The sequence below is a fragment of the Kosakonia sp. S42 genome (assembly GCF_016624785.1).
GTDB lineage: Bacteria > Pseudomonadota > Gammaproteobacteria > Enterobacterales > Enterobacteriaceae > Kosakonia > Kosakonia cowanii.
The window spans coordinates 1-115343 of sequence record NZ_JACVTW010000004.1 but is presented as its reverse complement, the minus strand read 5'-3'; the positions used below and the strand labels follow the sequence as shown (position 1 = coordinate 115343).

General features: G+C 57.1%; 97 protein-coding genes, 1 tRNA gene and 1 pseudogene (1 of these 99 running past the window's edge). 57 read left to right on the top strand and 42 right to left on the bottom strand.

Features of this window, described 5'->3' with window-relative positions:
• Together IAE50_RS07720 and IAE50_RS07715 are read left to right on the top strand one after the other, a co-directional pair.
• Positions 1 to 535, top strand: the 3' portion of a protein-coding gene (locus IAE50_RS07720) for a YfaZ family outer membrane protein (protein WP_023479894.1). Its footprint begins 8 nt before the window's first position; 535 of the gene's 543 nt are visible here — the last part of the coding sequence; its start codon lies beyond the left edge, outside the window; its stop codon occupies positions 533 to 535.
• 90 nt (positions 536 to 625) lie between these two features.
• Positions 626 to 1825: a nicotinamide mononucleotide deamidase-related protein YfaY gene (locus tag IAE50_RS07715; RefSeq protein WP_200579958.1), complete on the top strand. Its 1200-nt coding sequence runs from the start codon at positions 626 to 628 to the stop codon at positions 1823 to 1825.
• A gap of 21 nt (positions 1826 to 1846) precedes the next feature.
• Here the strand turns inward: IAE50_RS07715 and glpC are convergent, their stop codons facing one another.
• From glpC to glpA, 3 genes are read right to left on the bottom strand one after another with little or no spacing between them, the layout of a single operon-like run.
• Positions 1847 to 3037, bottom strand: coding sequence for an anaerobic glycerol-3-phosphate dehydrogenase subunit GlpC (gene glpC, locus IAE50_RS07710; protein ID WP_200579957.1), 1191 nt, complete (start codon positions 3035 to 3037; stop codon positions 1847 to 1849).
• The gene (glpB, locus tag IAE50_RS07705) at positions 3037 to 4293 is read right to left on the bottom strand and encodes a glycerol-3-phosphate dehydrogenase subunit GlpB (protein ID WP_200580051.1); all 1257 of its coding nucleotides are present in this window, start codon (positions 4291 to 4293) and stop codon (positions 3037 to 3039) included. Before glpB ends, glpC begins: the two co-directional genes overlap by 1 nt.
• Positions 4283 to 5905, bottom strand: coding sequence for an anaerobic glycerol-3-phosphate dehydrogenase subunit A (glpA, locus tag IAE50_RS07700; protein WP_200579956.1), 1623 nt, complete (start codon positions 5903 to 5905; stop codon positions 4283 to 4285). Before glpA ends, glpB begins: the two co-directional genes overlap by 11 nt.
• A gap of 277 nt (positions 5906 to 6182) precedes the next feature.
• Between glpA and glpT the strand changes: the two genes are divergently transcribed.
• Together glpT and glpQ are read left to right on the top strand one after the other, a co-directional pair.
• Positions 6183 to 7535: a glycerol-3-phosphate transporter gene (glpT, locus tag IAE50_RS07695; RefSeq protein ID WP_200579955.1), complete on the top strand. Its 1353-nt coding sequence runs from the start codon at positions 6183 to 6185 to the stop codon at positions 7533 to 7535.
• Between the two features lie 11 nt (positions 7536 to 7546).
• The gene (gene glpQ, locus IAE50_RS07690; RefSeq protein ID WP_200579954.1) at positions 7547 to 8611 is read left to right on the top strand and encodes a glycerophosphodiester phosphodiesterase; all 1065 of its coding nucleotides are present in this window, start codon (positions 7547 to 7549) and stop codon (positions 8609 to 8611) included.
• Between the two features lie 176 nt (positions 8612 to 8787).
• Here glpQ and yfaE read toward each other — a convergent pair whose 3' ends face one another.
• The 4 genes from yfaE to ubiG form a co-directional block, all read right to left on the bottom strand.
• On the bottom strand, positions 8788 to 9042 hold the full coding sequence (gene yfaE, locus IAE50_RS07685; RefSeq protein WP_042713436.1) for a class I ribonucleotide reductase maintenance protein YfaE: 255 nt from the start codon (positions 9040 to 9042) through the stop codon (positions 8788 to 8790).
• Positions 9042 to 10172: a class Ia ribonucleoside-diphosphate reductase subunit beta gene (gene nrdB / locus IAE50_RS07680; protein WP_023479667.1), complete on the bottom strand. Its 1131-nt coding sequence runs from the start codon at positions 10170 to 10172 to the stop codon at positions 9042 to 9044. The genes yfaE and nrdB overlap by 1 nt, the downstream gene beginning before the upstream one ends.
• A 51-nt stretch (positions 10173 to 10223) precedes the next feature.
• Positions 10224 to 12509 (bottom strand): class 1a ribonucleoside-diphosphate reductase subunit alpha, encoded by a 2286-nt coding sequence (gene nrdA / locus IAE50_RS07675; protein ID WP_200579953.1) that lies wholly within the window; start codon positions 12507 to 12509, stop codon positions 10224 to 10226.
• A gap of 343 nt (positions 12510 to 12852) precedes the next feature.
• On the bottom strand, positions 12853 to 13581 hold the full coding sequence (gene ubiG / locus IAE50_RS07670) for a bifunctional 2-polyprenyl-6-hydroxyphenol methylase/3-demethylubiquinol 3-O-methyltransferase UbiG (RefSeq protein WP_200579952.1): 729 nt from the start codon (positions 13579 to 13581) through the stop codon (positions 12853 to 12855).
• Between the two features lie 158 nt (positions 13582 to 13739).
• Between ubiG and gyrA the strand changes: the two genes are divergently transcribed.
• Both gyrA and rcsC read left to right on the top strand, forming a co-directional pair.
• Positions 13740 to 16379 (top strand): DNA topoisomerase (ATP-hydrolyzing) subunit A, encoded by a 2640-nt coding sequence (gene gyrA, locus IAE50_RS07665; RefSeq protein WP_094421208.1) that lies wholly within the window; start codon positions 13740 to 13742, stop codon positions 16377 to 16379.
• Between the two features lie 114 nt (positions 16380 to 16493).
• Positions 16494 to 19340: a two-component system sensor histidine kinase RcsC gene (gene rcsC, locus IAE50_RS07660; protein ID WP_200579951.1), complete on the top strand. Its 2847-nt coding sequence runs from the start codon at positions 16494 to 16496 to the stop codon at positions 19338 to 19340.
• 43 nt (positions 19341 to 19383) lie between these two features.
• On the opposite strand, the gene rcsB is transcribed toward rcsC, so the two are convergent.
• Both rcsB and rcsD read right to left on the bottom strand, forming a co-directional pair.
• The gene (gene rcsB / locus IAE50_RS07655; RefSeq protein ID WP_007371125.1) at positions 19384 to 20034 is read right to left on the bottom strand and encodes a response regulator transcription factor RcsB; all 651 of its coding nucleotides are present in this window, start codon (positions 20032 to 20034) and stop codon (positions 19384 to 19386) included.
• Between the two features lie 16 nt (positions 20035 to 20050).
• Entirely contained in the window at positions 20051 to 22717 is a 2667-nt protein-coding gene (gene rcsD, locus IAE50_RS07650; RefSeq protein ID WP_200133342.1) for a phosphotransferase RcsD, read from the bottom strand.
• A gap of 838 nt (positions 22718 to 23555) precedes the next feature.
• Here rcsD and IAE50_RS07645 point away from each other — a divergent pair.
• The 6 genes from IAE50_RS07645 to mgtE all read left to right on the top strand — a co-directional run bounded on the left by IAE50_RS07645 (position 23556) and on the right by mgtE (position 30919).
• On the top strand, positions 23556 to 24695 hold the full coding sequence (locus tag IAE50_RS07645; protein WP_200133341.1) for a porin OmpC: 1140 nt from the start codon (positions 23556 to 23558) through the stop codon (positions 24693 to 24695).
• A gap of 107 nt (positions 24696 to 24802) precedes the next feature.
• Positions 24803 to 25840 (top strand): FAD:protein FMN transferase ApbE, encoded by a 1038-nt coding sequence (apbE, locus tag IAE50_RS07640; protein WP_200579950.1) that lies wholly within the window; start codon positions 24803 to 24805, stop codon positions 25838 to 25840.
• A gap of 72 nt (positions 25841 to 25912) precedes the next feature.
• Complete coding sequence (ada, locus tag IAE50_RS07635; protein WP_200133339.1) at positions 25913 to 26974, top strand: bifunctional DNA-binding transcriptional regulator/O6-methylguanine-DNA methyltransferase Ada; 1062 nt, start codon at positions 25913 to 25915, stop codon at positions 26972 to 26974.
• Positions 26974 to 27630: a DNA oxidative demethylase AlkB gene (gene alkB, locus IAE50_RS07630; protein ID WP_200133338.1), complete on the top strand. Its 657-nt coding sequence runs from the start codon at positions 26974 to 26976 to the stop codon at positions 27628 to 27630. Before ada ends, alkB begins: the two co-directional genes overlap by 1 nt.
• A 67-nt stretch (positions 27631 to 27697) precedes the next feature.
• Positions 27698 to 29341 carry a multidrug ABC transporter permease/ATP-binding protein gene (locus tag IAE50_RS07625; protein ID WP_200133337.1) on the top strand — a complete coding sequence of 548 codons (1644 nt, stop codon included), beginning with the start codon at positions 27698 to 27700 and terminating at the stop codon, positions 29339 to 29341.
• A 141-nt stretch (positions 29342 to 29482) separates the two neighbouring features.
• Positions 29483 to 30919 (top strand): magnesium transporter, encoded by a 1437-nt coding sequence (mgtE, locus tag IAE50_RS07620; RefSeq protein WP_200579949.1) that lies wholly within the window; start codon positions 29483 to 29485, stop codon positions 30917 to 30919.
• Here the strand turns inward: mgtE and IAE50_RS07615 are convergent.
• The gene (locus IAE50_RS07615; RefSeq protein ID WP_200579948.1) at positions 30882 to 32117 is read right to left on the bottom strand and encodes a SulP family inorganic anion transporter; all 1236 of its coding nucleotides are present in this window, start codon (positions 32115 to 32117) and stop codon (positions 30882 to 30884) included. The genes mgtE and IAE50_RS07615 overlap by 38 nt on opposite strands.
• A 276-nt stretch (positions 32118 to 32393) precedes the next feature.
• On the opposite strand from IAE50_RS07615, the gene mqo reads away from it, so the two are divergent.
• Positions 32394 to 34049 (top strand): malate dehydrogenase (quinone), encoded by a 1656-nt coding sequence (gene mqo / locus IAE50_RS07610; protein WP_200579947.1) that lies wholly within the window; start codon positions 32394 to 32396, stop codon positions 34047 to 34049.
• A 39-nt stretch (positions 34050 to 34088) separates the two neighbouring features.
• On the opposite strand, the gene IAE50_RS07605 is transcribed toward mqo, so the two are convergent.
• The 4 genes from IAE50_RS07605 to IAE50_RS07590 form a co-directional block, all read right to left on the bottom strand.
• Positions 34089 to 34745 (bottom strand): epoxyqueuosine reductase QueH, encoded by a 657-nt coding sequence (locus IAE50_RS07605; protein ID WP_094421191.1) that lies wholly within the window; start codon positions 34743 to 34745, stop codon positions 34089 to 34091.
• Between the two features lie 180 nt (positions 34746 to 34925).
• Positions 34926 to 35002 (bottom strand) — tRNA-Pro (locus IAE50_RS07600).
• Positions 35003 to 35078: 76 nt separating this feature from the next.
• A complete protein-coding gene (gene yejM / locus IAE50_RS07595) occupies positions 35079 to 36839 on the bottom strand; it encodes an LPS biosynthesis-modulating metalloenzyme YejM (RefSeq protein ID WP_139965252.1) in 1761 nt (586 codons plus the stop codon).
• An 18-nt stretch (positions 36840 to 36857) separates the two neighbouring features.
• Entirely contained in the window at positions 36858 to 37085 is a 228-nt protein-coding gene (locus tag IAE50_RS07590; protein WP_023479697.1) for a YejL family protein, read from the bottom strand.
• 133 nt (positions 37086 to 37218) lie between these two features.
• On the opposite strand from IAE50_RS07590, the gene yejK reads away from it, so the two are divergent.
• A complete protein-coding gene (yejK, locus tag IAE50_RS07585) occupies positions 37219 to 38226 on the top strand; it encodes a nucleoid-associated protein YejK (protein WP_094421096.1) in 1008 nt (335 codons plus the stop codon).
• A 51-nt stretch (positions 38227 to 38277) separates the two neighbouring features.
• Here yejK and rplY read toward each other — a convergent pair whose 3' ends face one another.
• Both rplY and IAE50_RS07575 read right to left on the bottom strand, forming a co-directional pair.
• Positions 38278 to 38562, bottom strand: coding sequence for a 50S ribosomal protein L25 (rplY, locus tag IAE50_RS07580; RefSeq protein ID WP_042713291.1), 285 nt, complete (start codon positions 38560 to 38562; stop codon positions 38278 to 38280).
• A 124-nt stretch (positions 38563 to 38686) separates the two neighbouring features.
• Positions 38687 to 40447, bottom strand: a complete 1761-nt coding sequence (locus IAE50_RS07575) for a DEAD/DEAH box helicase (protein WP_200580050.1) — start codon at positions 40445 to 40447, stop codon at positions 38687 to 38689.
• A gap of 147 nt (positions 40448 to 40594) precedes the next feature.
• On the opposite strand from IAE50_RS07575, the gene rsuA reads away from it, so the two are divergent.
• From rsuA to IAE50_RS07560, 3 genes are all read left to right on the top strand, one after another.
• A complete protein-coding gene (gene rsuA / locus IAE50_RS07570) occupies positions 40595 to 41302 on the top strand; it encodes a 16S rRNA pseudouridine(516) synthase RsuA (RefSeq protein ID WP_094421092.1) in 708 nt (235 codons plus the stop codon).
• Between the two features lie 18 nt (positions 41303 to 41320).
• The gene (locus tag IAE50_RS07565; RefSeq protein WP_094421090.1) at positions 41321 to 42514 is read left to right on the top strand and encodes a Bcr/CflA family multidrug efflux MFS transporter; all 1194 of its coding nucleotides are present in this window, start codon (positions 41321 to 41323) and stop codon (positions 42512 to 42514) included.
• Between the two features lie 338 nt (positions 42515 to 42852).
• Positions 42853 to 43197 (top strand): YejG family protein, encoded by a 345-nt coding sequence (locus IAE50_RS07560; protein WP_023479706.1) that lies wholly within the window; start codon positions 42853 to 42855, stop codon positions 43195 to 43197.
• 3 nt (positions 43198 to 43200) lie between these two features.
• On the opposite strand, the gene yejF is transcribed toward IAE50_RS07560, so the two are convergent.
• The 9 genes from yejF to IAE50_RS07515 form a co-directional block, all read right to left on the bottom strand.
• A complete protein-coding gene (yejF, locus tag IAE50_RS07555; protein ID WP_200579946.1) occupies positions 43201 to 44790 on the bottom strand; it encodes a microcin C ABC transporter ATP-binding protein YejF in 1590 nt (529 codons plus the stop codon).
• Complete coding sequence (locus tag IAE50_RS07550; RefSeq protein ID WP_094421087.1) at positions 44791 to 45816, bottom strand: microcin C ABC transporter permease; 1026 nt, start codon at positions 45814 to 45816, stop codon at positions 44791 to 44793.
• Complete coding sequence (gene yejB, locus IAE50_RS07545; RefSeq protein WP_023479694.1) at positions 45816 to 46916, bottom strand: microcin C ABC transporter permease YejB; 1101 nt, start codon at positions 46914 to 46916, stop codon at positions 45816 to 45818. The genes IAE50_RS07550 and yejB overlap by 1 nt, the downstream gene beginning before the upstream one ends.
• A 9-nt stretch (positions 46917 to 46925) precedes the next feature.
• Positions 46926 to 48734 (bottom strand): extracellular solute-binding protein, encoded by a 1809-nt coding sequence (locus IAE50_RS07540; RefSeq protein WP_200579945.1) that lies wholly within the window; start codon positions 48732 to 48734, stop codon positions 46926 to 46928.
• Positions 48735 to 48826: 92 nt separating this feature from the next.
• Entirely contained in the window at positions 48827 to 50383 is a 1557-nt protein-coding gene (locus IAE50_RS07535) for a cyclic di-GMP phosphodiesterase (protein WP_200579944.1), read from the bottom strand.
• Positions 50384 to 50552: 169 nt separating this feature from the next.
• The gene (gene mepS / locus IAE50_RS07530; protein WP_023479708.1) at positions 50553 to 51116 is read right to left on the bottom strand and encodes a bifunctional murein DD-endopeptidase/murein LD-carboxypeptidase; all 564 of its coding nucleotides are present in this window, start codon (positions 51114 to 51116) and stop codon (positions 50553 to 50555) included.
• A gap of 422 nt (positions 51117 to 51538) precedes the next feature.
• Positions 51539 to 52240, bottom strand: coding sequence for a phosphatase PAP2 family protein (locus tag IAE50_RS07525; RefSeq protein WP_200579943.1), 702 nt, complete (start codon positions 52238 to 52240; stop codon positions 51539 to 51541).
• 43 nt (positions 52241 to 52283) lie between these two features.
• A complete protein-coding gene (locus IAE50_RS07520; protein WP_200133329.1) occupies positions 52284 to 53261 on the bottom strand; it encodes a GTP-binding protein in 978 nt (325 codons plus the stop codon).
• A gap of 114 nt (positions 53262 to 53375) precedes the next feature.
• Positions 53376 to 54842: a mannitol dehydrogenase family protein gene (locus tag IAE50_RS07515; RefSeq protein WP_200579942.1), complete on the bottom strand. Its 1467-nt coding sequence runs from the start codon at positions 54840 to 54842 to the stop codon at positions 53376 to 53378.
• A 205-nt stretch (positions 54843 to 55047) separates the two neighbouring features.
• Here IAE50_RS07515 and uxuA point away from each other — a divergent pair, with 205 nt between their 5' ends.
• A complete protein-coding gene (gene uxuA / locus IAE50_RS07510; RefSeq protein WP_042715735.1) occupies positions 55048 to 56238 on the top strand; it encodes a mannonate dehydratase in 1191 nt (396 codons plus the stop codon).
• Positions 56239 to 56307: 69 nt separating this feature from the next.
• Here uxuA and yeiP read toward each other — a convergent pair whose 3' ends face one another.
• Positions 56308 to 56880 carry an elongation factor P-like protein YeiP gene (yeiP, locus tag IAE50_RS07505; protein WP_200579941.1) on the bottom strand — a complete coding sequence of 191 codons (573 nt, stop codon included), beginning with the start codon at positions 56878 to 56880 and terminating at the stop codon, positions 56308 to 56310.
• A gap of 167 nt (positions 56881 to 57047) precedes the next feature.
• On the opposite strand from yeiP, the gene IAE50_RS07500 reads away from it, so the two are divergent.
• From IAE50_RS07500 to fruA, 4 genes are all read left to right on the top strand, one after another.
• Entirely contained in the window at positions 57048 to 57302 is a 255-nt protein-coding gene (locus IAE50_RS07500) for a YkgJ family cysteine cluster protein (RefSeq protein WP_042715737.1), read from the top strand.
• Positions 57303 to 57561: 259 nt separating this feature from the next.
• The gene (gene fruB / locus IAE50_RS07495) at positions 57562 to 58692 is read left to right on the top strand and encodes a fused PTS fructose transporter subunit IIA/HPr protein (protein WP_042715740.1); all 1131 of its coding nucleotides are present in this window, start codon (positions 57562 to 57564) and stop codon (positions 58690 to 58692) included.
• Entirely contained in the window at positions 58693 to 59631 is a 939-nt protein-coding gene (fruK, locus tag IAE50_RS07490) for a 1-phosphofructokinase (RefSeq protein WP_023479738.1), read from the top strand.
• A gap of 16 nt (positions 59632 to 59647) precedes the next feature.
• On the top strand, positions 59648 to 61342 hold the full coding sequence (gene fruA, locus IAE50_RS07485; protein WP_200133325.1) for a PTS fructose transporter subunit IIBC: 1695 nt from the start codon (positions 59648 to 59650) through the stop codon (positions 61340 to 61342).
• A 347-nt stretch (positions 61343 to 61689) separates the two neighbouring features.
• On the opposite strand, the gene nfo is transcribed toward fruA, so the two are convergent.
• Both nfo and IAE50_RS07475 read right to left on the bottom strand, forming a co-directional pair.
• Positions 61690 to 62550 carry a deoxyribonuclease IV gene (gene nfo / locus IAE50_RS07480; RefSeq protein WP_200579940.1) on the bottom strand — a complete coding sequence of 287 codons (861 nt, stop codon included), beginning with the start codon at positions 62548 to 62550 and terminating at the stop codon, positions 61690 to 61692.
• A 72-nt stretch (positions 62551 to 62622) separates the two neighbouring features.
• Positions 62623 to 63672, bottom strand: coding sequence for a YeiH family putative sulfate export transporter (locus tag IAE50_RS07475; RefSeq protein ID WP_200133324.1), 1050 nt, complete (start codon positions 63670 to 63672; stop codon positions 62623 to 62625).
• A 102-nt stretch (positions 63673 to 63774) separates the two neighbouring features.
• Here IAE50_RS07475 and yieE point away from each other — a divergent pair, with 102 nt between their 5' ends.
• The 7 genes from yieE to cirA all read left to right on the top strand — a co-directional run bounded on the left by yieE (position 63775) and on the right by cirA (position 71503).
• On the top strand, positions 63775 to 64641 hold the full coding sequence (gene yieE / locus IAE50_RS07470; RefSeq protein ID WP_042712342.1) for a DNA-binding transcriptional regulator YeiE: 867 nt from the start codon (positions 63775 to 63777) through the stop codon (positions 64639 to 64641).
• A gap of 154 nt (positions 64642 to 64795) precedes the next feature.
• Positions 64796 to 65581: a transporter substrate-binding domain-containing protein gene (locus IAE50_RS07465; protein ID WP_200579939.1), complete on the top strand. Its 786-nt coding sequence runs from the start codon at positions 64796 to 64798 to the stop codon at positions 65579 to 65581.
• 3 nt (positions 65582 to 65584) lie between these two features.
• Positions 65585 to 66250 carry an amino acid ABC transporter permease gene (locus IAE50_RS07460; RefSeq protein ID WP_200579938.1) on the top strand — a complete coding sequence of 222 codons (666 nt, stop codon included), beginning with the start codon at positions 65585 to 65587 and terminating at the stop codon, positions 66248 to 66250.
• Positions 66250 to 66906 (top strand): amino acid ABC transporter permease, encoded by a 657-nt coding sequence (locus IAE50_RS07455; RefSeq protein WP_023479714.1) that lies wholly within the window; start codon positions 66250 to 66252, stop codon positions 66904 to 66906. Before IAE50_RS07460 ends, IAE50_RS07455 begins: the two co-directional genes overlap by 1 nt.
• The gene (locus IAE50_RS07450; protein ID WP_023479833.1) at positions 66887 to 67624 is read left to right on the top strand and encodes an amino acid ABC transporter ATP-binding protein; all 738 of its coding nucleotides are present in this window, start codon (positions 66887 to 66889) and stop codon (positions 67622 to 67624) included. Before IAE50_RS07455 ends, IAE50_RS07450 begins: the two co-directional genes overlap by 20 nt.
• A 156-nt stretch (positions 67625 to 67780) precedes the next feature.
• Positions 67781 to 69250: an amino acid permease gene (locus IAE50_RS07445; protein ID WP_200579937.1), complete on the top strand. Its 1470-nt coding sequence runs from the start codon at positions 67781 to 67783 to the stop codon at positions 69248 to 69250.
• A 270-nt stretch (positions 69251 to 69520) separates the two neighbouring features.
• Complete coding sequence (gene cirA / locus IAE50_RS07440; protein ID WP_094421064.1) at positions 69521 to 71503, top strand: catecholate siderophore receptor CirA; 1983 nt, start codon at positions 69521 to 69523, stop codon at positions 71501 to 71503.
• A 35-nt stretch (positions 71504 to 71538) separates the two neighbouring features.
• On the opposite strand, the gene fghA is transcribed toward cirA, so the two are convergent.
• Positions 71539 to 72375 carry an S-formylglutathione hydrolase gene (gene fghA, locus IAE50_RS07435; protein ID WP_042717580.1) on the bottom strand — a complete coding sequence of 279 codons (837 nt, stop codon included), beginning with the start codon at positions 72373 to 72375 and terminating at the stop codon, positions 71539 to 71541.
• A 149-nt stretch (positions 72376 to 72524) separates the two neighbouring features.
• Here fghA and IAE50_RS07430 point away from each other — a divergent pair.
• The 9 genes and pseudogenes from IAE50_RS07430 (at position 72525) to IAE50_RS07390 (ending at position 81740) form a co-directional block, all read left to right on the top strand.
• Positions 72525 to 73674 (top strand): annotated as a pseudogene (locus IAE50_RS07430) (YbfB/YjiJ family MFS transporter).
• 103 nt (positions 73675 to 73777) lie between these two features.
• Positions 73778 to 74443 carry a GTP cyclohydrolase I FolE gene (gene folE / locus IAE50_RS07425; RefSeq protein ID WP_042717583.1) on the top strand — a complete coding sequence of 222 codons (666 nt, stop codon included), beginning with the start codon at positions 73778 to 73780 and terminating at the stop codon, positions 74441 to 74443.
• A 17-nt stretch (positions 74444 to 74460) separates the two neighbouring features.
• Entirely contained in the window at positions 74461 to 75621 is a 1161-nt protein-coding gene (gene yeiB, locus IAE50_RS07420; protein ID WP_200579936.1) for a DUF418 domain-containing protein YeiB, read from the top strand.
• Positions 75622 to 75776: 155 nt separating this feature from the next.
• Positions 75777 to 76802, top strand: coding sequence for an HTH-type transcriptional regulator GalS (gene galS, locus IAE50_RS07415; protein ID WP_054804180.1), 1026 nt, complete (start codon positions 75777 to 75779; stop codon positions 76800 to 76802).
• Positions 76803 to 77097: 295 nt separating this feature from the next.
• Positions 77098 to 78096, top strand: a complete 999-nt coding sequence (mglB, locus tag IAE50_RS07410; protein WP_023479914.1) for a galactose/glucose ABC transporter substrate-binding protein MglB — start codon at positions 77098 to 77100, stop codon at positions 78094 to 78096.
• Positions 78097 to 78180: 84 nt separating this feature from the next.
• On the top strand, positions 78181 to 79701 hold the full coding sequence (gene mglA / locus IAE50_RS07405) for a galactose/methyl galactoside ABC transporter ATP-binding protein MglA (protein WP_042715899.1): 1521 nt from the start codon (positions 78181 to 78183) through the stop codon (positions 79699 to 79701).
• Positions 79702 to 79716: 15 nt separating this feature from the next.
• Positions 79717 to 80727: a galactose/methyl galactoside ABC transporter permease MglC gene (mglC, locus tag IAE50_RS07400; protein WP_023479719.1), complete on the top strand. Its 1011-nt coding sequence runs from the start codon at positions 79717 to 79719 to the stop codon at positions 80725 to 80727.
• A gap of 140 nt (positions 80728 to 80867) precedes the next feature.
• Positions 80868 to 81104, top strand: a complete 237-nt coding sequence (locus IAE50_RS07395) for a bssS family protein (protein WP_023479777.1) — start codon at positions 80868 to 80870, stop codon at positions 81102 to 81104.
• A gap of 186 nt (positions 81105 to 81290) precedes the next feature.
• Positions 81291 to 81740 (top strand): hypothetical protein, encoded by a 450-nt coding sequence (locus IAE50_RS07390; RefSeq protein ID WP_232045477.1) that lies wholly within the window; start codon positions 81291 to 81293, stop codon positions 81738 to 81740.
• Positions 81741 to 81749: 9 nt separating this feature from the next.
• On the opposite strand, the gene sanA is transcribed toward IAE50_RS07390, so the two are convergent.
• The 4 genes from sanA to IAE50_RS07370 all read right to left on the bottom strand — a co-directional run bounded on the left by sanA (position 81750) and on the right by IAE50_RS07370 (position 84688).
• A complete protein-coding gene (sanA, locus tag IAE50_RS07385; protein WP_042715904.1) occupies positions 81750 to 82463 on the bottom strand; it encodes an outer membrane permeability protein SanA in 714 nt (237 codons plus the stop codon).
• Between the two features lie 123 nt (positions 82464 to 82586).
• Positions 82587 to 83468: a cytidine deaminase gene (gene cdd / locus IAE50_RS07380; RefSeq protein WP_200579935.1), complete on the bottom strand. Its 882-nt coding sequence runs from the start codon at positions 83466 to 83468 to the stop codon at positions 82587 to 82589.
• A 129-nt stretch (positions 83469 to 83597) separates the two neighbouring features.
• Positions 83598 to 84293, bottom strand: a complete 696-nt coding sequence (locus tag IAE50_RS07375; protein WP_042715907.1) for a CidB/LrgB family autolysis modulator — start codon at positions 84291 to 84293, stop codon at positions 83598 to 83600.
• On the bottom strand, positions 84290 to 84688 hold the full coding sequence (locus tag IAE50_RS07370) for a CidA/LrgA family protein (RefSeq protein WP_054804179.1): 399 nt from the start codon (positions 84686 to 84688) through the stop codon (positions 84290 to 84292). The genes IAE50_RS07375 and IAE50_RS07370 overlap by 4 nt, the downstream gene beginning before the upstream one ends.
• A 230-nt stretch (positions 84689 to 84918) precedes the next feature.
• On the opposite strand from IAE50_RS07370, the gene dusC reads away from it, so the two are divergent.
• From dusC to IAE50_RS07340, 6 genes are all read left to right on the top strand, one after another.
• Positions 84919 to 85857 (top strand): tRNA dihydrouridine(16) synthase DusC, encoded by a 939-nt coding sequence (gene dusC / locus IAE50_RS07365; protein ID WP_200133313.1) that lies wholly within the window; start codon positions 84919 to 84921, stop codon positions 85855 to 85857.
• Between the two features lie 328 nt (positions 85858 to 86185).
• On the top strand, positions 86186 to 87514 hold the full coding sequence (locus IAE50_RS07360) for an OprD family outer membrane porin (protein ID WP_200579934.1): 1329 nt from the start codon (positions 86186 to 86188) through the stop codon (positions 87512 to 87514).
• Between the two features lie 11 nt (positions 87515 to 87525).
• Positions 87526 to 88398: a 5'/3'-nucleotidase SurE gene (gene surE / locus IAE50_RS07355; RefSeq protein ID WP_200579933.1), complete on the top strand. Its 873-nt coding sequence runs from the start codon at positions 87526 to 87528 to the stop codon at positions 88396 to 88398.
• 56 nt (positions 88399 to 88454) lie between these two features.
• On the top strand, positions 88455 to 89288 hold the full coding sequence (bglG, locus tag IAE50_RS07350; RefSeq protein WP_200580048.1) for a transcriptional antiterminator BglG: 834 nt from the start codon (positions 88455 to 88457) through the stop codon (positions 89286 to 89288).
• A gap of 116 nt (positions 89289 to 89404) precedes the next feature.
• On the top strand, positions 89405 to 91264 hold the full coding sequence (gene bglF / locus IAE50_RS07345; RefSeq protein ID WP_200579932.1) for a PTS beta-glucoside transporter subunit IIABC: 1860 nt from the start codon (positions 89405 to 89407) through the stop codon (positions 91262 to 91264).
• Positions 91265 to 91279: 15 nt separating this feature from the next.
• Positions 91280 to 92671 carry a glycoside hydrolase family 1 protein gene (locus tag IAE50_RS07340; RefSeq protein ID WP_200579931.1) on the top strand — a complete coding sequence of 464 codons (1392 nt, stop codon included), beginning with the start codon at positions 91280 to 91282 and terminating at the stop codon, positions 92669 to 92671.
• A gap of 16 nt (positions 92672 to 92687) precedes the next feature.
• Here the strand turns inward: IAE50_RS07340 and IAE50_RS07335 are convergent, their stop codons facing one another.
• Positions 92688 to 93602, bottom strand: a complete 915-nt coding sequence (locus tag IAE50_RS07335; protein WP_200579930.1) for a LysR family transcriptional regulator — start codon at positions 93600 to 93602, stop codon at positions 92688 to 92690.
• A 72-nt stretch (positions 93603 to 93674) separates the two neighbouring features.
• On the opposite strand from IAE50_RS07335, the gene IAE50_RS07330 reads away from it, so the two are divergent.
• Positions 93675 to 94631, top strand: a complete 957-nt coding sequence (locus IAE50_RS07330; protein WP_200579929.1) for an MBL fold metallo-hydrolase — start codon at positions 93675 to 93677, stop codon at positions 94629 to 94631.
• 282 nt (positions 94632 to 94913) lie between these two features.
• Here IAE50_RS07330 and yohP read toward each other — a convergent pair whose 3' ends face one another.
• A complete protein-coding gene (gene yohP / locus IAE50_RS07325) occupies positions 94914 to 95018 on the bottom strand; it encodes a small membrane protein YohP (RefSeq protein WP_223284180.1) in 105 nt (34 codons plus the stop codon).
• Between the two features lie 88 nt (positions 95019 to 95106).
• On the opposite strand from yohP, the gene IAE50_RS07320 reads away from it, so the two are divergent.
• Positions 95107 to 95880 carry an SDR family oxidoreductase gene (locus tag IAE50_RS07320; RefSeq protein ID WP_200133306.1) on the top strand — a complete coding sequence of 258 codons (774 nt, stop codon included), beginning with the start codon at positions 95107 to 95109 and terminating at the stop codon, positions 95878 to 95880.
• On the opposite strand, the gene IAE50_RS07315 is transcribed toward IAE50_RS07320, so the two are convergent.
• Positions 95877 to 96461 carry a DedA family protein gene (locus IAE50_RS07315; RefSeq protein WP_034813043.1) on the bottom strand — a complete coding sequence of 195 codons (585 nt, stop codon included), beginning with the start codon at positions 96459 to 96461 and terminating at the stop codon, positions 95877 to 95879. The genes IAE50_RS07320 and IAE50_RS07315 overlap by 4 nt on opposite strands.
• 158 nt (positions 96462 to 96619) lie before the next feature.
• Here IAE50_RS07315 and IAE50_RS07310 point away from each other — a divergent pair, with 158 nt between their 5' ends.
• On the top strand, positions 96620 to 97207 hold the full coding sequence (locus IAE50_RS07310; protein ID WP_094421034.1) for a Yip1 family protein: 588 nt from the start codon (positions 96620 to 96622) through the stop codon (positions 97205 to 97207).
• Positions 97208 to 97379: 172 nt separating this feature from the next.
• On the top strand, positions 97380 to 98330 hold the full coding sequence (gene pbpG, locus IAE50_RS07305; protein ID WP_023479816.1) for a D-alanyl-D-alanine endopeptidase: 951 nt from the start codon (positions 97380 to 97382) through the stop codon (positions 98328 to 98330).
• On the opposite strand, the gene IAE50_RS07300 is transcribed toward pbpG, so the two are convergent.
• Positions 98331 to 98885 carry a GNAT family N-acetyltransferase gene (locus IAE50_RS07300; protein ID WP_042715932.1) on the bottom strand — a complete coding sequence of 185 codons (555 nt, stop codon included), beginning with the start codon at positions 98883 to 98885 and terminating at the stop codon, positions 98331 to 98333.
• A 99-nt stretch (positions 98886 to 98984) separates the two neighbouring features.
• The gene (gene dld / locus IAE50_RS07295) at positions 98985 to 100745 is read right to left on the bottom strand and encodes a D-lactate dehydrogenase (protein ID WP_200579928.1); all 1761 of its coding nucleotides are present in this window, start codon (positions 100743 to 100745) and stop codon (positions 98985 to 98987) included.
• 219 nt (positions 100746 to 100964) lie between these two features.
• On the opposite strand from dld, the gene bglX reads away from it, so the two are divergent.
• The 5 genes from bglX to IAE50_RS07270 all read left to right on the top strand — a co-directional run bounded on the left by bglX (position 100965) and on the right by IAE50_RS07270 (position 107142).
• The gene (bglX, locus tag IAE50_RS07290; protein WP_094193113.1) at positions 100965 to 103262 is read left to right on the top strand and encodes a beta-glucosidase BglX; all 2298 of its coding nucleotides are present in this window, start codon (positions 100965 to 100967) and stop codon (positions 103260 to 103262) included.
• A 140-nt stretch (positions 103263 to 103402) separates the two neighbouring features.
• Positions 103403 to 104320 (top strand): ABC transporter substrate-binding protein, encoded by a 918-nt coding sequence (locus IAE50_RS07285; protein ID WP_200579927.1) that lies wholly within the window; start codon positions 103403 to 103405, stop codon positions 104318 to 104320.
• A 6-nt stretch (positions 104321 to 104326) separates the two neighbouring features.
• Positions 104327 to 105481: an ABC transporter permease gene (locus IAE50_RS07280; RefSeq protein ID WP_200133303.1), complete on the top strand. Its 1155-nt coding sequence runs from the start codon at positions 104327 to 104329 to the stop codon at positions 105479 to 105481.
• Positions 105474 to 106421, top strand: coding sequence for an ABC transporter ATP-binding protein (locus tag IAE50_RS07275; protein WP_200579926.1), 948 nt, complete (start codon positions 105474 to 105476; stop codon positions 106419 to 106421). The genes IAE50_RS07280 and IAE50_RS07275 overlap by 8 nt, the downstream gene beginning before the upstream one ends.
• Positions 106405 to 107142, top strand: a complete 738-nt coding sequence (locus IAE50_RS07270) for an ABC transporter permease (protein WP_200579925.1) — start codon at positions 106405 to 106407, stop codon at positions 107140 to 107142. The genes IAE50_RS07275 and IAE50_RS07270 overlap by 17 nt, the downstream gene beginning before the upstream one ends.
• Here IAE50_RS07270 and IAE50_RS07265 read toward each other — a convergent pair.
• Both IAE50_RS07265 and IAE50_RS07260 read right to left on the bottom strand, forming a co-directional pair.
• Positions 107117 to 107230, bottom strand: coding sequence for a protein YohO (locus IAE50_RS07265; protein WP_023479821.1), 114 nt, complete (start codon positions 107228 to 107230; stop codon positions 107117 to 107119). The two genes, IAE50_RS07270 and IAE50_RS07265, sit on opposite strands and share 26 nt — an antisense overlap.
• A 60-nt stretch (positions 107231 to 107290) precedes the next feature.
• On the bottom strand, positions 107291 to 108025 hold the full coding sequence (locus IAE50_RS07260; RefSeq protein WP_200133300.1) for a MerR family transcriptional regulator: 735 nt from the start codon (positions 108023 to 108025) through the stop codon (positions 107291 to 107293).
• 219 nt (positions 108026 to 108244) lie between these two features.
• Between IAE50_RS07260 and IAE50_RS07255 the strand changes: the two genes are divergently transcribed.
• The 3 genes from IAE50_RS07255 to IAE50_RS07245 are packed head-to-tail and all read left to right on the top strand — an operon-like array spanning position 108245 to position 111169.
• Positions 108245 to 109933 carry a sensor histidine kinase gene (locus IAE50_RS07255; protein ID WP_042715944.1) on the top strand — a complete coding sequence of 563 codons (1689 nt, stop codon included), beginning with the start codon at positions 108245 to 108247 and terminating at the stop codon, positions 109931 to 109933.
• A complete protein-coding gene (btsR, locus tag IAE50_RS07250) occupies positions 109927 to 110646 on the top strand; it encodes a two-component system response regulator BtsR (protein WP_128482595.1) in 720 nt (239 codons plus the stop codon). The genes IAE50_RS07255 and btsR overlap by 7 nt, the downstream gene beginning before the upstream one ends.
• A 52-nt stretch (positions 110647 to 110698) precedes the next feature.
• Positions 110699 to 111169 (top strand): DUF1456 family protein, encoded by a 471-nt coding sequence (locus IAE50_RS07245; protein WP_023479843.1) that lies wholly within the window; start codon positions 110699 to 110701, stop codon positions 111167 to 111169.
• A gap of 91 nt (positions 111170 to 111260) precedes the next feature.
• Here IAE50_RS07245 and IAE50_RS07240 read toward each other — a convergent pair whose 3' ends face one another.
• Positions 111261 to 111716, bottom strand: coding sequence for a YehR family lipoprotein (locus IAE50_RS07240; protein ID WP_023479721.1), 456 nt, complete (start codon positions 111714 to 111716; stop codon positions 111261 to 111263).
• A 90-nt stretch (positions 111717 to 111806) separates the two neighbouring features.
• Positions 111807 to 113837, bottom strand: a complete 2031-nt coding sequence (gene metG, locus IAE50_RS07235) for a methionine--tRNA ligase (protein WP_076770344.1) — start codon at positions 113835 to 113837, stop codon at positions 111807 to 111809.
• A 165-nt stretch (positions 113838 to 114002) separates the two neighbouring features.
• Here metG and apbC point away from each other — a divergent pair, with 165 nt between their 5' ends.
• Entirely contained in the window at positions 114003 to 115112 is a 1110-nt protein-coding gene (gene apbC / locus IAE50_RS07230) for an iron-sulfur cluster carrier protein ApbC (RefSeq protein ID WP_200133297.1), read from the top strand.
• Positions 115113 to 115343 lie beyond the last annotated feature (231 nt).

Here is a 115343-nt window from a genome sequence, read left to right as displayed (position 1 = left end):
GTTAGCTCTATTAGGATGTGCCGGCGTGTTGCTGGCCTCCGCCGGTGCGCAGGCGATTAGCCTGAATGGACAGATTGGTAAAGATTACAGCAGCCTCGGTTTCGGTCTGGGAACCGAAACCAGTGGTATCGCAGTCAGCGGTAACTGGGCGCATAGCGAAGATGATGGTGACACCGCAAGCCTTGGGCTCGGTTACAACCTGCCGCTCGGGCCGTTCCTGGCAACCGTGGGTGGTAAAGGCATCTACCTGAACCCGGATGAGGGCAGCGAAGGTTACGCCATCGCTGTCGGCGGCGGTTTGCAGTGGGAGATCGCCCGCAGCTTCAACATTTTCGGCGAGTATTACTACTCTCCGGACTCGCTCTCAAGCGGCGTCAAAGAGTACCAGGAAGCCAAGGCCGGTGCGCGTTATACCATTATGCGCCCGTTCACCGTCGAAGCCGGTTATCGCTACATTGAGATGGCAGGCAAAGATGGCCGCCGCGACAGCATTGTTGCGGATGGTCCTTATCTCGGCGCCAGCGCCAGCTTCTGATCCCCCGGCGCGGCAGCCGCCGCGCCCGTTTCCCTCTCTTTACCCTGTGCATGCGCTATAGTGTTTCAATCCCGATTGCAGGAGCGAACGATGTTAAATGTGGAGATGTTATCGACCGGCGATGAAGTGCTGCATGGCCAGATTGTCGATACCAATGCGGCCTGGCTGGCCGACGTATTTTTTAACCAGGGGTTGCCGTTAACGCGCCGCCATACCGTTGGCGATAACCTCGACGACTTGATTGCGATTTTGCGCGAGCGCAGCGAACAGGCCGATGTGCTGATCGTCAACGGCGGTCTTGGGCCAACCAGCGACGATTTGAGCGCGCTGGCAGCGGCCACCGCCAAAGGCGAAACGCTGGTGCTGCACGGAGCGTGGCTTAAGCAGATGGAGCGCTTTTTTACCGATCGCGGCCGCGTGATGGCCCCCAGCAACCGCAAGCAGGCGGAGATCCCTGCCAGCGCCGAGCTGGTCGATAACCCGGTCGGCACCGCCTGCGGGTTTGCATTGCAGTTTAACCGCTGCCTGATGTTCTTTACCCCCGGCGTTCCCTCAGAATTTAAAGTGATGGTCGAGCAGGAGATCCTGCCGCGTCTGCGTGAGCGTTTCACTCTGCCGCAGCCGCCGGTCTGCCTGCGTCTGACTACTTTTGGTCGCTCCGAGAGCGACTTGGCGGAAAAACTCCAGCATCTCGATCTGCCACCGGGCGTGGTAATGGGTTACCGCTCATCAATGCCGATTATCGAACTGAAACTGACCGGTCCGGCAGAGCAGCGCGCGGCGATGGAAGCGCTGTGGCCGGAAGTGAAAAAAGTGGCGGGGGAAAGCCTGATTTTTGAAGGCACCGAGGGTTTACCGGCCGCGATTGCCGCCGCGCTGCGCGAGCGTCAGCTAAGCCTCACTCTGAGCGAGCAGTTCACCAGTGGGCTTATCGCATTGCAGCTCTCCCGCGCCGGTGCGCCGCTGCTCGCCAGCGAAGTGCTGCCGTCGCAGGCGGAAGCGCTGGCACAAACCGCGCGCTGGACAACTGAGTCACGCAACCGGCATCTTGCCGGGCTGGCGTTGACCGTTACCGGGCTGGAAGAGGATCATCTCAACTTCGCGCTGGCGACGCCGGAAGGCACCCGCGCCCTGCGGGTGAAGTTCAACAGCAGCCGCCACAGCCTGGCGGTGCGCCAGGAAGTCTGCGCAATGATGGCGCTCAATATCCTGCGCCGCTGGCTGGCGGGCAAAGATATCGCCAGCGATCACGGCTGGATTGCGGTGGTCGAAACCCTCGCCGTGGAATAACTTGTAAAACAATCGCGGGCGTTAGCCTAATGCCCGCGCCAGTAACGTAATGGGATGTTCGCAGGGTTTTCCGGTGGACATCTCAATCTGCCACTTGCAGGTCTCACAATCCGTTACCACCAGATCCGCACCGCTGGCCTCGATTTGCGCAAACAGCGGTGCGCCAATGGCCTGCGAGGTGGCGTAGTTCTCCCGCTTGAAGCCATAGGTGCCCGCGATGCCGCAGCAGGCAGAATCGAGCACCGTCAACTCTAAACCCGGAATGCGCCGCAGCAGATCCAGCGTGTAGTGTGTCCAGCCCATCTTCTCCATATGACACGGCGTGTGATAGACCACTTTCAGCGGCATCTCTCTGAGCCGCAAAGTGTGCCCCTCATCGAGCTGTCGCCAGATCCAGCGGGTGGCTAAATCAATATGTGTGCGCAGGTGGCTGTTATCGACCTCCAGCAGATGTGGATACTCATCGCGCAGGGTGAAGGCGCAGGTGGAGGAGGTGGCGATCACCTGCATTCCATCCATACCAATCGCCTGCTCCAGTGCGCTGAGGTTGAACTGCGCCTGCTTTTTCGCCTTAGCGAAGTAGCCGTTGGCAATCAGCGGGACGCCGCAACACTTCTCACGCTGCAATAACTGCACGCCAATGCCCATCTGGTTCAGCACGCGGATCAGGTCTTTCCCCATTTGCGGATGGTTGTAATTGACATAGCAGCCATGGAAAAACGCCACCTGCTCGCCGTAGGCGCGCTGCTGCGTCGCCACGCTGCGATACCAGTGGCGAAACGTGCCGCCGCTGGCATATTTCGGCAGCGTGCGGTGATGATCGATTTTTAACGCTTTATCCAGCAGCTGGCGCACCGGCTTCAGGGAGGTCGCGGCGTTGACCAGCGGCGCGAGAGGCGTCGACAGGGTACCCATCAGATCCGTATGGCTGAGGATGGCATTACGCACCGAGAGCGGTTTCGCCGCATGCTGCGCGCGGGCGCGCTGGATCAGATCGCCAATTTTCACCCCGGACGGGCAGGCGGTTTCGCAGCGCTTGCAGTTGGTGCAATATTTCAGCGCTTCATCATACAGCGCGGCATCTTTCAGCCGCAGCCGCTCGCCATCCGGCCCCGCCTGTTTTGGCCCGGGGTAGGCGGGGTTAACCCGGCTTACCGGGCAGGCGGTGGTGCAGGCGGTACATTTGATACAGCTTTCGAAAGAGGTGTGCATTAGGGTTTTCCTCCCTGATCGAGGATCTGCTGCGCGGCATGCAGCGCCGTTACGGCGCAAACACCGCCGCCGCAGCCCTGCGCGATGGCGTCATAGCCGCCAAGTAGCGAGCCGATCGCATAGAGATTTTCAAGCGCTTGCCCGTCGCGCAGACCATGAAGCTGTTCATCGGTGCGCACGCCAAACTGGTGCCACGGCTGCGGGGCAAAGAGATCGTCGCCATACCACTCCCGGCGCGAGGCGCTTTGCAGGACATCGAGATTGAATACCGCTTCGCGCACGCGATCGCGCCCGGCGATGAGCCCGTTACTGAAAAAGCTGCCGCTGGCCAGCACGATATGGCGGGCGCGCAGCGGCAGATCGTCATGCTTGCGCGTCCAGAGCTGCGTTACCTGGCCTTGATTGATATCAGCGCGCAATACCTCATCGCCCGGCATCCAGTTGCCGCCGCTGCGCAGAAAACGCTGCTGCAGGGCGTGCTGTAAGCGCATGCCCAGCACCGAAGGGGGCAGCGTGGCGATCAGCCGCAGCGGGCAGGCCAGATCTTCGCTTAACTGCGTAAACACTTTGCTCTCTGTCAGGCCAAAACAGGCGGGGAGCCACAGCATCTCATAACGCGTACTCAGCGGGCGCAGGGCGGCGCAGAGATCGGCGTAATGCTCAGGACGATCGAGCTGGCGCGCGATGGTCACGGCGCGAAACTCGCTGGGGTTATCGCGAAGCGTGTCGAGAAGCGGTAGCGCAATCTCTTCCGCCCCGGCGGCAATGCCGCGCTGGCACAGCTCTTCTGTCGCCAGTTGGGGCTGAAAGTCGAGAAAGCCGCTGATGCCAACGACGCCGACGCGCAGCCCCTGCTGCGGTTTCAACGCAATTTCTTGCGGGCTGAGCCACGCCCGGCGCCAGGTGCCCAGAGGCGTGACGCGCAGGTGCGGCGTATCAACATCGCCTTGCATCTCTAGCCCGCAGTCGGCGAGCAGAGTTTGGGTTTGCCGCGCATAGTGACGCACGCGCTCGACGCCGAGCCGCGCATAGGGGTGCTCGGGGTGGTGGTGTTGCAGGTGCGCAATGGCCTCCGTCAGCGTGCCAGCCGGTTTGCCGTCCGGCAGACGGGAGAGTAGATCGAGAGAGCCGGAAGAGAAGCTCAGCGCGCTCTGCCCGCGGCTGACAATCGCGCAGCGCTGGCCGCTCTCGCTCAGACGAATGCCGCACAGCAATCCCGCCAGCCCGCCGCCGATAATCACCGTATCAAATCTCATCATCCTGCTCCTTCTCCAGCCCGCACAGCCCCTGGTAAACCCAGCGGGTAAACTCGCTCTCACGCAGCGCATCGCCCCAGGCAATGGGTTTGATGCCTTTCCAGCGCTCGTTCAGAAACTCCGCCAGCTGCCTGCGCGCTTCGTTGTCGCGCGTGACATGCAGCCGGTTCAGCTGCCCGGCGGCGCGGCAGGCGCAGAGCTCGCCCTGGCAGGTGCCCATACCGACGCGGGTGCGGCGGCGCAGATCGAGCAGTGAGGTGACATTGAGGTTTTCCACCGCGTACTGCACTTCCCCGGCGGTGACGGCTTCGCACTCACATACCAGGCTGCGGTTGTGTCGGTCACTGGCGAGCCACGCTGGGGCACGATCGCCGTGGCGGTAGACCGCTGAACCGCGCAGCGGCGTTGGCAGAGAGATGATCTTCTTCAGTGCCTCATCCGGGGAACCGAGAGATCCCGGCAGCGCTTTCGTCGCCGTGGTACAGGCTACGTTATGGTTGAGCTTGCGGCAGACGGCATCCGTTGCCCATTCGGCCATCAGGCGGTAGGTCATTAGCTTGCCGCCGGTAATGGTGATAAACCCCTCCAGCCCGTCGCGCGCAGCGTGGTCAAGCAGCACAATGCCGCGGCTGACGTTGCGCCCGCTGGGATCGTCATCGCTCGCCACCAGCGGTCGCACGCCAGCGTAGGCGCGCAGGATGCGCGTTTGCCCCATTACCGGTGCCAGTTTCTCCCCTTCGCGCAGCAGAATATCGACCTCATCCGCCGTAACGCGCACATTATCGATATCGGCATAATCAATCTGTGTTGAAGTGGTACCAATCAGTGAAATGGTGTCGCCGGGCACAAGAATATCGGCGTCGGCAGGCTTGCGGCAGCGGTTGATGACATGCTGGTTAATGCGGTGATCGAGGATCAGCAGCGCGCCTTTTGCCGGGAACATGCGAATGCGCAAATCGGCATACTCCGCGATGCGCTGGCCCCAAATCCCGGCGGCATTGACCACTACCGGGGCATGCAGGTCACGGATTTCACCGCTGGCGAGATGGCGCAGGCGGACGCCATACACCGTGTCGCCCGTGCGCAGCAGGCCGCAGACTTCGTGGCCGGTAAGGATTTTTGCACCGTGCTCGCGGGCATCAAGCATATTGCTGGCGGTCAGGCGGAAGGGGTCGACAGTGCCGTCCGGCACGCGCACCGCGCCGATAAGCTGCGGGTTGACGCTCGGCTCCATGCGCCTGGCTTCCTGTGGGCTAATGGCCTGCGCGACAATCCCTGCGCGGGTGCAGGCATCAATGAAGTGTGCCTGGTAGCTCAGATCGTCTTCCGGCAGGGTGATAAATAGCCCGTCGGTCGCTTCAATACAGTGGCGGGCAATACGTTTGAGGATCTGGTTTTCGGCGATGCATTCACGCGCTGATTCGTTATCGGTCACCGCATAACGCGCGCCGCTGTGCAGCAAACCGTGGTTGCGGCCAGTGGCACCGGTGGCAATGTCGTGGCGTTCGAGCAGAACAGCGCGCAGGCCGCGCAGGGCGCAATCACGGGCGATACCGGCACCCGTTGCGCCACCGCCAATAATGATCACATCGTAGTCGTTTGAGTAGGGCACGGTCGTCTCCTGGCTGGTCGACGTTCTTTACCGACCATTTAGCCATACCTTTACTGTGGTTTGTTTGATATCGCGCATATACGAACAAGAAACGAAAGTGAAATGCACTTTTGCGCACGAAGTTAGAGCTTTGTCATATTTCTGTAACATTATATGTGGCATTTCATTCTTTCTCGTCAAAACTTTCTCTACAATCCGCCGCGAACAACTCAAGCGATTTTCGTTTTCACTCATGACGCCTGATGTCATGACTTTTACCGTGCCACGGAGGCAGTTTATGTTGAGCATTTTCAAACCCGCCCCCCACCAGTCTCGCGTGCCCGACGCGCAGGTTGATCCTCTGTACCGCCGCTTACGCTGGCAAATCTTTCTGGGCATCTTCTTCGGCTACGCCGCCTACTACCTGGTGCGTAAGAACTTTGCGCTGGCGATGCCCTATCTGGTGGAGCAGGGCTTCTCGCGCGGCGATCTGGGCTTTGCGCTGTCGGGGATCTCAATTGCCTACGGCTTCTCAAAATTCATTATGGGCTCGGTGTCGGATCGCTCGAATCCGCGCGTTTTCCTGCCCGCTGGTCTGATCCTCGCAGCGGCAGTAATGCTGTTTATGGGCTTTGTACCGTGGGCCACCTCCAGCATTGCGGTGATGTTTGTGCTGCTGTTCCTCTGCGGCTGGTTCCAGGGGATGGGCTGGCCGCCGTGCGGACGCACGATGGTGCACTGGTGGTCGCAGAAGGAGCGCGGCAGCATTGTGTCGGTGTGGAACTGCGCCCATAACGTCGGCGGCGGCCTGCCTCCGCTGCTGTTCCTGCTGGGGATGGCGTGGTTTAACGACTGGCACGCGGCGCTCTATATGCCAGCTTTTGGTGCCATTCTGGTGGCGATTATCGCTTTCGCACTGATGCGCGATACGCCGCAATCCTGCGGCCTGCCGCCGATTGAAGAGTACAAAAACGACTACCCGGATGATTACAGCGACAAGCATGAAGAGGAGCTGACGGCGAAGCAGATCTTTATGCAGTACGTGCTGCCGAACAAGCTGCTGTGGTATATCGCCATCGCTAACGTCTTTGTCTATCTGCTGCGCTACGGCATCCTCGACTGGTCACCGACGTACCTGAAAGAGGTGAAGCACTTCGCGCTGGATAAATCCTCCTGGGCCTACTTCCTCTATGAGTATGCAGGCATTCCCGGCACGCTGATCTGTGGCTGGATGTCGGACAAAGTGTTTAAGGGCAACCGCGGCGCGACCGGCGTCTTCTTTATGACGCTGGTGACCATCGCCACCATCGTTTATTGGCTCAACCCGGCGGGCAACCCGGGCGTGGATATGGCCTGCATGATCGTCATTGGCTTCCTGATTTATGGCCCGGTAATGCTGATTGGTCTGCACGCGCTGGAGCTGGCACCGAAGAAAGCGGCCGGTACCGCGGCGGGCTTTACCGGCCTGTTTGGCTATCTCGGTGGTTCAGTGGCGGCGAGCGCCATTGTTGGCTATACCGTCGATTTCTTCGGCTGGGACGGCGGTTTCATGGTGATGATCGGGGGCAGCGTGCTGGCGGTACTGCTGCTGATCGTGGTGATGATTGGCGAAAAACGCCATCACGCTGAGGTGCTTGCGCGTCGTCAATAACAGGAGATGTTATGAAATTGATCTTTAGCCGCATTACGGCAGGCCTGCTGCTGGCGGGCCTGATGGCAGGCCAGGCGCTGGCCGCCGAGAAACTGGTGATCGCCCATCGCGGTGCCAGCGGTTATCTGCCGGAGCATACGCTGCCTGCCAAAGCGATGGCTTATGCCCAGGGCGCAGATTATCTGGAGCAGGATCTGGTGATGACCAAAGACGATCGTCTGGTGGTGCTGCATGACCACTATCTCGATCGCGTCACCGATGTTGCCGAGCGCTTTCCCGACCGCGCCCGCAAAGATGGCCGCTACTACGCCATCGATTTCACGCTGGATGAGATCCGCTCGCTGAAATTCACCGAAGGGTTTGAGTTAAAGAACGGCAAGAAGGAGCAGGTTTTCCCTGGCCGTTTCCCGATGGGCAAGTCCGATTTCCGCATTCATACCTTTGAAGAGGAGATTGAGTTTGTGCAGGGGCTGAACCACTCGACCGGCAAAGATATCGGGATCTACCCGGAGATCAAAGCCCCGTGGTTCCACCATCAGGAAGGGAAGGATATTGCGAAGGCGACCCTTGAGGTGCTGAAGAAGTACGGTTACAGCAGCAAGAAGGATAAGGTCTATCTGCAATGTTTCGACGCCGATGAGCTTAAGCGCATCAAAAATGAGCTTGAGCCGAAGATGGGGATGGATCTCAATCTGGTGCAGCTGATTGCTTATACCAAATGGAACGAAACCCAGCAGAAGCAGCCGGACGGCAAATGGATCAATTACGATTATGACTGGATGCTGAAACCCGGCGCGATGAAGCAGATTGCGCAGTACGCGGATGGTATCGGCCCCGATTACCATATGCTGGTGGCGGACGGCTCGAAGCCGGGTCACGTGCAGTTAACCGCAATGGTGAAAGAGGCGCATGCCAGCCATTTGCAGGTGCACCCGTTTACGGTGCGCGCCGATCAGCTGCCGCCCTATGCCAGCGATGTGAATCAGCTTTATGAAGTGTTGTACCACCAGGCCGGGGTCGACGGGTTGTTTACCGATTTCCCCGATAAAGCGGTGCAGTTTTTAAAGCGGAAATAAAAGTGGGGCCTGGTAAGTGAAGTTGCCTGATGGCGCTTCGCTTATCAGGCCTGGGAAGGGATGAATGTGCAGTCAAGGTGGGCATATTGCCTGATGGCGCTTTCACTTATCAGGCCTACAAAAGATGAGTGTGCTGAAAATGTAGGCCGGGTAAACGCAGTGCCACCCGGCGTTGTTTACATCTCGATCTCGATATCGCCTTTCGCCCGGCAGCAGCAGGGCAAAATTTCCCCTTCGTTGATAAAGGCCAGCGGCTCGCTAATCCAGTCCACCTGGCCTGCTACCAGCCGACAGCGGCAGGAGCCGCAGTAGCCTTCACGGCACTGGTATTCAACTTCCACCTGCTGGGACTCCAGCGCCACCAGCAGGGAGGGGTGCTCTTCCTGGCAATGCACCTGCGTGCCGGAAAGGCGGAGCGTAACCCGGCTCATCACAGCTGGAAGTTGCTCAGATCGTCGGTATCGACCTGCGAGTCGATCTGCCCGACAAGGTAGGAGCTCACTTCCACTTCCTGCGGCGCAACCTGCACGTTATCGGACACCAGCCAGGTGTTGATCCACGGAATCGGGTTGGAGCGGGTCTGGAACGGCAGATCAAGACCCACCGCCTGCATACGGATGTTGGTGATGTACTCAACATACTGGCAGAGGATATCTTTGTTCAGACCAATCATTGAGCCGCCGGAGAAGAGATACTCCGCCCACTCTTTCTCCTGCTGCGCCGCCTGCACAAACAGGTCGTAGCACTCTTTTTTGCACTCTTCGGCAATCTCCGCCATCTCCGGATCGTCAACCCCGGAACGCAGCAGGTTCAGCATATGCTGGGTGCCGGTCAGGTGCAGGGCTTCATCGCGGGCAATCAGGCGGATGATTTTGGCGTTACCTTCCATCAGTTCGCGTTCGGCGAAAGCGAAGGAGCAGGCGAAGCTGACATAGAAGCGAATGGCTTCCAGCGCGTTCACGCTCATCAGGCAGAGATAGAGTTTTTTCTTCAGCTCGCGCAGGCTGATGGTGACGGTTTTGCCGTTCACGCTATGGGTGCCTTCGCCCAGCAGATGCCAGTAGTTGGTCATCTCAATCAGCTCGTCATAGAAGGAGGAGATCCCTTCCGCGCGCTTGAGGATCTGCTCGTTGGTGACGATATCGTCAAACACCACCGCCGGATCGTTAACGATATTGCGGATGATATGGGTGTAGGAGCGCGAGTGAATGGTTTCTGAAAACGCCCAGGTTTCCACCCAGGTTTCCAGCTCCGGAATGGAGATCAGCGGCAGCAGCGCGACGTTCGGGCTACGACCCTGAATTGAGTCCAGCAGCGTCTGATACTTCAGGTTGCTGATAAAGATATGCTTTTCATGTTCCGGCAGTGCCTGGAAGTCGATGCGATCGCGGGAAACATCAACTTCTTCCGGACGCCAGAAGAAGGAGAGTTGCTTTTCGATCAGCTTTTCGAAGATGTCATATTTTTGCTGGTCGTAGCGCGCCACGTTCACCGGCTGGCCAAAGAACATCGGCTCGAGCAGCTGATCGTTTTTCTTCTGAGAAAAGGTGGTGTATGCCATGAATGTGAGTCCTGTCTTGCGAAAAAAAGGGCGGGTTTCCCCGCCCCTTAGTTAGATCTTACATGCGCCGCTTTCGCAGCCATCGTCCTGGATAGAAGGGACCAGGTCATCCTGCGCATCTTCCGCGCCGTCGCGGGTGTTTTGATAGTAGAGCGTCTTCACACCAAATTTGTAGGCGGTCAGCAGGTCTTTCAGCAACTGCTGCATCGGCACCTTGCCCGACGGGAAACGGGTCGGATCGTAGTTGGTGTTCGCTGAAATCGACTGGTCGATAAACTTCTGCATAATGCCGACCAGTTGCAGGTAGCCGTCGTTGTTCGGCATTTCCCACAGCAACTCGTAGGCATCTTTCAGCTCTTCATAATCCGGCACCACCTGGCGCAGGATGCCATCTTTCGACGCTTTGATGCTCACGTGGCCGCGCGGCGGCTCAATGCCGTTGGTGGCGTTGGAGATCTGCGACGACGTTTCAGACGGCATCAGGGCAGAGAGCGTCGAGTTACGCAGGCCGTGCGTGGTGATATCGTCACGCAGCGCTTCCCAGTTGTAGTGCAGCGGCTCGCTGGTAATGCCATCGAGATCCTTTTTATAGGTATCGATCGGCAGAATGCCTTTGGCGTAGGTGGTTTCGTTGAACCACGGGCAGGCGCCTTGCTCTTTCGCCAGCTCGTTGGAGGCTTTCAGCAGCCAGTACTGAATCGCTTCGAAGGTCTGGTGCGTCAGGTTGTTAGCGCTGCCGTCGGAGTAGCGTTTGCCATTTTTCGCCAGCCAGTAGGCGAAGTTGATCACGCCGATACCGAGGGTACGACGACCCATCGCGCCACGTTTTGCGGCCGGGATCGGGTAGTCCTGGTAATCAAGCAGGGCATCGAGGGCGCGTACCGCAAGCGTAGCCAGCTCTTCCAGCTCGTCGAGGTTCTTAATCGCGCCAAGGTTAAACGCAGAGAGCGTGCAGAGCGCGATCTCGCCATTTTCATCGTTAACGTCTTCCAGCGGCTTGGTCGGCAGCGCGATCTCAAGGCACAGGTTGGACTGACGCACCGGCGCAACAGCCGGATCGAACGGGCTGTGGGTGTTGCAGTGGTCAACGTTCTGGATGTAGATACGGCCGGTCGAGGCGCGTTCCTGCATCATCAGTGAGAAGAGATCGACCGCTTTAATACGCTGTTTGCGGATGGAATCATCTTTTTCGTACTGCGTATACAGACGCTCGAACTCATCCTGATCGGCGAAGAAGGCGTCATACAGACCCGGCACGTCGGACGGGCTGAACAGGGTGATATCTTCACCTTTCAGCAGACGGGTATACATCAGTTTGTTGATCTGTACGCCGTAGTCCATGTGACGCACGCGGTTGCCTTCGACGCCGCGGTTGTTTTTCAGCACCAGCAGGCTTTCCACTTCCAGATGCCACATCGGGTAGAAGAGGGTTGCCGCGCCGCCGCGAACGCCGCCCTGCGAGCAGGATTTCACTGCGGTCTGGAAGTGTTTGTAGAACGGTACACAGCCGGTGTGGAACGCTTCACCGCCGCGGATCGGGCTGCCCAGCGCACGGATGCGACCGGCGTTGATGCCGATACCTGCGCGCTGGGAAACGTACTTTACAATCGCGCTGGAGGTGGCGTTGATGGAGTCCAGGCTGTCGCCGCACTCGATCAGTACGCAGGAGCTGAACTGGCGCGTCGGCGTACGCACGCCGGACATGATCGGCGTCGGCAGCGAAATTTTGAAGGTCGAGACCGCGTCATAGAAACGCTTCACGTAGTCCAGACGGGTTTCGCGCGGGTAGTTGGAGAAGAGGCAGGCAGCAACCAGAATGTAGAGGAACTGCGCGCTCTCATAGATCGCACCGGTCACACGGTTCTGCACCAGGTACTTCCCTTCCAGCTGCTTAACGGCCGCGTAGGAGAAGTTCATATCACGCCAGTGATCAATAAAGCCGTCCATCTGCTGGAACTCTTCTTCGCTGTAGTCTTCCAGCAGATGATGATCGTATTTACCCAGCGCAACCATGTTCTTCACGTGGTCGAACAGCGCAGGCGGTTCGAACTGGCCGTAGGCTTTTTTACGCAGGTGGAAAATCGCCAGGCGCGCGGCAAGGTACTGATAGTCCGGCGCATCGCGGGAGATGAGGTCCGCAGCGGCTTTAATAATGGTCTCGTGGATATCGGAGGTTTTGATACCGTCGTAAAACTGAATATGTGAACGCAGCTCCACCTGAGAGATGGAAACGTTGCTCAACCCTTCTGCGGCCCAATCCAGTACTCGATGAATTTTGTCGAGATTGATGCGCTCAGTGCCACCATCACGCTTTGTCACCAGCAGACTCTGATTCATTTGCTTACCTGTCCGTGAAATAAAAGTATCCCCCGTATTATCCACAAAGCAGCACTGTGACTAACTCTGTGGATAAATACTATATATAGGGGGTTTGCGATAAGAGAAACGCTATATGGTGAGTATTCTAGTAAGGATTCTTTTGAGTACAAGAGTTGATTTTGACGTTAACTTGAGGTTGCGAAAGCGTAATAAACGCTAAGTCCTCGTCGCATAAGGCTTGCAGAGGTTGTCAATAATCTGAAAAAAAAAATGAAATTTTGATCGAGTGCTGATTTCTTCGACGGCGGGGAAGATTGCGCGATTTGCGGCTGCGCAATCTTCATAACATTAACGCATGACGTTAGCGATTTTTCGCCGTTGTATGCAACATATAGTTAACATCAACGCCCGGTCCGAGGGTGAACTTATTCAGCAGCGGGTTAAAGTGTAACCCGGTGATGTGACGCTCCTGTAACACCGTATCGTCGATCCAGGTTAACAGCTCGGCAGGTTTGATAAACTTCTTCGCGTCGTGCGTGCCTTTCGGCACCATGCGCAGCACATACTCTGCGCCAACCACCGCCATCAGCCACGCTTTGCCGTTACGGTTGATGGTCGAGAAGAAGACGTGGCCGCCGGGTTTCACAAGCTTAGCGCAGGCTCTGACCACCGATTGCGGATCCGGCACGTGCTCCAGCATCTCCATACAGGTGACGACGTCGTAGCCCTGGGCCTGTTTTTCGGCATGATCTTCGACTGTCTCTTGTACATAGTCAACCTGTACGCCTGACTCCAGCGCGTGCAGACGCGCAACTTCCAACGGCTCCGCGCCCATATCCAGCCCGGTCACCTGCGCACCCTCTTTGGCCATGCTCTCGGCGAGAATGCCGCCGCCGCAGCCGACATCCAGCACGCGTTTGCCAAACAGGCCGCCAGCGTGTTCGGCGATATAACCCAGGCGCAGCGGGTTAATACGGTGTAAAGGTTTAAATTCGCCTTCTGTGTCCCACCAGCGTGAAGCGACGGCTTCAAACTTGGCGATTTCTGCATGATCAACGTTCTGAGTAACCGACGGTTTTTCGGCATTCATGGGCGCATTTACTCCTCTCTCAATAAGACCTGTGAGTATATCAGGCCAACGGCATGAATAAACCTTTGCCGGGGTGTTATAGGTTTACCTGTATCAAACCGGTTGTGTTATAATTTGCGACCTTTGAATCCGGGATACAGTAGAGGGATAGCGGTTAGATGAGCGACCTTGCGAGAGAAATTACACCGGTTAACATTGAGGAAGAGCTGAAGAGCTCCTATCTGGACTATGCGATGTCGGTCATTGTTGGCCGTGCGCTTCCGGATGTCCGAGATGGCCTGAAACCGGTTCACCGTCGCGTACTTTACGCCATGAACGTATTGGGCAATGACTGGAATAAAGCCTACAAAAAATCTGCCCGTGTCGTTGGTGACGTAATCGGTAAGTACCATCCCCATGGTGATTCCGCGGTGTATGACACCATTGTTCGTATGGCACAGCCGTTTTCGCTGCGTTATATGCTGGTCGACGGCCAGGGGAACTTCGGTTCCATCGATGGCGACTCCGCCGCGGCAATGCGTTATACGGAAATCCGCCTGGCGAAAATCGCCCATGAGCTGATGGCCGATCTGGAAAAAGAGACCGTCGATTACGTTGATAACTACGACGGCACTGAGCGAATCCCAGATGTGATGCCAACCAAGATCCCGAACCTGCTGGTTAACGGCGCTTCCGGGATCGCTGTCGGTATGGCGACCAACATTCCGCCGCACAACCTGACGGAAGTGATCAACGGCTGCCTGGCCTATATCGATAATGAAGAGATCAGCATTGAAGAGCTGATGACCCATATTCCGGGGCCGGACTTCCCGACCGCCGCGATCATCAATGGTCGCCGCGGCATTGAAGAAGCCTACCGCACCGGTCGCGGCAAAATCTACATTCGCGCCCGCGCGGAAGTGGAAACCGACGCGAAAAACGGCCGTGAAACGATCATCGTGCATGAGATTCCCTACCAGGTGAACAAAGCGCGCCTGATTGAGAAGATTGCCGAGCTGGTGAAAGAGAAACGCGTTGAAGGTATCAGCGCGCTGCGCGACGAGTCTGATAAAGACGGTATGCGCATCGTGATTGAAGTGAAGCGCGATGCCGTCGGCGAAGTAGTGCTGAATAACCTCTACTCCCAGACGCAGCTGCAGGTCTCCTTCGGTATCAACATGGTTGCGCTGCACCATGGCCAGCCGAAGATCATGCCGCTGAAAGATATCCTGGCCGCGTTTGTGCGCCACCGCCGTGAAGTGGTGACGCGCCGTACCATTTTCGAACTGCGTAAAGCCCGTGACCGCGCGCATATCCTTGAAGCGCTCGCTGTTGCGCTGGCGAACATCGACCCGATCATTGAACTGATCCGTCGTGCGCCGACGCCGGCCGAAGCGAAAGCGGGCCTGATCGCGCAGCCGTGGGCTCTGGGCAACGTCTCTGCGATGCTGGAGCGTGCCGGTGATGACGCCGCGCGTCCTGAGTGGCTGGAGCCGGAGTTCGGTATTCGTGACGGTAAATACTACCTGACCGAACAGCAGGCACAGGCGATTCTGGATCTGCGTCTGCAGAAACTGACCGGCCTTGAGCATGAAAAACTGCTCGAAGAGTACAAAGAGCTGCTGGAGCAGATCGCTGAATTACTGCACATCCTCGGTAGCGCTGAGCGCCTGATGGAAGTGATCCGCGAGGAGCTTGAGCTGGTTCGCGAGCAGTTTGGCGACGAGCGCCGCACCGAAATTACCGCTAACACCGCAGATATCAACATCGAAGACCTGATCAACCAGGAAGATGTTGTTGTAACGCTGTCGCATCAGGGCTACGTGAAGTATCAGCCGCTGACCGATTACGAAGCGCAGCGTCGCGGCGGGAAAGGGAAATCTGCCGCGCGCATTAAAGAAGAGGACTTCATCGATCGTCTGCTGGTGGCCAACACCCATGACACGATCCTCTGCTTCTCCAGCCGTGGCCGTCTCTACTGGATGAAGGTCTACCAGCTACCGGAAGCGAGCCGTGGCGCGCGCGGTCGTCCGATCGTCAACCTGCTGCCGCTGGAGCCGAATGAGCGTATTACCGCCATTCTGCCGGTACGTGAATATGAAGAGGGCGTAAACGTCTTTATGGCAACCGCCAGCGGTACCGTGAAGAAAACCGCGCTCACCGAATTCAGCCGTCCGCGCTCTGCGGGGATTATCGCCGTCAACCTCAACGAAGGCGATGAGCTGATTGGCGTAAACCTGACCGACGGCAGCGACGACGTAATGCTCTTCTCCGCCGCCGGGAAAGTGGTGCGCTTTAAAGAGAGCGCCGTGCGTGCGATGGGTCGTACCGCGACCGGCGTGCGCGGTATTCGCCTGGCGGAAAAAGACAGCGTAGTTTCGCTGATCGTGCCGCGCGGCGAAGGCGCAATCCTGACGGTGACGCAGAACGGTTACGGTAAACGTACTGCGGAAGCGGAGTACCCGACTAAATCTCGTGGTACGCAGGGCGTTATCTCTATCAAGGTGACCGAGCGTAACGGTTCCGTGGTCGGCGCGGTCCAGGTCGATGATTGCGATCAGATCATGATGATCACCGATGCCGGTACGCTGGTGCGTACGCGCGTGTCGGAGATCAGCGTGGTAGGCCGTAACACCCAGGGCGTGATCCTGATCCGCACCGCGGAAGATGAAAACGTGGTGGGTCTGCAGCGTGTCGCTGAGCCGGTGGATGATGAAGAGCTTGACTCCATCGACGGCAGCGTTGCGGAAGGCGATGAGGACATCGCGCCGGAAGTCGATACTGACGACGACGCGGCGGATGACGAAGACGCCGAATAACGCGTTATAAAGGGCCGGGTTTCCGGCCCTTTTTCATTGCCTTGCGGCATCTGCGATTTATCGCTACTTTAAGCACACTCTTTTTTAACTTCCTTGTGGCGGAGTTTCCCCAGGTTGAAATACCTCGTCTCTTTTCGCAGTACCCTGAAAGTTTCCCGCTATCTGTTCAGGGCGCTGGCGCTATTACTCTGGCTGTTAATTGCCTTTTTTTCCGTCTTTTACATCGTTAATGCCCTGCATGACAAAGAGTCGGAGATCCGCCAGGAGTTCAACCTCAGTTCCGATCAGGCGCAGCGCTATATTCAGCGCACCTCTGATGTGATGAAGGAGCTGAAGTATATTGCTGAAAATCGCCTGACGGCGGACAACGGCATCCTGACGTCGCGCTCCCGCGACGACAAAACCAACGTGCCGGCCTTCTTACCGCTCTTTCCTGATTCCGACTGCTCGGCGATGGGCACAGCCTGGCGCGGCTCGCTGGAGTCGCTGGCGTGGTTTATGCGCTACTGGCGCGATAATTTCTCCGCAGCGTACGATCTGAACCGCGTCTTTTTGATTGGCAGCGACAACCTCTGTATGGCCGATTTCGGCCTGCGCGATATGCCGGTCGAGCGGGATGACACGCTGAAGAGCCTGCATGAGCGGATCGTCAAATACCGTAATGCGCCGCAGGATGAGCGCAGCAACAACGTCTACTGGATGAGCCAGGGCCCGCGCCCGGGCATCGGCTATTTCTACGCGCTGACGCCGGTTTACCTCGGCAACCGCCTGCAGGCGCTGCTCGGCACCGAGCAGTCGATCCGGATGGAGAACTTCTTCACGCCGGGTACGCTGCCGATGGGGGTCACCATTCTTGATGAGAATGGCCATACCTTGCTTTCGCTGACCGGACAGGAGAGTGGCATTACCGCCGATCCGCGCTGGCTGCAGGAGCGCTCCTGGTTTGGGTACACCTCCGGTTTCCGTGAGCTGATCCTCAAGAAGACGCTGCCGCCATCCTCCCTGAGCGTGGTCTACTCCGTGCCGGTGGACGTGGTGCTGGAGCGCATCCGCATGCTGATCCTCAACGCGGTGTTGCTTAATGTGCTGGTCGGGGTGGCGCTGTTTACCCTGGCGCGCCTCTATGAGCGGCGCATATTTATTCCGGCAGAAAACGATGCGCAGCGGCTTGAAGAGCATGAGCAGTTCAACCGTAAGATTGTCGCCTCCGCGCCGGTGGGGATCTGTATCCTGCGTACCCAGGATGGCACCAACATACTGAGTAACGAGCTGGCGCATAACTACCTCAATATGCTGACCCATGAGGATCGCCAAAGGCTGACGCAAATTATCTGCGGGCAGCAGGTTAACTTTGTCGATGTGTTAACCAGCAACAACACCAACCTGCAAATCAGCTTTGTGCATTCGCGCTATCGCAATGAGAACGTGGCGATCTGCGTGCTGGTGGATGTCTCCGCGCGCGTCAAAATGGAGGAGTCGCTGCAGGAGATGGCGCAGGCGGCGGAGCAGGCGAGCCAGTCGAAGTCGATGTTCCTCGCGACGGTCAGCCATGAGCTGCGCACGCCGCTGTATGGCATTATCGGTAACCTCGATCTGTTGCAGACTAAAGAGTTGCCGAAAGGGGTCGACCGCTTAGTGACCGCGATGAACAACTCCTCGAGCCTGCTGCTGAAGATCATCAGCGACATTCTCGACTTCTCGAAAATTGAGTCCGAACAGCTGAAGATTGAGCCGCGTGAGTTCTCGCCGCGCGAAGTGATGAGCCATATCACCGCCAACTATCTGCCGCTGGTGGTGCGCAAACAGCTCGGGCTCTACTGCTTTATCGAGCCGGATGTGCCGCTGGCGATTAATGGCGATCCGATGCGCCTGCAACAGGTGATTTCCAACCTGCTAAGTAATGCGATTAAGTTCACCGATATGGGCTGCATCGTGCTGCATGTGCAGTGTGATATGGAGTATCTCAGCATTCGCGTGCGTGACACCGGCGTGGGTATTCCTGGCAAAGAGGTGGTGCGCTTATTCGATCCCTTCTTCCAGGTTGGCACCGGCGTGCAGCGCAACTTCCAGGGCACCGGGCTGGGGCTGGCGATCTGTGAAAAGCTGGTCAATATGATGGATGGCGATATCGCTGTCGATACTGAACCGGGCATGGGCAGCCAGTTCACCATTCGCATTCCGCTCTACAGCGCGGTGCCAACGGTGCAGGCCGATGTGGATGGGCTGGCGGAAACCTGCTGCTGGCTGGCGGTACGCAACGCCTGGCTGTCGGCGTATCTGCATAACCTGCTGAAGTGGAACGGCATTCAGGTTAAGCAGTATGACGGCCATGAGCTGGGCAACCAGGATACGCTGATTACCGATGATGAGCTGCCGCAGCCCTGGACCGGGCGCGCGGCGGTTATCTTCTCCCGCCGCCATATTGGTATTCCGCTTGAGCGCGCGCCGGGCGAGTGGCTGCACAGCGTCGCCTCGCCGCACGATCTGCTGGCGCTGCTGGGCCGCATCTATCGCGTGCCGGTGGCCGAGGCGCAGGCGGCAAATGCCTTAACATCTGATTCCGGCGAGATGGAGAATAACGAGGATATGATGATCCTCGTGGTGGACGATCATCCAATCAACCGCCGTCTGCTGGCCGATCAGCTGGGATCTCTGGGCTATCAATGTAAAACCGCCAATGATGGCGTCGATGCGCTCAATGTGTTGAGCAAGAACCCGATCGATATTGTGCTCAGCGACGTGAACATGCCGAATATGGATGGTTACCGTCTGACGCAGCGCATTCGCCAGCTTGGGCTGACGCTGCCGGTGATTGGCGTGACGGCGAACGCTCTGGCGGAAGAGAAGCAGCGCTGTCTGGAGTCGGGGATGGATAGCTGTCTGTCGAAGCCGGTAACGCTGGACGTGCTGAAGCAGACCTTGGCTGCATACGCCGCGCGGGTAAGAAAAAGCAGGGAGTAGGGCTAAGAAAAACGAACCCCGGCGAGTGCCGGGGTTACGGGGATTACTCTTTTTCCGTCTGGGTGAGCGTCACGGAAGAGAGGTAGTTCAGCAGGGCGATATCGTTATCGACACCCAGTTTCATCATCGCTGATTTCTTCTGGCTGCTGATGGTCTTAATGCTGCGGTTCAGCTTCTTGGCAATCTCCGTCACCAGGAAACCTTCTGCGAACAGGCGCAGCACTTCACTCTCTTTCGGTGACAGGCGTTTATCGCCATAACCACCGGCGCTGATCTTCTCCAGCAGACGGGAGACACTCTCCGGGGTGAACTTCTTACCCTTTTGCAGTGCCGCCAGCGCTTTCGGCAGATCCGTCGGCGCGCCCTGTTTCAGCACGATACCTTCGATATCGAGATCCAGAACGGCGCTGAGAATTGCCGGATTATTATTCATGGTAAGCACGATAATCGACAGCGCCGGGAAGTGGCGCTTAATGTACTTGATCAGCGTAATGCCATCGCCGTATTTGTCGCCCGGCATTGACAGATCGGTGATCAATACATTGGCCTCAAGTTTCGGCAGGTTGTTGATAAGCGCTGTAGAGTCTTCAAATTCACCGACTACATTTACCCATTCGATCTGTTCAAGTGACTTGCGAATACCGAACAGTACAATCGGATGGTCATCGGCAATAATTACGTTCATATTGTTCATGTATTAGGCTACCTTGCTACAGCAAGCTTTTGACGTAAGCGTCAATGTCGCTGATGTAATTTTCTATGCCTGGAGCATCACTCTCGCGAATTAATTGCTCCAGCGTTTCACACAACTGCTTACCAGGTACCAGATTAAGCATGGCAAACACCCCCTTAAGGCGGTGGGCCGTCTGTGCCAGCGCAGCGAAATCGCGCGAAGCCGATTCAGTATACAACCTCTTAACATCATCGGGAACTGTGTCGACAAACAGCGCGTAATAGCCGCTGGCATGGAGTTCGGCATTCTCATCGCCGCCTAAAGGCGACTCCGTGACTTCCTCCTGCGCCAGCTGCTCCTCAATGAGCTGCAATATTGCTCCCTGCATTGCATTGCTCATATTAAAATTGACGCGCAACTGGCCTGGACCAATTTTCCGCACGCCGACCTCATCATCGCTTAAAAGCAATCCTGAAGCTGTAAGATTTGACGGATTATCTGTTAAAAAGAGATCGTATTCTTGATTTGATAATCGCTCATCGGGCGAAATGCAGCTCGCCCCCCAATTCTCAAGCTGACGCACCACAATATTACGAATTTCGTTCGACGTAATATCAATCATCGCCACCACATCATCGAGCAATTTCTCTTCACTCTCGCCCTGCTGCGCGCGTACGGCCATTTTCACATGCAGAGAGTAGCGGGTGCCGAGATCTTCACGCGCTTTAATATTGAGATGTCCGCCCAGTTTACGGGCCAACTGATCGCAAAGCCAGAAGGTGAGGGCATTTGCCTTGCCAAACTGATCGCCCTGCGTTTCGTTAAGGAACGGGAAGTGCAGATTATCAATCTCGCTGGCGTTAACGCCGACGCCGGTATCCAGAATGCGGAAGGTCAGACGGTCATCTGCGGATTCGTCCATGCTCACTTCGAGGGTGATTTTGCCCATCTGCGTGGTGGTCACCGCATACTGAATCAGTAGCAGCATGATGCGACGCAGCGCATCGCGATCGCCGTGACGCTCCTCATTGGCCGGAAGGTGGTTGTTGATCAGCAGTTGCAACCCTTTACGCTTGATCACCGGCAGCACTTCCGGCACCACTTCATCAATCAGATCCTGGATGGAGAAGAGGGAAGAGGAGCCTTTCCAGGTGTCGTTCTCCAGCATGTTTGCCAGCTGAAGCTCATCCACCAGCTGCACCAGTCGGTCGGCGTGATCGGCAAGGCGGTTAGCTTCGTTGCTCTCAATCGCCGCTGCGTCACTGGCCAGCGCTTTCACCGGCTGTTTGAGCGCCTCGGCGAGGTTATTCATAAACGCCGCGCGACCCTGCTGGTTCTTCTCATACAGCCGTTGCGCCTGCTTGAGTTTCTTGTTGACCAGCACTTCACGATCCTGGTCGCGAATAATAAAGATCTGCGTACGCGACGCCACCTGGCTGCGGAACTGGCGGATCTCATAGAGCTCGTTGTTAATGGTCGCCTGGATCACGCCCTGGTGCTGATCCGCCATCGCGGTAATGTTCTGCAAATTGAGGTGCGGCAGCAGGTGGTCGGCAATTTTATTACTCAGCACCGTGCGGTTGGCTTCCTGATCGTGAACCAGCAGACCCAGCGGCAGCAAAGAGACAATCTCTTCATTAAAGGCGCGCAGCACGCGCAACTCATTATTCGCGCCCGGTGTCGCGAGCGTATCGCTCTTGCGCCCCGGCATCTGGCGAAAGGTGGTGTAACCAAACAGCGCCAGCGCCAGCAGACCAATATTCAGCAGCAGCGGCAGCAGAACGTTTTGCAGGGTATCAAGCAGCAGTGTGCCGAACGGCACTTGCCACACCAGGCGTAAACCGGTGCCGTTTAGCGCAGAGGAGATCTCAATGCGCGAGCTGTTGAAGTTTACTGAGACGCTGTCGGTGTTCTCTTTATCCTGCGCGCGTGCGCTGCCCGGCGTGGTATCGGGATCGAGGCGGAAGCTGTCCAGCGTCATACCGGGCGGAATCAAATCATTGATTGGCAGATCGAAGGCGACGACGGTCGCCAGATGGCCGGGCTGGTTAAAGGTGGTGCGCAGCGTAAAGTAGTGGCCATTCTGCCAGGCAAGACGGCGCAGCGAGGAGAAGCTTTCGCGCTCATCAAGGGCATTCGCCTGCTGGAGCATCTCCGCACGGCGGGTATCGACGATATTGCTGATCATCGAATCTTTAAAACCGGAGGTAAGATCCTTAAGCGGCAGCGTCGAGATAAGGATCATGCTGTTATCCTGGCCGTTAAGGTAGTACATCGACCACGGCACGGTTTCCGCGCCCCACAACGTATCGAGATAGGTCGAGATACGCTGGGTCATCTCCAGCGTCGAACTGTCATGGGAGCCGAAAATCAGCGCTTCCGTCTTGCGGCGCGGTTTTTCGAGGTAGTAGACGTCCTGCTTTAAACGCGTCTCCTGCAGGCCTTCGCCGGAAGAGGCGGGGGCGGCAGCGATATTGTCGTAAATCTGCCAGGTCGCATAGCGCCAGATATCGATGCGCTTATGAATGGCGTGGGTGGTATCAACAATTTGATAACTTTTGTCCTTCAGCCACGCGTTGACCGCGCTCTGGATCATCACGCCCATGGTGACCAGCAGGACAATAATCAATAAAAGAAAGTAACGGGTAATGTTGCCCGGTATCAGGGAAAATTTGCCAGGAATCATTGTGTCCGATTGACTCATTCGTGTGTGTAACCCGTTATGACAACACGGCTGATAACTTTCAGCCTGCGCTGAGACAATGTTGCTGCCATGCCGTTAGCGTCGCGTTTAGGGGGCCGCGGGCGTAAAGGTAGTGTGCTGCAGAGTAATGTTCAGCAGGCAGTATATCGGTAAATGGGTGAATTTCCAGACTCTCTTTTCAGGAAATGCCTGGGGAGTGCATGAATATGCACTCTTTACCTGAAGCGCAGGAAAAATGTACAGATACGCAGCGCTGCAGGCCTATTTACCGTCTCGCCAGTAAAATATCGCACGAAATAACAAGATATTAACTTTATAAATATGTTTGAGGATCAACTCTGGTACGATTATTGATTAATTAATAGTCATTACAAATGGCGACTATATAAATCTTAAGTATCAACTGATGTAAAGAAAGGTAAAAAAAAACCGAATGCAGGGCATCCGGTTTGAAGAGGGGTAAACAGACATTCAGATTCGAATGACGGTAATAAATAAAGTTAATGATGATAGCGTCGATTATTTTAGACACCAATTCTGCTTTCGGTTTGGCATTCAGTGCTCTCATTTTATATTTTAGTAAGTTGCTGTTTTTATAAGTAAAGAACTGTATTTGATCCGCCTTTTTTCTTATTTATTAGCTTTTAGTGCTTTCAAAAAGTTCCTGCAAAATTACAATTGGAAACATTTAGCTTTAGGTATGAAACATCTTCAAAGTTTTCGTATCATATTCCTGTTGGATTATTTTTGATTTTTGCGCACAATGAATCGCCAGCTGATTTGAGGGTTAATCAGCATGCAGTGGCAATAAAAATGCATATAACAGAGGGTTAATAAAATGAAAGTTAAAGTTCTGTCCCTCCTGGTACCGGCTCTGCTGGTAGCGGGCGCAGCTAATGCGGCTGAAGTTTATAATAAAGACGGCAACAAATTAGATCTCTACGGTAAAGTAGACGGCCTGCACTATTTTTCTGACGACAACGGTTCTGATGGCGATAAGACCTATGTGCGTTTTGGCTTCAAGGGCGAAACTCAGGTTAACGATCAGGTAACCGGCTACGGTCAGTGGGAATACAACATCCAGGCGAACAAAGAAGAGGGTGCAAGCGATCAGGCATGGACCCGTCTGGCCTTCGCAGGTATCCGCGTTGCTGACACCGGTTCTTTCGACTACGGTCGTAACTACGGCATCATCTATGACGTGACCTCCTGGACCGACGTTCTGCCGGAATTCGGCGGCGACACCTATGGCGCGGATAACTTCATGCAGTCCCGTGCTAACGGCGTAGCAACCTACCGTAACACCGACTTCTTCGGTCTGGTTGATGGCCTGAACTTTGCTCTGCAGTACCAGGGTAAAAATGGCAGCGTCAGCGGTGAAAACACTAATGGTCGCAGCCTGCTGAACCAGAATGGCGACGGCTACGGCGCATCCCTGACCTACGATCTGGGCGAAGGCTTCAGCGTTGGCGGCGCGATGTCCTCCTCTAAACGTACTGCCGATCAGAACAGCATCAATGCGAACCTGTACGGTGACGGCGACCGCGCTGAAGTTTACAGCGGCGGCCTGAAATACGATGCCAACAATATCTACCTGGCAGCGCAGTACTCTCAGACTTACAACGCGACCCGTTTCGGTACCTCTAACGGCCGTACCCCAAGCTCTGCTTTCGGTTTTGCTAACAAAGCGCAGAACTTCGAAGTGGTTGCACAGTACCAGTTCGACTTCGGTCTGCGTCCGTCCATCGCTTACCTGCAGTCCAAAGGTAAGGACATCACCAACAACACCGGTACTGCTAACTTCGGCGACCAGGATCTGGTGAAATATGTTGATGTTGGCGCGACTTACTACTTCAACAAAAACATGTCCACCTATGTTGATTACAAAATCAACCTGCTGGACGACAACACCTTTACCCGCGCGGCCGGTATTGCGACCGACGACATTGTTGGCCTGGGCCTGGTTTACCAGTTCTAAGTCTGCAACAACGCGTATTGAAGGGGGCCGCAAGGCCCCTTTTTTATTGCCTGTTTCGGGCAAATCCCTTTTTCGTGTACGCTTGCGCCAGCAAGGAGATAACAACTATGGCGATCGCTTCTCTTCGTGCCGCGCTGATGGCGGCACTTTTTCTGTTAGCCGGCTGCGACATGGCAAGTCAGGCCACACCCACGGTGCTCGAAGGTAAAACCATGGGCACCTCCTGGCGCGTCAGCGTGGTGGATATCACGCCGCAGCAGGCGACAGCACTACAAAAGAAAATCCAGGCGCAGCTTGATGGCGACGACTGGCTGATGTCGACCTGGAAAAAAGATTCAGCGCTGATGCGCTTTAACCGCAGCACCAGCACCGCGCCGTGGCCGGTCAGCGAAGCGATGGCGGATATTGTCACCACCTCGCTGCGCGTCGGTAAAAAAACCGATGGCGTGATGGATATTACCGTTGGACCGCTGGTGAATTTGTGGGGCTTTGGCCCCGACCAGCAGCCGATCAACACGCCAACGCAGGCGCAGATCGACGCGGCAAAAGCGCGTACCGGGCTGCAACATCTCACGGTAATCAACCGCGCCGGTGAACAGTTCCTGCAAAAAGATCTGCCCGATCTGTATGTCGATCTCTCGACAGTTGGCGAAGGTTACGCCGCCGATCATCTGTCGCACTTAATGGAGCGCGAGGGGATTGGCCGCTATCTGGTCTCCGTCGGAGGCGCCCTGGTCAGCCGCGGGATGAATGTTAAAGGGCTGCCGTGGCGTGTGGCGGTACAGAAGCCAACGGATCGTGAAAATGCCGTCGAGGCGGTGGTCGATATTAATGGTCACGGCATCAGCACCTCCGGCAGCTATCGCAACTACTATGAACTGGACGGTAAACGCATCTCTCACGTTATCGATCCGCGCAGCGGGCGGCCAATCAATCATAAGCTGGTGTCGGTGACGGTGATCTCGCCAACCGCGCTGGAAGCGGATGCCTGGGACACCGGCCTGATGGTGCTCGGCCCTGAGCGGGCAAAAGAGGTAGTGACGCGCGAAGGGCTGGCGGTGATGATGATCATGAAGGAGGGGGATGGCTTCACGACCTGGATGTCGCCGCAGTTCTCCGCCTTCCTGGTGAAGGATAAAAATTAAAGCGCAAGATTGCAGGTTTTTGCGCGCGCGCTAACCGCCACAGTAAGGCTAAGCTTAGATAAGGAGCCTGCGATGAACAATGCGATGTTAACCGATGATCAATGCTGGCAGGCGGTGCTGGCGCGCGACCCGAACGCCGACGGTCAGTTTGTCTTTGCTGTGCTGACCACGGCGATCTTTTGCCGCCCCTCCTGCACAGCGCGGCGCGCCCTGCGCCAGAATATACGCTTCTATAAAGATGTCGCCAGTGCGCTGGAGGCGGGGTTTCGTCCCTGCAAACGCTGCCAGCCGGATAAAACGCATCCGCAGCAGCAGCGGCTGGAGAAGGTCGCCGCCGCGTGCCGTTTGCTGGAGCAGGATCAACCCGTGACGCTGGCCGAGCTTGCCGCGGCGGTTGCCATCAGCCCTTATCACTTTCACCGACTGTTTAAAGCGGTGACCGGCGTGACGCCGAAAGCGTGGCAGCAGGCGTTTCGCGCCCGGCGCTTACGCGAAACGCTGGCGAACAGCGAGACCATTACCGATGCGGTGCTGGCGGCCGGGTTCCCGGACAGCAGCAGCTACTATCGAAACGCGGATGCGGCGCTTGGTATGACTGCCCGCGCCTTTCGCCGCGGCGGCGCGTCCTGCCCGGTCTGGTTTACGCTAACGGACTGTACGCTCGGCCGCTGCCTGGTGGCGGAGAGTGAACGCGGGATCTGTGCCGTACTGCTGGCACAGAGTGATGACGCATTACTGGCGCAGCTCAGCAACCTGTTTCCGCATGCTCACCAGGCAGAAGATGATCCGCAATTTACTGCGCGCGTGCAGCAGGTGATTGCGCATGTAGAGAGACCCGATTCGCCCTTTACCTTGCCGCTCGATTTACGCGGCACCGCGTTTCAGCTGCAGGTGTGGCAAGCGCTGCGCCAGATCCCGGCAGGGGAGAGGGTCAGTTACCAGGCGCTGGCGCAGAGTATTGGCAAGCCCGGCGCGGTCAGAGCCGTCGCCAGCGCCTGCGCGGCGAATAAGCTGGCGGTTATCGTTCCCTGCCATCGCGTGGTGCGCCAGAGCGGGGCGCTCTCCGGCTACCGCTGGGGCGCCGATCGCAAAGCGCAGCTGCTGGCGCGCGAAGCTAATCAACAGGAGACCTGATGCTCGATCTGTTTGCCGATGAACAACCGTGGCAGGAGCCACTGGCACCGGGTGCCGTGGTGTTGCGCCGCTTTGCCCTGGCGCACAGCGAGGCGCTGATGCGCGGTATCGCCGATGTGGTCAGCGTTTCGCCGCTGCGCCATATGGTAACACCCGGCGGTTACACCATGTCCGTTGCCATGACCAACTGTGGGCAGCTTGGCTGGACAACGGACAAGCGCGGCTATCTCTACGATGCCGCCGATCCGCAGACGCAGCGCCCGTGGCCCGCCATGCCGCAGGCCTTTGTGACGCTCTGCAACGCGGCAAGCGCCGCCGCTGGCTACCCCGATTTCCGCCCGGATGCCTGCCTTATCAATCGCTATGCGCCGGGAGCCAAACTCTCGCTACATCAGGATAAAGATGAGCCGGATCTGCGAGCGCCGATTGTCTCCGTTTCGCTTGGCCTGCCAGCGGTTTTCCAGTTCGGCGGGCTGAAGCGCAGCGATCCGCTCCAGCGTCTGCTGCTGGAGCATGGCGATGTGGTGGTGTGGGGCGGGGAGTCGCGCCTCTTTTATCACGGTATCGCGCCGCTGAAGCCGGGCTACCATCCGCTGACCGGCGAATGTCGCTATAACCTTACTTTTCGCCAGGCTGGCAATAGCGAACAAAAATAAGAATTATTCTTGATGAAAACAGGTAGCCGTTTAAACTGCTGGCTGTTTTTATTGACCGGATACGCTTATGGAACTTCTCCTTCTTGTCTGGCGGCAGTATCGCTGGCCGTTTGTGGCGGTACTGGCGCTGTCGCTTGCCAGCGCGGCAATGGGCATCGGGCTGATTGCCTTTATTAACCAGCGCCTGATTGAATCTGTCGATCTCTCTGTTGCCGTGCTGCCGGAGTTCCTCGGCCTGCTGCTGCTGTTAATGGCCGTCACCCTCGGCTCGCAGCTGGCGTTGACGACACTGGGCCACCACTTTGTCTACCGCCTGCGTAGCGAATTTATCAAGCGTCTGCTGGATACGCCGATCGAGCGCATCGAACAGCTGGGCAGCGCCTCGCTGCTGGCCGGGCTGACCAGCGATGTGCGTAATATCACCATCGCCTTTGTGCGCCTGCCGGAACTGGTGCAGGGGATTATCCTCACCGTTGGCTCCTGCCTCTATCTCGCCATGCTCTCCGGCAAGATGTTGCTGATCACCGTGATCTGGATGGCGCTGACCATCTGGGGCGGGTTTATGCTGGTGTCGCGCGTCTATAGACATATGGCGACCCTGCGCGAGACGGAAGATAAGCTGTATACCGATTTCCAGACGGTGCTTGAGGGGCGTAAAGAGCTTACGCTTAACCGCGAGCGCGCCGAGCACGTGTTTGAAAAGATGTACCTGCCGGATGCGCGCGAATACCGCCACCATATTATCCGCGCCGATACCTTCCACCTGAGCGCAGTGAACTGGTCGAACATTATGATGTTGGGCGCGATTGGTCTGGTGTTCTGGATGGCGAACGGGCTGGGCTGGGCGAATACTAATGTCGCGGCGACCTACTCATTGACGCTGCTCTTTCTGCGCACACCGTTGCTCTCTGCTGTTGGCGCGCTGCCAACGCTACTCACCGCTCAGGTGGCGTTTCGCAAACTCAAGCAGTTCGCGCTGGCACCTTATCGCCCGGAGTTTCCGCGCCCGCAGGCCTTCCCCGGCTGGCAAACCCTTGAGCTGCGCAATGTCACCTTTAAATATCAGGATAATGACTTTGCCATTGGGCCTATCAATATGACCCTCAAGCGCGGCGAACTGGTGTTTCTGATTGGCGGTAACGGCAGCGGGAAATCGACGCTGGCGATGCTGCTGACCGGCCTCTATCAGCCGCTCTCCGGTGAGATCCTGCTGGATGGCAAACCGATGGCGCAGGATAAGCCGGAAGATTACCGCAAGCTCTTCTCGGCGGTGTTTACCGATGTCTGGCTGTTTGATGAACTGCTTGGCCCAGAAGGGCAGCAGGCCGATCCAGCGCTGGTGGCGAAGTGGCTGGAGCAGTTAAAGATGTCGCACAAGCTGGAACTGGAGAATGGCAAAATCCTCAACCTGAAGCTCTCAAAAGGGCAGAAGAAGCGCGTCGCGCTGCTGTTGGCACTGGCGGAAGAGCGCGATATTCTGCTGCTGGATGAGTGGGCGGCAGATCAGGATCCGCACTTCAGGCGCGACTTCTACCAGGTGCTGTTGCCGCTGATGCAGCAGATGGGCAAAACCATCTTCGCCATCAGCCATGACGATCACTACTTTATCCACGCCGATCGCCTGCTGGAGATGCGCAATGGCCACTTAAGCGAACTGGAAGGTGAAGAGCGTCAGCTTGCCTCCCGCGACGCCGTTTCCCGCACCGCGTAACAACAACGCTCCCTGCTGAACCGGGGAGCGTTGCCGTTTTTTTATTCAAACAACCGCACCGTTGAGCCTTTTTTTAGCACCTGGCGCTATGCTTAAGGCTATTCCGCCCGGATGAGAGGGCGCTTTCGATTCAGGATTGTCATGCCGGTTATCAAAAAGAACAGTGTCAAACTGCGCGAAGAAGAGCGCGCGCGCCTTATCTGGTTGCTCACCACCCATAAAGCCCTGACCGCCACGCTGTTAGGCGAAATCACTCTGGTAGAGCAGGTGAACAGTGAAGTGCTCGATCAACACCTGCTTGAAGTGCGCGCCCTCGCCGCGCACCTGCCGCCGCCGGATCTGGCCGATACCCTCGAAGCGCTGCCGGTGGTTGAACGCCATGCGCTGTGGCGGGTGATTGAAGATGACAAGCGCGGCAAAGTGCTGCTCGAAGCCTCGGAAAATGTCTGGGACGATCTGATTGATGAGATGAGCGACCGCGCGCTGCTGGATGCGCTGGAAACCCTCAATATCGATGAGCAGATCTACCTGGTGCAGCATCTTCCGCGCAACCTGACCGGGCGCATGATGGCAACGCTACCGCCGAAAGAGCGCGCGCGGGTGCGCCAGGTGATGCGCTATGGCAAAAACTGTGTCGGCGCGATCATGGAGTTTGAGGTGATCACCATCCGCGCGGAGGTGACGCTGGCCGCCGTTCAGCGCTACCTGCGCCGTCTGGGAAAGATGCCGGAGAACACCGACAAGCTGTTTGTGGTCGATCGCGACAACCTGCTGGTTGGCGAGCTGACGCTGCAAACTCTGCTGCTGAACGCTACCGATCGTGAAGTGGGCGAGGTGATGGAGAGCGATCCCGTCACCTTCCTGCCGGAAGAGGAGGCGGAGCGTGTCGCGCGCACCTTTGAGCGTGACAACCTGCTCAGCGCAGCGGTGGTGGACGAGAACGGTATCCTGATGGGGCGGCTGACCGTCGATGAGATCCTCGACGTGGTCTACGAAGAGACCGATAACGATATGCGTCAGATGGGCGGCCTGAGTACCGAAGAGGATGTCTTCGCCCCCGTCACCAAAGCGGTAAAATCACGCTGGGCGTGGCTGGCGCTTAACCTCTGCACCGCCTTTATCGCCTCGCGGGTGATTGACGGTTTTGAACACACCATCTCGCAGCTGGTGGCGCTGGCCTCGTTGATGCCGATTGTCGCCGGTATTGGCGGTAACACCGGTAATCAGACTATCACCATGATTGTGCGCGCGCTGGCGCTGCAAAACATTCAGCCGGGCAACTTCTCGTTTCTTATTCTGCGCGAAATGGGCGTGGCGTTAATTAACGGCGTGGTGTGGGGCGGCCTGATGGGCTGCATCACCTGGTGGCTGTATGGCGACCCGGCGCTGGGCGGTGTGATGATGCTGGCGATGGTGCTTAACCTGCTGATGGCGGCATTAATGGGTGTGCTGATCCCGATGCTGATGATCCGGCTGGGGCGCGACCCGGCGGTCGGCTCCAGCGTGATGATCACCGCCATTACCGACACCGGCGGCTTCTTTATTTTTCTTGGTCTGGCGACGCTGTTTTTGCTGTAAACAGCGACTTTTCCCGCCACTTCGCAGGCGTTATCGCCAGCGTCACCACGCCGGCAACCACGCCAATTGCCAGGTTGCCGGTGCTGACGGTGGCAATCACCGTTATCACCATCACCACGCTCTCGACGAAAGGCGCCTGCTTCAGGGTGCCTGGCTTGAGGCTTCCCCAGTTAAAGGTCTTGAAGGCGACAATCGCCATGATCCCGGCCAGCACCACCATCGGGATTTTCGCCATCACCTCGCTTAACGCCGTGACCAGCAGCAGCAACACCAGCGCGGCGGCAACGGTTGAGAGGCGCGTGCGACCTTTGCCCATCTCAACGTTAACGATGGTTTGACCAATCATCGCGCAGCCGGCAATGCCGCCGTAAAAACCGGCGAGGATATTGGCGATGCCAAGCCCGGTACTTTCACGCCCTTTGTTCGACGGCGTATGGGTTAAATCGTCGACCAGTTTGGCGGTCAGCAGCGACTCCATCAGCCCGACAAATGCGATGCTCAGCGCGCAGGGCCAGATAATACTCAGCGTATGCAAATCAAACGGCACCAGCCATTCGGTCAACCCCGGCAGGCCGCCCTGCATCGGGCCTTCATCGCCGACGGTCGGTAATAGCTGGCCGCTGAAAATGGTATAGGCGGTCAGCACGACAATCGCCACCAGCGGCGCAGGCACGCTTTTCAGCCAGCGCGGCAGCCACAGCACAATCAGCAGCGTCAGGGCGAAGAGCGCCAGAATAATTGGGTTTTTGCTCCAGAAGTGGGGCACCTGGGCAAAGAAGATCAGAATACCGAGGGCGTTAACAAACCCGGTCATCACCGCATGGGGAATAAAGCGCATCAGCCGCGCCATGCCGGTCAGGCCAAAGATTATCTGGATCACGCCCGCCAGTAGTACTGCAGGCAAAATGTATTCCACACCGTTCTGGTTGACCATCGGACCGATAACCAGTGCGACTGACCCGGCAGCCGCCGTTACCATCGCCGGGCGACCGCCGAGAATGGACATCGCGAAGCAGAGTACTACCGAGGCGATCAGGCTCACTTTCGGGTCAACGCCAGCAATTACTGAAAAGGAGATCACTTCCGGGATCAGCGCCAGCGCAGTGATCACACCGGCTAAAATTTCACGTGTAAACAGCTTCGGCGAGCGCAGTACGGCGCTTACCGAAGAAGAGGGGAGGAGTGTTTTGTCGGTCATAACGTTCCGCAAGTGGAGAGTGCCATAGAAGCAGAGGCAAACGGCATCCATGCGTTTGGCAAAGCGCAGGATAATAGCAGATTCAGGCGCCAGGCGGGCAACAATTAGTGTTAAAACTAATGCATAAAAGCAACTTATTAGTAACATTTATATAGTTATTATTTAATGTTTAAACATTATTTAAATCTCGACTTTTAAGTGCTACGTTAGACGTGCTAACGACTTAACCCTCTATAAATGCGAATAAAGCAGCACTAAAAGTAAGGCAATATCATCATGAAAAGAATGACTGCCAGGCTGTTTTCGATGGCTGTCGGGCTTAATGCTGTCTCAAAAGCAGCAGATGCGTCCGCATCGAAAGAGCAGGAAACAGATGTGCTTTTAATCGGTGGTGGGATCATGAGTGCCACGTTGGGAACCTGGCTTTCGGATCTTGAACCGGACTGGTCAATTACGATGGTGGAGCGTCTCGACGCCCTGGCGCAAGAGAGTTCAAACGGCTGGAATAACGCCGGTACCGGGCATGCAGCCCTGATGGAACTCAACTACACCCCACGCAGCGCGGACGGCTCTGTCAGCATCAAAAAAGCGATTGAGATCAACGAAGCGTTTCGCATCTCTCGCCAGTTCTGGGCGCACCAGGTAAAAAGCGGTGTGCTGCGCGACCCGCGCTCCTTTATCAATACCGTGCCGCATATGAGCCTCGTCTGGGGCGACGATAACGTCAACTTCCTGCGCGCGCGCTATAAAGCGTTGCAGCAGTGCTCCCTGTTTCGCGGCATGCGCTACTCCGAAGACCCTGAGCAGATCAAACAGTGGGCACCGCTGGTGATGGAAGGGCGCGATGCCACGCAAAAAATTGCCGCGACCCATACGGAGATTGGCACCGATGTTAACTTTGGCGAGCTGACGCGCCAGATGATCGGCTCGCTGCAGAAGAAGGCGAACTTCGCTCTGCAACTGGCGACCGAGGTGCGCGGCTTAAAGCGCAACGCTGACCAGAGCTGGAGCGTGACGCTGCATAACCTGAACAGCGGCGCTGAGCAGGTGATCAAAGCGAAATTTATCTTTATCGGTGCCGGTGGTGCAGCGCTGAAGCTGTTACAGCAATCCGGCATTCCGGAAGCGGCCGATTATGCCGGTTTCCCGGTCGGCGGCCAGTTCCTGGTGGCGGAAGATCCGGCAGTGGTGAATCACCATCTGGCTAAAGTCTACGGTCAGGCGACCGTTGGCGCGCCGCCAATGTCGGTGCCGCATATCGATACGCGCATTATTGATGGCAAACGCGTGCTGCTCTTCGGGCCGTTCGCCACCTTCTCGACGCGTTTTTTGAAAAACGGATCGCTGTGGGATCTGCTGCGCTCAACCAACTCTTCCAATATTTTGCCAATGCTGACGGTTGGGATGACCAACTTCAGCCTGGTGAAATACCTGGTAAACCAGGTGCTGCAAAATGAGGATGACCGCTTCGATGCGCTGCGTGAATACTATCCGCTGGCGCAAAAAGAGGACTGGCGCTTGTGGCAGGCAGGGCAGCGGGTGCAGATTATCAAACGCGAAGCCGGGAAAGGCGGGGTGCTGCGTCTGGGCACCGAAGTGGTGAGCGACAAAGAGGGCACCATTGCCGCGCTGCTTGGCGCGTCGCCGGGTGCCTCAACCGCAGCACCGATCATGCTCGAGCTGATGGAGAAGGTGTTTACCGAGCGCTTCGCCTCAGAAGCCTGGCAAACCAAGCTGCGGGAGATTATTCCCTCCTTCGGTACCGAGCTGAATGGCAATATCGAGGCCGCCGACGCCGAGCTGCGCTACACCAGTGAAATCCTCGGTCTGAAGTGCGATGAATCGATGGTGGCAGATATTACGCCGCCGGTGCAGAAGCCGGTGACGCAACCGCATCACGACGATGGGCAGGTTGCGGATATCGCGCTGTAACGCAAACAATCCCGGTCAGATGGCCGGGATTGTTCATCTCTATTCCTGCTCATCACCGTAATAGAGCTTGCCGATTTTAATCAGCGGTCGGCCCTGGGATTTACGGTGCAGGTTGCTGTCGCGCAGGGAGTAGACGCAGCCGCAGTACTCCTGCTGGTAGAAGCGCTCCCGTTTGCTGATCTCAATCATCCTTGCCGAGCCGCCTTGTTTGCGCCAGTTGTAATCCCAGTAAACCATTTCCGGGTAGTGCCCCGCCGCGCGCTGGCCGCAGTCATTGATTTGCTGCATGTTTTTCCAGCGGGAAATGCCCAGCGAACTGCTGATGGCTTTGAAGCCGTGCTCATGGGCATAGAGCGCCGTGCGCTCAAAGCGCATATCAAAACACATTGTGCAGCGCACGCCGCGCTCAGGCTCCCACTCCATCCCTTTCGCCCGCTCGAACCAGTTGTCGGTATCGTAATCCGCATCGACAAAGGGCACGCCGTGCTTCTCAGCAAAGCGGATATTCTCCTCTTTGCGCAGTTCATACTCTTTTTGCGGATGGATGTTCGGGTTATAGAAGAAGATGGTGTAGTCGATACCGGAAGCCTGGATCGCCTCCATCACTTCACCCGAGCAGGGGGCACAGCAGGAGTGGAGCAGCAGTTTATCGGCACCATTTGGCAACTGAAGTTGTGGACGGTTTAAGTCGGACATAGGTTTCACTCATCATAACAGGCATGAATTTGTCTCTATGTTAACATCCTGATTACGAATTGCTTACCCGTTTGCCGGAATAAAAGGGTTTTTGACGGGCAAAAAAAAACAGCAAGTTAAAGTAACTTGCTGTTTTTTCTCGTCTTGTCGGAATGAAGCAGGCAAGGCGGTGGGGAATTTTGGTCGGCACGAGAGGATTTGAACCTCCGACCCCTGACACCCCATGACAGTGCGCTACCAGGCTGCGCTACGTGCCGACATGTGGCGCTAATACTACCCGTTTCTTGCCTGATTGCAAGTACAGGGCAGGCTGAGTGATTCATAAATAATCAATCAGTTAGCGATAAACCGTTTTTCATCGGTCAGCACCTGCAGCAGTAAACTGAGCTGCGGTTTCTGATCGCGGATCTTCTCGCCCTGCGCATCCCAGGACTTGTAGTTACCGTTCTGATCGAGCACCAGCGTCATCTGCGGCGTGGTAATCGCCAGCGTATTGCTGTTAGCGGCGGTCACCCAGTTGTGGCGGCGCGTGGCGGTAAAGAGATCCTGGCCCTGCGAATACTCATTAGCCGGGGTGCTGACATGCAGCAGACGCTGCATCAGAGTGGTCATCACATCCTGATGATCCGTCAGCCTGGTAATACGCTGCGCGGGCGTGCCCGGCCAGTGTACGACCAGCGGCACATGCAGGCGGCTGCGCGACCAGTCGAAGGTCGTGTCCTGTTGATCTGCCGGGATGCCGCGACCGGCGGTGATCACCACTACCGTGTTGTCCATTTTTCCGGAGGCGCGCAGCGCATCCAGCACGCGGGCAATCTGCGCATCGACATCGGCAGCAGCACGGGGATATTTGCGCGCAAAGCCCGGCGTATCGGTATCAAGCGCGGCGGTACCGTTTAAGGAGACCCATGAGAACCAGCGGGTATCTTCCTGTGCGTCATGGGAGAGCCAGTTGATCCACTGATCGGCCGTCTGCGCATCACTCTGGCTTTTCGCTGGTGGCAGCGAGAAATCTGACAGCAGCGCCTGGCGATAGAGCGGGCTGCTGAAGCCGTCGGATGAGAAGAGGCCAAGCTGGTAGCCCTGCTGATTCAGCGCGGTGATCAGTGCCGCCGGAATACGTGCAGACATCACGCCATCCATATAGCTTGGCGAAATGCCGTAGAAGAGGCCGAAGTAGCCATTATCGGCGTTATTCCCGGCGCTCATATGCTGGGTAAAGTTAACGTTCTGCCCGGCAAAGCTCGCCAGCTGCGGCATCTGTTTTTCGTAACGGGCGTAGTTCAGCCCATCGACGGTAATCAGCAGCACATTCTGCCCGGAGCCCATATCGAGATAGCGCAGCTCGCTTAACGGATACTGCACCGATACCGCTTCCGGATTGCCTTGCTCCACCAGGCGACGCTGGTAATCCTGCGCATCCAGCAGACCATGTTTTTCAAGGAAGCGGCGCGCGGTCATCGGGTATGAGAGCGGCAGGTTGGCGCGCTGCATGGTGATCGGGCGATAGAAATTGGCGTCCGCCCAGATGTACATCACATGGGTGGCAATAAAGGAGACGAAAAAGAGGGCGGCCACCGGTTTGGCGAAGTGGCGGCGGCGCGTGAGGCTGCGCAGCTTCTGCCAGCTCCACGTCGCAAACAGCATCTCAATCAGCAAAATGACCGGCACGCTGATAAACATCAGCTGCCAGTCGCGGGCCATCTCGTTCTGATCGGGGTTAATGACCAGCTCCCAGACCACCGGATTGAGGTGCAGGTGAAAACGGGTAAAGACTTCGCTGTCGATAAGCAGCAGCGTCATGCCTGCGGTGGCGAGGATCGCCGAGAGCACGCGCATCAGCCGCTGCGACATCACAATAAAGGTCAGCGGGAAGAGGATCAGCAGATAGGTGGCAAACACCACAAAGCTGAAGTGGCCCACCAGGCTCAGCCAGGAGTAAATACGCCCGGAAAGCGTGGTCGGCCAGTCGGCAACAAACAGGTAACGGCTACCGAGCACGATGGACAACAAAATGTTGAACAGCGCGAACCAGTGCCCCCAGCTCACCATCTGGGAGACTTTTTCACGGTAGCGTTGACGATTAGTCACCATAAACTGTTGTGATTTCCCTTAGTGCGCTTTGTCGTCGCCAATGGACGATTGCAGTGCCTTTGCGAACGATGTCGCGATGGCCTGACGCTGCGCGGGGGCGACGCTGCTGTTAATCAGGTTGGTCACCATATTGCCCAGCACCATCAAAGAGAGGTCGGCCGGTGCTTTGTGTTTTTCCAGTACGTTGGCCAGCTCACTGAGCAGTTGTTCAACGTGTTCATCACTGTAGCGGGAGATTTGTGGCATAAATCGAAATCAGTCTGTTCATGAAAGGGCAACATCTTACCGTAGGAAGAGCTTTTTTTCTGCTTTTTTATCAGCAGTTGCACCGCGGCGTTGGTGGTGGTTGAATACCGCCGGTCAAAAAGGAGAGTTTATCATGAGTCTGGACATCAACCAGATTGCCCTGCACCAGCTTATCAAGCGCGATGAGCAAACCCTTGAGCTGGTGCTGCGCGATTCTTTGCTCGAACCCACCCCGCCCGTCGAAGAGATGGTAGCGGAACTGCACCGGGTCTATAGCGCAAAAAGTAAAGCCTATGGCCTGTTTAATGAAGAGAGCGAGCTGGCACAGGCGCTGCGTCTGCAACGTCAGGGCGAAGAGGAGTTTCTGGCCTTCAGCCGCGCGGCAACCGGGCGCTTACGTGATGAACTGGCGAAATACCCCTTTGCCGACGGCGGTATTGTGCTGTTTTGCCACTACCGCTATCTGGCGGTGGAGTATCTGTTGGTGGCGGTGCTGAACAACTTAAGCAGCATGCGCGTCAATGAAAACCTCGATATCAGCTCGACCCATTATCTTGATATCAATCACGCCGATATCGTTGCGCGCGTCGACTTAACCGAGTGGGAAACTAACCCGGAGTCAACGCGTTACCTCACCTTCCTGAAGGGGCGCGTAGGTCGCAAAGTCGCGGACTTCTTTATGGATTTCCTCGGTGCCAGCGAAGGGCTGAACGCGAAAGCGCAGAACCGTGGGCTGCTGCAGGCGGTCGATGATTTTACCGCCCAGGCAGAGCTTGATAAATCCGAGCGTCAAACTGTGCGTCAGCAGGTCTACACCTACTGTAACGAGCAGTTGCAGGCGGGCGAGGAGATTGAGCTGGCGTCGCTCTCAAAAGAGCTTGCGGGCGTAAGCGAAGTGAGCTTTGAAGAGTTTACCGCAGGCCAGGGCTACGAGCTGGAAGAGAGCTTCCCGGCGGATCGCAGCACCCTGCGCCAGTTGACCAAATATGCCGGCAGCGGCGGCGGGTTGACCATCAATTTTGATGCGCTGCTGCTTGGCGAGCGTATCTTCTGGGATCCGGCAACCGACACGCTGACCATCAAAGGTACGCCGCCGAACCTGCGCGATCAGCTGCAGCGTCGGCTGAGCGGCGGAAAATAGGCCATAAAAAAACCCCGCCGGAGCGGGGTTTTTTCTTCAACTTGTCAGCGATTACGCGCGAACGAAGTCGATGTGAGTCAGTTTCGGCTTGAACGGGTGACGCTGAACAGCCTGAATCTTAACTTTAACTTCTTTGCCATCGAGAGCCAGGGTCAGAACTTCGCTGTAGAAACCAGGCTTAGTCTGCATGTTCCACACTTTGTCGTGATCCAGTTCGATAGCAACCGGCGCTTCAGTTCCACCGTAGACGATAGCCGGGAACTTGTTCGCGGTGCGCAGGCGGCGGCTCGCACCCTTACCCTGCTCATTACGTACTTCTGCGTTAATAGTAAACATTTGAATCTCTCTTAAATAAATCCTGTTACAGGCGACCCAGCAACAGGCAGATGATCGGCTTTGCGGATGCAAAAGCGGGCGGTATTCTATCCCCTAATGATTGATACAGCAATCAAAAGTGCGCTTAGCCGCGCAATTCATGCGCCCGGCGAAAGCGACCTTCGTAATCAAATACTTTTTCCCGCACCTGCCAGTACTGCCCTTTCATACGTGCGACAACAAAATCGGGATGACGCAGCAGCGCCTGCTGGGCAACGATATCCGCCGCCATAATCCAGCGTAACGGCACGCCGGGCGTGCGCGTATGCGGACGCATAAAGAGCTGCTCAAAGGCGGTGCGTTGCGCCGGGGTCTGCAGGCGAAAGCGCTCACTGACATCGGCGCCATCTTCATCGTAATAGGTGATTTTCAGCCATTCGCCTTTCTCATCCGCGCCGTGCTGCAATGTCATGCCACTACAGCGCAGCACCAGCGCATCTTTCAGCTTCAGCGCGGCTTTCAGCATATCGTCCGGGTCGACGAGAATCGCATCGCAGCTGCGGCAGCGGCGGGCGGCGATATCATTCTCTGCGTTGCAGTGCGGACAGTTTTTAAAGCGGAAACGGTAATCGCACTGCTCGCGATGCCCTTCATCATCTTCAAACCAGCCCTGGCAGCGGCGACCAAAGTGCTCAATCAGCGTGCCATCAGCAGTGGTTTTCCCCCAGAAGGTGTTGGCAAAGCCGCAGCCCGGACAGAAGACCTGCACTGGCACGTTATCGCTTTTGCCTTTCGGCGCGCCAATCTCCGGGGCGTAGAGGTCATGCGGGTTACCGGCATAATCCAGAATCAGGCAATCGGTTTTCCCGGGAGCCAGGCGCAGGCCGCGACCGACGATCTGCTGATAGAGGCTGACGGATTCCGTCGGGCGCAAAATGGCAATCAAATCGACATGCGGGGCATCAAAGCCGGTGGTCAGCACTGCGACGTTGACCAGAAAGCGGAACTGCTGCTGTTTGAAAGCCCCAATTAAGGCATCACGCTGCGGGCCGGGCGTTTCGCCGGTGATCAGCGCCGCGTCGTCCGCGGGCAGCAGGCCGGTGATCTCCCGGGCGTGCTCCACCGTGGCGGCAAAAATCATCGCCCCTTTGCGCGTCTGCGCAAACTCAACAATCTGGCTGACAATATGCGGCGTAATGCGCTTCTGCTTCTTCAGTTCGCGGTTCAGCTCCGCTTCGCTGAACAGGCCATTGCTCTGCGTCTGTAAGCGGCTGAAATCGTACTGCACCACCGGCATATCCAGCCGCTCCGGCGGCGTCAGATAACCGTGTTTGATCATATAGCGCAGCGGCAGTTCATAAATACAGTCGCGGAACAGCGCTTTTTCATCTCCGCGTACCATGCCGTGATAGTGAAAGCGGTAAATCCACCCTTTGCCAAGACGGAAGGGGGTTGCCGTCAGGCCGAGCAGGCGAATGCGCGGATTCACCTCCTTCAGATGGGAAAGAATTTGCTGATACTGGCTGTCGTCGTCATCGCTGATGCGATGGCACTCATCCACCACCAGCAGGGAGAACTCACCCTGGAACTGATCAAGGTTGCGCGCCACCGACTGCACGCTACCGAACACCACTTTGCCGTGGCTCTGCTTGCGCTTCAGCCCGGCGGCGAAAATATCTGCGTCCAGCCCAAGGGCGATATATTTGGCGTGGTTCTGCGCAACCAGCTCCTTCACATGTGCCAGTACCAGCACGCGACCGCGCGCCAGCCGCGCCAGCTCGGCAATCACCAGGCTTTTTCCGGCGCCGGTCGGCAGCACAATCACTGCGGGTTCAGCGTGTTGACGAAAATGGGCGAGGGTGGCATCCACCGCTTCGCGTTGGTAGGGGCGTAGCGTAAAAGTCATTGTCTCAACGGCGTTACAGATTGACGGCAGACAGTATGCCACGAAACTTTGCTTTAAGCGGTTTATGATGCTCGTTATACTTCAGGCTGTTCATCTCTTTTGTGGGCGCATTGCCCCCATTCAGCACCATACAGGCCAGAAAATTTCATGCGACTTGATAAGTTTATCGCTCAGCAGCTTGGCGTCAGCCGCGCCATTTCCGGGCGCGAAATCCGCGGCAGCCGTGTTACGGTCAATGGCGAGATCGTTCGCGATGCCGCCTTTAAACTGCAACCGGAACACGAGGTTGAATACAACGGTAACACCCTCGTTCAGCAGACCGGCCCGCGCTACTTTATGCTGCATAAACCGGAAGGGTACGTCTGTTCTACCGAAGATCCCGATCACCCGACGGTGCTCTACTTCCTCGACGAACCGGTCGCGCACAAGCTTCACGCCGCCGGGCGTCTCGATATCGACACCACCGGTCTGGTGCTGATGACCGATGATGGCCAGTGGTCGCACCGCATTACCTCGCCGCGCCATCACTGCGAAAAGACTTACCTGGTGACGCTGGAGTCGCCGGTTGCAGAAGACACCGCCGAGCAATTTGCCCACGGTGTTCAGCTGCATAATGAAAAAGATCTCACCAAACCCGCCGTGCTGGAGGTGATTACGCCGACGCAGGTGCGCCTGACGATCAGCGAAGGGCGCTATCATCAGGTGAAGCGCATGTTTGCCGCCGTGGGTAACCACGTGGTCGGCCTCCATCGCGAACGCATTGGCGGCATCCGTCTGGATGACGACCTGGCGCCGGGTGAGTACCGCGCGCTTACCGAGGATGAAATTGCCAGCGTTGGCATGCTCACCCGCTAACTTCAGGAGATTGCTGCCGTGACCAGCAGGCCACACTCATCACTGAGTATTGTCTTTATCCTTGGCCTGTTGGCCATGCTGATGCCGTTGTCGATTGATATGTATCTGCCCGCCTTGCCGGTGATTGCCGGGCAGTTCGGCGTACCGGCCGGCAGCGCGCAGATGACCCTGAGCAGCTACATTCTCGGCTTTGCCATCGGCCAGCTCTTTTATGGCCCGATGGCAGACAGCATCGGGCGCAAGCCGGTGATCCTCGGCGGTACGCTGGTGTTCGCCGTCGCGGCGGTAGCCTGCGCACTGGCGCAGAGTATCGAGCAGCTTATCTTTATGCGCTTTTTGCACGGCCTCGCCGCCGCGGCAGCCAGCGTGGTGATTAACGCCCTGATGCGCGATATCTACCCGCGCGAAGAGTTCTCACGCATGATGTCCTTTGTCATGCTGGTGACCACCATCGCGCCGCTGCTGGCGCCGATGATTGGCGGCGCGGTGCTGATATGGTTCAACTGGCACGCCATCTTCTGGATCCTCGCGCTGGCGGCGCTGCTGGCATCAGGCATGATCGCCTTTTTCATCCGTGAAACGCTGCCGGTAGAGAAGCGGCATAAGTTCCATTTCCGCACCACCCTTGGCAACTTTGCCTCGCTATTTCGCCACAAACGCGTGCTCAGCTATATGCTCGCCAGCGGCTTCAGCTTTGCCGGGATGTTCTCCTTCCTCAGCGCCGGGCCGTTTGTCTATATCGAAATCAACCACGTCTCGCCGCAAGACTTTGGCTACTACTTTGCGCTCAATATCGTCTTCCTGTTCATCCTGACCATTATCAACGGCCGCTTTGTGCGCCGGGTTGGCGCGCTGAATATGTTCCGCAGCGGGTTGTGGATCCAGTTTGTGATGGCGTTATGGATGGTGGTGACCGCGCTGCTCGGTGTTGGCTTCTGGGCGTTGGTGGTGGGGGTGGCGGCTTTTGTCGGCTGCGTCACGCTGGTAGCATCGAACGCGATGGCGGTGATCCTCGACGAATTCCCGCACATGGCTGGCACCGCTTCGTCGCTGGCGGGCACCTTCCGTTTCGGTATCGGGGCGATTGTCGGCGCGCTGCTGTCACTGGCCACCTTCAATACCGCCTGGCCGATGATCTGGTCGATGACCTTCTGCGCCACCTGCTCGGTTCTCTTCTATCTCTATGCCAGCCGCACCAAAAAAGCGGCATAAACCTATCTCAACGGGGAGCGTAACCCGCTCCCTCCATTGATGCATATCAAGCAAAAGCCGTTCTCTTTTTGGGCTTTTTGTTTCTTTTATGTAAAATCCTCTCGTGTAAAAAGTCACATCTTTGTAGTGAAAAAGGTTGAGTTAGATCTCATAAACGGGTACATATAGCCGAAAAGTTGGCCTGCCGACGCGTTCATAACATGCTGATAAAAGCGCGGCAAACCCACACACTACGCGGGGTGCAACCTTTTCTCTGCCGCTGGCAGGATGAAATGTGAATAGTGTGTTAATCTAGATGTGAAATATTTGTGAAGTGAAAGTGCTTCTGGGGAAAGAAAGTGAATACATTACAGCTCTCAATCATCCACCGTTTGCCCCAGTGCTATCGCTGGCGAGAAGGTTTTGCAGGTGCCAAAGTTGAACCGATTCCGCAAAATGGACATGCGGCTGACGACGCGCTGGTGGCATTAAAATTGCTCAGCCCGGACGGCGATAACGCCTGGCCGGTGATGCATAAACTCAGCCAGGCGCTCAGTGATATCGAAGTCGACTGCTCGGTGGTTGAGTGCGAAGGCGAGCCATGCCTTTTCGTTCACAGCCAGGATGAGTTTGCCGCGACCTGCCGCCTGAAAAACTTTGGCGTTGCCATCGCGGAACCCTTCTCCAACTACAACCCGTTCTGAACCTCAGCTCAGCGACAGCAGCTGGCGTGTATACGCCTGCTGAGGTTCGTCAAACACCCGCCGACACTCGCCCTGTTCCACCACTTCACCCTGCTTGAGCACAATCACCTGGTGGCAGAGGGTGCGCACCAGATGCAGATCGTGACTGATAAAGATATAGGCCAGCCGGTGCGTCTGCTGAAGCGACTTCAGGAGCGCGAGGATCTGCGCCTGCACGGTGCGGTCCAGCGATGAGGTTGGCTCATCCAGAATAATCAGCTCCGGCTTCATAATCAGCGCGCGGGCAATGGCGATACGCTGGCGCTGGCCGCCGGAAAACTCCGCCGGATAACGCTGGCGCGTCTGCGCATCCAGCCCCACTTCCTGCATCACCTCGATTACCCGCTGCTCGCGGGCTTCGCGCGACAGCTCAGGCTGATGCACGCGTAACCCCTCTTCGATAATCTGCTGCACATTGAGGCGCGGATTCAGCGCCGAATTAGGATCCTGAAACACCACCTGAATCCGGTGGCGCACCGGCAGCATCTGCTTGCGGCTCCACTTATGCAGCGGTTTGCCGTCGAAAAGAATCGTGCCTTCGGCGTTAACCAGCCGCAGCAGCGCAAGGCCAGTGGTGCTTTTTCCCGAGCCGGATTCACCCACCAGCCCCAGCGTTTCACCGGCGCGCAGGGTAAAGGAGATCCCTTTCACCACCGCATTTTGCGCGACCACGCGGCGGAAAATGCCTTTACGCACCGGGAAGCTGACGCCAAGTTTCTCCACCTGCAATAGCGGCTGATCGACGGGCGGCAGCGGCACCGGATCGCCGTGCGGCTCGCTGTTGATCAGTTTTTGCGTATAGGGGTGGTTCGGCGCGCTGAACAGGACTTGCGCACGGTTCTGCTCCACGCAGCGGCCGTTTTGCATCACCGCCACGTTATCCGCCAGCTTGCGCACAATGTTCAGGTTATGGGTGATAAACAGCAGCCCCATATTAAGCTCGTCGCGCAACTCCCGCAGCAGGGTGAGGATCTGCGCCTGCACGGAGACATCCAGCGCGGTGGTCGGTTCATCGGCAATCAGCAGCTCGGGGCGCGTCAGCAGCGCCATGGCGATCATCACACGCTGGCGCTCGCCGCCGGAGAGCTGATGCGGGAAGTCGCCGAGGCGGCTGCGCGCATTACGGATGCCGACGCGATCGAGGCAGTCGAGCATCTCGGCCCGCGCCGCTTCCCGGCGCATTCCCCGGTGCAGGGAGAGCACTTCATAAAGCTGTTTCTCCAGCGTATGCAGCGGGTTGAGGGAGACCATCGGCTCCTGAAAGATCATGGCAATCTTGTTGCCGCGCACGCCGCGCAGGGTGCGCTCGCTGGCATGCAGCAGGGATTCACCATGAAACAGAATATCGCCCGCGGGGTAGACCACCGGCGGCGAGGGGAGCAGGCGCAGAATTGACAACGCGCTAACGCTCTTGCCGGAGCCGGACTCACCCACCAGTGCCAGCGTTTCGCCCGCGTCAATGCGCAGGGAGAGATCCTCCACTACCGTGCGGGTCGTCGCCTGCTGGCGAAAGGCGATGGTTAACGCGTCAATAGTCAGTAACGGGGAAGCCATTTACACCGCCTTATTAGGATCAAACGCGTCGCGCACCGCTTCGCCGATAAAGATCAGCACCGACAGCAGCAGCGCCGTTGAGACGAACGCCGCGATGCCGAGCCACGGAGCTTGCAAATTATTTTTACCCTGCAGCAGCAGTTCGCCGAGAGACGGAGAGCCAAGCGGCAGCCCGAAACCAAGAAAATCGAGGGAGGTGAGGGTGCTGACCGAGCCGCTGAGAATAAAGGGGAAGAAGGTGAGCGTCGCCACCATCGCATTAGGCAGCATATGGCGCAGCATAATCGCGCCATCGCTGACGCCCATCGCCTGCGCGGCGCGGATATAGTCAAAATTACGCGTGCGCAGAAACTCGGCGCGCACCACGCTCACCAGCGTCATCCAGCCGAACAGCACGGTAATGCCGAGCAGCCACCAGAAACCGGGCTGGATCACGCTTGAGAGCAAAATAATCAGGAACAGCGTCGGCAGCCCGGACCACACCTCAATAAAGCGCTGGCCGAAGAGATCGATCTTACCGCCGTAATAACCCTGCACGGCACCGACCACGATGCCAATGACGCTGGAGCAGAGCGTCAGCAGCAGGCCGAACAGTAAAGAGATGCGCGTGCCGTAGAGAATGCGCGCCAGCACATCGCCGCCGTTGGCATCGGTGCCGAGCCAGTTTTGCGCCGATGGCGGAGAGGGGAAGGGCTGTGTGGTGGCGTAGTTAATGCTGCGCGCGCCGAAACGCACCGGCGCCCACAGCGCCCAGCCGTGCTCGTTAAGCTGCTTTTGCAGCCACGGATCCTGGTAATCCGCCGGTGTGGCAAACGGGCCGCCAAAGTCGCTCTCGCTGTACTCTTTCACCAGTGGCACAAACCACTCGCCCTGGAAGCGCACCAGCAGCGGCTTATCGTTGGCGATCAGCTCCGAGCAGAGGCTCAGGACAAAAATCACGACAAAGATCCATAACGACCAGTATCCACGGCGGTTATGGCGAAAACGCGCCCAGCGCGCCTGGTTAACATAACTGAGTCTGAACATCAGCGCCCCTCGAAATCGATACGCGGATCGACCAGCGTATAAGTGATATCGCTGACAATATTCAGCAGCAGGCCGATAAGGGAGAAGATATAGAGCGTGCCGAACATCACCGGGTAATCCCGCGAGACGGTCGCTTCATAGCCCAGCAGACCGAGACCGTTGAGGGAGAAGATCACCTCGATCATCAGCGAACCGGTAAAGAACATGCTGACAAAAGTCGCCGGAAAACCGGCAATTACCAGCAGCATGGCGTTGCGAAAGACATGTTTACGCATGATATTGCGTTCGCTCACCCCTTTGGCGCGCGCCGTCACCACGTACTGCTTGCGGATCTCATCGAGAAAGGAGTTTTTGGTGAGCATCGTCAGCGCGGCAAAACCGCCAATCACCGTCGCCAGCACCGGCAGGGTAATGTGCCAGAGATAATCAGCGGCCTGTTTATACCAGGGCAGCGTGGCGAAATCCGTCGACACCAGCCCGCGCAGTGGGAAGAAGTCATAATAGCTGCCACCGGCGAAGAAGATGATCAGCAAAATGGCGAACAGAAACGGCGGAATAGCGTAGCCGACAATAATCAGCGCGCTGCTCCAGATATCAAACCGGCTGCCGCTGTAGACCGCTTTACGTATCCCAAGCGGAATCGACACCAGGTAGATAATCAGCGTGCCCCACAGGCCAAGAGTGATGGAGACCGGCAGGCTCTCTTTGATCAGTTGCAGCACCGAGGCGCTGCGAAACAGGCTATCGCCGAAATCGAAGCGTGCATAATCCCACAGCATCTTGAAGTAGCGCTCGGAGAGCGGTTTATCGAAGCCGTAGCGCTTTTTGATCTCCTCAATCACCTGCGGGTCGAGGCCGCGCCCGCCGCGATAGTGGCTATCGTTAGTCAGGGCATCGCCGACGCCGGTGCGCGCATGGCCTGCACCCATACCGCCATCACCCGTGCCGGGCAGCCGCCCCTGATCGCCAAACTCAATGGCGGCAATCGCCTGATCGACCGGGCCGCCGGGCGCAATCTGCACGATAAAAAAGTTGATGGTAATAATCGCCCACAGGGTGGGGATCAGCAGCAGTAAGCGGCGAATGAGATAAGCACCCATCCCGTCTCCTTAACGTCTGGCGGCGGGCAGTTTCGCCGCCTTGTTTACGTCATACCACCAGGTATCAAACCCAATTGAGTAGACGGGGCGAATGCCGGGCATGGAGAACTTGTCCCAGTACGCAAGGCGATCGGCCGCCATATACCACATCGGCAGCATGTAATAGTTCCACGTCAGCACGCGATCCAGCGCGCGCCCGAGCGGCAACAGCTTCTCTTTATTCCCCTGCCAGCGGGCAATCTGTTCGAGCAGGGTGTCGATAGCGGGGTTTTTTACCCCCGGCGCATTGTAGGAGGAGTCGATATAGGCAGAGCCCCACGAGATTTGCAGGTCGCCGCTCGGCCACGGCTGCGCGCGCCACAGACGCGGCATCATGTCGTAATCGCGGCTGCGCATGCGGTTGGTCGCCTGTGAGTTATCAACCTGGCGTAACTCCATGGTGATGCCGAGGCGAGCAAGATTGTGCTGGAAGGGCAGCACCCACTGCACATTGCCGCCGGAGGGGAGCAGCAGTTCAAAAACAAAGGGCTTGCCGGTTTTGGCATTCACCCGCTGCTGGTTTTTCAGCACCCAGCCCGCGTCGTTCAGCAGCTTATCGGCTTTCAGCAGATTCTGGCGATCATAGCCGTCGCCGCTTGAGGTCGGCGGGGAGTAGATCTGCGTAAACACTTCAGGCGGGATCTGATCTTTTAACGGTGCCAGCAGCGTTAGCTCATCGGCATCCGGGTAGTTACGCGCGGCATATTCTGTGTTGATAAAGTAGCTATCCGCCCGGCTGTAGGCCCCATAAAACAGGGCTTTGTTCATCCACTCGAAGTCGAAGGCCAGCGAGACCGCTTCACGTACCCGTCGGTCAGCGAATACCGGGCGCTGGGTATTAAACGCCAGCCAGCGCGCATCCTGCGCCGAGTGGTTAGGCTGTTCATCTTTGACGATATAGCCGCGCGCGAAATTGGTGCCGATATAGCGCGTGGCCCAGTTTTTCGGGCTATCTTCGCTGCGCAGATCGTAAGAGCCAGCTTTAAAGGCTTCAAAGGCGACGTTGTCGTCGAGATAGTAGTCATAGCGAATATTGTTGAAGTTCCAGCGGCCGCGATTAACCGGCAGGTCGGCAGCCCAGTAATCGCGCACGCGGGTATAGGCAATATACTGCCCCATGCGCCAGCTGCTGATGCGATAAGGCCCGCTGCTCAACGGCGGGCGGGCAAGCGGCTCGCTGAGGTTATGATCTTTCCAGAACTTCTCCGGCATTACCGGCAGCGTCAGCAGGCTGAGCATATCCTCTTTGCCCGGCTTCGCCAGCTCAATGCGCACGGTCAACGGCGAAATGGCTTTTACCGTCGTGCCTTTATAGACAATGCGAAACTGCGGCACCCCCTGAGTCATAAACTTCTGGAAGGTGAAGGCGACATCGCTGGCGCGGATCGGCGAGCCGTCATGGAAGCGGGCGCGGGGATTGAGCGAGATCTCCATCCACGAGAAGTCATCAGCATAGCGGGTGGTTTCGGCAATCAGCGGATAGTAGCTGCCTGGCTCATCGTCGGAGGTGGTAAACAGGGCGTCGTACAGCGCATCGGTGCGCACCGCCGGATTGCCGCGCAGGGCGAAACGGTTGAAGTTATCAAAGGTGCCGATATTGGCGAGCGTCACGTTACCGCCTTTCGGCGCAGCGGGGTTCACATAATCAAAATGGGAAAAATTAACGGCGTATTTCGGTTCGCCGATAATCGCAAAGCTGTCACTCTCTTTAATGGTCTGCGCCTGGCTGGCGAGGGCGATAAACGCCAGTAACAGAGCAACAATGCGCGCACACTTCATTTGCTGGATCCCTTTTACCGCAATGCGACGGAGGCGTGAATTTTTCTGCTTGAATAATAGGGGAGGGATCGGCGGTTGTGAACTCTTTCCGCCTACAGCCGGGCAGTAAATGTCGGCGGCCGCCAGTCGATAAACTGCTGCAGCGTCATCGGGCGGCTGAAAAAGTAGCCCTGCAGATAGTGCACGCCGCGATCGCGCAGCCAGCGCACCTGCTCCGGCGTCTCCACCCCTTCCGCCACGGTACGCATATTGAGCCGTTTCGCCAGCGTCAGCACGGCGTCAAGTACCGGTGAGGTTACGGTCTCCGTGCCGATGGCGTTAACAAAACCGCGATCGATCTTCAGGAAATCGAGGGTGAAGCGCTCAAGGTAGATCAGCGCGCTATGACCGGTGCCGAAATCATCAATGGCGATCTCAAACCCTTCATCATGCAGCCACTGGAAGATCTTATTGACCTCATCGTGGTTGAGCATGTCGCGCTCGGTGATCTCCAGCACCACGCTGAAGTAGTGAGGAGGAAGCGAGAGGGCAAACTGCTGCATATCTTCTTTAAAGCTCGGCGCATGCAGATGACCGGGCGCAATATTGACGCCCATTTTCACCCCTTCCGGCAGCAGCGTTTTTAAAACCGGCGCATCGCGGGCGATAAGCTTAAACAGATGCAGAGTCAGCGGCACAATTAACTGCTGCGCTTCGGCAAAATGAATAAAGGCATCGGGCGGAATTTCGCCGGCGGTTGGGTGCTTCCAGCGCATTAATACTTCAAAACCGGTCACTTTTAACTCTGCACCGCTGACCACTGGCTGATAGACCACATAAAACTGGTCGCGCTTAATCGCCGTGAGGATCTCCCGGCCGGGGCGCAGATGGATCGCGAGCATGGCAGCGCTCAGCAGACCGGCAAGCATACCGACAGTGGCACCCAGCAGCAGCGCGAACTGCAGATCTTCCACTCGCCATTTATCAGCGTAGAGATAGAGCCTGACCGGCGAGCCTTCAACCTGCGCGCTCAGGTAGGGCGTTTGATGCAGGGCACTTAACAGCAGTGGTCTGCCTGCGAAGGTGGTCAGCGCGCGATCGCCGATACCGAGCGCAAGGCCGTTGAGATCGGGCATCTGCGTGGTGTAGAGCATATAGGGCGCGAGGTTGATATTGAGCGTGGCGAGCACGCCGCGGTTATCCAGCAGCGGGCTGCGAAACCAGAGCGCAATCACCGGCTGCGTCGGCATCATCGGCGTACCGGGTAAAATCACCATATCGGTCGTTTTATTAATATCGATACCTGGAATCAGCCGTTTCATCGGCTCATCCATATCGCCGGTGGCCGACGAACAGTAGGCGTGCTGATCTTTTACCAACAGAAAGGCGCGCACATTCTGGCTGAAGGCGGCTTTCGAGGTGAGCTCGCTGGCAGCCTCTTCGCAGCTGTTGAGCGTGAGCGGGTGCAGCGATTCTGCCGCAGTGCGGATAGTGCTGAAGTAACTGGCATAAGAAGCCTGAATGCTGCTCAGCAGGGTATCGTAGCGCGCTTCACGCTTTTGCTGCTCCAGCCAGAACTGAATACCGCCGACCAGCAGGGCGACGAGCGCCCCGGTCAGCAGGCTGATGAGCACAACGCGTCGATTAACGGTGACGTTACGGGTAAGCATGATGCTGAGCCTATGTTAGCGGTTCATCATATTTCGCCTGTAAAGCGGGGAATATAAGCGAAATAAAACCCGGAAAGTTTCGTATAGCATATTGCAGGCACAAAAAAACACCGCCGAAGCAGTGTTTTTTATAACTTTACGCCAGCCAAGGGTAACTGGCATAAAGCGATTAGCTGCGTGTCAGGATGCGTCGCGCTTCGTTATAGCGCTTCTTCCAGTATGGCTCATCAAGGTTGGAAATCATCACACCACTGCTGGTGGAGGCATGAACGAATTGGTTATTACCAATATAAATGCCGACATGACGTCCGGTAGAGCCTGCGCGGAAGAGAACCAGATCGCCGGTGCGCAGACTGGTGCGCGAAATAGACTTACCGGTTTCCTGCTGTTCCCATGTGGAGCGCGGCAGCTCTAAACCAAACTGTTCGCGGAAGGTGCGCTGCACAAAACCAGAACAGTCGATGCCTTTCTTGGTGTCGCCGCCGAGACGGTAGCGAACGCCTTTCCAACTTGCATACTGATCCATAAGCCGGTTTTTAACATCCAGATTACGTACCAGGTTTTCAAATTCATCCTGAGAGGCTTGCAGTGAAGAGCTATCTTCGGGCACAGCATGCGTCTCAGGATGCATATTCTTGGCGGTATTTGTTGAACAAGCTGAAAGCAGAACCGCTACTGCGATCGCGGGTATCGCCCGCACGATATATCTCAAGATCGGCTGAGACTTGACCATGTTGCTTATTTTCCCTTGAAGTCCTTAACGATAATATCGTTATGAAAAATGCTAAACGCAGCGAGATTAATTATCTGAATGTTTCAAGACAAATACTCGAGCCAGAATTTGTGGCGAGACGCACAAATTACCGCGCAGAGAGTAAAAGAGCACTCTTTGCGACAAGACGAACCGAGGTTACCTGAACATCTAATGCAAGGCGAGTGCTTTTCATCACTTTTTTATAAGAAATTGTGATACAGAAAGTGAATTTATGCGTTTGGTCAATAAATGGACGAATAAAGAGAAATAGCGGGCAAAATGCTCTTTTTAAAGGCGATTGAGTTGGCTAAAAAGTGACACAATCAGGCATCCGCCGGGAATTTACATTAAGGACGCTAATGATCGCCTCTTCCCGGCGGCGCTAAATGTTATTCAAGTGTTTAAATTTTGTGTTTCCCGGGCAAATAGCGATCAAATAACGCCACGATCTTATCGCTCAGTGGCGTCATCAGGCACCAGGGCAGGCCAATCAACACCGCAGAGAGTGAACCGACGGCAATATCTGTAAACCAGTGCGCGCCAATCATTACCCGGGGGAAAGCAAATATGACAAATATAAGTATCCCGATGGCGAATGCTTTTTTACCGAAATAACGCAGCATCACCGAGGCAAAAATCAGCAGCATCATTCCGTGGTCGCCCGGGAAGCTATCTTTCGAGGCATCTTTGGTCGGGAAGTTGAGCAGATCGCTCACCCGATAAGTGTCGGTAAAGGAGATCGACGGGCTGGCGCGCTTCACCGGCATCATATGCTGCGCAAGCTGGTTGATCACCAGCGCCAGCAGCAGCATGGTCAGGCCAATCATCACCACACGCCGACGTCCGGCCGAATCTGCCGGCAGCCAGAAAGAGAGCATCAGACAGCCCATCGCCACCAGCGAACAGGCATCAAACGCGCGGTTGTTGGTTAGGGCCACAAACCATAAGTAGGCGCGATTCTCGGCGAGGCCATGGTTGAAAAAGTGGAAAATCGCTGAATCGAGCGGGAACCAGAAACCATGATTCACTGGCAGATACCAGGAGAAAAACAGCGCGAGGCCAGCAGCATTCAGCAGCACGATGAGAGGCAGTCGGGTTTTCATTTTGCAGGCTCTTTTAGGTTTAAGGGACGCCACGGTAGTCTGGCTAACTTAAACGAAGCTTCAACAGCGCTGATTGAAGCGTGTTCCAGTCAGCCTCGCTGTCGGTGATTAACTCTATCCGGCTATCGGGTGGCGCAACGTTTTGCGTCTCAATATGCAAATCCTGACCCTGGCGGTTTACGCGCAGCAACCCTTCGGGAATACGCATTACCCCTTTTACCCGCGACACCGGTGCAAGCCGCGCCCACTCCAGCAGACCAATAGTGTCGAAAACCGTATCGGCATCGAAAATCCAGCCGCAGGCATGGTGCCCCTGGCCACTATTCAAATTGCGACGCCAGCGCTGATGCGCCGGTAAACTCAGTGCCGCCAGCCCCTTTTTCTCACCGTGCGCGTGATCGTGCGCGGCGCTGGCGGGCAGGGCGCGCAGATTACGGCGCGGTTGGTCGAGCAGGCTGCCGTCAATCGCCCCCTGCGTGGCGTTCACCCGCAGGCGATCGCCGCCAAACTCAGCCCACCATGCGTCAAATGCCTGCTGGCTCTCGGCGCTGGCGCGATCCTCTTTATTCGCAACGATAATATCCGCTGCCGCTAACTGGTCGCGGAAGTTCTCATTGTTCAGCGCTTTCTCATCCAGCAGCTGGCGTGGGTCGAGCAGGCAGAGCGTGGCGCGCAGATCGATCCACGGCTCATAGACCGGGGCGGTAAGCATATCGAGGATCTGCTTCGGGTGGCCCAGCCCGGTCGGTTCAATCAGCAGGCGATCGGGTTTGCCCTGACGCAGCAGGGTATTGAGGCCGACTTGCATCGGCAGGCCGTTGACGCAGCACATGCAGCCGCCTGGGATCTCTTTAAGCAGCGCGCCGCTGTCGCTGAGCAGGGCGCCATCAATGCCGACCTCGCCAAACTCATTCACCAGCACCGCCCACTTCTCCTGCGGATCTTTATGGGCCAGCAAATGCAGAATGGAGGTGGTTTTGCCGCTTCCGAGAAAGCCGGTAATCAGATTGGTCTTCGTCACAGGAACTCCGCGTCATCAAAAAGCACAAGCGGACAATCCTGGCGAAAAAAAGGGGAAAAGAGAAGAGCGCGGACGGCGCATCGCACTATCCGTCCGCGTTGAGGGCAAAAAATGTTAAGGGTTGACCGCCTGCTGCACCGCGCCGTGTGCGCCGAGGGTATCAATAGCGCGCCAGGCCTGGCTGATGGCATCGACAAACACCGGGTTATGCGGCAGATCGTTACCGAAGATCTCTTTCAGGGTCAGCAGCGCAGTGACGCGCTCGTCGCTGCTGCTGGTCTCAACGATGGCACGGATTTTATCCGCCAGCGGATCGCGAATATCAATGGTCTCGCCCGCATCATCGACGCCGCTGACATAGCGCATCCAGCCCGCGACGCCAATCGCAAGCAGCGGCCAGTCGCTCTGGCGCTGAAGATGAATACGGATCCCGTCCAGCAGGCGCTGCGGCAGCTTCTGGCTGCCATCCATCGCAATCTGCCAGGTGCGGTGTTTCAGCGCCGGGTTAGCGAAGCGCTCAAGCAGGCTGTCGGCGTAGGCGTTAAGGTTGACACCTTTAATGCGCAGCGTCGGTGCCTGCTCATTGAGCATCAGCTGGCGCGCCGCCGCACGGAAGGCCGCGTCCTGCATACACTCATTAATATGGGCAAACCCGGCGAGATAACCTAAATAGGCGAGGAAGGAGTGGCTGCCGTTAAGCATGCGCAGCTTCATCTGCTCCCACGGCTGCACATCTTCCACCAGCTGCACGCCCGCTGTCTCCCACGCCGGACGCCCGGCGACAAAGTTATCTTCTATTACCCACTGAATAAACGGCTCGCAGCTGATGGCGCAAGGGTCGAAAACGCCCAGCACGTCGGCAATCTCCGCCAGCGACTCGTCGGTCGCCGCCGGAACGATGCGATCGACCATGGTGGCCGGGAAGCTGACATGCTCCGCTATCCACTGCGCCAGCTCCGGCGAGCGGGTTTGCGCCATGCCGAGCACGGCGTTTTTCACCACGTGGCCGTTGTCAGGAATGTTGTCACAGGAGAGCACGGTAAAGGACGGCAGCCCGCGTTCGCGGCGGCGGTGCAGGGCTTCTACCAGAATGCCCGGCGCAGAGTGCGGCTCATGCGGGTATTTCAGATCGTGCTCAATACGCGGCTGGGTGAGATCAAGTTCACCGCTGGCCGGGTCGATGCAGTAACCCTTTTCGGTGATGGTCAGGGAGACAATCGCCACCTGCGGCTCGCAGAACTTCTCAATAATCGCCGCCAGCGTGTCGAGTTTGGCATTCAGGCACTCGTTCACCGCGCCAATAATAATTGGCTGGTTTCCGTCCGCGCCTTTCTCCAGCACCGTATAGAGATGTTCCTGCTCGCGCAGCTGCGACATTAAAACATCGCCGCTAAACAGACTGATTTCGCAAATGCCCCAGTCGCCGCCTTGCGCATTCAGCACCCGGTCGGTTAATAACGCCTGATGGGCGCGGTGAAAGGCACCAAAACCGAAGTGGACGATGCGCGAACGGAGCTGGCTGCGATCGTACTGAGGCTGTTGCACCGAAGCGGGCAGCGTGGCGGAGGCAATTGTTTTCATCTCTATACACCTGATTAACCAATAATTAACAATAGCAGTGTAAAGTTATATGACAGCAAAAAGAATTGGTATGCCTTAAATATCCGGGGAATGTGAGCTGGATCAATCATTGCTGTGGCAGGATTTGACCGCTATCCATAAGCATGTATGGTAGTCGTCATGTTTCACGCTGTATTGGTATAACAACTTTTTTGAGGGGAAGACGATGGAACAAACCTGGCGTTGGTATGGACCGAACGATCCGGTTTCTCTTGATGATGTTCGTCAGGCAGGCGCGACCGGCGTGGTCACCGCTCTGCACCACATTCCGAACGGCCAGGTGTGGCCGGTGGAAGAGATCAAAGCCCGCCAGGCCCTGCTGGCTGAAAAGGGGCTTTACTGGTCCGTTGTCGAAAGTATCCCGGTACATGAAGAGATCAAAACTCACTCCGGCGACTGCGACAAATGGATTGCCAACTATCAGCAGAGCATCCGCAATCTCGCCGCCTGCGGGATTGATACCGTCTGCTACAACTTTATGCCGATCCTTGACTGGACGCGCACCGACCTGGAATACCAGCTGCCGGATGGCTCACGCGCGCTGCGCTTCGACCAGATAGCCTTTGCCGCGTTTGAGCTGCATATCCTTAAACGCGAAGGGGCGCAGGCCGATTACAGCGACGAGGAGCAGCGCCAGGCGCAGGCCTATTTCAATGCGATGAGTGATGCGGAAGTGGAAAAGCTGACGCGCAATATCATTGCCGGTCTGCCGGGGGCGGAAGAGGGCTATACGCTGGATCAGTTCCGTGCGCGTCTGGCGGAGTATGACGGCATCGACAAAGCACAGCTGCGCGAAAATATGGCCTGTTTCCTGCGCGCCATTGTGCCGGTGGCGCAGGAAGTGGGCGTGCGGCTGGCGGTTCACCCGGACGATCCGCCGCGTCCGATCCTCGGCCTGCCACGCATTGTCTCCACCATTGAAGATATGCAGTGGCTGAAAGAGGCGGTGGACAGCATCAACAACGGCTTTACCATGTGCACCGGCTCCTACGGCGTGCGGGCGGATAACGATCTGGTGCGGATGATCGAGACCTTCGGCGATCGCATTCACTTTACTCATCTGCGCGCCACCTGCCGCGAAGAGAACCCGAAAACCTTCCACGAAGCGGCGCACCTGCAGGGCGATGTCGATATGGTGTCGGTGGTGGCGGCAATCCTTAGCGAAGAGCAGCGCCGTAAGAAAGCAGGCGATCTGCGCCCGATCCCGTTCCGCCCGGATCACGGTCACCAGATGCTTGACGATCTGCACAAGAAAACCAACCCCGGTTACTCGGCAATTGGCAGGCTGAAAGGGATGGCGGAAGTGCGCGGCGTTGAGCTGGCGCTGAAGAAAACGCTGTTCCGCGACCTGCTGTAATAGCCGCGGGTAAACGCTCTGCTCGCTTTCGCGGGCGAAAAAAAAGCCTCCATGCGGAGGCTTTTTTATTTAATCAACGCGGCCCATATAGCGGCGCTCTTCAATATGAATGCGGATCTTCTCGCCGGTGGTCAGGTACTCCGGCACCTGCACCACCAGGCCAGTGTTCAGCGTGGCAGGCTTGGTACGGGAGCTGGCAGATGCGCCTTTGATGCCCGGTGCGGTTTCAACGATTTCAAGATCCACGGTCTGCGGCAGCTCGAGCGCCAGCAGCTGGCCATCCCACAGCAGCACCTGCATATCCGGCATGCCGCCTTCCGGAATAAACAGCAGCTCATCTTCAATCTGATCTTTGGTAAAGGTATAGGGCGTGTAATCTTCTTTATCCATGAAGACGTATTCGTTGCCGTCTACATAGGAGAAGTCAACGAAACGGCGGTTCAGGGAGACGGTATCAACAATGTCGTCGCCTTTAAAACGCTCTTCAACTTTCAGGCCGGTGCGGACATCAGCAAAGCGCATTTTATACAGTGTTGCTGCGCCACGGGCGCTCGGTGACTGAATATCAATATCTTTTACAATCAGCAGCTTGCCGTTGTAGTTCAGCACCATACCTTTTTTGATTTCGTTCGCTCTTGGCATTGCCAGGTTCCTGTAAAAAAGAAATTCACCAAAATATCGCGACAAACTACTCGCGAGGGCCTTTTCAGGCAAGGGGAATTGCTGAGTTTTGCGTTGGATGGGCAAAAGATGATAGCGTGCCCCGCAGCGCGCTATTTCAGCGCGTCGACGCCAATAAGAGAGCCGCTATGCACTGCCGCCCGGACTGCGGAGCCTGCTGTACCGCCCCGTCCATTACCAGCCCGATCCCCGGCATGCCCAACGGTAAACCGGCCAACACGCCCTGCGTTCAGCTTGATGAACATCAGCGCTGCAAGCTTTTTGGTTCGCCACTTCGGCCAACAGTGTGCGCCGGCCTGCAGCCAGGCCTGGAGATGTGCGGTTCAACGCGCGAACAGGCGATGATCTACCTCCTCGATCTCGAACAGCAAACCGCGCCGTAATTCCTTTCAAAGCTGAACAGGCTGAAGGCGATAAGCTGACGGCCAAATCCGCGTCAGCAAATTTCCCTTAACGGACTGTAAAATGTGCAGTGCCTCAAAATTCTTAAATGCCAAATGAGAGATTTCTTGATCGTTGAGCAAAAAAGGTCAAGACTCCTTGAAACGTTTCAGCGTCATCGCATTGTCTCTGAACCACGGCGGTGGCGTAACCTTTCTTATGTAAGCTGAAACGATTCAATTTCAGCGGGAGACGAGTCACATGTTCCAGTTATCCGTTCAGGACATCCATCCAGGCCAGCAGGCCGGTAATAAAGAAGAGGCCATCCGCCAGATCGCGGCGGCACTGACCGAAGCCGGCAACGTGGCTGAAGGCTACGTCAATGGCATGCTCGCACGCGAGCAGCAAACCTCCACCTTTCTTGGCAACGGCATCGCCATTCCGCACGGCACCACCGACACGCGCGACCAGGTGCTGAAAACCGGCGTCAAAGTATTCCAGTTCCCGCAGGGCATTCTGTGGAGCGAAGGGCAGGTGGCTTACGTTGCTATCGGTATCGCCGCCAGCTCTGATGAACACCTCGGCCTGCTGCGCCAGCTGACGCACGTGCTGAGTGATGACGCCGTCGCCGCGCAGCTGCAATCCGCCACCACCGCTGAAGAGCTGCGTGCGTTGCTGATGGGCGAAAAGCAGAGCAGCGCGCTGAAGCTGGATAACGAAACCCTGTCGCTGGACGTCAACGCCAGCTCGCTAATGACGCTGCAGGCGCTGAACGCCGCGCGTCTGAAAGAGGCGGGCGCGGTAGACAGCGTCTACGTCACCCGTGCTATTAACGAACAACCGCTGAACCTCGGCCAGGGCATCTGGCTGAACGACAGCGCCGAGGGCAACCTGCTGAGCGCAGTGGCCGTCAGCCGGGCCGCCACGCCGTTCGACGTGGAAGGTGAAAACGCCGCCGTGCTGGTGAGCGTCGCGATGGCCGATGAGCAACCCGTTGCCGTGCTGAAGCGCCTGAGCGATCTGCTGCTGGCGAATAAAGCTGACCGTCTGCTGAATGCCGACGCCGCCACGCTGCTGGCACTGCTGACCAGCGACGACGCGGTCGCGGACGATCTGCTCAGCGAAGAGTTTGTCATTCGTAACGAGCACGGCCTGCATGCCCGTCCGGGCACCATGCTGGTTAACACCATTAAACAGTTCAATAGCGAAATCACCGTCACCAACCTCGATGGTTCAGGCAAACCGGCAAATGGCCGCAGCCTGATGAAAGTGGTTGCGCTGGGCGTTAAGAAAGGACACCGCCTGCGCTTTACCGCACAGGGCGAAGATGCTGAACAGGCGCTGAAAGCGATTGGCGACGCCATCGCCGCGGGCCTGGGAGAGGGAGCGTAAATGAGCAGAAGAGTCGCAACAATTACATTAAACCCGGCCTACGATCTGGTGGGTTTCACCCCGGAAGTCGAGCGTGGCGAAGTCAACCTGGTGCGCACCACCGGGCTGCATGCCGCCGGTAAAGGGATCAACGTCGCCAAGGTGCTGAAAGATCTGGGCATCGACGTCACCGTGGGCGGTTTCCTCGGTAAAGATAACCAGGACGGTTTTCAGCAGCTGTTCAGCGAGCTGGGCATTGCCAACCGTTTCCAGGTGGTGCAGGGGCGTACGCGCATCAACGTTAAGCTGACCGAGAAAGATGGCGAAGTGACCGACTTTAACTTCTCCGGTTTCGAAGTCACCCCGGCCGACTGGGAGCGTTTCGTCGCCGACTCACTCACCTGGCTTGGCCAGTTCGATATGGTCTGCGTCAGCGGCAGCCTGCCGTCCGGCGTCAGCCCGGAAGCCTTTACCGACTGGATGACGCGCCTGCGCAGCCAGTGCCCGTGCATCATCTTTGACAGCAGCCGTGACGCGCTGGTCGCCGGGCTGAAAGCCGCGCCGTGGTTAGTGAAACCTAACCGCCGCGAGCTGGAGATCTGGGCCGGTCGTAAACTGCCGGAATTGCAGGACGTTATTGAAGCCGCTCACGCGCTTCGCGAGCAGGGGATCGCCCACGTGGTGATTTCGCTGGGCGCAGAAGGGGCGCTGTGGGTCAACGCTTCGGGTGAATGGATCGCCAAACCGCCGTCAATGGAAGTGGTAAGCACCGTTGGCGCAGGGGATTCGATGGTTGGCGGCCTGATTTACGGCCTGCTGATGCGTGAGTCCAGTGAGCACACTTTACGCCTGGCCACCGCTGTCGCTGCACTGGCGGTCAGTCAGAGTAACGTAGGGATTACCGATCGTACCCAGTTAGCCGCGATGATGGCGCGCGTTGACTTAAAACCCTTTAACTAACAGCAGGAGAGGCATAATGAAAACGCTGCTGATCATCGACGCTGAACTCGGACAGGCCCGTGCCTATATGGCAAAAACCCTGCTGGGCGCGGCGGCGCAAAAAGCGAATCTGCAATTTGTTGATAACCCTGGCGACGCGGAACTGGCAATCGTATTGGGTAGCCAGCTGCCGAACGACGCGGCGCTGAGCGGGAAAAAAGTCTGGCTGGGCGATATCAATCGTGCGGTCGCGCACCCGGAGCTGTTCCTGAGCGAAGCGAAGAACCACGCCGCGCCTTACAGCGCACCGGCTGCTGCACCTGCGGCGGCAGCTCCGGCCGCAGGGCCGAAACGTATTGTTGCCGTGACCGCCTGTCCGACCGGCGTCGCACACACCTTTATGGCGGCAGAAGCTATTGAAACCGAAGCGAAAAAACGCGGCTGGTGGGTGAAAGTTGAAACGCGCGGCTCCGTGGGCGCAGGCAATGCCATCACCCCGGAAGAGGTGGCGCAGGCGGATCTGGTTATCGTCGCGGCGGATATCGAAGTGGACCTGGCGAAGTTTGCTGGCAAACCGATGTACCGCACCTCGACGGGTCTGGCACTGAAGAAAACGGCGCAGGAGCTGGATAAAGCGGTAGCGGAAGCGAAACCGTACCAGCCATCCAGCAAAGGGCAGTCTGAATCTTCAGAAGGTAAAAAAGAGAGCGCGGGCGCCTATCGTCACCTGCTGACCGGCGTCTCTTACATGCTGCCGATGGTGGTGGCGGGCGGTCTGCTGATCGCACTCTCCTTCGCCTTTGGTATTACCGCGTTTAAAGAAGAGGGCACGCTGGCGGCGGCGCTGATGAAGATCGGCGGCGGTACGGCGTTTGCGCTGATGGTGCCGGTACTGGCGGGCTTTATCGCCTTCTCGATTGCCGACCGTCCGGGTCTGACGCCGGGTCTGATCGGCGGTATGCTGGCGGTGAGCACCGGGTCTGGCTTTATCGGCGGTATCATTGCCGGTTTCCTTGCCGGTTACATCGCGAAAGCGATCAGCAAAGGCTTTAAGCTGCCGCCAAGTATGGAAGCGTTGAAACCGATTCTGATTATTCCGCTCTTCTCCAGCCTGATTGTTGGCCTGGCGATGATCTACCTTATCGGTACGCCGGTAGCGAAAATCCTCGCGGGTCTCACCTCATGGCTGCAAACCATGGGCACGGCGAACGCCGTTCTGCTGGGCGCGATCCTCGGTGGCATGATGTGTACCGATATGGGCGGTCCGGTGAACAAAGCGGCCTACGCCTTTGGTGTCGGGCTGCTGAGTACGCAAACCTACGCGCCGATGGCGGCGATTATGGCGGCCGGTATGGTGCCACCGCTGGCGATGGGTCTGGCGACGCTGGTTGCACGCAACAAGTTCGACAAAGGTCAACGTGAAGGGGGTAAAGCGGCGCTGGTGCTGGGTCTGTGCTTTATCTCTGAAGGCGCGATTCCGTTTGCGGCGCGCGATCCGATGCGTGTTATTCCGTGCTGTATCGCCGGTGGCGCGCTGACGGGTGCTATTTCGATGGCGATTGGCGCCAAACTGATGGCACCGCACGGTGGTCTGTTTGTGCTGCTGATCCCGGGTGCTATCACCCCGGTGCTCGGTTACCTGCTGGCGATCGTTGCCGGTACGCTGCTGTCGGGTCTGCTGTATGCCCTGCTGAAACGTCCGGAAACGGAGATGGCCGCGAAAGTTGCCTGAGCCGTAAAAACAGAAAAAGGCCGCTAAGCGGCCTTTTTTTATGCCCGCAAAAGGGCAGATTTGCTTTTGTAGGCCTGATAAGCGTAGCGCCATCAGGCATCACGCCCTTGCCGGATGGCGGCGAACGCCTTATCCGGCCTACAGGTGGGGATGGTTTGGTGTTGTAGGCCTGATAAGCGCAGCGCCATCAGGCATTACGACACTGCCGGATGGCGGCTGACACCTTATCCGGCCTACGGCTCGCAGGTGATTTTGCTTTTGTAGGCCTGATAAGCAAAGCGCCATCAGGCATTGCGGCATTGCCGGATGGCGGCGAATGCTTTATCCGGCCTACGGTTCGCAGGGGATTATCCGGCGGTGGTTTCCGCGTACTGCTGCGCTTTCAACCACGCTATCTCTTCCACCCAGATATCCGGGTTAACGGTCTCGAGGATCAGCGGAATGCCGTCGAAGCGCGCATCGCGCATGATCCAGCGAAACGCATCGTGGCCAATATTGCCTTCACCGAGGCTGTGATGGCGGTCAACCCGGCTGGCAAAGCCGCTTTTCGCATCATTCAGGTGCATCCCGCGCAGGTATTTAAAGCCCACCACGCGGTCAAACTCGGCAAAGGTGGCGGCGGTTGCCTCTTCGCTACGCAGATCGTAACCGGCGGCAAACGCGTGACAGGTATCAATGCAGACACCGACGCGGGATTTATCCTCCACGCCCTCGATGATCGCCGCCAAATGCTCAAACCGGAAGCCGAGGTTGCTGCCCTGACCGGCGGTGTTCTCAATCACCGCGGTGACGCCTTCGGTCTGCGCCAGCGCAATGTTGATAGATTCCGCAATGCGCGCGAGGCATTTCTCTTCCGGGATCTGCTGCAGGTGGCTGCCGGGGTGGAAATTGAGCAGTGTCAGCCCAAGCTGCTGACAGCGGGAAAGCTCATCAATAAACGCCTCGCGGGATTTCTCCAGCGCCTCATCAACCGGATGACCGAGGTTAATCAGGTAGCTGTCGTGGGGCAGGATTTGCGCCGGGGAGTAGTTGTGCGTTTCACACGCGGCTTTGAACGCATCAATCGTTTCCGTGGTTAACGGCGCGGCGCGCCATTGACGCTGATTTTTGGTAAACAGCGCGAACGCCGTTGCGTCCAGCTCGGCGGCGCGGATGGCCGCATTTGCGACGCCGCCTGAGGCGCTAACATGCGCACCAATGTATTTCATAAACACTCCTGTTGAGACCCGCCGGGGGAAAACCGACATCATAGCGGGTCTGCAGGGCAGAGATGTAGTGCTTTATGCCATCACCGTGTGAACCAGCAGATTGATAGCGCCACCGCCGACAATCAGCCAGATAAAGAGCAGCAGCCCCATCACCAGTGGTTTCGCCCCGGCGTTTTTCAGTGCACTGATATGAGTAGTCACGCCCAGTGCTGCCATGGCCATTGCCAGCAGCAGCGTATCCAGCGTGTTAAGCGTATTCACCGCTGCGGGCGGCAACAGGTGAAAGGAGTTAAATACCGCCACCGCCACAAAGCCTAAGGCAAACCACGGGATCGTCACTTTGCTTTTCTCGTTACCCTCTTGCGGACTGAGCTGTTTCACCCGCGCAGCCAGCAGCAGTAAAAAGGGAGCCAGCATCATCACGCGCAGCATTTTGGCAATCACCGCCGCATTCTCTGCCTCCGGGCTGACGGCGTGACCGGCGGCGACCACTTGCGCCACTTCATGCACCGTCGATCCAATCCAGATGCCATAGGTTTGTGGGCTGAACCACGGCGCAAGCAGCGGCCATAGCGCCGGATAGATAAAGATCGCCAGCGTGCCGAAAATCACTACCGTGGCGATGGCAACGGTCACTTTGCTCGCCTCCGCTTTTACTACCGGCTCCGTTGCCAGCACCGCCGCCGCACCGCAGATACTGCTACCCGCGCCAATCAGCCAGCTGGTTTTTTTATCCAGCCCGAAAACTTTTTGCCCAAGAAAACAGGCCAGCATAAAGGTGCTGGAGAGGGTCAGCACATCGATCAGCACGCCGCTGACGCCGACGTCAGCAATCTGGGAAAAGGTCAAACGAAAGCCATACAGGATAATGCCGAGCCGGAGCAGATGCTGTTTGGCAAACAGCACGCCGCTGTCGCAGTGGCGATGCAGCGCCGGGTAGAGCGTATTGCCCAGCACCATGCCGAGCAGGATCGCCAGCGTTAATGCGCTCAGGCCAAGGCCAGCAACGGCGGGCAGGGAGCCCAACCACAGCGCCGCCGCGGTAATCGCACCGCTCAGCAGCAGGCCGGGCATCACGCGCCAGACGCGGGAGTGATGAGAGTGTAATGTGATGTCGGTCATAGCCTTCTCCTCTTGTTGCTGAAAAGGGTACGGCGCGCTGGCTTAAAGGTAAAATTGATTATATATTTATAATTAATCTTTATAAGTGGTAAGCGACTCCTTATGCATATAACTCTGCGCCAGCTCGAAGTCTTCGCGGAAGTGCTGAAAAGCGGCTCCACCACCCAGGCCTCCCAGCGTCTGGCGCTGTCGCAATCAGCGGTGAGCGCTGCGCTGACGGACCTGGAGGGGCAGCTTGGCGTGCAACTGTTCGATCGCGTCGGCAAACGGCTGGTGGTCAATGAGCACGGGCGGCTGCTCTACCCGCGCGCGCTGGCGGCGCTGGAGCAGGCAAGCGAAATCGAACAGCTGTTTCGCGAGGCCAACGGTGCTATCCGCGTCTTCGCCAGCAGCACCATCGGTAACTACATTCTGCCGGAGGTGATCGCCCATTACCGGCGTGATTTTCCCGAGCTGCCGCTGGAGTTAAGCGTCGGCAACAGCCAGGATGTGATCACCGCCGTGGCCGATTTTCGCGTTGATATCGGGCTTATCGAAGGGCCATGCCATGCGGCGGAGATCATTGCTGAACCCTGGCTGGAGGATGAACTGGTGGTGTTTGCACCGCCTTCCTCGCCGCTGTTGCAACGTGAGGTGACGCTGGAAGCCCTTGCCGCGGCACCGTGGATCCTGCGCGAGCGCGGCTCCGGTACCCGCGAAATCGTCGACTATTTACTGCTCTCACACCTGCCGCAGTTTCAGCTAGGCATGGAGCTTGGCAATTCAGAAGCGATCAAGCATGCGGTACGCCACGGGCTTGGCATCAGCTGTCTGTCGCGCCGCGTGATTGCCGAACAGCTGGAAACCGGCACGCTGGTGGAAGTCCCGCTGCCATTACCTCGCCTGGTGCGCACCCTGTGGCGCATTCATCATCGCCAGAAACATCTCTCCAGCGCGTTGACCCGCTTTATCCGCTACTGCGATATCTGATTGCACCATCAGCAGGCACCTGCACCGTTTTAGGGGGGCAGGCCTCCTCACGTTTCCCCGCGCGCCCGCTGAATCAGGCACTGGCTTCGTTGGCACATTAGTTGCAAAAAGTGATTCAAAGAATCTTTTGTTTCATGGGCGATGAGGTGTTGAGATGAAAAAGTGGATGATGGCGACAGCCAGTGCAGCAGTAATGATGGTCTGTTCCGCCCAGGCGCTGGCGGATCAGTTGCAGGATATTCAACAGCGCGGCGTGCTGCGCGTGGCCGTCCCGCAGGATTTCCCGCCGTTTGGCTCCGTAGGCACCGATTTGCAGCCGCAGGGCTACGATATCGACATGGCCACCTATCTGGCTAAAGGGATGAAGGTGAAGCTGCAACTGGTGCCGGTCACCAGCGCAAACCGTGTGCCCTACCTGCAAACCAACAAAGTCGATTTGGTCATCTCAAGCCTCGGTAAAAACGCCGAGCGCGAGCGGGTAATCGATTTTAGCCGTGCCTATGCGCCGTTCTTCCTCGGCGTCTTTGGTCCGAAAGACGCAACCCTTGCCGATGCGAAAGCCCTGAGCGGCAAAACCATCGGCGTCACGCGCGGCGCGGTGGAGGATATGGTGCTGAGTGATATCGCACCAAAAGATGCCCAGGTGAAGCGTTATGAAGATAACAACACCACGCTCTCGGCCTATCTCTCCGGCCAGGTTGCCTTCCTTGCCACGGGCAACGTGGTAGTGGCGGCAATTGCCCGCCAGAACCCGCAACACGCGCCGGTGAGCAAATTTATGCTCAAGGACTCTCCCTGCTTTATCGGCTTGATGAAAAACCAGCCGGCGCTGAAGGCCGAGGTCGATAAGCTGGTCGATCAGGCGCAGAAAGAGGGCACGCTGAACAACTTCTCGCAGAAGTGGATGCAGGCGCCGCTGCCCGCGAACTTTGGTGCATAAGCGATGACGGTGACGCTTGATTTCGCCGCGCTCTGGCCCTTCTGGCCGGAACTGCTGGCCGGATTGTGGACAACCATCACCCTGACGCTGCTGGCAACGGTAGGTGGCGTCGCGCTTGGCATCCTCGGCGCGGCGCTGCGCAGCGGCAAACCGGGCGTGCTGCGCACGTTGTGGGGGATCTATGTTGAGGTGATCCGCAATACGCCGTTTGTTGTGCAGCTCTTCTTTATTGTCTTTGGTTTGCCGGGGCTGGGGCTGAAACTCACCGCCGGGCAGGCAGCGCTGATCGCCATGCTGATTAACCTTGGCGCCTACAGCACGGAGATTATCCGCGCGGGCATTCAGGTGACGCCAAAAGGGCAGTGGGAAGCGGCGCGCGTACTTGGCCTGACAAAGGTTCAGACCTTCCTGCGCGTAGTGTTGCCGCCCGCACTGGCGCGGATCTACCCGGCGCTGGTTAGCCAGTGCGTGATGGTAATGCTCGGCTCGTCGGTGGTGTCGCAGGTCTCTTATGAGGAGCTGACCTTTATGGCGAACCTTATTCAGTCGCGCACCTTTTTGAGTTTTGAAGTCTATTTCGTCACCACGCTGCTCTACCTCGCGCTCTCGTTGCTGATGCGTCAGGCGCTGCTGGCGATTGGGCGCAAATGGTTAGGGAGCAGAGCATGATGAGTACTTTTACCGACTGGGATATTGTGCGCAACCTGCTGCTGGCCGCCCGCTGGACGGTGCTGCTCTCGCTGATCGCCTTTTTCTGCGGCACGCTGGTCACCCTGCCGCTGCTGATGGTGCGGCTTGGTCGCTGGCGCTGGCCGCAGCGTTTTGTCAGCGCCTATGCCGCGCTGTTTCAGGGCACGCCGCTGCTGATGCAGCTGTTCCTCGCCTTCTTTGGCCTTGGGCTGTTCGGCATTGATGTCAGCGCCTGGACTGCCGCCACGCTTGCTTTAACGCTGTTTACCAGCGCCTTTCTGCTCGATATCTGGTACGGATCGATTCGCGCCCTGCCAAAAGGGCAGTGGGAAGCCAGCCGCTGTCTCGGGCTGAGCTTTGGTCAGACGCTGTTTCGCGTTATCGCCCCGCAGGCGATCCGCATTGCCATTGCGCCGACGGTGGGTTTTTCCGTGCAGGTGGTGAAGGGCACGGCGCTGGCGTCAATTATTGGTTTTGTCGAGCTGACCAAGGCGGGCACCATGCTGAATAACGTCACCTTTGCGCCATTTAAGGTCTTCGGCCTCGTCGCCGCGGGCTACTTCCTGCTGTGTTATCCGCTGTCGCGCTACAGCCGCTATCTGGAGAAAAAGTTCCATGCCGCTCATCACCATTAATGATGTTCAGAAATATTATGGCGACAACCATGTGCTGAAGGGCGTAAGCCTGGATATTGAGATGGGCGAAGTGGTGTCGATTATCGGGCGCAGCGGCTCGGGCAAAAGCACGCTGTTGCGCTGCATGAACGGGCTGGAGGGCTACCAGGATGGCAGCATCAAACTCGGCGGTATGACGGTGACCGACCGTGAATCGCAGGCGCGGGAGATCAGCCGATCCGTCGGGATGGTGTTTCAGAGCTTCAACCTCTTTCCGCACATGACGGCGCTGGAAAATGTGATGCTGGCACCGCGCCGGGTGCTGAAAATGCCGGCTGAAGCCTGCCGCGAGCTGGCGGTGGAGATGCTGGAGAAAGTCGGGCTTGGCGATCGCATCGATTACGCGCCGTCGAGCCTCTCCGGCGGTCAGCAGCAGCGCGTTGCCATTGCCCGCGCGCTGGCGATGAAGCCGAAAGTGTTGCTCTGCGATGAGATCACCTCCGCGCTCGATCCCGAGCTGGTCGGCGAAGTACTGCGGGTGCTCGAAAAGCTTGCCGCAGAAGGGATGACGCTGATTCTGGTCACCCATGAGATGAACTTCGCCCGTGAAGTGGGCGATCGGGTGGTGTTTATGCATCAGGGCAAAGTGTGGGAGCAGGGGGCGAGTAAAACCTTCTTCAACCAGCCGCGCACGCCTGAGTTACAGCAGTTTATCGCTTCGGTACGCGGTCTCGCCTGACCGCGCGTTTTCGCCTCGCAACATCCTCCATTCACTGCTTTACTTATAATTCGTGGCCAATTATGAAGGTCTCTAATAAGAGACCTTTTCCACCGGAAGGGCCGCGTTTCGTCTGCTACAATCGCGCCTCATTTTTTGGATGGATAGCTTTTTCTTATGGTTTCCGAAACAAAAAACACAGAAGCGACCACGCTTCGTCGTGCACTGAAAGCGCGTCATCTGACGATGATCGCAATTGGCGGCTCCATCGGGACCGGTCTGTTCGTCGCCTCCGGGGCGACCATCTCCTCAGCGGGGCCGGGCGGCGCGCTGCTCTCCTATATGCTGATTGGCCTGATGGTCTATTTCCTGATGACCAGCCTTGGCGAACTTGCCGCCTTTATGCCGGTTTCCGGCTCTTTTTCGACCTACGGGCAGAAATATGTGGAAGAGGGCTTCGGCTTCGCCCTCGGCTGGAACTACTGGTACAACTGGGCGGTCACCATCGCCGTTGACCTGGTAGCTTCCCAACTGGTGATGACCTGGTGGTTCCCGGATACGCCGGGCTGGATCTGGAGCGCGCTCTTCCTGGTCGTTATCTTCCTGCTTAACTACATCTCGGTGAAAGGCTTTGGCGAGGCGGAATACTGGTTTTCACTGATCAAAGTGACCACGGTGATCATCTTTATCATTGTCGGCGTGATGATGATTGTCGGTATTTTCCAGGGGGAAAAACCGGCGGGCTGGAGTAACTGGAGCATAGGCGACGCGCCGTTTGCCGGCGGTTTCTCGGCGATGATTGGCGTAGCGATGATTGTTGGCTTCTCCTTCCAGGGCACCGAGCTTATCGGTATTGCGGCTGGTGAGTCGGAAGATCCAGAGAAGAACATTCCGCGCGCGGTGCGTCAGGTCTTCTGGCGAATCCTGCTCTTCTACGTCTTCGCAATTTTGATTATCAGCCTGATCATTCCCTATACCGATCCAAGCCTGCTGCGTAACGACGTGAAAGATATCAGCGTCAGCCCGTTCACGCTGGTGTTTGAACACGCCGGTCTGCTCTCAGCGGCGGCGGTGATGAATGCGGTGATCCTGACGGCGGTACTCTCGGCAGGCAACTCGGGCATGTATGCCTCCACCCGTATGCTCTACACGCTGGCCTGCGATGGCAAAGCGCCGCGCATCTTCGCCAAACTGTCGAAAGGCGGCGTGCCGCGCAACGCGCTGTATGCCACCACGGTGATTGCCGGTCTCTGCTTCCTGACCTCGATGTTTGGCAACCAGACCGTTTACCTGTGGCTGCTTAACACCTCCGGCATGACGGGCTTTATCGCCTGGCTGGGCATTGCCATCAGCCACTACCGTTTCCGCCGCGGCTATGTTGCGCAGGGCCACTCGCTGGATAACCTGCCGTACCGCTCCGGCTTCTTCCCGATTGGGCCGATCTTCGCCTTTGTGCTCTGCCTGATTATTACCCTTGGGCAGAACTACCAGGCCTTCCTCGAAGACTCCATTGACTGGGGCGCGGTGACGGCGACCTATATCGGCATTCCGCTCTTCCTGGTGATCTGGCTGGGCTACAAGTTCAGCAAAGGGACGCGCTTTGTGCGCTACAGCGAGATGGAGTTCCCGGAACGCTTTACCAAATAACGACCTCTTTCACGCCCTCTGCCCAGAGGGCGTTTTTTTATCACTTTCTCCTCCCATTTACCCGCCCTCCTTTACATAACTTTAAGTTTGAGAAATTGATAATCATTCTCGTTTGCACTAAGGTAAGCGTCTGAAAAAAAAGGGAACCCGGCGGGATTCATGCGCCTGATGTTTCCACAATCTATAACGCTGCCGTCAATGTAACGGTGCGCGGTTTTGCAATACGTGAGCAAATTTTTCAATCTTTTTCAGACCTCATGGAGTTACGGAATGTTTACCTTGAATCCCATTATGCGGGGAGGCCTCTGTGCGTCTGCGTTAACGCTGGCGCTACCGGTGATGGCCGCCGCAGGGGAGGGTGAAACGCTGGTGGTGACCGCTTCGGCCAGCGAGCAGAACCTGAAAGATGCGCCTGCCAGCATCAGTGTCATCACGCAGCAGGATTTACAGCGCAGGCCGGTGCAAAACCTGAAAGATGTGCTGAAAGAGGTGCCCGGCGTGCAGCTCACCAATGAAGGGGATAACCGCAAAGGTGTCAGCCTGCGCGGGCTGAACAGCAGTTACACCCTGATCCTGATTGATGGCAAGCGCGTCAACTCGCGCAATGCCGTCTTCCGCCACAACGATTTTGACCTCAACTGGATCCCGGTAGAAGCGATTGAGCGCATTGAAGTGGTGCGTGGCCCGATGTCGTCGCTATATGGCTCCGACGCCCTCGGCGGCGTGGTGAATATCATCACCAAAAAAATCGGCCAGCGCTGGAGCGGCTCAATCACCGCCGATACCACCATTCAGGCGCACCGCGATCGCGGCGATACGCAAAATGGCCAATTCTACACCAGCGGGCCACTGATTGACGGCGTGCTCGGGCTGAAGGCCTTTGGCGGCGTGGCGAAGCGCGAAAAAGATCGGCAGCAGGCCTCGCAAACCGCCGCCAGCGGTGAGTCGCCGCGCATCGAGGGCTTTACCAGCCGCGATGGCAATGTTGAACTGGCCTGGACGCCAACCAAAGATCACGACTTTACCGCTGGTTACGGTTATGACCGCCAGGATCGCAACTCTGATTCACTGAATAAAAACCGCCTCGATCGCCAGAACTACTCGCTGGCGCACAACGGGCGCTGGGGCAGCGCCAATAGCGAGCTGCGTTTCTACGGCGAGAAGATCGATAACAAAAACCCCGGCAACGCCAGCGCCATCCGTTCAGAAAGTAATACCGTGGATGGCAAAGTGGTGCTGCCGCTCGGTGAGATCAATCAATTAGTGACGCTGGGTGGTGAATGGCGTCATGACAAACTCAGCGATCCCATTAACCTGACCGGCGGTAACAGCAGTAAAACCTCCTCCAGCCAGTACGCGCTGTTTATTGAAGATGAGTGGCGGATTATTGAACCGCTGGCGCTGACCACCGGCCTGCGCATGGATGACCATGAAACCTATGGCGATCACTGGAGCCCACGCGCCTACCTGGTGTGGAGCGCCACTGATACCATCACGGTGAAAGGGGGCTGGGCAACGGCCTTTAAAGCGCCGTCGCTGTTGCAGCTAAGCCCCGACTGGGCGAGCAACTCCTGTCGCGGCAGTTGCCGGATTGTCGGCAGCCCGGAGCTAAAACCGGAAACCAGCGAAAGCTTCGAACTGGGGCTTTACTACAGCGGCGAAGAGGGCTGGCTCGAGGGCGTGCAGGGGAGCGTTACTGCCTTCCAGAACAATATTGAGGATATGATCAATATCAGCCGTACTGCCAGCCTGACCGAAGCGCCGGGCTATCCGAACTTTGTCGGCTTTGAGCGTAACGCTCGTGGGGCGCGGGTACCGGTGTTCCGCTACTACAACGTTGATAAAGCGCGGATTCAGGGCGTCGAGACGGAGGTGAAAATCCCGTTCGATGAGGCGTGGAAACTAACGCTGAATTACACCTATAACGACGGGCGCAATCTGAGCGGCGGCGGCAATAAACCGTTGCAGGATCTGCCATTCCACACTGCTAACGGCACGCTGGACTGGCAGGCTAACGACGCGTGGTCGTTCTATGTCTCGGCGAACTATAGCGGCGAGAAACGCTCGGTCTCCCAGGGCGCAACGCCGGGCGGGTATGTTATCTGGAATGCGGGCGGTGCGTGGCAGGCGACGAAAAATGTCAAACTGCGCGCGGGCGTGCTTAACCTCGGCGATAAAGATCTCAGCCGGGATGACTACAGCTTTAACGAAGATGGACGTCGCTACTTTGCGGCGATTGATTACCGCTTCTGATGAGAGATCCCGGCGCGAAAACGCCGGGGGAATACTTAGCGGAAGAGGTGCTGCGCATGGAAGCGCAGATGATCTTCAATAAACGAGGCGATAAAGAAGTAGCTGTGATCGTACCCCGGCTGAATACGCAGGGTCAGCGGCCAGCTTTTCTGCCGCGCCACTTCTGCCAGCCGCGCTGGCTGTAACTGATCGGCGAGGAACTGATCGCTATCCCCCTGATCGATAAGGGTCGGAATGGCGTCACCTTCGCCGCTTTCCAGCATCAGCGCACAGCTGTCCCACTCGCGCCACTGGCTGGCATCCTCACCTAAATAGGCAGTAAAAGCTTTCTGCCCCCACGGCACCTGTAACGGGTTCACAATCGGCGCAAAGGCGGAGACGCTGGTGTAACGGCCGGGGTTTTTCAGCGCCATTATCAGCGCGCCGTGGCCGCCCATGGAGTGACCGCTGATTGCCGCCTGGGTGCTGACGTTAAACTCGCTCTGGATAAGCGCCGGGAGTTCGTCGCGCAGATAATCAAACATTCGGTAGTGCGTGGCCCACGGTTGCTGCGTGGCGTTGAGATAGAAGCCGGCCCCTTTACCCAGATCGTAGCTGTCGGCATCAGCCACCTCATCGCCGCGCGGGCTGGTATCCGGCATCACCAGCACAATGCCCAGTTCAGAGGCGACGCGCTGCGCCCCGGCTTTGGTGGTGAAATTCTCATCATTGCAGGTCAGGCCGGAGAGCCAGTAAAGCACCGGCGGGCGCGCATCGCTACGCTGCGGCGGTAAAAAGATGCTGAACGTCATGGCGCAGTTCAGGACGCTGGAGTCGTGACGCCAGCGCTGCTGCCAGCCTTCAAAACAGCGGTGCTCTTCGAGCAATTCCATGCGGGGCTCCTCAGGTTTCACAGAGATAAACAGAGTGATAACCCTGCATAATACAGATAATTCACGCCGCTGTGAGTAACTTTCACTTCCGCACTTGCGCAACATACTGCATCATAAACATAACTTTACATTAACATTTGGGGGCTGAGATGGCGCTACGCGTCGCGCTTTGCGGTTTTATCGTGCTGGTGGTGGTGATGGGTATTGGCCGCTTTGCCTTTACGCCGCAGGTGCCGTTGATGATCCGCGACGGCCAGCTCACCCTCACCAGCGCCGGGTTGGTGGCAGCCATTAACTACCTGGGTTATCTGCTCGGTGCCTGGGATGCGATGCGCGCGAAGCGGCATATCGAAGTGCGCCTGTGGCTTGGCATTGGCGGCGCGGTGCTGCTCACTTTCCTCTCTGCGCTGGCAGACAACGCGCTGCTGCATGGCGCGATTCGGCTGATTATCGGCGCGATGAGCGGCTGGGGAATGGTGCTGATTGCCGCGTGGACTAATGAGCGGCTGGCCCATGCCGGGAAACCAGGCCTCAGCGCGGCGGTGTTTGCCGGGCCGGGCGCGGGCATCGCGTTAAGCGGATTGCTGGCGGTGGCGATTCAGGCCAAAGGATTAAGCGCTGCGTCAGCCTGGCAAGTGTATGGCGTGCTGGCGCTGCTGCTGGTGGCGCTGATTGCCCGCTACTTGCCGAAGCCCGGCGAGTGGCACCGCCCGGAGGTGAAGACGCAGCCTCTGCACCTGACCACCGATCTGAAACGGCTGGTCTGGAGCTACAGCCTGGCCGGGTTTGGCTATATTCTGCCCGCTACCTTTTTGTCGCAGATGGCGGCGCTGCGCTTTCCCGGCAGCCTGTTTGCCCAGTTTGTCTGGCCGGTTTTTGGCCTCGCGGCGGTGATCGGCATTGGCCTTAGTATTCTGCTGCGCCACTGCGGGCAGAGCCATCAGCGGCTGGCGATAGTCCTCTGGTTGCAGGGCGCGGGCGTGCTGGCGGCCTGGCTTCTGCCGGGGTTGAGCGGTCTGGTGTGCGGCGCGGTGCTGGTCGGCGGCGGTTTCCTCTGTGCGGTGCAGCTTTCACTGCTCTATGGCCGCGAGCTGGCACCCTATCATGCGCGTTATATGGCGGGCCTGCTCACCACCGGCTATGCCGTCGGGCAGCTGGTCGGCCCGATGACCTCCGCGCTCTCGACCTGGCTTACCGGACGCCTTGAGCCGGCGCTCGGTATCGCGGCGGTTGCGCTGGTGATTGGCGGTGTTCTGGTGTGGAAACGTCGTGCCTGAAAGGCAGCGGCAATTTCAATAATTATCCCCGGCGGGCTGGATTATGTGCGCGACCTCACGCACAATGTTGCCTCACTTCGCCGCAACACGCGAAGCACGCCATACCTGCAGGAGAAGAAGAAAATATGTCATCACTCAGTAAAGAAGCGGCGCTGGTGCACGAGGCGCTGGTTGCCCGTGGTCTGGAAACCCCGCTGCGCCCCCCGGTGCAAATGGATAATGAATCCCGTAAACGCCTTATCGCCGGCCATATGACCGAGATCATGCAGCTGCTCAATCTCGATCTGAATGATGACAGCCTGATGGAAACGCCGCATCGCATCGCCAAAATGTATGTCGATGAGATCTTCTCCGGTCTTGATTACGCCAATTTCCCGAAAATCACCGTCATTGAAAATAAGATGAAGGTCGATGAGATGGTGACCGTGCGCGACATCACGCTTACCAGCACCTGCGAACACCACTTTGTCACTATCGACGGTAAAGCGACCGTGGCTTACATCCCGAAAGAGTCGGTGATTGGCCTGTCGAAAATCAACCGCATTGTGCAGTTCTTCGCCCAGCGCCCGCAGGTTCAGGAACGCCTGACCCAGCAGATCCTCACCGCGCTGCAAACCCTGCTTGGCACCAACAATGTCGCGGTATCGATTGATGCGGTCCATTATTGTGTGAAAGCGCGCGGCATTCGCGATGCCACCAGCGCCACCACTACCACCTCACTCGGTGGCCTGTTTAAGTCGAGCCAGAACACTCGCCAGGAGTTCCTGCGCGCCGTTCGCCACACTAACTGATTGCAGGAGCCGCCGACATGGGAAGGAGCGTCACGCTCGATTTTATCCGTGGCCTCGCCATTCTCGGCATTCTGCTGCTCAATATCACCGCCTTTGGTCTGCCGAAGGCGGCCTATCTTAATCCCGCCTGGTATGGCGACATCACCCTGCATGATGCCTGGACCTGGGCGCTGCTCGACCTTTTTGCGCAGGTAAAATTTCTCTCGCTGTTCGCCATTCTCTTTGGTGCGGGGTTGCAGATGCTGCTGCCACGCGGCAAGCGCTGGATCCAGTCGCGCCTGACGCTGCTGGTGCTGCTCGGTTTCATTCACGCACTCTTCTTCTGGGAAGGCGATATTCTGCTGGCTTATGGCCTGGTAGGGCTTATCGGCTGGCGAATGATTCGCGATGCGCAGAGCGTGAAAGCGATGTTTCATACCGGCGTAGTGCTCTATCTCATCGGCATTGTCGTGTTGCTGCTGCTGGGGGCGATCTCCGGTACCACGCCAAACCGCTCCTGGCTGCCCGATGCCGCCAATGTGCAGTATGAAGCCTGGTGGCGCACCAGCGGCACGCTGGTGGAGGGGCTGAGTAACCGCAGCGATCTCTTGTCAAACGCCTTGCTGGCGCTCGGCGTGCAGTATGGCTGGCAGCTGGCCGGGCTGATGTTGATTGGTGCTGCACTCATGCGCAGCGGCTGGATGAGAGGGCAGTTCCCGCTGCGCCACTACCGGCGCGTCGGCGCCGTGCTGGTGGTGACGGGAATGGCAGTGAATATTCCCGCCATTGTCGCCCAGTGGCAGCTCGGCTGGTCTTACCGCTGGTGCGCCTTCTTTTTGCAGGCCCCGCGCGAGCTGAGCGCGCCGGTGCAGGCCATCGGCTATGCGGCGCTGGCGTGGGGCTTCTGGCCGCAAATCTGCGCCAGCAAACTGGTGAGCGCAATCGCCTGCGTCGGGCGCATGGCGCTCACTAACTATCTGTTGCAGACCCTGATCTGCACCACGCTGTTTAACCACTTCGGTCTGTTTATGCGCTTTGACCGCCTGCAACTGCTGGCGATCGTCCCCGCCGTCTGGGCGGTTAATATCCTCTTCTCCGTGCTCTGGCTCAGGCGTTTTCGCCAGGGCCCCGTCGAATGGCTGTGGCGACAACTGACCGCCCGTGCGGCGGGCAGCGCATTACCGCCTACAAGCAGATAACGATCTGGATCACAATCGTTAACAAATGCGATGTAACCGCTTCCATTGATGTGATGCCTCTCACGTAGCAAAGCCACCGCGACTGCCAGAATAGCCTCCTTACTTTACCCAGGGGGTGCCTGTGACGTGCCGCCATTCAGACAAGGTGGGAAAAAATGATCACCATTCGTGACGTTGCCCGTCATGCGAACGTCTCCGTCGCGACGGTTTCCCGCGTACTCAACAACAGCGCCCTGGTCAGCCAGGAGACGCGCGAAACCGTGATGCAGGCGGTTGCCCAGCTCGGTTATCGCCCAAACGCCAACGCCCAGGCACTGGCGACGCAGGTGAGCGACACCATCGGCGTGATCGTGATGGATGTCTCCGACGCCTTCTTCGGTGCGCTGGTCAAAGCGGTAGATACCGTCGCGCAAGAACATCAAAAGTATGTGCTGATTGGCAACAGCTACCATGAGGCGGAAAAAGAGCGCCACGCCATTGAGGTGCTGATACGTCAGCGCTGTAACGCCCTGATTGTGCACTCAAAAGCGCTCAGCGATGAAGAGCTGACGGGCTTTATGGAGCAGATCCCCGGCATGGTGCTGATCAACCGCGTGGTGCCCGGTTACGCCCACCGCTGCGTCTGCCTTGATAACGTCAGCGGGGCGGTGATGGCGACGCGCATGCTGCTGAATAACGGCCATCAACGCATCGGCTACCTCGCCTCCAGCCATCAGATTGAAGATAACGATTCGCGCCGCGAAGGGTGGTTCCGCGCGCTGGAAGAGCAGGGCATTGCCGCGCCGGACAGCTGGGTTGGCACCGGTTCGCCGGATATGCAGGGCGGGGAGGCGGCGATGGTAGAACTGCTGGGGCGCAATCTGCAATTGACCGCCGTTTTTGCTTATAACGACAGCATGGCAGCGGGTGCGCTGACGGCGCTGAAAGATAACGGCATTGCGGTGCCGCAGCATCTGTCGCTGATTGGTTTCGATGATATCCCCATTGCCCGTTACACCGATCCGCAATTAACCACCGTGCGCTACCCGGTGGCGTCAATGGCGCGGCTGGCTACGGAGCTGGCGCTACAGGGGGCGGCGGGCAAGCTCGATCCGCAGGCCGCGCACTGCTTTATGCCGACGCTGGTACGCCGTCATTCCGTGGCGTTGCGACAAAGTGTGGCGCCGATCACTAACTCGTAAAGCGTCGCGATGTAACCGTTTTCAATCTGTGAGTAAATTCACAGTATCTTAACAAGGCGCTGACTATGATGTCAGCGTTTTGGAAGCTGAAAAACGATGTAACGGTGAGTATTCATTTTTAATGAAACGTTCACGTAAAAGCATCGGATAAAGCGATCTTCTGGAGCGTTACCGAACACGGACGATTGAATTTTTTTAGCGTGGACGTCGGGTGTCAGTAACCTCTTCTTAACATACTGACCCGCCGAGCACTATTCACTAGCACTACCCTGCATATAATAAAACCGGAGATACCATGAATAAGAAGGTGTTGACTCTGTCTGCTGTCATGGCAAGCATGCTGTTTGGCGCAGCCGCACACGCAGCGGATACCCGTATTGGTGTGACCATCTATAAATATGACGACAACTTCATGTCCGTTGTGCGTAAGGCGATTGAGAAAGACGGTAAAGCAGCACCGGATGTGCAGCTGCTGATGAACGACTCCCAGAACGACCAATCCAAACAGAATGATCAGATCGACGTCCTGCTGGCAAAAGGGGTTAAAGCCCTTGCCATCAACCTGGTTGACCCGGCTGCGGCGGGCACGGTGATTGAGAAAGCGCGCGGCCAGAATGTGCCTATCGTCTTCTTCAACAAAGAGCCTTCCCGCAAAGCGCTGGATAGCTATGACAAAGCTTACTACGTCGGCACCGACTCTAAAGAGTCCGGCGTGATTCAGGGCGACCTGATTGCCAAACACTGGGCGGCAAACCCAGGCTGGGATCTGAACAAAGATGGGCAGATTCAGTTCGTACTGCTGAAAGGCGAGCCGGGCCACCCGGATGCTGAAGCGCGTACCACCTACGTGATTAAAGAGCTGAACGATAAAGGCATCAAAACCCAGCAGCTGGCTTTAGATACTGCAATGTGGGACACCGCCCAGGCGAAAGATAAAATGGACGCGTGGCTCTCTGGCCCGAACGCTAACAAAATCGAAGTGGTGATTGCCAACAACGATGCGATGGCAATGGGTGCGGTTGAAGCGCTGAAAGCCCACAACAAATCCGCCATTCCGGTATTTGGCGTCGATGCACTGCCAGAAGCACTGGCGCTGGTGAAATCGGGCGCGATGGCCGGTACCGTGCTGAACGATGCTAACAACCAGGCGAAAGCGACCTTCGATCTGGCGAAAAACCTTGCTGATGGCAAAGGTGCGGCAGATGGCACCACCTGGAAAATTGAGAACAAGATTGTCCGTATTCCTTACGTCGGCGTTGATAAAGACAACCTGGCGCAAATTACCGGTAAATAAGATTTAGTTTGACCGTTCTCACTGGGCGTATTGTTTAATACGCCCTTTTATAAAAATGATATGCCAGGCCAACAAGGTAGAATTATGGTCAGCAATAATACTCAGTCGTCAGGTGAATTCTTGTTGGAAATGAGCAATATCAACAAGTCCTTTCCCGGCGTAAAGGCGCTCGATAATGTCAATTTAAAAGTCCGTCCTCACTCTATTCATGCATTGATGGGTGAAAACGGTGCGGGTAAATCGACATTATTAAAATGCCTTTTTGGGATCTACCAAAAAGATTCCGGCAGCATTCTATTTCAGGGTAAAGAGATCGATTTCCACTCCGCCAAAGAGGCGCTGGAAAACGGTATTTCGATGGTGCACCAAGAGTTGAACCTGGTATTACAACGTTCGGTGATGGATAACATGTGGCTCGGGCGTTACCCGACCAAAGGCGTGTTTGTCGATCAGGATAAGATGTACCACGACACGAAAGCCATCTTCGATGAGCTGGATATTGATATCGATCCCCGTGCGCGTGTCGGGACATTATCCGTTTCCCAGATGCAGATGATCGAAATTGCGAAAGCATTCTCCTATGACGCCAAAATCGTCATTATGGATGAGCCGACGTCGTCGCTGACCGAAAAAGAGGTCAACCATCTGTTTAAAATTATCCGCAAGCTGAAAGAGCGTGGCTGCGGCATAGTTTATATCTCCCACAAGATGGAAGAGATATTCCAGCTGTGCGATGAAATTACCGTTCTGCGCGACGGGCAGTGGATCGCCACCCAGCCGCTGGAAGGGCTGGATATGGATAAGATCATCGCCATGATGGTCGGCCGCTCCCTGAACCAGCGCTTCCCGGACAAGCACAACACGCCGGGCGAGACCATTCTGGAGGTGCGTAATCTCACCTCTCTGCGTCAGCCGTCGATTCGTGATGTGAGCTTTGATCTGCGCAAGGGCGAAATTCTCGGGATTGCCGGGCTGGTGGGCGCGAAGCGTACCGATATCGTGGAGACGCTGTTTGGTATCCGTGAAAAATCGGGCGGCACTATTAAGCTGCACGGTAAAGCGATTAATAACCATACCGCCAACGAAGCCATTAATAACGGCTTTGCCTTGGTCACCGAAGAGCGTCGCTCGACGGGTATTTATGCCTATTTAGATATTGGATTTAACTCATTAATCTCCAATATCCAGAACTACCGTAACAAAGTGGGCTTGCTGGATAACAGCCGCATGAAGAGCGATACCCAATGGGTTATTGACTCGATGCGGGTAAAAACGCCTGGCCACCGCACGCAAATTGGTTCCCTTTCCGGGGGTAATCAGCAGAAAGTGATTATTGGACGCTGGTTGTTAACCCAGCCGGAAATTTTGATGCTTGATGAACCGACGCGCGGTATTGACGTGGGTGCGAAGTTTGAAATTTATCAGCTGATTGCTGAGCTGGCGAAAAGAGAGAAGGGGATCATTATTATCTCCTCTGAAATGCCTGAGTTGTTAGGCATCACTGACCGTATTCTGGTAATGAGCAATGGCCTCGTCGCTGGAATTGTTGATACTAAAACGACAACGCAAAACGAAATTCTCCGTCTTGCGTCTTTGCACCTTTAAGATCAGGGGCTCCTCATGAGTGCGTTAAATAAAAAGACTTTTCTCACTTATCTGAAAGATGGCGGTATTTACGTCGTTCTTTTAGTGTTACTGGCCATTATTATTTTCCAGGACCCTACGTTCTTAAGCCTGCTGAACTTAAGTAATATTCTGACCCAGTCTTCGGTGCGTATTATTATCGCGCTCGGCGTCGCGGGCCTGATTGTTACCCAGGGCACCGACCTCTCTGCCGGACGTCAGGTCGGTCTGGCAGCGGTAGTGGCGGCTACGCTGCTGCAATCAATGGAGAACGCCAATAAGGTGTTCCCGGAGATGGCAACAATGCCGATTATCGTGGTGGTGCTGATCGTCTGCGTTATCGGCGCGATTATCGGCCTTATCAACGGTATTATCATCGCTTACCTGAATGTGACGCCGTTTATCACCACGCTGGGCACGATGATTATCGTGTACGGTATCAACTCCCTCTATTACGACTTTGTCGGCGCGTCGCCGATCTCCGGCTTCGACAGCGGCTTCTCCACCTTTACCCAGGGCTTTATTGCGCTCGGCAGCTTCCGCCTCTCTTACATCACCTTCTACGCGCTGATCGCCGTGGCGTTTGTCTGGGTGCTGTGGAACAAAACCCGTTTCGGTAAGAACATTTTCGCTATCGGCGGCAACCCGGAAGCGGCAAAAGTGTCTGGTGTGAACGTCGCGCTGAACCTGCTGATGATCTATGCCCTCTCCGGCGTCTTCTACGCCTTCGGCGGGCTGCTGGAAGCGGGCCGTATCGGCTCGGCGACCAACAACCTCGGCTTTATGTATGAGCTCGATGCGATTGCCGCGTGCGTGGTGGGCGGCGTCTCCTTCAGCGGCGGTGTCGGTACCGTGCTGGGCGTGGTGACCGGTGTGATCATCTTTACCGTTATCAACTACGGTCTGACCTATATCGGCATCAACCCTTACTGGCAGTACATCATCAAGGGCGGGATCATTATCTTCGCCGTGGCGCTGGACTCCCTGAAGTACGCGCGCAAGAAGTAATCTTTCTGCTCCGCTCTCAAGCCCGCCCTGTGCGGGCTTTTTTATTGCTCTGCTATTAGAAAACTTCATCTATTCGACATGGAGAAATCCCGCGTCGCTGCTACGCTTTATTAAGTCCCAACATTTATAAGGAGATTAGGATGAAGAATGAATTCGCTTTTCCGGCATTCCCCGTCACTGGATGGCAAGTGGGCGCGGTAGACAAGCAGCAGAGCATCGTTGTGAAATTTGGTTACAGCACTTCGCCATATGGCCCGGGTGCATCGACTTTTGACTCGCAGTTTTTCAGCTTAACCCCCGATATGGTGCGCAGCCTGATCTACGATTTGCAGCGCAGCCTGACGGAGCATGAAATCGAGCACGAAAAAGTCGCCTGAGTTTCCCCTTTTTACCTCCGCAAAGGCACGTGTCATGCAGCTTGCGCTGCGTTGTCGTGTGCCTTGTTTGTGCTTTTAAAATCCCGCTCTGCGCGCATCTTATTGAAGAACCGATCAAATTTAAGGGGATTCTGAAGGCCTTCATCGCAGCGGCTACATACGCTTAAAGGACAATCTTTGAGAGTTGTGATTGCAGCTCAAGGGGCGCTTATGAATTTTGTTTTTTTTAGAGTTGACCACGCACCGCATGAAAAAACCAGTCAGGTGAATTTCGTTTTAAAAAATGTTGAACTGCTTCGTGATGGCGAAGTGATTGCTGTAATCGGCGATCTCACCGTCACGTCATTGCCGTTTTTCTACTTCTGCTCGGTGCAGACCGGGTTTCGCAAGATCGAGTACAGAATGGCTAACAACCCGCCGGCACGCATCACCTGCAGCGCAGGCTATCTGAAAACGGGTGACTATCTGGTGGAGACGCCGGAAGGGGAGAAGGTGATGCAGTTTAATGCGCTAAACGGCAAATGGACGCTGGAGCGGAATGCCTCCGCCGTCATCGATCACCAGGGATTTCTTGCCCGTGATTTCACGCTTGTCCGCCCGGCGAAAAGCAGTGGCCGTACGGTGCCCTTCAATTAATCCGCTCTGCTACTTCTTTTTTTGCATATCAACTAACTGCTCGGCCGTGACTGCCGGATAGCCCTGAGCATCCTCCGGCACTTCATGCATCGCAGGGATCGGCACCAGAGGCCCAAGGAAACGGGGTTCACGTTTAAACAGATAGAGATCTGCAATCGTCCCGAGCCGGGCGCCAAATTCGCGCGCCCGCACGCTCCACATATCTTTAGGCGACGGCACGGCGTAACACTGCGCCTGAATGCCTAAGTGGCGGGCGATAAACAGCGCGCGTTCACAGTGGAAGCGCTGGGTGATGATAATGAAGTCATTGGTGTCGAACACCTTGCGGGTGCGGACAATCGAGTCCAGGGTACGGAAACCGGCGTAATCGAGCACGATATCCGCAGGATCAACGCCGCCAGCGATCAAATCTTTGCGCATGGTCACCGGCTCGTTATAGCTCTGTTGTGCGTTATCACCGCTCAACAGCAGGTAGTTCACCTTGCCGCTGTTATAGGCGTTAAGGGCACCCTGAATGCGGTAGCGGTAATATTGGTTGATCACACCGGTGCGGTAATATTTGGCAGTGCCAAGCACCACGCCGACCTGACGCCAGGGGAGATCCTGCAGGTCGTCGTAGATATAGGGGGCGGTTTTCCAGCTCATCCAGCGATCGAGACCCAGCGCGGTTAACACCAGCAGACCAATCAGGACTATCAGGCTGTAAAAAACACGCTTTAACATGAAGCAGGCTCGGTAAGGGATTGAAATTGCACTCAGGCTACTTTACCCACACCGCAAGCGCAAGAAACGGCAGCTCAATCGCGCTGTTTTTCATCACTGCGGCCTTAACCGCAGTGATGCGCATCATAGCGTTACGCGCTCAACCGCTTCGCAACCTAACGCACGCAGCGTTGCCGTTGTTGCATCCCACTGCGTTAACGGCGCGTCAGCGCGTTCCGCCAGTACGGCGCGCGTAATATCCGGGTAGTCGAATCCGCTCAGGCTGAGCAAATTAAGCGCGCCCTGCAACGGCGGCAGCGTCGGGTTAAACGCCGCGTTCTCCGCATAACGTCCGCTGAAGATCTGCCCGTCGCGGCAGAGCAGGGCAACGCCGGAAGGTGAGTGAGTATAAGGGGAGTGGCTCTGGCTGGCTGCGGCAATCGCGGCCTGGGTCAGCGCATCGCCGCGCGGGGCGAAACCGTGATCCTGGGCGTCCATCAGCAGGGTTTTAATCTCAAGATCTTTCGGCCCGAAGGCATCCGGCAGGTAATCACCGAGCGTATGCGGCGCGCGGCCTGGCAGGTTAATGCGCAGCGAAAGCCCGCTGTTGAGCTCATTCATAAACTGTCGGCAGTGGCCGCACGGCGTGTAGTTTACGGTCACCGATTCCAGTGCGGTCTCACCGCGCAGCCAGGCGTGGCTGATGGCGCTCTGCTCGGCATGCACCGTCTGCTGCATGGTGGCACCGATAAACTCCATATTGGCACCGAAATACCAGCTGCCGCTGACGCCGCGGGCAATCGCGCCGACATTGAAATGGGAGAGATCCGTGCGCGCGCAGGCGGCAGCGAGGGGCAGCAGCGCGAAGGCCAGCGCATCGGCATCGAGCTGTGTCGCGCTTTGCAACGTTGCCACCTGCTCCGCGCTCAGCATAGCGGGGAAGTGTTCATCCGCCAGCAGAGGCGCCAGCGCGGTCTGAAGTTCACCCGGCAGGCCGGAAAAAGCAGTGTGAAAACGAGAATGCATAGCAGTGCCTCATAGCAGTGTATTGGAGAGACAGTGTACGGGCCTGCTTCGCTTTTATATGTGACTTAAATCACACTATTTATGCAACAAATGAAACGCATTAAAGAATTGCGCGACACATCGCAAATTTTAACCCCACAGCGCAATCAGCAGCGGAAAGAGGAACGGCGCGATAAGCGAGGTGATAATCCCGCAGATCACCAGCGCCAGCGAGCTGAAAGCCCCCTCCTGGTAATCCAGTTCTGCGCTACGCGCGGTGCCCAGCGCGTGCGAGGCGGTACCCATTGCCAGCCCGCGTGCCGATTTGGTCTTGATGCCCATCAGGTTGAGTAGGGTGTGCCCAAAGACCGCGCCAAGCACGCCGACAAAAATCACGCACACTGCGCTAATGGCCGGAATGCCACCAATGCTGCCGCCTACCGCCATCGCAATCGGCGTAGTGACGGATTTCGGTAATATCGAGGCGGCAATCTCGGGCGTCGCTCCCATTAATAGTGCGATAAGCGTCCCGCTGATCATCGCCACCAGGCTGCCGATAAAACAGATGGTAATAATCGATTTCCAGCGCGCGCGGATCTGGTGCAGCTGTTCATAAAGAGGAAACGCCAGCGCCACGACTGCGGGTTGCAGCAGATCGTTGAGCACTTTACTGCCCTGGAAGTAGTGATCGTAGGGCGTACCAGTCAGCAACAGCAGCGGTATGATCACCACCATCGCGATAAGTAAAGGGTTAAGCAGCGCCAGCTTAAAGCGCGCGGCCAGTTTGCGGGCAGCGAAAAAGACCGCCAGCGTTAACGGCAGGGACCACCAGATATAGGCCATCACTCTTTTGTTTCCTCACGACCGGCCACTTTACGCTCGCCGTGTACCAGATGGGTACTCCAGCTCACCACCAAAAAGACCACCAGCGTGCTCACCGCGCAGGAGACCACAATCGGGCCGAACTGCGCGCGCAGCACGTCGTAATACTGCATAACGCCGACGCCAATAGGCACAAACAGCAGCGCCATGTAGCGAATAAGCAGAAAACAGCCGGGATTGACCCACTTCGCCGGCAGGATCTGCAGCGCCAGCAGGACAAACATAATCAGCATGCCAATAATGCTGCCTGGAATGGCGATCGGCAGCAGAGAGGCGACAAAAATACCCGCATATAAGCAGGCATAGATGAGTGCGAAGGCTCGCAGGTACTGCCAGATGATTATCAGTGATTTATTCATGGTGGAAATCCTTGCTGAAACGCATTCATCATACAATTAAAGCTAAAAACGTGCTACTGATCACATCATGAATTTTGAGCATACCAGACATCCCATTTGGTTAAATTATGTGTTCAAACCGGCCAGAGTGTGAAAAAAGGGGCGCTAAGCCTTCAGCGCTCGATGATAATGGCACTTTCCTCGCTACCGGAGAGCGGCTACTATGTCGCCTCATTTTTTCGGGGTGATTTATGCGTGTATTACTGGCTCCAATGGAGGGCGTGCTCGATTCTCTGGTGCGCGAGCTGCTGACTGACGTCAATGATTATGATCTCTGCATCACCGAGTTTCTGCGCGTGGTCGATCAGCTGCTGCCGGTAAAATCCTTCCATAAAATCTGCCCGGAATTGCAGCGCCAGAGCCGCACCTCCTCCGGCACATTAGTGCGCGTTCAGCTGTTGGGTCAATATCCGCAGTGGCTGGCGGAAAATGCCGCCCGCGCGGTTGAACTCGGCTCGTGGGGGGTTGATCTGAACTGCGGTTGCCCGTCGAAACTGGTCAACGGCAGCGGCGGTGGGGCGACATTGCTCAAAGATCCGGAGCTGATTTACCGCGGTGCGAAGGCGATGCGCGAAGCGGTGCCGTCGCATCTGCCGGTGACGGTAAAAATTCGTCTTGGCTGGGAGAACTCCGCCCGCCAGTTTGAAATTGCCGATGCGGTAGAGCAGGCGGGTGCCAGCGAACTGACGGTGCATGGCCGCACGAAAGAGGATGGCTATAAAGCCGAGCGCATCAACTGGCAGGCGATTGGTGAGATCCGCCAGCGCCTGTCGATCCCGGTTATCGCCAACGGTGAAATCTGGGACTGGCAGAGTGCGCAGGCCTGCATGGCAGCGACCGGCTGTGATGCGGTGATGATTGGCCGCGGCGCGCTCAATGTGCCAAACCTCAGCCGGGTGGTGAAATATAACGAGCCGCGCATGCCCTGGCCTGAAGTGGTTGCGCTGCTGGCGAAATACAGTCGGCTTGAGAAGCAGGGTGATACCGGTTTGTATCACGTTGCCCGTATCAAGCAGTGGCTGGGCTATCTGCGCAAAGAGTACGCTGAAGCTGGCGATCTATTTGCGGAAATTCGCACCTACAAAACCTCTCAGGATATTGCGGCAGCTATTGCGCGCGTCGAAATATAGGATCCTGCAACGCTACGATGTAATTGCCTCAATTCGTAGCGTTATCTGAGTCACACTTTTACGCTCTTACCTAAATTGCTCGTAGATTATTTCGATGTGGGATGGTATTTATTTACCCACACCATCTCAGGGTTGTTACTGTTAAACAGGCAAAACCTAAACCATCAAATTCACCGCTTGTGAATTTCGGGTTTGGGTTTTTTTGTTTTGATGGTGTGCATAAATAAAAGCTGTAAAGCAAATAACTATAAGGAATTGTCTGAGCCTTACGCGTTAGCACTATTTTTAACGCGGCAGTTGCGGCCAGCAATATAAAAATGGAATAGAAATGGCACATATTAAATTCGCCTTACCTTTGGCGTTCCTGTCAGGTATTAGCGGCACTTGCGCTTTTGCTAATAGTGAACTGCCCAACACTCAGGGTTTTATTGAAAATAGTCGGTTCGATGTCACGTTAAAAAATGTCTGGATGATTAATACTAATAACCAGCACTCAGAAGCCGGTATTGGTGACCAGAAAGCGTGGGCACAGGGCGCGCTGCTTGATTATCAGAGCGGCTGGTACCGGGATGCTATCGGTATTGATGCCTCATGGTATAGCGTGGTCAAGCTCTACGCCAACAAAGACTTTGCCGGGCGCGATCTGCTGCGCGATAACAACGGCCATGCGGAAGGGTTCAACAAAGTTGGGCAGCTTTACGCCAAGCTCAAATGGGAGGATGAGCATGCGTACGCCAGGCTCTACGCGGGCTGGAAGCAGCTTTATAAGTTTGGCACGCTCAGCGTCACGCGCAGCCGGGCCGCACCAAGTTCATGGCAGGGGGTAAGTCTCGAGAGCGGCATTGGCGATCTCTCTGCCCGCGCCGCCTGGGTCACCCGTTTTTCAGAACGTGATGAACCGGAAAAGCGCCGCATTTATACTTTAAAAACTAATAAGCCCATCGATCATATTGTTACCGGTGATATAAGCTGGAGTCCTGATAAAAATACCCGCGTAAGCTGGCTGGCAGGCGAAAGTGATAATTATCTTTTCCGCCAGGGAATAGAGGCGCAATTTGCGTTGCCGCTGGCTGAAAAAGAGTCGCTGTTATTACGCAGTGCCTGGTATTACAATCGCGGGCTGGCAGAATGGGAAGGCGCGCGTGGATTTACGCATAGCGCGCAGCATATTTTTGCGCTGGTGGGCTACCAATATTACGCAATGGAGTCAGGTGTCGCCTGGTCAAAAACAAAAGCGCCGTTGGATAATGGCCTCGGGCACTTTTATTGGCATATGGGTAAAAACACCCGTGGCGCATTTAATAGCCCGGCGGATGGCGAAGGCAATGATTACGTCAATGATAATGAGCAGATGATTTATTGGTACGGTAAATATGTTCTCTCGCCGGAATTGACCACAGGTATTTTCGCTAATTATGGTTTTGGGGCGAAATATCAGGGCGTCAAATTAAATCAGTGGGAGTATGGCGGTTTTATTGCGTGGACGCCGAAAGCTCTCTCTGGCTTATCGCTGTTTGCCGGCTTTGGTCCGAGCTACAGCTGGAAGCTGGTAAAAGGCAAACCCTGGCTGACGGACGATAAGCGCGATTTCCACCGCTCGCATGGCCTCGGCGGCGGCATCACCATGGAATACAAATTTGGTCTGCATAATCAATAAGGAGATTCACCGTGAATAAAACGTTACTGGCACTTTTGCTCACCGCACTTGCCTCCACCGGCGCTCATGCGGCTGAACGCGCAACGCGCATTTTACTGGTCAACGACGACGGCTGCGACTCCATCGGCACGATCTCCTTACAGGAAAAACTGGCCGCCAAAGGCTTTGATGTCTGGATGGTGGCACCCGCCACCAATCAGAGCGGCATTGGCTCGGCGATCACTTTCAAACCCAACAAAATCTTCGATGTGAAGAAAGTGGCGGAAAAACGCTACTGCTTCCCCGGCACGCCTGCGGATGCCATCGATTTCGGCCTGCTCGGCATTCTGAAAGAGAACCCGCCGGACCTCGTCATTTCCGGTGTCAATGATGGCCCGAACACCGGCGTCACGCAGCTTAACTCCGGCACCGTGGGCGCAGCGGTGCGCGCCGTGCGCTACGGCTACCCGGCGATTGCCGCCAGCATCGGTTACCTGTTCACGGCAGAGGAGCAAAAAGCGGGCTGGCCCAGCACGCATAAATACTGGCCGGACTCGGTCGATTATGTGGTCTCGCTGGTCGATAAGCTTCAGGCAAAACGCCAGCCCGGTCAGCCGCTGCTGCCAGCCGGCTCCGGCCTGAGCATCAACTACCCTCCGCTGGCGAAAAGCGCGGTGAAGGGTGAGAAATTTATTGGTAATGAATCCTTCCCCGAAGCGCAGCACAGCTATGTGCTGCTGGAAGATGGCCGTGCACAGCAGGTGATCAATGAAAAGATGCTGATGCCGAACGAGTCGGACACCGATACCGGCTGGCTCAACAAAGGCTATATCACCCTGACGGTGTTCGATGGCCAGTGGAATGCGCCGCAGTATGAAGCCCAGTATCAGGCCCTGTTCCGCTGATGGTGTCACACATCGGCGAGGCAGGTTTCTCTTCCGGTCTGGTTCCGGCGGGCGGCATGCGTATCGCCAAAATATTAAACAATAACGTCGCCGTGGTGCTGGACGAGCAGCAGCGCGAGCAGGTGGTGATGGGGCGCGGTATCGCATTTCAGAAGCGTCCCGGCGATCGGCTCGACGAGGGCGCGATCGAAAAGGTCTTCGCACTGCAAAGCGACGATCTGGTGCGCCGCCTGGGTGAGCTGCTCAATCAGATCCCGCTGGAGGTGATGACCACCTGCGATCGCATTATTGCGCTGGCCAGCGAACGGCTGGGGAAGTTGCAGGAGAGCCTCTATATCACGCTCACCGATCACTGCTACTTCGCCATCGAGCGGCAGAAAAAAGGGCTGCTTATCCGCAACGGGCTGCTGTGGGAGATCAAGCGTCTCTACCCGAAAGAGTTCGCGCTCGGGCATGAAGCGCGCGCGATCATCGCCAGGCGGCTCGGTGTGACGCTGCCGGAAGATGAAGCGGGTTTTATTGCGCTCCATCTGGTGACGGCACAGTTAAACAGCGCGATGCCGGAGGTGATGCATATCACCCGTGCGATGCAGGAGATCCTGCATATCGTGCAGTATCAGTTAAAGCTGGAGTATGACGAAGAGGGGCTGAGCTATCAGCGCTTTGTAACCCATCTGAAGTTCTTCTCCCAGCGCATGCTGAACAGCACGGTGATTGACGACGACGATCTCAGCCTCCACCAGGCGGTGAAAGATAACTACCCGCTGGCGTGGAAGTGCGCCGAGAAAGTGGCGCTTCACCTGGCCAGCACCTATCAGCGGCGGCTGACCAGCGAAGAGACAATGTTTCTCGCGCTCCATATCGAGCGCGTGAGGAAAGAGCAGCGCTAACTGCACCTATGGGTTGTTACTGCATTAACGTGTGCAGGCAAAACCTGAGTCCGTCGCCGCAAGGTGGCGTGGCTCAGGTTTTTTTTTACTCAGACACAAGAGGTAAGGACACAAGCATGGATTATCAAACGCTGGCGAACGTCATTCTCAGCCACGTTGGCGGCAAGGAGAACATCAGCAGCGTGGTGCATTGCGCTACGCGGTTACGCTTTAAACTCAAAGAGATGAAAAAGGCCGATTCCGACGGGCTAAAAAAAGAGCCCGGGGTCATCATGGTCGTGGAGAGCGGCGGACAGTTTCAGGTGGTGATCGGCAACCACGTGCACGATGTCTGGCTGGCGGTATGCGACGCGGCCGGGCTAAAGGAGGATGCGCCGGTCGTTGCAAGCGATGACAAAAGTTCGCTCTTTAGCCGTTTGATCGACATTATCTCGGGCATATTTACCCCCTTTATCGGCATTCTGGCCGCGTCCGGGATCCTGAAAGGCATTCTGGCGCTGGCGGTGGTCTGCAACTGGCTGACGCCAGAGAGCGGCACCTATAAAATTTGGTTCGCCGCCAGCGATGCGCTCTTCTTCTTCTTCCCGCTGGTGCTGGGTTATACCGCCGGGAAAAAATTTGGCGGCAACCCCTTTATCACCATGGCAATTGGCGGAGCGTTAACCCATCCGCTGATGATCGCCGCCTTTGACGCTGCGCAGATGAGCGGGGCGGTGAGCGAAACCTTCCTCGGCATTCCGGTCACCTTTCTCAACTACAGCGGCTCGGTGATCCCGATTATTCTCGCCTCATGGGTCAGCTGCTGGCTGGAGAAGCAGGGCAACCGCTTTTTGCACTCAGCCGTGAAGAACTTCTTCTCGCCGGTGCTCTGCATTGCCGTCACCGTGCCGCTCACCTTTTTGATTATCGGTCCGGTTGCCACGTGGCTGAGTCAGGGGCTGGCGAATGGCTATCAGGCCATTTACACCCTCTCTCCCTGGCTGGCGGGTGGCGCGATGGGCGCACTGTGGCAGGTGTGCGTGATATTTGGCCTGCACTGGGGATTAGTGCCGCTGATGATCAACAACATGGCCGTTTTTGGTCAGGACTCAATGCTGCCGATCCTGCTGCCTGCGGTGCTTGGACAGGTGGGGGCCACGCTGGGTATTTTTCTGCGCAGCCGTGACAAACAGCAAAAAACGCTGGCGGGTTCAGCCGTGGCGGCGGGGATTTTCGGCATTACTGAACCGGCGGTCTATGGCTTAACCCTGCCGCTGCGCCGTCCGTTTATTTTTGGTTGCCTGGGCGGCTCGCTGGGGGGAGCAATTGTCGGTTTTAGCGGCACACACACCTACTCCTTCGGCATGGCGAACGTGTTCTCTTTTGCTCAGATGATCCCGCCGGGCGGCATCGATGCCACGCTGTGGGGCGGTATTGTCGGTAGCGCAGCGTCGTTTATGCTGGCATTACTGCTGACCTGCATTGCCGGGCTGCCGAAAGCACCGGCAGCCGTTGCGGCACCTGCGCAAAAAACAGATACAGATGGGATGACGCTGCTGGCACCGATGAGCGGCAGCGTGCTGGCGCTGGACCAAGTGACGGATGCCACCTTCGCCAGCGGTGTGCTGGGAGATGGCGTGGCGATTATTCCGGTTGACTGCCGGGTCGTCGCACCGTTTGCCGGAGAAGTGGCCTCACTGTTTGAAACCAAACATGCGATTGGTTTGCTCAGCGATAGCGGGGTAGAGATGTTGATCCACGTCGGTATTGATACCGTCAAGCTGGACGGGAAACCCTTCACCGCGCATGTCAGCGTCGGTGACAGAGTGGAGCCAGGCGATCTGCTGCTTGAATTCGATCGCGCCGCGATCCTTGAAGCCGGCTTCGATCTCGCCACGCCCATTATCATCAGTAATAGTGAAAACTTTGCCAGCGTAAATAACGTGGCACCCACCTCTGTTCAGGCCGGGAAACCGCTGCTGGCGGTAGCCGTGTAATCAAAGGAGAAGAGAATGAAAGCATTTCCAGCAGGATTTTTATGGGGCGGTGCCATTGCCGCCAATCAGGTTGAAGGCGCATGGCAGGAGGATGGCAAAGGCCCTTCGACATCCGATATGCAGCCGAACGGCGTATTCGGCGAGCTTGTTGAGCGCAAAGAGGGCGACAGTGCGCTGAAGGATGTGGCGATCGACTTCTACCACCGCTACCCGGAAGATGTCGCCCTGTTTGCCGAAATGGGCTTTAACTGCCTGCGTATCTCCATCGCCTGGACGCGTATTTTCCCTAACGGCGATGAGAGCACACCGAATGAAGCGGGGCTGGCATTTTATGATGACCTGTTTGATGAGCTCGTAGAGCACGGCATCACGCCGCTGGTGACGCTGTCGCACTACGAAATGCCGTGGGGATTAGTCAAAGAGTACGGCGGCTGGGGCAGCCGCGAGACGATCCGCTGCTTTGAACACTATGCCCGCACGGTGTTTAACCGCTATGAAAACAAAGTGAAGCTGTGGCTCACCTTCAATGAGATCAATATGTCGCTCCATGCGCCGATGACCGGCGTCGGGTTGCCCAACAGCAGCAGCAAAGCGGAAGTCTACCAGGCGATTCACCATCAGCTGGTGGCGAGTGCGCTGGTGGTTAAAGCGTGTCATGAAATTATCCCGGATGCCAAAATCGGCAATATGCTGCTCGGCGGGCTGATGTATCCGCTCAGTTGCAAGCCGGAAGATGTGTTTGAGACGCTGCAGCAGAACCGTAGCTGGGCCTTCTTTGGCGACGTACAGTGCCGCGGGGCCTATCCCGGCTATATGCTGCGCTACTTCCGTGATAACGGCATTGAGATTGAGATCACCGACGCGGATCGTGAAGCGCTGCGCACCACGGTCGATTTCATCTCCTTCAGCTACTACATGAGCGGCTGCGTCACCGCCGATGAAGCGCTTAACGAGCAGCTGCGCGGCAATATTCTCAGCATGGTGCCGAATCCGCATCTGCCCAGTTCCGAGTGGGGCTGGCAGATCGATCCGCTTGGCCTGCGCACGCTGCTGAATATGATGTGGGATCGCTGGCAGAAGCCGCTGTTTATTGTTGAGAACGGGCTGGGCGCGAAGGATCATGTGGAGGCGGACGGCAGCATTCATGATGATTACCGCATCGCCTACATGAACGACCATCTGCTCCAGGTGCGTGAAGCGATTGAGGATGGCGTCGAGATGCTGGGCTACACCAGTTGGGGGCCTATCGATCTGGTGAGCGCCTCGAAAGCGGAAATCTCCAAGCGCTACGGTTTTATCTACGTTGACCGCGAAGATGATGGCAGCGGCACGCTGGCGCGCAGCCGCAAGAAGAGCTTCTTCTGGTATCGCGATGTGATCGCCAGCAACGGCGCGAACCTGGAGTAAACGCCCTGGCAGAGCGTCAGACGATAAGCGCAGCGATAAAGGTTTTGAGCCACATCACCGCCGGATCGCTACTGTGGCGCTGATGCCAGAGCATGGCCACTTCAATCGGCTCCGCATCGAGCGGTAACGGGCTGCGCATCAATCCACGGGTGCGCTGCCACTCATCCGCCAGCCCGGCGGGGACCGTTGCCAGTGCGGGCATCGTCTCCAGTAAACCCGGCAGCGCGGCGAAGTGCGGCGTGGTGTAGTGGATCTGCCGCTGATAGCCGCTTTTTGCCAGCAGGGTATCAAAATGGCTGCTGCTCGCTTCGCGATAGCTGACCATCAGATGTCGTTGCGCGGCAAAGGTCTGCACATCCAGCGGCGCGCTGAGTGTTAACTGCTGCGGATGCCACAGGGTGGCAAACGGCATGGTGGTTAACACTTCGCGCTCCAGCCAGCGCGGCCCGCCAACCGCGACGCTGACCGCCATATCCATTTCTCCGCCCTCAAGCCGTGTGGCATCGCTGAAGGGATCGCTTGCCACCACGTTCAGGCGGATGCCGGGCGCATGCTGCATCAGCGCCGGAATCAGCTTCGGCATCAGCCATATCTCGACCCAGTCCGCCATGCCCAGCGTCAGCGTCGCCTTTGCGGTTTGCGCATCGAACGCCGCCTGTTGAAACAGCGCGCTCTGTAACTGCTCCAGCAGCGGCAGGAGTTCACTGTGCAGTTCGCTGGCGCGGGAGGTGGGCTGCATTTTGTGACCGCTGCGAATAAACAGCGGATCGTCAAACAGCGTACGCAGACGCGACAGCACACCGCTCACCGCCGGCTGGCCCAGATGCAATTTATCCGCTGCCGCAGAGACGCTCTGCTCGCGGTACAGCACGGCAAAGGCGATCAGCAGGTTCAAATCGATCTTGCGGAAATCATTCTCTTTGATAGTCATTATTGCTCCAATCAATTGGAGTGATAGTAGCGGGCGAAACATACTGGCGCAATGCAAAACAGGAGAGAAATAATGAAATATTATCCGCTACTGCTGGCGCTTACTGCCGCCGGGCTGACTATGCAACACGCCATCGCCACGCCGCTTTCCACTCAGCAGGCACAGGCACCGGGCTACTATCGGATGGCGCTGGGTGACTGGCAACTTACCGCCGTCTCGGATGGGACGGTTAAGGTGCCGCTGGACAAGCTGCTGATCAATATCACGCCGCAGCGCTTACAGACGCAGATGGCGCAGGCCAATATGGCAGTGCAGGCCGAAACCTCCATCAACGCCTTTGTCATCAACACCGGTAAGCAGCTGATTCTGGTCGATACAGGTGCCGGAGCGCTGATGGGCGATGCGGGCGGGCATCTGCCGGAGAATCTGCGCGCTGCGGGGATCGATCCGGCCGCCATTGATCTGGTGCTGCTCACCCATATTCATGGCGACCACTCCGGTGGTGTGCAGCGTGATGGCAAACCGGCGTTCCCGAATGCCACCGTGCGCGTCGACCAGCGCGATGTCGATCTGTGGCTTAATCCGAAGCGGGAGTCGGAGGTAGAGGAGGGGCAACGCCACACCTTCGCCGAGTCCGAACGCTCACTCCGCCCGGTGATCGATGCCGGTAAGCTAAGCACGTTCCATGCGCCAACAACAATCCTCTCCGGCATTGAGGCGATCCCGGCAGCCGGACATACGCCGGGCAGCGTGATCTACCGCGTTACGCACGGCGGAAAAACCGTGATGCTGTGGGGTGACATTATTCACGCTCAGCCAGTGCAACTGCCCGACCCCAAAGTGGCGATTCATTTTGATGTCGATCGTAAGCAGGCGGTGGCAACGCGCGAGAAGGTGTTGGCGCAGGTGGCGCGTGAAGGTGACTGGGTAGCGGCGGCGCATATCGCCTTCCCCGGGATTGGCAAAGTGATAAAAGCCGGGAACGGTTATCGCTGGGTGCCAATCAATTACAGCGCGAAGGGCGAGTAACATTTGCAAAAGGCCCGGTGGCATTAACGCGCACCGGGCCTGGATTTCCCAGGCCGGATAAGGCTTCGCCGCCATCCGGCAATGTCGTAATGCCTGATGGCGCTTCGCTTATCAGGCCTACAACAAAAAGCCCGGTGACGTAAACGCGCACCGGGCCTGGATTTGGTAGGCCGGATAAGGCGTTCGCCGCCATCCGGCAATGTCGCAATGCCTGATGACGCTTCGCTTATCAGGCCTACAACACCCGAGTCATTCCGCTGAAGCCGCCATCCGGCAGGGGTCTTAGAAAATCATCTTAAAGACGCCGGTTACCACCAGCAGGCCAATCAGGAAAATAATCAGGATCGCCCAAAGTAAAAATTTCATCATTTTCGTCTTCCTTCTCATGTGTTAGTTACAGCAAGCCTAGTCAATCTCTCAACATTGCGCCTTTTTTCTATACTTAACTGCTTATTAAATAATCGGAGAGAAGCGCATGTCGGCAAACAAAGTAGCAATCGTCACCGCCGCAGACTCGGGCATCGGCAAGCAGAGCGCGCTGATGCTGGCAGAGCGGGGATTTGATATTGGCATTACGTGGCACTCGGATGAGCGCGGCGCGCAGGAGACAGCGCAAAAAGTAGAAGCTTTTGGCCGCCGGGCTGAGACCATCCAGCTCGATCTCAGCCATCTGCCGGAAGGCGCGCAGGCGATTGAAACGCTTATTGCCCGCTTCGGGCGTATCGACGCGCTGGTCAATAACGCCGGTGCGATGAGCAAAGCCCCGTTTCTCGATCTCACTTTTGAGGACTGGCGCAGCATTTTCACTGTCGATGTCGATGGCGCGTTTCTCTGCTCGCAGATCGCCGCCCGTCATATGGTGAAGCAGGGGCAGGGCGGGCGCATCGTCAATATCACTTCCGTTCACGAGCACACGCCGTTGCCGGAGGCGACTGCCTATACCGCAGCAAAACATGCGCTTGGAGGGCTGACGAAATCAATGGCGCTGGAGCTGGTTCCGCACAACATTCTGGTCAATGCCGTTGCGCCCGGCGCCATCGCCACGCCGATGAACAACATGAGCGATGATGATGCGAAACCCGGCTCGATGCCGAACATCCCGCTGGCGCGCCCGGGCACAACGCGGGAGATCGCCAGCATGGTCGCCTGGCTCTGCGCCGATGATGCCAGCTACACCACCGGGCAGTCGTTTATCATTGATGGCGGCTTTATGCTGGCAAATCCGCAGTTTAAACCGCAAAAAGCTTAGTTATCGCCCGGATTCTCTTCACGTTTTTTCCTGCGGTGGCGAAACCACCACCGCAGGCAGAAGACCAGCGCAATGGCAATAACCACCCAGATCCAGCGCTTCGCATGCTGATCGAAGGACTCCAGCCACGGCGTAATCACTTCCCCGCCAACATAGCCCAGCGTGGTGAAGATCAGCGCCCAGATAAACGCGCCTAAGATATTCAGCGGCAGAAAGATTTTCGGTTTTAAATGGCTGGTACCAATCAATATCGGCCCGATAATACGAAAGCCATACATAAAGCGTGTACCAATCACGAACAGATAGGGGTGACGGCGAATAAGCGCCTGCGCCTGATGGATCTTGCCGCGGTAGCGGGTGAAGCGGCGCAAAATTTTAACGCCATAGCGGCGGCCCACAAAGTAGAGCAGCTGATCGCCAATAATGCCGCCCAGGGCGACCGCGAGCACCACCAGCGGAAAGCGCAGCAACCCCTGATGCACCGCCACACCGCCAAGCAGGGTGATGGTTTCGCCCTCGGCGAGGCTGCCGACCAGCAGCGCGGCGTAGCCATACTGGCTAATAAGCTGATTGATATCCAGTGTCATTACATCCTCCTGTAAAACGTCTTTAAGCATATACCTGCATCCGGCTTTGCGCTGCGTTCAATCATTTCGGCTTTTTTCTGCTGTACAAAAAATAATCATAAAAGTGACGTATACTTACAGCTCGATGTTCGGGCTTTCAGTGAGGGGGCGTTATGAACCATGTCTGGGGACTCCTGTCCCATCCCGATCGTGAAATGCAGGTGATCAAACGCGAAAACGAGACCGTTTCGCACCACTACACCCACCATGTGCTTATCATGGCGGCCATTCCCGTAATCTGTGCATTTATTGGTACCACGCAGTTTGGCTGGAGCTTCGGCGAGAATGTCGTCGTGCCTCTGTCGTTATCTACCGGTTTTTACCTGGCAATTCTCTTTTATGGCCTGATGCTGGCGGGCGTCGCGGTGATGGGGCGCGTTATCTGGTGGATGGCGCGTAACTATCCGCAGCGTCCATCGCTGGCGCGCTGCATGGTGTTTGCCGGTTATATCGCAACCCCGATGTTTCTCAGCGGCATTGTCGCGCTCTATCCGCTAGTGTGGCTCTGCGCGCTGGTCGGCACCGTTGCGCTCTTTTACACCGGTTATCTGCTCTATGTCGGCATCCCGACCTTCCTTAATATCAACAAGGAAGAGGGGCTCAACTTCTCCAGTTCGACGCTTGCCATCGGCGTACTGCTGCTGGAGATCCTGCTGGCGCTGACGGTGATCCTCTGGGGTTACGGCTACCGCCTGTTTTAACTCTCCCGGCGTTGCTGGCACACCCTGCTGGCAACGCAATTTCTCGCAACGATTCTTCTCTGGCGGCAACCCTGCGCGGCGGCTATTATGCCAGAGCCAGCCCTGTTATAACTCTCATGAACAGAAGCGGTGTGCGTTATAACGCGCGTGAATAATTTTCAGAAGCCTCACCATGCAGAAATTTCGAGTCTCTCTTTTAAGCCTGGCCCTTGCACTGAGTGCGCCCTTCGCGCCGATGGCGCAGGCAAAAACAGCCGTTGCGGTTGCCGCAGCACAGCCGGAAATCGCCTCCGGCAGCGCGATGATTGTCGATCTGCAAACCAATAAGGTGATCTACTCAAGCCACCCCGATCTGGTGCGCCCGATTGCGTCTATTACCAAGTTGATGACCGCGATGGTGGTGCTGGATGCGCGCCTGCCGCTGGATGAAAAATTAAAAGTCGATATCAGCCAGACGCCAGAGATGAAAGGGATCTACTCCCGCGTGCGGCTGAACAGTGAGATCAGCCGCAAAGATATGCTGCTGCTGGCGCTGATGTCGTCGGAGAACCGCGCGGCCGCAAGCCTCGCGCACCACTATCCCGGCGGCTATAAAGCCTTTATCGCCGCGATGAACGCCAAAGCGCGCGCGCTGGGCATGACCCATACGCGCTACGTCGAGCCGACCGGCTTGTCGATCCAGAACGTCTCCACCGCCCGCGATTTAAGCAAGCTGCTGATCGCCACCAAACAGTACCCGCTGATTGGCCAGCTCAGCACCACGCGCGAAGAGATGGCGACCTTTGCTAATCCGGCCTATACGCTGCCGTTTCGCAACACCAACCATCTGGTCTACCGCGATAACTGGAATATTCAGCTGACGAAAACCGGCTTTACCAACGCTGCGGGCCACTGCCTGGTGATGCGCACGCTGATTGGCAACAAACCGGTGGCGCTGGTGGTGATGGATGCCTTTGGCAAATATACCCACTTTGCCGATGCCAGCCGCTTACGCACCTGGATCGAGACCGGCAAAGTGCAGCCGGTGCCCGCTGCCGCGTTAAGCTACAAGCGCCAGAAAGCGGCGCAGATGGCACAAACGCCGCCAGGCTCGGCGGGCGAACTGACCGCGCAAAACGATTAATTACTCCGGCAGCGTCCAGTCACCGTCGTTGAGTGGACGCTGCATAATCAACGTATCCCGCCAGTCTCCCTGCTTATAGCCGACGCTGCGCAGCTGTCCGGCCACTTCAAATCCATGTTTTTTATGCACTCTTAGCGAACCGGCATTGTTATGCCCGTCGCCAATCACCGCGATCAGCTGCCGCCACGGCCCCTCTTCACAGCGGGCGATCAGCGCGCCAAGCAGCGTCGAGCCGATGCCGCGCCCGGTCATGCTGGCATCGACATAAATCGACTCTTCAAGGGTGTAGCGGTAGGCCGGGCGCGGGCGATAAAAACCGGCGTAGCAATAGCCGACGATCACGCCGTGAAAGAGCGCCACCAGCCACGGTAACCCGTCGGCGGCGAGCTTGCTCATGCGGCTGCGCATCTCATCAATCGTGGGAGGCACCTCTTCAAACGAGGCGCGGCCATTCAGCACGTGCCAGGCGTAGAGGGAGGCAATGGCGTGTACATCGTCGGGGCGGGCGTCACGCACCTCGACCGCAGGACCAGAGAGAATATCAACAGCTGACATCGGGCGCGCTCCTTTCAACGCAACGCGCCAGAGAGAGGATTCTCTGGCGCTGTCGCTACTCTATTACGAAAGGCGCGCGCAGCACAAAACGGCGAGGGGCTACTTTATCGCCGGATCGGCGGGATGCTCTGCCTGAGCGGTCTCCTGCCAGAATTTGCGCTTACTCGTCTTACCAATACCGGGGTTCATGCTGTTAGTTGGATCATTTTCCCGATAAAAACGTTTGAGTGTCTCCGGGGCTTCATAGAGGTGACCGACGTTATGCTCGGCGGGATATTGCGCCCCGCGCTGCGCCAGCAGTGCCAGCATCTGCTCCTTCAGGGCGTGTACATCGACGCCTTTTTTAACAATGTAATCCTGATGGAAAACGTGGCACATAAAGTGGCCGTAATAGAGCTTGTGCACCAACTGGCTGTCAATCTCTGGCGGCAGGTGCTCAAACCACTCTGTGTCGTTGCGGCGCAGGGCGATGTCGAGCGCCAGAATATCCTCCACCTCGTCGGCATGCACCGCCTGATAGCGGATCGCGGCCCCGGCGGCGGCAAAACGGTGCAGAAACGCTTTGCTCCCTTCCTCCGGCGTACAGACAAAGAAGTCCCCTTCGGCGTCAGCAAAAAAGGCCTTCAGCCAGTTTTGCGCCTCATCAATACCGCCGCCGGACATCTTCAGCAGCAGATGGTGCTGATACTTATCGCGCCACTCCTTCATGCGCGAGGGGAGGTGCGAGGGGAAGAGACCGCTGATTTTTTGCAATGAGCGGTCGATAAAGTGCGGTTTAAACACCGTCGCTTTATCGAGCAGCGCGTCGGTGCGCCCTTTAATATTGAAAAAGAGCGGCATCTTGTCAGTACCGAGCTTGTCGATCATCAGGAAGGTGTCTTTGCCGTAGCGCTCGGCGATATCGTAAATATCGCGGTGCATGTACTCCCCGGCAACCGGCAAATGGTCGAAATTGGCCAGAATATGGCGGCGGATCTCCGTTAACACCGCAGTCTGGTTAGTGCCGATATAAAACACCTGTTGGCGTGCTTCTGCCGGGAAGGTGTCGAGACGCACGGCAAATACCGCCAGCTTGCCCGCGCAGCCGGAGGATTCAAACAGGCGGTCGGGGTCGGCGTTATAGCGCGCCGGGGTTTCGGCTTCCACATCGCGCACGCGGTTGATGTAATCATGATCGTGGCCGTGGCGCTGGTCGTGAAGCACATCACCGGGTTGAATACGATCGTCATCCAGCTTGCCGAGGATCTGCTCCGGCGTTTCGCCAAGCTTAATGCCCAGATGATTGACCAGTTGCAGACGGCCCTGATCGTCAATGCGCGCAAACAGCGACATCTCGGTGTAGGCCGGGCCGCGCTGCACCAGCGATCCGCCGGAGTTATTGCAGATCCCGCCAATCACCGACGCGCCGATGCAGGAGGAGCCAATCACCGAGTGCGGCTCGCGTCCCAGTGGTTTCAGGGCTTTTTCCAGCGAGTAGAGCGTGGTGCCCGGGTAGGCCAGCACCTGCTCGCCGTTATCCAGCAGGTGCAGTTTATCGAGGCGCAGGGTGCTGATAATGACGATATCGCGGTCGTAATCATTGCCGTTCGGCGTCGAGCCTTCCGTCAGGCCGGTATTTGCCGCCTGCATCAGAATAATTTTGTCGGCAATCACGCAGGCGTTAAGAACGCGCCATAATTCAACCAGCGTGCCGGGAAAGACCACCGCCAGCGCATCGCCCTGGCCGGAGCGGAAACCTTTACGGTAGCGGGCGGTTTTGGCCGGATCAGTAAGCAGGTGAGAAGCACCCACTAATCGTTTGAGTTCGTTAATGAAAGTGTTATTTGACTGGGTCACGATCCACTCCTTGTGGCGAAGCATAAATAAAAAGGATGCTCTGCTTCACGCCGGTTGCAGGCTGCGTGAATGATATTGTGAATATTTCGTTACTAATGTTAGCTCCAGAGGAGGCCCGAAGGGGAGCGAATTAACATAAAAATCAGAGCCTGGCGCTGCAAGACGTGCCAGGATTATGGCACACTGCGTTTTTCCGCGGCCCGTTACCGCGGTTTTTGCTGAAAATACAAGAGAGTAAACGACATGAAATGGCTATGTTCTGTAGGTGTCGCTGTGAGCCTTGCGCTGCAACCCGCGCTGGCCGAAGAGATGATTGCTAACCATCCTTTGACGCCGCAAGCCAGGGACGCCTTTGTCACTGACCTGCTTAAAAAGATGACCGTGGATGAGAAAATAGGCCAGCTGCGCCTGATAAGCGTCGGGCCGGATAACCCGAAAGAGGCGATCCGCGAGATGATTAAAGCAAGCCAGGTCGGGGCTATTTTTAACACCGTCACCCGCCAGGACATTCGTGCCATGCAGGACCAGGCGATGCAGCTTAGCCGCCTGAAAATTCCTCTCTTCTTTGCCTACGATGTGGTGCACGGTCAGCGCACCGTTTTCCCAATCAGCCTTGGCCTCGCCTCCAGCTTTAACCTCGACGCGGTGAAAACCGTCGGGCGCGTCTCCGCTTATGAAGCCGCCGATGATGGCCTGAATATGACCTGGGCACCGATGGTTGACGTCTCGCGCGATCCGCGCTGGGGACGCGGCTCGGAAGGCTTCGGGGAAGATACCTTTTTAACCTCGGAAATGGGCCGCACCATGGTGGAAGCGATGCAGGGCAAAAGCCCGGCGGATCGCTACTCGGTGATGACCAGCGTCAAACACTTCGCCGCGTATGGCGCAGTGGAGGGCGGTAAAGAGTACAACACCGTCGACATGAGCCCGCAGCGGCTGTTCAACGACTATATGCCGCCCTACAAAGCGGCACTCGACGCCGGTAGCGGCGGGGTGATGGTGGCGCTTAACTCTTTGAACGGCACACCGGCTTCCTCCGATTCGTGGCTGCTTAAAGATCTGCTGCGCGATGAGTGGGGTTTTAAAGGCATCACCATTTCCGATCACGGCGCGATTAAGGAGCTGATTAAACACGGCACCGCCGCCGATCCGGAAGATGCCGTGCGCGTGGCGCTGAAGTCCGGCATCAACATGAGCATGAGCGATGAGTACTACAGCAAATACCTGCCGGGGTTGATCAAATCCGGTAAGGTGACGATGGCGGAACTGGACGACGCCACGCGCCATGTGCTGAACGTCAAATATGATATGGGGCTGTTTAACGATCCCTACAGCCACTTAGGGCCGAAAGAGAGCGACCCGCAGGACACCAACGCCGAAAGCCGTCTGCACCGCAAAGAGGCGCGGGAAGTGGCGCGCGAAAGTATGGTGCTGCTGAAAAACCGTCTGGAAACGCTGCCGTTGAAAAAATCGGGCACCGTGGCGGTGATTGGGCCGCTGGCGGACAGCAAGCGCGACTCCATGGGCAGCTGGTCTGCCGCCGGAGTTGCCGATCAGTCGGTCACCGTGCTGACCGGTATTCGTGACGCGCTGAAGGACAAAGGCGAGGTGATCTACGCCAAAGGGGCGAATATCACCAATGATAAAGGCATTGTTGATTTCCTTAACCTTTATGAACCGGCGGTGGTGGTTGATCCACGCTCTCCGCAGGCAATGATCGACGAAGCGGTAGCCGCAGCGAAGAAATCTGACGTCGTGGTAGCGGTGGTCGGTGAAGCGCAGGGGATGGCGCATGAAGCCTCCAGCCGCACCGATATCACCATTCCGCAGAGCCAGCGCGATCTGATTACCGCCCTGAAAGCGACCGGCAAGCCGCTGGTGCTGGTGCTGATGAACGGGCGTCCGCTGGCGCTGGTGAAAGAGGATCAGCAGGCTGATGCTATCCTGGAAACGTGGTTTGCCGGTACCGAAGGCGGCAACGCCATCGCCGACGTGCTGTTTGGCGATTACAACCCTTCCGGGAAATTGCCGATGTCCTTCCCGCGCTCCGTGGGTCAGATCCCGGTCTACTACAGCCACCTGAATACCGGTCGTCCTTATAACGCCGATAACCCGAACAAATACACCTCCCGCTACTTTGATGAAGCCAACGGCCCGCTCTATCCCTTTGGCTATGGTCTGAGTTACACCACTTTCAAAGTGTCGGATGTGAAGATGTCTGCGCCAACGCTGACCCGCGGTGGCAGCGTGGATGCAAGCGTTGAGGTGACCAACACCGGCAAGCGCGAAGGGGCGACGGTGATCCAGATGTATGTGCAGGATGTTACCGCGTCGATGAGCCGCCCGGTGAAACAGCTGCGCGGCTTTAAGAAGGTCAACCTGAAACCGGGTGAGACGCAGACCGTCAGCTTCCCGATCGATGTCGACGCGCTTAAGTTCTGGAACCAGCGCATGAAGTACGACGCCGAGCCGGGCAAATTCAACGTCTTTATCGGCGTCGACTCCGCCCGCGTCAACCAGGGCGAGTTTGAATTAAAGTAACCACTCATCAGGCCGGGCAACCGGCCTTTTTTATTACCCGCTTTACCGTTTCGCACCGCTTCACCTTCGCGTCGCTATTTTTCAGCTACGCTTTTTTCTCAAGCTGCTGATAAAGGCAGTAAAAAAATGAGGGATAAATTATGACACTCAGCCGAAAACTTGCCTGCTCAGTGGCGCTAATGGCCGCCGTAAGCTTATCGTTGCAGGCCGCAGAACCGATCAAAGTGGGATCGAAAATCGATACCGAAGGGGCGTTGCTGGGCAATATCATTTTGCAGGTGCTGGAGAGCCACGGCGTAAAAACCGTCAATAAAGTGCAACTCGGCACCACGCCGGTAGTGCGCGGCGCCATCACTTCTGGCGAGCTGGATATCTACCCGGAGTACACCGGCAACGGCGCATTCTTCTTTAAAGAGGAGAACGATCCGGCGTGGAAAAACGCGCAGCAGGGCTACGAGAAGGTGAAAAAACTCGATGCCGAGAAGAACAAGCTTATCTGGCTGACGCCTGCGCCGGCCAATAACACCTGGACCATCGCCGTGCGTCAGGATCTGGCGCAGAAGAACAAACTCACCTCCCTTGACGATCTCAGCCGTTACCTGAAAAACGGTGGCGAGTTCAAACTGGCCGCGTCGGCGGAGTTTATTGAGCGTGCCGATGCGCTGCCTGCTTTCGAAAAAGCCTACGGCTTCGATCTGAAGCAGGATCAGCTCCTGTCGCTGGCTGGTGGTGATACGGCGGTGACCATTAAAGCGGCGGCGCAGCAAACATCCGGCGTTAACGCTGCGATGGCTTACGGCACCGACGGCCCGGTGGCGGCGCTCGGCTTACAGACATTAAGCGATCCGAAAGGCGTACAGCCGATCTACGCCCCGACGCCAGTGGTGCGTGAAGCGGTGCTGAAAGCCTACCCGGAGCTGGATAGCTGGCTGAAGCCGGTCTTTGCCAGCCTCGATGAGAAGACCCTGCAGAAGCTGAATGCCAGCATCGCTGTGGAGGGGCTGGATGCGAAGAAAGTCGCGGCGGACTATCTGAAAGAAAAAGGCCTGGTGAAATAAGGCGTGATGGAGGGATCGAAACGCTGCCACAACCGCGTGCTGCTGCTGCTGGTTGTGCTGGGAGGGCTGGCGGCGTGGCTGCCGTTTATCAACTATGCGCCAAACCGGCTGGTTTCCGGCGAAGGGCGCGCGCTGTGGCAGCTGTTTAGCGGCCTGTGGCTGCTTGCGCCCGCGCTTCTGCTGATCCTCTGCTTTATACCGGGGCGCAGTGCGCAGGCGGCAACGCTGCTGCTGGCTGAACTTCTCTTCTGCCTACTGGTGTGGAGCGCAGGCCGCGCGGCAACGGATCTGGCGCAGAGCGGCAGCGCGCTGGCGCGTACCTCGCCCGGTAGCGGCTTATGGCTATGGCTGGCGCTCAGCCTGCTCGCCTGTAGCGATGCCATTCGCCGCCTTGTTGCTCACCCGGTGTGGCGCTGGCTGCTGCATGTGCAGATTTGGCTGTTGCCGCTCTGGCTGCTGCTTAGCGGCGAGCTGGATAACCTCTCGCTGCTGCATGAGTACCGCAACCGCCAGGAGGTGTTTGATGACGCGCTGGCGCAGCACTTAACCTTGCTGTTCGGCACGCTGCTCCCGGCATTAGCCATCGGTTTCGCGCTCGGGCTGTGGTGTTATCGCCATCCGGCGCGGCAGGGGCCGGTCTTTACCGCGCTCAACATTATCCAGACTATCCCCTCGGTGGCGCTGTTTGGCCTGCTGATTGCACCATTGGCCGGGCTGGCGCAGCACTTCCCGTGGCTCGCATCGATAGGCATTGCCGGTACTGGCATCACCCCGGCGCTGATTGCGCTGATCCTCTACGCGCTGTTACCGCTGGTGCGCGGCGTGGTTGCCGGGCTAAATGAGGTCTCTGCCGACGTGCTGGAGAGCGCGCAGGCGATGGGCATGAGCGCTGCGCAGCGCTTCTGGCAAGTGCGTATTCCGCTGGCGTTGCCGCTGTTACTGCGCAGCCTGCGGGTGGTGGCGGTTCAGACGGTTGGCATGGCGGTGATCGCCGCGCTGATTGGCGCAGGCGGCTTTGGCGCGCTGGTCTTCCAGGGGCTGCTCAGCAGCGCGCTGGATTTGGTGCTGCTCGGGGTGATCCCGGTTATCGGCCTGGCGGTGGTGATTGACGCCCTGTTTGATCTTGCCCTCGCGCTGTTGAAGGTAAAACACCATGATTGAATTTCACAACGTTTCCAAAACCTTTGCCGGGCAGCGGGCGGTTAACCAGCTTAATTTGCAGATGAAAACCGGCGCGTTTTCGGTGCTGATTGGCACCTCCGGCTCGGGAAAATCGACCACCCTGAAGATGATTAACCGCCTTGTCGAACACGACGAGGGGACGATCACCTTCGCCGGGGAGGAGATCCGCAGCCTGCCGGTGCTCGAACTGCGCCGCCGCATGGGCTACGCCATTCAGTCGATTGGGCTTTTCCCCCACTGGACGGTGGCGCAGAACATCGCCACCGTGCTGCAACTGCAAAAGTGGTCGCGCGGCAAACGCGACGCGCGGGTGGAGGAACTGATGGCGCTGCTCGGGCTGGAGCCGGGGCTGCGCGATCGTTTTCCGCACCAGCTTTCCGGCGGGCAGCAGCAGCGTGTTGGCGTTGCCCGCGCGCTGGCCGCCGACCCGGAAGTGCTGTTGATGGATGAACCCTTCGGCGCGCTCGACCCGGTCACCCGCAGTGCTCTGCAACAGGAGATGGTGCGCATACACCGCCTGCTCGGGCGCACCATTGTGCTGGTGACCCACGATATTGATGAAGCGTTGCAGTTAGCCGATCACCTGGTTTTGATGGATGGCGGCAACGTCGTGCAGCAGGGGACGCCGCTGGAGATGCTGACCGCGCCGCAGAATAACTTTGTGCGCGAGTTTTTTGGCCGCAGCGAGCTGGGCGTGCGCCTGCTCTCTCTGCGTCAGGTGAGCGACTATCTGCGTAACGACCCGGTCAGCCACGGCGAGCCGTTGCAGGCACAGATGAGCCTGCGCGAGGCGCTCTCCGCGTTTGTCGCCCAGCGCTGCGAGGTGTTGCCGGTGCAGGATGCCCATGGGCAGCCCTGCGGCAGCCTCCATTTCCGCGATCTGTTACGCGGGGAGGCGGGCCGTGAAAATATTGCGTGATCCGCTGCTCTGGCTGCTGGCGCTGTTTATTGCGCTGCTGATGTGGTTGCCCCACAGCGCGCCGCTGTTTAGCGCGCTCTTTCCGCAGCTGCCGCGCCCGGTCTATTTGCAGGAGAGTTTTGTCGCGCTGACCCTTGCCCACTTCTCTTTGGTCGCGCTCTCAAGCGTTATTGCGGTAGCGATTGGCATGGGCGTCGGCATTGCCGTAACGCGACCCGGTGGGGAAGAGTTTCGCCCGCTGGCAGAAACTATCGCCGCCGTCGGGCAGACCTTTCCGCCGGTGGCAGTGCTGGCGATTGCGGTGCCGGTGATGGGCTTTGGCAAAGCGCCAGCCATTATCGCGTTGGTGCTCTATGGCGTGCTGCCGATTTTACAGGGAACACTGGCGGGGATCGCTGCGGTTCCGGCAAGCGTACAGAGCGTGGCGCAGGGGATGGGCATGAGTAACTGGCAGCGGTTGCTCAAAGTGGAGCTGCCGCTGGCCGCACCGCTGATTGTCGCCGGGGTTCGCACGTCGGTGATTATCAATATCGGTACGGCAACCATTGCTTCTACGGTCGGGGCAAGCACGCTGGGAACGCCGATCATCATCGGCCTGAGCGGGTTTAATACGGCCTATATTGTGCAGGGGGCAGTGCTGGTGGCGCTGGCGGCAATCATTGTCGATCGGGGCTTTGAACGGCTGGCGCTACGGCTCAACCGGCACCGCCGCGCACGATAAACGAATAACCAGCCAGCATTACGCCGCCGATCCCGCCGATGGCCATCAGCAGAAAGATCGCGATGACAAGAATTTTACCAGGCTTCATCTCAGGCTCCTTTTAAGTGAGGCCGGCATTATAAAGGCATTGTGAGTTGTTAATGAAACATTAAATGCCGAGAAGCCACACCTGATGCCCCGTCTCCTGCCAGGCCTGCAACTGCTGCTGTTGCGCGGAGGAGGGGGAGTCGCCGCACCACACCAGCAGCATCTTGCCTTTGAACATCTCCGGATGAAACTGAGTGAACGGGTGCGCAAGAATGCCGACCTGCCACTCCTGCTGACTGGCGATCCAGCCTTCAATCCACATCCGCGTGCTGTCCTGGACACCCCAGCCGACCACCAGCGCCGGACGGCCATGCGCCTGCTGCCGCGACGCCGATAAGTTGTCGGCTATCAGGCTAATCAGAATGCCATCCAGCAGGCTAAGCTTTGCCTGGTAAGCGGGGCGCGTGCCCTGCAAGCGTGCGCGTAGGGGGTTAATCAACTGCTGTGCCAGCGTTTTTGCCGGGTGGTCGCGCATCAGCTCGCTCAGCCACTGCTGGAGGGTGTTGCCATCTCGCTGTTGCAGCAGATGCATCGCCCGCTCCTGATGGCTTTGCCAGACGTAGTGACGCTTGTCGCTGCTGTTCGCCAGCAGCGCCTGAACTTTACTCACCTGCACGCCCGATTCAACCCAGTGCTGGATTTCACGAATACGATCGATGTCCGCCTCGCTGAAGAGCCGGTGGCCGCCATCCGTGCGTTGCGGGGTTAACAGACCGTAGCGGCGTTGCCACGCGCGCAGTGTGACGGGGTTGATATCGCATAACAGAGCAACTTCACCGATAGTGTAAAGCGCCATGATCTCTCCTTTGCTTCCCGAATGCCGGTATAACTGTAGACCTTTCTTAGGGGTGAAGACAACAACAGTAACGTTTTGTTTACTCTTTATTCATAACTGCGCATACCCAGGCACAATATGTGACTCAGAGCACGAATTTCTCTTTTTTTAACCTCTGTCGAAGAAACCATCGCCGACTCGCTGTATGTTACGCGCTTTATGTGATGCGGTGTGGCGGATATGTACGAGTTCAATCTGGTGTTGCTGCTGCTTCAGCAGATGTGTGTGTTTCTGGTGATCGCCTGGCTGATGAGCAAGACGCGCCTCTTTATCCCGCTGATCCAGGTCACCGTGCGTCTGCCGCACAAGCTGCTCTGTTACGTCACCTTCTCCATTTTCTGTATTCTCGGCACCTATTTCGGTCTGCATATTGAAGACTCCATCGCCAATACCCGTGCGATTGGCGCGGTGATGGGCGGCCTGCTTGGCGGCCCGCTGGTCGGCGGGCTGGTGGGGCTGACCGGCGGATTGCACCGCTACTCAATGGGCGGCATGACCGCACTGAGCTGCATGTTCTCGACCTTTATCGAAGGGCTGCTCGGCGGGCTGGTGCACAGTTTTCTTATCAAGCGCGGGCGTACCGACCGCGTGTTCAACCCCTTTACCGCCGGGGCGGTCACCTGCGTGGCGGAGCTGTTACAGATGGTGATCATCCTGCTGATTGCCCGCCCCTTCGAAAGCGCGCTGCATTTAGTGCAGAGCATCGCCGCGCCGATGATGGTGACCAATACCGTCGGCGCGGCGCTGTTTATGCGCATCCTGCTCGACAAGCGCGCCATGTTTGAGAAATACACCTCGGCGTTTTCCGCCACGGCGCTGAAAGTGGCGGCCTCCACCGAAGGGATTCTGCGCCAGGGCTTTAATGAAGAGAACAGCATGAGGGTGGCGCAGGTGCTCTATCAGGAGCTGGATATCGGCGCGGTGGCGATCACCGATCGCGAACGGCTGCTGGCCTTTACCGGCGCGGGGGACGATCACCATCTGCCGGGGCGGCCTATCTCCTCCGTCTGGACGCAGCGGGCGATTGAGACCGGCGAAGTGGTCTACGCCGACGGCAATGAGGTGCCGTATCGCTGTTCGCTGCACCCGCAGTGCAAGCTCGGCTCGACGCTGGTCATCCCGCTGCGCGGTGAAAACCAGCGCGTGGTCGGGACTATCAAACTTTATGAGGCGAAAAACCGCCTCTTTAGCTCCATCAACCGCACGCTGGGGGAGGGGATTGCGCAGCTGCTCTCGGCGCAGATCCTCGCCGGGCAGTATGAGCGGCAAAAAGCGCTGTTGACCCAGTCGGAGATCAAACTCCTGCACGCGCAGGTCAACCCGCACTTCCTGTTTAACGCGCTCAACACCATTAAAGCGGTGATCCGCCGCGACAGCGATGAGGCCGGGCTGCTGGTGCAGTATCTCTCGACCTTTTTTCGTAAGAACTTGAAACGCCCCGCAGAAATCGTCACCCTTGCGGATGAGATTGAGCATGTAAATGCCTATTTGCAGATCGAAAAAGCGCGCTTTCAGGCGCGGTTGCAGGTACGGCTTGAGGTGCCGGAAGCGCTGGCGCACTTACACTTGCCCGCTTTCACGCTGCAACCGATAGTCGAAAACGCGATCAAACACGGCACGTCTCAGTTGCTGGGCGTGGGCGAGATCACGCTGCGTGCCAGCCAGCAGGCGCAGCATCTGGTGCTGGATATTGAGGATAACGCCGGGCTTTATCAGCCGAAAAACGATGCCGGTGGCTTAGGGATGAGCCTGGTGGATAAGCGGCTGCGCGCCCGTTTTGGCGACGAGTGCGGCATCAGCATCGCCTGCGAGCCGGATCTTTTTACCCGCATTACCTTACGACTCCCTCTGGAGGAAGAGGCATGTTAAGAGTGCTGATTGTTGATGATGAACCGCTGGCGCGGGAAATGTTACGCAGTCTGCTGCAGGAAGAGCGCGATATCGAGGTGGTGGGCGAGTGCGGTAACGCCATTGAAGGGATTAGCGCGGTGCATAAACTGCGCCCCGACGTGCTGTTTCTTGATATCCAGATGCCGCGCATCAGCGGGCTGGAGATGGTCGGCATGCTCGATCCCGGCAACCGGCCTTACGTCGTGTTTCTCACCGCTTTTGATGAGTATGCGGTGCAGGCCTTTGAAGAGCACGCCTTCGACTACCTGCTTAAGCCAATCGAAACGCAACGGCTGACCAAAACGCTCAACCGCTTGCGTCAGGATCGCGGCGTGCAGGATGTGTCGCTGCTGGCGGAAAATCAGCAGCCGCTGAAGTTTATCCCCTGTACCGGTCACAGCCGCATCTGGTTATTGCAGATGGAGGAGGTGGCATTTGTCAGCAGCCGGATGAGCGGTGTTTATGTGACCAGCCACGAAGGCAAGGAGGGCTTTACCGAACTGACGCTGCGCACGCTGGAGAGCCGCACGCCGCTGGTGCGCTGCCACCGGCAATATCTTGTCAATATGGCTTTTCTTAAGGAGATCCGCCTTGAGGATAATGGCCAGGCCGAGCTGCTGCTGCGCGACGGGCTGACGGTGCCGGTAAGTCGACGCTATCTGAAAAATTTAAAAGAGGCGTTGGGGTTGTAAATTCCTGCGCGATGCCTACACTGCGCGCTGGTTCATCATTTCGGAAAGAGACATGCTAAATAACGATATCCTGCGCAGCCTGCGTTACACCCTGCAGGTCGACAACACCGCGCTGGTGCGCATTCTGGCGCTGGCGGACACTGAAGTCACGGCTGAACAGCTGGTCCCGTGGCTGCGTAAAGAGGATGAGGAGGGGTATAAACCCTGCCCGGATATTGTGCTGTCGGCGTTTCTTAATGGGCTGATTTATGAGAAGCGCGGCAAAGATGAGAGCGCGCCGCCGCTCGCCATGGAGCGCAAGCTCAACAACAATATCGTGCTGAAGAAGCTGCGCATCGCCTTCTCGTTAAAGACCGACGATATTCTGGCGATCCTCACCGAGCAGCAGTTCCGCGTCTCAATGCCGGAAATTACCGCCATGATGCGCTCGCCGGAACATAAGAATTTCCGCGAATGCGGCGACCAGTTTTTGCGCTACTTCCTGCGCGGGCTGGCGGCACGTGGGCAGAAGCCGAAGAGCTGACACGCTTTTTGCCCATAAAAAAACCGCATACACGCGAGGTGATGCGGTTTAATTAGCCCGGCAGACAATGTGCTGCCGGGCAGTAAACGACTTATTTCACTTCTTTAAAGCCGCGCGCTTTCAGCAACTCTTCTGACTGCTTCATGCTGATTTTACCGTTAACCGTACCGGTAAATTCAGAACCCTGCAGGCTGTTCAGCTGAGCGAAGTCCACTTCGTTGTAGTCAACTTCCAGCGTCTCCTGAGCATAGGTCTCTTCATACGCTACGCTCTCTTTCACGCCTTTCACGCTCTGGTATTTTTTGCTAATCGGATCCAGAACTTTCATCGCTTCTTCTTTGGTTTTCGCGCCAATAGAGGAGTATTCGATTTTGTTCTTCGCGGTCTGACGCTCTACTTCATCACCCTTGTAGTAGTAAGTCAGCGTCACTTCCGTGCCGCCCGTCGCCCAGGTAAAGGTCTTGCTCTCTTCTTTATCACCACAGCCGGTCAGGCCAACAACTAAAGCGACAGAAAAGAGTGCTGCAATGATTTTGCTGAATTTCACGATAATCCCCTATTTTCCATGTGAGGTAATGTTTTGTAAGACTGCGTATAACAGTATAGAAAAAGGCGCTGAATTCAGCGCCTTATTTTTTTATTTAACTTGTTGGCCCGCTTTTGCACCGCTATCCGGGCTGAGCAGGAAGATATCGCTGCCGCCAGGACCCGCCGCCATCACCATCCCTTCGGAGATGCCAAAGCGCATTTTGCGCGGCGCGAGGTTAGCCACCATCACCGTCAGGCGGCCAATCAGCGCGCTCGGATCCGGGTAGGCGGAACGAATGCCGGAGAAGACATTGCGCTTCTCACCGTCAAGATCGAGCGTCAGGCGCAGCAGCTTATCTGAGCCTTCGACAAACTCGGCGTTCTCAATCAGCGCCACGCGCATATCGACTTTGGCGAAATCGTCAAAAGTGATGGTCTCCTGAATCGGGTTGTCAGCCAGCTCGCCCGTTACCGGTGCAGCAGCGGCTTTGACTTCCTCTTTCGATGCCTCAACCAGCGCTTCCACCTGTTTCATCTCGATGCGGTTATAGAGCGCTTTAAACGGGTTCACTTTATGGCCGAGCAGCGGTTCGTTAATCGCATCCCACGTCAGCGTGGTGTTGAGGAACGCTTCGGTGCGCGCGGCCAGCGATGGCAGAACCGGTTTCAGCCAGGTCATCAGCACGCGGAACAGGTTGATACCCATTGAGCAGATGGCCTGCAGATCGGCATCGCGCCCTTCCTGCTTCGCGACAACCCACGGTGCTTGCTCATCAACATAGCGGTTCGCTACGTCGGCCAGCGCCATGATTTCACGCACCGCTTTACCAAACTCGCGGCTCTCCCACGCGCTGCCAATTGCGGCGGCGGCATCGGTAAAGGTTTTATACAGCGCCGGATCGGCCAGCTCTGATGCCAGCACGCCGTCGAAGCGTTTAGCGATAAAGCCCGCGTTACGCGAGGCCAGGTTCACCACTTTGTTAACGATATCGGCGTTCACGCGCTGGACGAAATCCTCCAGGTTGAGGTCGATATCATCAATGCGCGACGAGAGCTTGGCGGTGTAGTAGTAGCGCAGGCTGTCGGCATCAAAATGGTTCAGCCAGGTGCTGGCTTTAATAAAGGTACCGCGCGATTTGGACATCTTCGCGCCGTTAACCGTTACATAGCCGTGCACGAACAGGTTGGTCGGCTTGCGGAAACCGCTGCCTTCCAGCATCGCTGGCCAGAAGAGGCTGTGGAAATAGACGATATCTTTACCGATAAAGTGATAGAGCTCGGCGTCGGAATCTTTTTTCCACCAGTCGTCAAAGTTGAGATCGTCGCGCTTGTCGCAGAGGTTTTTGAACGAACCCATGTAGCCAATCGGCGCATCCAGCCAGACGTAGAAATATTTGCCCGGCGCGCCCGGAATTTCAAAGCCGAAGTAGGGCGCATCGCGGGAGATATCCCACTGTTGCAGACCGGATTCGAACCACTCCTGCATTTTATTCGCCACCTGCTCCTGCAGCGCGCCGCTGCGGGTCCACGCTTGGAGCATTTCGCTGAACGACGGCAGGTCGAAGAAGAAGTGCTCGGAATCACGCATCACCGGCGTCGCGCCGGAGACCACCGACTTCGGCTCAATCAGCTCGGTCGGGCTGTAGGTCGCGCCGCACACTTCGCAGTTATCGCCATACTGATCCGCCGCTTTACATTTCGGGCAGGTGCCTTTTACAAAGCGGTCCGGCAGGAACATGCCTTTTTCCGGATCGTAGAGCTGGGAGATGGTGCGGTTTTTGATAAAACCGTTCTCTTTCAGACGGGTGTAGATAAGCTCGGCCAACTCGCGGTTCTCATCGCTGTGCGTTGAGTGGTAGTTGTCGTAGCTGATGTCGAAGCCAGCAAAATCGGTCTGATGCTCCTGACTCATTTCGCCAATCATCTGCTCCGGGGTGATCCCCAGCTGCTGTGCTTTCAGCATAATCGGCGTGCCGTGGGCATCGTCCGCACAGATGAAGTTGACCTGGTGGCCGCGCATTCGCTGGTAACGGACCCAGACATCAGCCTGGATGTGCTCCAGCATATGGCCGAGGTGGATGGAGCCGTTGGCGTACGGCAGCGCGCACGTTACCAGAATTTTCTTCGCGACTTGAGTCATAGTTGGCATTACATCTTCTTGAGAAAAAGGGTTTTCGATATTACCAAAAGGGTAACAATCGCGCCAAGCGATAAGGGCATTAATCCATAAATGGATAATTATTCCCTTTGGGGTAAACTTGAGCGCTACAAATGTCGTTTTCAGAACAACTACAAAGGAGTCGGGATGAGTTCGCAATCCCAGGCCAAATCCCCGGAAGCCTTACGGGCAATTGTCACCGGGACGCTGGCCGATTTTCAGCACCCCACCCTCAAACATAACCTGACAGCGCTGAAAGCCGTCCACCATGTTGCATGGCTGGATGAGACGCTGCATGTCGAATTGCTGATGCCGTTCGTCTGGAGCAGCGCTTTCGAAGAGCTGAAAGCGCAGTGCAGCGCCGAACTGCTGCGTCTGACCGGTGCGAGCGCCATCGACTGGAAGCTATCGCACAATATCGCCACCCTGAAGCGGGTGAAAAACCAGCCGGGCGTTAATGGCGTGAAGAATATTATCGCCGTCAGCTCCGGCAAGGGCGGGGTAGGGAAATCCTCTACCGCCGTTAACCTTGCGCTGGCGCTGGCTGCGGAAGGGGCGAAAGTCGGTATTCTCGATGCCGATATCTATGGCCCGTCGATCCCGATGATGCTGGGCGCGGAAAATGAGCGTCCGACCTCGCCAGACGGCACGCACATGGCACCGATTATCGCTCATGGCCTGGCAACCAACTCAATTGGTTACCTGGTGACGGACGATAACGCGATGGTGTGGCGCGGGCCGATGGCCAGCAAAGCGCTGCTGCAGATGTTGCAGGAGTCCATGTGGCCGGATCTCGATTACCTGGTACTCGATATGCCGCCAGGCACCGGCGATATCCAGCTGACGCTGGCGCAAAACATTCCGGTGACCGGCGCGCTGGTCGTGACCACGCCGCAGGATATCGCGCTGATTGATGCTAAAAAAGGCATTGTCATGTTCGAGAAAGTAGAGGTGCCGGTGCTCGGAATCGTGGAGAACATGAGCATGCATGTGTGCAGCAACTGTGGTCACCATGAGCCGATTTTCGGCACCGGCGGCGCAGAGAAGCTGGCGGAGCAGTATCACACGCAACTGCTGGGCCAGATGCCGCTGCATATCTCGCTGCGTGAAGATCTCGATAAGGGTACGCCGACGGTGATCAGCCGCCCGGATAGCGAGTTCACCGCTATCTACCGCAATCTTGCCGGTCGCGTAGCTGCCCAGCTTTACTGGCAGGGTGAAATCATCCCCGGTGAGATCGCGTTTCGCGCAGTGTGATTGAAGATGCCGGATGGCGGCTTCGCCTTATCCGGCCTACGGGCACGAATTCGCTGAAACGGAGTAGGCCGGATAAGCGTTTTACGCGCCATCCGGCAATGGGGTTGGATTAGTGGAATGGTTCCGTTCACCAGGCGTGCGGCGGAATGTTTTACTCATCGGTGCGGTGAACGGGACAAGGGGAGCGGCCGCGCTCCCCTTGTCAATCCCCGCGGCCCCGCGAGGAAATCG

What these genes read in the sequence shown, in the direction of transcription:
- IAE50_RS07300 (WP_042715932.1), bottom strand. Translation starts at nt 98,885, where the DNA reads ATGTCAGCTGTTGATATTCTCTCTGGTCCTGCGGTCGAGGTGCGTGAC.
- IAE50_RS07445 (WP_200579937.1), top strand. Translation starts at nt 67,781, where the DNA reads ATGGTTTCCGAAACAAAAAACACAGAAGCGACCACGCTTCGTCGTGCA.
- apbE (WP_200579950.1), top strand. Translation starts at nt 24,803, where the DNA reads ATGGCGATCGCTTCTCTTCGTGCCGCGCTGATGGCGGCACTTTTTCTG.
- uxuA (WP_042715735.1), top strand. Translation starts at nt 55,048, where the DNA reads ATGGAACAAACCTGGCGTTGGTATGGACCGAACGATCCGGTTTCTCTT.
- rsuA (WP_094421092.1), top strand. Translation starts at nt 40,595, where the DNA reads ATGCGACTTGATAAGTTTATCGCTCAGCAGCTTGGCGTCAGCCGCGCC.
- apbC (WP_200133297.1), top strand. Translation starts at nt 114,003, where the DNA reads ATGAGTTCGCAATCCCAGGCCAAATCCCCGGAAGCCTTACGGGCAATT.
- glpQ (WP_200579954.1), top strand. Translation starts at nt 7,547, where the DNA reads ATGAAATTGATCTTTAGCCGCATTACGGCAGGCCTGCTGCTGGCGGGC.
- IAE50_RS07260 (WP_200133300.1), bottom strand. Translation starts at nt 108,025, where the DNA reads ATGGCGCTTTACACTATCGGTGAAGTTGCTCTGTTATGCGATATCAAC.
- IAE50_RS07515 (WP_200579942.1), bottom strand. Translation starts at nt 54,842, where the DNA reads ATGAAAACAATTGCCTCCGCCACGCTGCCCGCTTCGGTGCAACAGCCT.
- IAE50_RS07645 (WP_200133341.1), top strand. Translation starts at nt 23,556, where the DNA reads ATGAAAGTTAAAGTTCTGTCCCTCCTGGTACCGGCTCTGCTGGTAGCG.
- nfo (WP_200579940.1), bottom strand. Translation starts at nt 62,550, where the DNA reads ATGAAATACATTGGTGCGCATGTTAGCGCCTCAGGCGGCGTCGCAAAT.
- IAE50_RS07280 (WP_200133303.1), top strand. Translation starts at nt 104,327, where the DNA reads ATGGAGGGATCGAAACGCTGCCACAACCGCGTGCTGCTGCTGCTGGTT.
- IAE50_RS07540 (WP_200579945.1), bottom strand. Translation starts at nt 48,734, where the DNA reads ATGAAGTGTGCGCGCATTGTTGCTCTGTTACTGGCGTTTATCGCCCTC.
- IAE50_RS07335 (WP_200579930.1), bottom strand. Translation starts at nt 93,602, where the DNA reads ATGACTATCAAAGAGAATGATTTCCGCAAGATCGATTTGAACCTGCTG.
- mgtE (WP_200579949.1), top strand. Translation starts at nt 29,483, where the DNA reads ATGCCGGTTATCAAAAAGAACAGTGTCAAACTGCGCGAAGAAGAGCGC.
- yejF (WP_200579946.1), bottom strand. Translation starts at nt 44,790, where the DNA reads ATGGCTTCCCCGTTACTGACTATTGACGCGTTAACCATCGCCTTTCGC.
- yeiP (WP_200579941.1), bottom strand. Translation starts at nt 56,880, where the DNA reads ATGCCAAGAGCGAACGAAATCAAAAAAGGTATGGTGCTGAACTACAAC.
- IAE50_RS07340 (WP_200579931.1), top strand. Translation starts at nt 91,280, where the DNA reads ATGAAAGCATTTCCAGCAGGATTTTTATGGGGCGGTGCCATTGCCGCC.
- nrdB (WP_023479667.1), bottom strand. Translation starts at nt 10,172, where the DNA reads ATGGCATACACCACCTTTTCTCAGAAGAAAAACGATCAGCTGCTCGAG.
- glpC (WP_200579957.1), bottom strand. Translation starts at nt 3,037, where the DNA reads ATGCACACCTCTTTCGAAAGCTGTATCAAATGTACCGCCTGCACCACC.
- IAE50_RS07535 (WP_200579944.1), bottom strand. Translation starts at nt 50,383, where the DNA reads ATGCTTACCCGTAACGTCACCGTTAATCGACGCGTTGTGCTCATCAGC.
- IAE50_RS07285 (WP_200579927.1), top strand. Translation starts at nt 103,403, where the DNA reads ATGACACTCAGCCGAAAACTTGCCTGCTCAGTGGCGCTAATGGCCGCC.
- btsR (WP_128482595.1), top strand. Translation starts at nt 109,927, where the DNA reads ATGTTAAGAGTGCTGATTGTTGATGATGAACCGCTGGCGCGGGAAATG.
- yejM (WP_139965252.1), bottom strand. Translation starts at nt 36,839, where the DNA reads ATGGTGACTAATCGTCAACGCTACCGTGAAAAAGTCTCCCAGATGGTG.
- glpB (WP_200580051.1), bottom strand. Translation starts at nt 4,293, where the DNA reads ATGAGATTTGATACGGTGATTATCGGCGGCGGGCTGGCGGGATTGCTG.
- alkB (WP_200133338.1), top strand. Translation starts at nt 26,974, where the DNA reads ATGCTCGATCTGTTTGCCGATGAACAACCGTGGCAGGAGCCACTGGCA.
- IAE50_RS07575 (WP_200580050.1), bottom strand. Translation starts at nt 40,447, where the DNA reads ATGACTTTTACGCTACGCCCCTACCAACGCGAAGCGGTGGATGCCACC.
- folE (WP_042717583.1), top strand. Translation starts at nt 73,778, where the DNA reads ATGTCATCACTCAGTAAAGAAGCGGCGCTGGTGCACGAGGCGCTGGTT.
- IAE50_RS07525 (WP_200579943.1), bottom strand. Translation starts at nt 52,240, where the DNA reads ATGAAAACCCGACTGCCTCTCATCGTGCTGCTGAATGCTGCTGGCCTC.
- pbpG (WP_023479816.1), top strand. Translation starts at nt 97,380, where the DNA reads ATGCAGAAATTTCGAGTCTCTCTTTTAAGCCTGGCCCTTGCACTGAGT.
- mglB (WP_023479914.1), top strand. Translation starts at nt 77,098, where the DNA reads ATGAATAAGAAGGTGTTGACTCTGTCTGCTGTCATGGCAAGCATGCTG.
- IAE50_RS07475 (WP_200133324.1), bottom strand. Translation starts at nt 63,672, where the DNA reads ATGACCGACATCACATTACACTCTCATCACTCCCGCGTCTGGCGCGTG.
- IAE50_RS07245 (WP_023479843.1), top strand. Translation starts at nt 110,699, where the DNA reads ATGCTAAATAACGATATCCTGCGCAGCCTGCGTTACACCCTGCAGGTC.
- IAE50_RS07615 (WP_200579948.1), bottom strand. Translation starts at nt 32,117, where the DNA reads ATGACCGACAAAACACTCCTCCCCTCTTCTTCGGTAAGCGCCGTACTG.
- gyrA (WP_094421208.1), top strand. Translation starts at nt 13,740, where the DNA reads ATGAGCGACCTTGCGAGAGAAATTACACCGGTTAACATTGAGGAAGAG.
- yejB (WP_023479694.1), bottom strand. Translation starts at nt 46,916, where the DNA reads ATGGGTGCTTATCTCATTCGCCGCTTACTGCTGCTGATCCCCACCCTG.
- IAE50_RS07370 (WP_054804179.1), bottom strand. Translation starts at nt 84,688, where the DNA reads ATGAATAAATCACTGATAATCATCTGGCAGTACCTGCGAGCCTTCGCA.
- IAE50_RS07330 (WP_200579929.1), top strand. Translation starts at nt 93,675, where the DNA reads ATGAAATATTATCCGCTACTGCTGGCGCTTACTGCCGCCGGGCTGACT.
- rplY (WP_042713291.1), bottom strand. Translation starts at nt 38,562, where the DNA reads ATGTTTACTATTAACGCAGAAGTACGTAATGAGCAGGGTAAGGGTGCG.
- dld (WP_200579928.1), bottom strand. Translation starts at nt 100,745, where the DNA reads ATGCTTCGCCACAAGGAGTGGATCGTGACCCAGTCAAATAACACTTTC.
- mglA (WP_042715899.1), top strand. Translation starts at nt 78,181, where the DNA reads ATGGTCAGCAATAATACTCAGTCGTCAGGTGAATTCTTGTTGGAAATG.
- fghA (WP_042717580.1), bottom strand. Translation starts at nt 72,375, where the DNA reads ATGGAATTGCTCGAAGAGCACCGCTGTTTTGAAGGCTGGCAGCAGCGC.
- yieE (WP_042712342.1), top strand. Translation starts at nt 63,775, where the DNA reads ATGCATATAACTCTGCGCCAGCTCGAAGTCTTCGCGGAAGTGCTGAAA.
- galS (WP_054804180.1), top strand. Translation starts at nt 75,777, where the DNA reads ATGATCACCATTCGTGACGTTGCCCGTCATGCGAACGTCTCCGTCGCG.
- bglX (WP_094193113.1), top strand. Translation starts at nt 100,965, where the DNA reads ATGAAATGGCTATGTTCTGTAGGTGTCGCTGTGAGCCTTGCGCTGCAA.
- IAE50_RS07395 (WP_023479777.1), top strand. Translation starts at nt 80,868, where the DNA reads ATGAAGAATGAATTCGCTTTTCCGGCATTCCCCGTCACTGGATGGCAA.
- IAE50_RS07310 (WP_094421034.1), top strand. Translation starts at nt 96,620, where the DNA reads ATGAACCATGTCTGGGGACTCCTGTCCCATCCCGATCGTGAAATGCAG.
- cirA (WP_094421064.1), top strand. Translation starts at nt 69,521, where the DNA reads ATGTTTACCTTGAATCCCATTATGCGGGGAGGCCTCTGTGCGTCTGCG.
- IAE50_RS07265 (WP_023479821.1), bottom strand. Translation starts at nt 107,230, where the DNA reads ATGAAGCCTGGTAAAATTCTTGTCATCGCGATCTTTCTGCTGATGGCC.
- rcsD (WP_200133342.1), bottom strand. Translation starts at nt 22,717, where the DNA reads ATGAGTCAATCGGACACAATGATTCCTGGCAAATTTTCCCTGATACCG.
- IAE50_RS07465 (WP_200579939.1), top strand. Translation starts at nt 64,796, where the DNA reads ATGAAAAAGTGGATGATGGCGACAGCCAGTGCAGCAGTAATGATGGTC.
- IAE50_RS07275 (WP_200579926.1), top strand. Translation starts at nt 105,474, where the DNA reads ATGATTGAATTTCACAACGTTTCCAAAACCTTTGCCGGGCAGCGGGCG.
- IAE50_RS07360 (WP_200579934.1), top strand. Translation starts at nt 86,186, where the DNA reads ATGGCACATATTAAATTCGCCTTACCTTTGGCGTTCCTGTCAGGTATT.
- mepS (WP_023479708.1), bottom strand. Translation starts at nt 51,116, where the DNA reads ATGGTCAAGTCTCAGCCGATCTTGAGATATATCGTGCGGGCGATACCC.
- IAE50_RS07715 (WP_200579958.1), top strand. Translation starts at nt 626, where the DNA reads ATGTTAAATGTGGAGATGTTATCGACCGGCGATGAAGTGCTGCATGGC.
- yeiB (WP_200579936.1), top strand. Translation starts at nt 74,461, where the DNA reads ATGGGAAGGAGCGTCACGCTCGATTTTATCCGTGGCCTCGCCATTCTC.
- fruK (WP_023479738.1), top strand. Translation starts at nt 58,693, where the DNA reads ATGAGCAGAAGAGTCGCAACAATTACATTAAACCCGGCCTACGATCTG.
- IAE50_RS07605 (WP_094421191.1), bottom strand. Translation starts at nt 34,745, where the DNA reads ATGTCCGACTTAAACCGTCCACAACTTCAGTTGCCAAATGGTGCCGAT.
- IAE50_RS07460 (WP_200579938.1), top strand. Translation starts at nt 65,585, where the DNA reads ATGACGGTGACGCTTGATTTCGCCGCGCTCTGGCCCTTCTGGCCGGAA.
- nrdA (WP_200579953.1), bottom strand. Translation starts at nt 12,509, where the DNA reads ATGAATCAGAGTCTGCTGGTGACAAAGCGTGATGGTGGCACTGAGCGC.
- rcsB (WP_007371125.1), bottom strand. Translation starts at nt 20,034, where the DNA reads ATGAACAATATGAACGTAATTATTGCCGATGACCATCCGATTGTACTG.
- IAE50_RS07550 (WP_094421087.1), bottom strand. Translation starts at nt 45,816, where the DNA reads ATGTTCAGACTCAGTTATGTTAACCAGGCGCGCTGGGCGCGTTTTCGC.
- mglC (WP_023479719.1), top strand. Translation starts at nt 79,717, where the DNA reads ATGAGTGCGTTAAATAAAAAGACTTTTCTCACTTATCTGAAAGATGGC.
- sanA (WP_042715904.1), bottom strand. Translation starts at nt 82,463, where the DNA reads ATGTTAAAGCGTGTTTTTTACAGCCTGATAGTCCTGATTGGTCTGCTG.
- IAE50_RS07450 (WP_023479833.1), top strand. Translation starts at nt 66,887, where the DNA reads ATGCCGCTCATCACCATTAATGATGTTCAGAAATATTATGGCGACAAC.
- ubiG (WP_200579952.1), bottom strand. Translation starts at nt 13,581, where the DNA reads ATGAATGCCGAAAAACCGTCGGTTACTCAGAACGTTGATCATGCAGAA.
- bglF (WP_200579932.1), top strand. Translation starts at nt 89,405, where the DNA reads ATGGATTATCAAACGCTGGCGAACGTCATTCTCAGCCACGTTGGCGGC.
- yohP (WP_223284180.1), bottom strand. Translation starts at nt 95,018, where the DNA reads ATGAGAAGGAAGACGAAAATGATGAAATTTTTACTTTGGGCGATCCTG.
- mqo (WP_200579947.1), top strand. Translation starts at nt 32,394, where the DNA reads ATGAAAAGAATGACTGCCAGGCTGTTTTCGATGGCTGTCGGGCTTAAT.
- IAE50_RS07590 (WP_023479697.1), bottom strand. Translation starts at nt 37,085, where the DNA reads ATGCCACAAATCTCCCGCTACAGTGATGAACACGTTGAACAACTGCTC.
- metG (WP_076770344.1), bottom strand. Translation starts at nt 113,837, where the DNA reads ATGACTCAAGTCGCGAAGAAAATTCTGGTAACGTGCGCGCTGCCGTAC.
- IAE50_RS07455 (WP_023479714.1), top strand. Translation starts at nt 66,250, where the DNA reads ATGAGTACTTTTACCGACTGGGATATTGTGCGCAACCTGCTGCTGGCC.
- IAE50_RS07255 (WP_042715944.1), top strand. Translation starts at nt 108,245, where the DNA reads ATGTACGAGTTCAATCTGGTGTTGCTGCTGCTTCAGCAGATGTGTGTG.
- yfaE (WP_042713436.1), bottom strand. Translation starts at nt 9,042, where the DNA reads ATGAGCCGGGTTACGCTCCGCCTTTCCGGCACGCAGGTGCATTGCCAG.
- fruB (WP_042715740.1), top strand. Translation starts at nt 57,562, where the DNA reads ATGTTCCAGTTATCCGTTCAGGACATCCATCCAGGCCAGCAGGCCGGT.
- glpT (WP_200579955.1), top strand. Translation starts at nt 6,183, where the DNA reads ATGTTGAGCATTTTCAAACCCGCCCCCCACCAGTCTCGCGTGCCCGAC.
- IAE50_RS07320 (WP_200133306.1), top strand. Translation starts at nt 95,107, where the DNA reads ATGTCGGCAAACAAAGTAGCAATCGTCACCGCCGCAGACTCGGGCATC.
- bglG (WP_200580048.1), top strand. Translation starts at nt 88,455, where the DNA reads ATGCGTATCGCCAAAATATTAAACAATAACGTCGCCGTGGTGCTGGAC.
- ada (WP_200133339.1), top strand. Translation starts at nt 25,913, where the DNA reads ATGAACAATGCGATGTTAACCGATGATCAATGCTGGCAGGCGGTGCTG.
- IAE50_RS07500 (WP_042715737.1), top strand. Translation starts at nt 57,048, where the DNA reads ATGCACTGCCGCCCGGACTGCGGAGCCTGCTGTACCGCCCCGTCCATT.
- dusC (WP_200133313.1), top strand. Translation starts at nt 84,919, where the DNA reads ATGCGTGTATTACTGGCTCCAATGGAGGGCGTGCTCGATTCTCTGGTG.
- fruA (WP_200133325.1), top strand. Translation starts at nt 59,648, where the DNA reads ATGAAAACGCTGCTGATCATCGACGCTGAACTCGGACAGGCCCGTGCC.
- IAE50_RS07625 (WP_200133337.1), top strand. Translation starts at nt 27,698, where the DNA reads ATGGAACTTCTCCTTCTTGTCTGGCGGCAGTATCGCTGGCCGTTTGTG.
- cdd (WP_200579935.1), bottom strand. Translation starts at nt 83,468, where the DNA reads ATGCATTCTCGTTTTCACACTGCTTTTTCCGGCCTGCCGGGTGAACTT.
- yejK (WP_094421096.1), top strand. Translation starts at nt 37,219, where the DNA reads ATGAGTCTGGACATCAACCAGATTGCCCTGCACCAGCTTATCAAGCGC.